Here is a 115,343-nt window from a genome sequence, read left to right as displayed (position 1 = left end):
TCACGATGTGCCCGACCCGGTTAGCTACCAAGAGGCGAAGAAATTCCTCGCTCTTATTGTTGCCATGAGCTGTTATGCGTTCAGGAGGAAAATGAGCGCTTAGCGCAACCTGAAATTCCCCTAGAGACGCAATGTCAAGGTTGAGGCCTTCTTCTTCCACCCACTTAGCAATCCGACGAGTCAAAAACGCCTTAGATGCATAGTGGACTTTCTCGGCCCCACCAAAGGCCGCGGCCATGTCCCGGCAGCGGTTGCGGAAATCGTCTTCGCCTACAACAAAAACCGGAGTCCCGTACTGCTCAGCTACGTCGGAGAGAGACACTCCTGCAACTGAGACTTCTCCATTAGCTTCTCGACGCGCGCCTTTAGGCCATACATGCGATGGCAGTGCGTTAAAGCTCTCCACGGCTACATACGCTCCGGCGCTGTAACACCGACCAATCCCAAGGCATTAGCAAGAACCTGGCGGGTGGCATTAGCCAAGGCAAGACGCGCGGTGTGAATAGGCTGCGCACTTTCGCCAGCCTTAGGCAGAATCTGGCATGAGTCGTAGAAGCGGTGGAAGGTCCCAGCCAATTCCTCTGCATAGCGCGCGACGCGGTGTGGCTCGCGCAGTTCAGCCGCAGCCTTGACCACTGCAGGGAATTCTCCCAGCGTGCGTATCAGATCGCCTTCGCGATCATGGGTTAGCAATGCAAGGTCAGGGTCAAGGGCGGTTATCCCCAGATCGCCAGCCTTCCTAGCGATCGAGCACAGACGCGCATGCCCGTATTGGACATAGTAAACGGGGTTGTCGCTGCTCTGTGATTCCCACAGAGCAAGGTCGATATCAAGGCTAGAGTCCACCGATGACCGAATCATGGAGTAGCGGGCACCATCAATGCCGATGGCCTCCACCAAATCGTCCAAGGTGATTACGGTGCCAGCACGCTTGGACATACGCACTGCTTGCCCATCGCGGACCAAGTTCACCATTTGACCGATAAGGACCTCTACGCTGCTGGGCTCATAGCCCAGCGCTGCGGCAGCAGCACGTAACCGAGAGATATACCCATGATGATCCGCGCCAAGCATGTAGATGCACAGGTCATGCCCGCGCTCGATTTTGTCGGCCACGTATGCAATGTCACCAGCGATATAGGCTGCGTCGCCGTCTGACTTAATCACAACGCGATCTTTGTCGTCGCCGTAATCAGAAGACTTCAGCCACCATGCTCCGTCTTGGAAATAGAGATTTCCGTTTTCCTTAAGACGTTCGATCGCTTTATCCACGGCACCCGACTCGAACAATGAGTTTTCATGGAAAAAGACATCAAAGTCCGTGCCAAATTCATGGAGTGATTCCTTGATATGACCAAACATCATTTCTACGCCAGCAGCACGGAACGTCTCCGCCATCTCTGCTGGTTCCTGAGAAAGAACATCGGGATGCGCTGCAACCACAGCTTTTGCTATGTCATGGATGTAGTCTCCGCCATAGCCGTCTTCTGGTGTAGGCTCCCCCTTTGCCGCAGCGACGAGCGAATTGGTGAATCGGTCGATCTGGCGCCCATGATCGTTGAAGTAATACTCCCGCGTGACGTCAGCACCTGAAGCCTCCAAGACACGGCCTAGGGAATCTCCAACGGCTGCCCAGCGGGTACCGCCTAGATGAATTGGGCCCGTCGGATTTGCGGAAACGAATTCTAGGTTTACGCGAGTCCCCGCATAGAGGTCTGAATGACCAAATGCCTCACCTGCGGCGAGAATCTTAGCAACGATCTCCCCCTGGGCCGCAGCAGCAAGGCGAATATTGATAAAGCCAGGGCCGGCAATACCGGCCACATCGACGGCTTCATCAAGAGCTAGGACGTCGGCAAGCAACTGCCCAAGCTCGCGCGGATTCATTCCCACCTTTTTAGCCACCTGAAGGGCGACATTTGTGGCATAGTCCCCATGTTCGGGGTTACGCGGGCGCTCCACAACCACCGTCTCAGGCAGAACCGAGGCATCGAGGCCACGTGATTCAAGGATGGTGGTAGCAGTGCGCTTAATGAGGTGTGAAAGATCCGCTGGTGTCATGGGTTAGCAGTTTAGCCCACAACCATCCATCCGAGAACTGGGGTGGACTGCAAGTAAATGATGATGCACAAGTACACCAGCAAACCAAGGGAATACTTCCATGCCTGAGCCATAATCTTGCGCTCGCCGTTTTCCATCTGAACAGCGCCAGCGGCAATGGTCAGGGTCTGCGGGCTCATCATCTTACCCAGCGTTGCACCAGCGGTATTGGCACCCACCAAGAGCGTCGGGCTCACGCCCACCTGGGAGGCCGTGGTGGCCTGCATCTGAGCGAACAGAGCGTTTGCAGAAGTAGCGGAACCAGTAACCCACGTTCCGATCCAACCCAACAACGGAGATAGCAGCGGGAATACCGGTCCGGTTGCTGCCAAGAAAGCGCCGATGGAAGCAGTCTGACCGGACATATTCATGGTGTATGCCAAGCCCATCACCGCTGCGATGGTCAGCGCAGAGTAACGCATCTTGTATGCGCCCTTGCCAAGCTGAGCCAGACCTGTAGCAAAGTTCATTGGGTACTTTCCACCACGCGAGAATGCGGTGTAAACGCCGACTGTGATCAGGCCACAGAAGAACATGATCGTGCCCGGGGTGGACAGCCAGTTGAAGTTGAAGATGGTGTTATTAACTGGCTCGCCTGCAGCATTAACGATGTGACCGTGCAGCGCTGGCCACTGGATCTTCATATCCGTGGACTTCAAAGCTGCAGGAATGTTGACGCCGATCTTCCAGAGGCTGGTGAAGGAGAAGACAAAGACGATGAGAAGGTACGGGAACAGTGCCAAAACGGTCCGCTCCGTTGTCAGGTGGAGCTCATCAGCGTTGATGGACGATGCCTGATCTTCGGGGGTAGTTGGCTTCCACACACGGAGGAACAGAACGCCACATGTGAGGGAAAGAAGGCAAGCAACGACGTCGGTGAGCACATAAGAGAAGTAATTGGACCCGAGGAACTGTCCACCACCGAAAGCCACGCCCAGCAAAAGTGCCATTGGCCATGTCTGGCGCACGCCTCGTGTGCCGTCCATGATCAGTGCCAAAATAAACGGCACAACCAGGGCAATCAAAGAAACCTGGCGGCCAGCCATCGCAGCCACCTGCTCACCTGGGATCTGAGTAAGAAGACCACCCGTGGTCACCGGAATAGCCATAGCACCGAAGGCGACGGGGGCACAGTTTGCCACGAACGTAACCAGAACGGCTTTGATCGGCTTAAGGCCAATAGCCAGAAGCATTGCCGCAACGATAGCAATGGGGGCACCGAATCCGGCGAGGGCCTCTAGGAGACCGCCGAAGGCGAAGCCAATCAACATTGCCTGAACGCGCATGTCGCCTCGGCCGATCTTGGCAAAGATCGTACGAAGATCGTCGAAACGTCCTGAAATAACCGTGAGGTCATAGACCCATACGGCCATCCAAATGATGTATACGATCGGGAAAATACCAAACGCTACGCCTTGTGAAAAGGCGAGTACCGCAAGGTTGGCTGGCATATGAAAAAAGATGATGCCAACCAGAAGGGCTACTACCACGCTCGCAAGCGCAGACCAGTGAGCCTTCCATTTGAGCACCATCAGGAACACAAAGAAGCCAATGAGCGGCAATATGGCGCAGAGCGCCGAGAGGCCAAGGCTTCCGCCTACAGCATCCGTTACAGGTGAAAACACTAGTTGCTTCTCCCATCTCGAGGGACTTGGGTCACTACTATTCTGCGATGAAATAGCTATCAACTCATAATTTAAGTTCTTTTTGCAGTAGGTCACACATTTGGTTGATTTTCAACCACCGCTTCTGTGTATTTATCACCACACTTTTTCTGCTGTATTTTTCACCACATTTTGTGACAAAACGCCCCTCAGTGCGCATATATGCACCACACCCCAATTCATCCCCCATTTCCCCGCATTTTAATAACACTAACGTTTCGTTAATAAGCGCTGGTAGTCCGGGGTTATTCAGATGTTATTTCAGCGATACACCCGCTAGTATTTATTATGTCCAGTGGCGCGTAACGCTTCCGATTATTTGGAACGCCACAACAAACTGCCACGTTTCCCTCGAAGCAAGGAGCAATTACCGTGAGAGTAGCGCTCTTTTCCACTTGTATCGGCGACGCCATGTTCCCCGACGCATCCAAAGCAACTGCACTCGTATTGTCCCGACTTGGCTATGAGGTCGTCTTTCCTAAGGATCAGACCTGCTGCGGCCAGATGCACGTCAACACCGGCTATCAAAAAGAAGCCATCCCACTGATCCGCAATTATGTGGATGCGTTCACCGATCCCTCCATTGACTACGTCGTCGCACCTTCAGGTTCATGCGTCGGCGCAGTCCGCGAGCAGCATGAGCACATCGCGGATAGGTACGGCGATAAAACTTTGGCAGCTGGCGCACGTGACGCAGCTAAGAAGTCCCTCGACCTTCCAGAATTCCTCATCGATGTTGCCGGCGTGGAAGACGTCGGAGCATTCTTCCCCCACAAGGTCACGTACCACCCTTCTTGCCACGGCCTACGCTTTATCAAGCTCGGCGACCGCCCCTACCGCCTACTTTCCAAGGTGGCAGGTATGGAGCTTGTGGAGCTTCCTAACAAGGAAGAATGCTGTGGATTCGGTGGCACCTTCTCCCTGAAGAATGCCGAGACTTCGGCTGCAATGGTCTCCGACAAGACCCGCAACATCGAGATCACTGGTGCTGAGTACATCACCGGTGGCGACTCTTCCTGCTTGATGAACATCGCCGGAAACCTGTCCCGCAAGCACGTGGGTATCCGTGCCATCCATATCGCAGAGATCCTAGCCTCCACCAAGGAGCACCCTTGGACTCCCGATTCCGCCGCCTACTCCCGAGAGGTAATGCTGTGAGCGTCTCACTTGGAACCCCCACGATGCCACCTCGCGCATCGGAAATTAGCCAACTTCGTGGCGACGAGAACTTTGTTCATGCCGCGCACCATGAGCTTTACAACGCAACCCAGCGTCGCAATCTAACCAAGGCAACCACCACAATTCGTGGTAAGCGCCTCAACGTCACCGCAGAAATGCCCGATTGGGAAGCTGTTCGTGAAGCAGGTTCCGGAATCAAGCGCGACGTGGGACAGCGTCTCGACGAGCTCCTGGTTCAGTTTGAAGAGGCTGTCACTGCACGCGGTGGACACGTCCACTGGGCGCGCGACGCTGAAGAGGCCGGAAACATCGTAACCAAGCTGGTCCAGGAGACCGGCGAGAATAACGTGGTCAAGATCAAGTCCATGGCAACCATGGAAATTGGCCTCAACTCTCGTCTCCGCGAGGCCGGCATCTCCGCACGCGAGACCGACCTTGCAGAGCTCATCGTTCAGCTGGGTAAGGACAAGCCATCTCACATCCTGGTTCCGGCTATTCACCGTAACCGTGCGGAGATTCGCGACATCTTCATCCGCGAGATGCCCAACACTGACGATTCGCTTTCTTCTGAGCCTGCTGAGCTCGCAGAGGCATCGCGCTCCTTCCTGCGCGAGCAGTTCATGAAGGCAAAGGTTGCTATTTCTGGCGCCAACTTTGGCATTGCAGAAACCGGAACCGTCACCATCATGGAGTCCGAGGGCAATGGCCGTATGTGCTTGACCCTCCCGGAGACCCTGATCTCGGTCATGGGCATCGAGAAGATCCTCCCCGCTTTCCAGGATCTTGAGGTCTTCTTGCAGCTTCTCCCCCGTTCCTCCACCGGCGAGCGCCAGGCACCTTATGTCTCCACGTGGTCCGGCGTCACCGAAGGCGACGGCCCGAAGAACTTCCACATCGTCCTTGTCGATAACGGACGAACCGCAGTTCTTGCTGACGAACTCGGCCGCGAAGCCCTCAAGTGCATCCGTTGTTCTGCATGTCTCAACGTTTGCCCGGTCTACGAACGTGCCGGTGGCCATGCCTATGGTTCGACCTACCCAGGCCCCATCGGAGCAATCCTGTCGCCTCAGATGACCGGCATGAAAGATAAGCACGATCCAAACGCCTATCTCCCTTACGCATCTTCCCTTTGCGGTCGATGCAACGAGGTCTGCCCCGTCAAGATTCCATTCACGGATATCCTGCTGGAGCTTCGCCACAAGAAGGTCGAAACCGATGCTCCAAAGATCGAGAAGGCCCTCATGGGCAGCATGCAGCTCGCATGGGGCAATGCAAAGGTCTGGAACATGATCACCCGCATGGTCTTTATGGGCCGCATCCTTGGTGGTTCCAAAGGCAAGATTACCCACCTGCCAAGCTTCTTGGCCGGTTGGACTGATGTTCGCGACACCGCTGTTCCACCAAAGAAGTCCTTCCGCCAGTGGTTCGATTCCGAGGAAGCACAACAGTTGCTTGCCGACGCCCGCAACGAAGGCATCCGCCCCAACGATCCTGCTGCTAACCAGAAGAAGGAGAACTAACCATGGATGCCAAAACTGAGATCCTCGAGCGCATCCGCAACGCCAACAAACTTGCTGGTGTTCCCGAGGGTGCCTATCCAGTAGTCCGTGAATACATCACTAAGACCGAGCTCCCCCGCGAAGAGCTCAAAGAGCTGCTTATTGATCGCCTCCTGGACTACAAGGCACAGGTTGTTCAGACCACTGACGCTGAGCTAGCTGACAGCATCGCAGAGGTCCTGAATTCCCGTGGAGCCAAAGAGATCCGTTACGCAGAGGGCCTCGATGCTGCACTGTTCGCAGACTTTGAGGGCAAAGCTGTAGCCGACGATCATGCAAGCGATCCCCGCCTGCTTAACGACGTCGACGCTGTGGTCACTGACTCCCACGTGAGCTCCGCTCAAACCGGTACCATTTGTCTGGTCTCCAACGAGGTTTGTGGTCGCCGCGCGCTGACTCTCGTGCCTGATTGCCACGTCTGCATCGTCCGCATGGACAACGTAGTCTATGGCGTTCCAGAGATGGTTGCACAGCTTGATCACACACGCCCCAACACGATGATCTCCGGCCCTTCCGCCACATCAGACATCGAGTTGAACCGTGTTGAAGGTGTGCACGGTCCTCGTACCCTCATTTGCGTGGTTGTGGATTAGTCTCCATAACCCCCACGTCACGCCCCCTTTGACTCCGTTCATAGGGGGCGTCTTCGTATTTTTGAGCATTATGGGTTAGAATTACATCCGTTGTATTCAGCGCGTCTCCGTAGCTCAGTGGATAGAGCATTGGTTTCCGGTACCAAAGGTCGCAGGTTCGAATCCTGTCGGGGACACTTTTAAAAACCTCCTCCTACCAGCAAAATTCTTGGTGGGAGGAGGTTTTAGTTTTGCCACTCAAGCCGTTTAACCGACTGCAGCCTATCCGCAACACCCGAACCTGCATTTCCATAGACAAAAGGCCCCTTTGCTTCACAGTATGAGGACTTTGTCTATGGAAATGCAGGATTGAGCGCCAATCTCATTGCAATAATCGAGGATCACGTACCAAACATTGCCCGTTTGTCCTTTTTGAGAACGCTAGAGAATTCCACCTGGCGTTTTACGTATAGATTCCCTCTAGCGTTCTCAAAAACGACAATCACCCCTCTACCGAAAGGAATTCTCTTGAAGATCAACAAAGTAGCCACGAAACTGGCAGTAGTAGCAATTGCAGTCGGACTCGCCTCGGGGGTGGGCGTAGCTAACGCTGCATCCTACGGTAAATCCAACATCGAATGGTGTGGTGTAAGCAGCAGTTCCCCAAGGAGATCAGCCTCTGCGAATACATGGACAGCATCCATACTCAATCAGAAGAAGCACTGCGCAAAGGCGACCTTAAATTATTTGAGGCATTACAAGCAGACATCAGGGACATCCTGCTCCTACTGCGCGATGGCGGCAAGAATCCCATCCCACTCCCGCATCAAGCGCAGTAATCTCCCGGAAAAGTTCACTCATCAAAAGCGGGAACCATCACCACATTTGTCCCCAACTCGGTGAGACGCTCAGCGATTTCCATGTCAAGATCGTTTGTCGTGATCACCGTGTCTACCTGTTCAAAAGTGGCGACCCGGTGCGATGAGGCTCGGGAAAATTTTTCCGGAGTAGCAAGAACAACGACCCGTCGCGACGCTTGAAAGACCGCACGTTTAAGCGTCGCTTCGTTAAGATTTGGAGACATAACCCCAACCGACGGATCACAGGCACAAACGCCTATAAAAGCAAGATCAAAGCGCATAGAGAGCACAGTTTCCACAGCTGCCGCACCCCAGATCGCTAAATCTTCATTATTCACGTCACCACCGGGTATCAAAACAGATGTTTCCGGCCCACGCGCTAGCGCAGCTCCCGCATAAAGGGATAGCGCTAGCGCGTGTATGTCTTTTCCAGCCAAGAGCTTCGCAGCTTCCAACGGAGTAGTTCCAGAATCCACAAGCACGCTAAATCCCGAATCAACCATTCCCACTGCTTCCTTTGCTATCGCTCGTTTAGCGATTGGCTGTTCATGCTTGCGAACTTCCAGAGGATAGTGCGCCCCACGACGATGTGCAGGCCGCGCTCCGCCGCGAATCCTATCTATCGCCCCTAACGCATCCAATTCAGACAAATCGCGCCTGATAGTCACCGCAGAGGCCCCCGTGATCTCACATAACTGCGCGATCGTTTTACCCCCAGAGTCCACTGCGCGAATAATAACCCTGTGCCGTTCATGTTGCTCCATCCCCTTATCCTAGACCCCAATTCCGATCATAAACAATCATCGACAACGATCGATATGATTCCTATCCTTTTACATAAGAATCAAAAGAGCCCACCTCAGGAACCTTTTCAGGAGACGAATCGCCATGATCAGCACCACAGGAATTTATGCCAGCACCGACCTCGCCCACGACATCCTGCGCAATCTTCCACCAAAATTAGCCGCAGTGACGGTGCCATGGGAAGAGAATGCCACGTCGCAAGCTGCAAAGCTAGAAACTGTCGAATGTGCCATTATCGACGTCAGCAAGGGGATCGAGCGCGAAGCCATCGCTGCCCCACACGCAAAACCGGTGCTTATCATCGGTGACACAGACAGCTTCCACGCCGACAACTTGCGCGGCCACGGAGTTAAAGTCATGGAATCTTCCCCACGTGCGCTTGCCGACGTCCTAGCCAAGTTCTCCGCCCATGTGGATACCGAATTAGGAAGGTTAGCTGCTTAATACACAAAAGTGGCCGTGATCGATATTAATCACGGCCACTTTTTGACAAGTCCTAGTACTTGGGCATGATAAACCAAGCAACAATATAAAGAAGAACCTGCGGGCCGGGTAGGAGAATGCTCGCAACAAAGAGAATCCGAAGAAGAGTGACGTTGATTCCATAGGTCCCTCCAATACCGCTCAGGACTCCACCCACCCAGTTCTGGGTAGTGCTCCGGACGAGGCGTCGTCCATAAAAATGTGTATCCATGGTGAAAGTCCTTCTCTATCGAATATCTGATTGCCTTACCACTTCATAATGGCGCAATCAGCAGGACCCTCATATCAGGGAAACCCCTGAAAAATTCCCGATTTATCCGCTCACATAGTCATCCGGGTCAAAATCCACAGCCGCGATCTTTTCAAAATAATCACGTAAGACCACTGCATGCTCTGGGGTCATCGCATCAAAGACCAATTTCCTGACGACTTCTACATGACCAGGCGCCGCAGAACGTAACCGCTCTTCACCTTCGCGAGTCAGCTGTACATAAACGCCCCGAGCATCGTCCGGACATCGTTTCTTAGCCACTAGACCACGCTTTTCCATCCTTGTGATCTGATGAGACGTGCGGCTTCGATCCCAGTTAAGAGAGATGCACAGGTCCCGAAGCCGGATAATATGGTCAGGACTTTCGGAAAGATTCACCAAAACTGCAAACTCCGGAGAAGTTAGCCCCGGCCCTGCCTGCAATGTGTCGTCGATCCCCCTACTAACTTTTCGATTCGCAGCAAGCATCAGACGCCACAGGGATTGTTCTTCATCATTGAGCCATCTCGGAGTTGTCATGAGTGTAAAGACTAGCCCTATTCCCAACCAAATGAAAATAGAGAAAGTGCGACAGGCACTAGCATTTAATCCCAACTACCTGCAATAATAAAATCCAAAAATTTCTTTAGACCTTTAGTTGACATGTCACCAAAAGGGTGTATAGTTGCAATTGTTGATACGACAACAAAAAATAAACTTATTTGATAGGAGAGCCACATGAGCCACCTTAACGGAACCTATGTCCTAGATCCCGCACACACAACTATCGGTTTTATTGCCCGTCACGCCATGGTCACAAAAGTTCGTGGTCGCTTTACTGATTTCAACTCCACGGTCACCGTTGACGAGTCAGCAGCTACTGTTAATGCAACAATCCAAACCGAGTCGATTACCACAGGCAATGACGATCGCGACAACCACGTACGGGGCATCGACTTCTTTAACACTGCAGAGTTTCCCGAGATGACTTTTACCTCTACCAGCGTTTCCATATCTGGCGACAAAGCCACGGTCACAGGCGATCTCACGATTAAGGGTGTGACCAAGCAAGTAGATCTTGATGTATCCATCGACGGAATCGCAGAAGATCCTTTTGGTAACACGCGACTGGGTTTTGAGGCCAGCACCAAGATCAACCGAACTGATTTCGGAGTAGACTTCAACGCTCCCCTTAAAACCGGTGGTGTTTTACTTTCTGAAGAAATAAAGATTGAGATCGAAGGCTCTGCAATCAAGCAAGCCTAGGCTCATACGTATTAAGGCGGCAGCTGTTTACCAGCTGCCGCCTTTGCTTTATGCCAACAGTTCCGCCATATTGTACTGGTGTTTTCCTACGACATAAGAGTATCGATCAGGCACACATGTTAAAACGAAGATCTGGGTACTTTTCCCTAGCTCGCTAAACAACATGGCCATAAGCCGTTGTCGTGTCGTATCTGTGGAACCTAGAGCATCGTCAACAAACACCGGCACTGATTCTTCGCTTACCAACCCAGCCACTGCAAACCGAGTCAGAATTGCCAGTTGTTCTTGTGCTCCCCCTGAAAGGTCTTTGACCGCAACAGTTTTATTTCCGGACGTACGGGCAACCACCGATAAGTTTTCATCAAGGTTAAAACTCACATCAGCACCGAACACCGGTGTGGCCAGTCGCGCTAGCTGCTCAACAAAAGGCTGCGCATATCGCCGCCGTGCTTCGTCTCGGTTACGAACCAACGTCTCAAAAAGCAGCTTCGCTGCCTCAGCTCGGCGTTTCACTGAAATTAACCGACGCTCGGCCACCTCGACCGCGGCAGTAGCCACATCTACTTTTTCTGCTACGCCTGTAGATAAAGAAATCATCTCCGCCAGAGCCCTAAGGTCGGCATCGCTGGTAAGGATGGTTCGCTCCAAGTCAGCTACTTTCGCTTGTGCCCCTTCAAAAAGTCCCTTGGCTAGCGATGAATCCACATCAGTAGATAGCGCTTCAAGCTTTACAAGCGCTTCTTCATGTCTCTTCTGCACATCAGCAAGATCTTTTTCAAGGTTCTCAAGCGGAGCTTGCTTTTCTTCCTGCTGCAGAACTTCACGATTCGCAGAAATTCTCTTCTCTGATTCTTCTACCACAGCACGCTTCACCGCCGCGTTTTTCCTCGCGTTGCCGTCGATCCACGGCGCCAATGAGATTTCTATGTGCGCGATGTTGTGCCCGAGTTCTTCAATTCGGGCTTGGGTTGACTCTATAAGTTCTTCGAACTGAGCTACAGTCTTGTCCGGCTTGTGCACTTCTTCTAGGTCATCTTCGAGTGCCGTGCTCTGCCGTTGAAGGGTTTCTGCCTCCGCTATTTTTCGTTGTTTCTCTAGCAGAAGCTGTTGTGTCTTGCTTTCTTCAATCCGGCCTTGCCTGTGCCAATTCCGAAGTTCTTCTACATCGGCTGCGTTACCAAGTGCCACCTTTAATGCTGCTTCTGACTCTTCAACTGCAGAATTGCCTACACGCGCCGCGGATCCTGGAGAAAAAGTTGCTTCCACGGAACCGACTTTGAGCACGGTTTCTGTACCAATAGCAAAACTTTGAGCTACATCATCGGTATCAATCGAGGCACCATCCAGCGTTACAGAGGCAGGCTCATCTGATCGAATCAGAATAGAAGCAGCGCTTGCGTCTCGTAACTCCACCGCAACTCGATACTCCGCATAAGCACGTTCAGCTTCCTCTAGTTGGGCATCTGTCACACGAGGAAAACTCGTGATTACATCGAGTTTTTTATCCAGAGCCGCTAGTTCTTCCTTAACCGCGGCCAGCTCTTTTTGACGCTGAAAAGCTTTTGCTAAGGTGCTCTCCTTCCGAAGAGAAGACAGCTGCTCTCGTTCCTCTTTTAGCCGCTGCTGTACCTCTTGTTTTTCCTTATTCAACTCAGAAATATGTTTTTCTTCTGACTCAGCCCTGGCTTGTTCCTCCGCCAAACTTTGCTTCGACGCAGCCAACTCAGCTTCCTCAGTTGCCTGGTGCTCAATCTTCGCTTTCCGCTGAAGAAGTAAGCGATCACTATATTCAACCTGCTCAAGTAGTCGATCGACTTCTGATTGCGCCAATGCAACCTGTTGTATGTGCTTTTGTACCGCTTCCCACTTTTCTTGGGCTTCTGCGCATTCTTTTTTGGCCTGGGGAAGCTGTTCCTCTGCTATAGCTTTCCGCTGAGTGGTAGCACTAATACGGCTGACTCTTCCTTCGAGCTCACTGCTCCTACGAGTCGCCTCGTCAAGATCGTGCTGTGCTTTATCCAGCTCATTGAGAGTTTTATCTAACTCACCGTTTTTCTTGATTTTCTGTCCCGAATAATAGCGCTTGAACTCCTTTTCAGCGGCAGAAATTAGTTCATTATCTTCGGCTTTGCTGATTGACTCTCCATCTCCTAGAGAAGCGCTTAATGAGGGGATTCCGGCAGCAGCAAATGTAACGTCGTATTTTCCCTGCTCCATGAACAAAGCCTCACGCAGATGCGTATCTAAGTGTTCATCGAGAATCGCAGAAAGTTTATTTTCAGCCTCTCTACCTGAGTAGTTCCCAGGAGTGGGAGCATGGATCACAAGTTCAGCGGCCCGAGAGTTATTCCATGTCTTAGAAATCGTAAAAGTGTATGGGCCAATGGTTGCAGTCAAAGAAGTTTTAGTAGGAACATCCTTATCCACAGGTTTAATGTCACGAACATTCTTTTTGCCCGTAGAGTATTGCTCTCCCAAAGTTATCGAGATCGCCTCCATAATGGTGGACTTACCCAACTCATTATCACCGGCGATCACAATAACGCCTTTTTCTGGGAGATCACGCAATTCCAGATGACCAATGGAACGCATATCCTGGATTTGTATGTCATGAATACGCATCGTGAGTTATTGCTCCTTGCTCAGCCGGAATAGGAGATTGACAGCATCGCGAGCAGGCTGGCTATCCGTTGCCGCGAGTTCTTCTAACGTAGTTTTGGCAAAACCATAAAGGCCTAGATCGGAGAGTTCTTCCTCGGATGGATCGACGTGAAAATCCATGAGCCTAGGCCTCTCATACAACGCTGCAAAAATAGGTTGAAGCCGTGATACCTCTTGCTCTACGTACTTCATTGTGGCCAGAGAAACGGTTCCTTGCAGTGCATACTTAACTACAGTCGTGGACTTATCTGGATATGCCTCAAGCATTGAGATAAAAGCTTCCGCTTCCTCTTGAGAGTTGATAGGAACAGTAAGCGCCTCAAAAACCCACGACCCACAGGGAATTTTTGTAACCTCAGCGGTACCTTTCCCTACCGTTACCACTAATACATTTCCGGAATCAGCTTCACCGCCACCAGTTGCCACTTCATAAAAATCAGTCGTTTCTGGTGCTCCCGAGTACCACATTCGACCGGTCTCCCCCACTGCTTGGGTTGAATGTGTGTCACCCAGCGCAATATAGTCCACGGATGCATCTGCGAGTTTTCTTTCCGCTAAATCTAGGTTGATGAGATCCGGAATAATCTCATGTGTTCTCGCTTCAGTTTGTCCGTGTCCCACTGCGATTCGGATGGCATCACTAGGGTCGAGCGCTTCCAAAGCAGCCCCCAAGACGTCATATGTAGCACGCTTGGTTTTTAGCGGTGCCCCCACAATCTCAACGCCTCTGCGCACCTCAATAGGGCTGGAGTCAGATAAAACATGGACGTTTTCCATATTTTCTGCCTGATAGAACAAGGAATCTGCGACAAGCGGGTCATGGTTTCCTGATAAAAGATATACGGGCACCGGAAGCTTCTTTAATGCTTCTAAGGCTCTACCTGATGTTTTCTTCTCTAAAGAATTGTGTTCAAAGACGTCACCTGACATCACGATGAACTCGCAGTTCGTGTCTTCCGCAATGGCACCTAGACGAGCGATGGCGTTGATACGGGCGTCGTCGAAACGCGCCTGAGCATCGGAATCAAGAAACCACCTGATCATTCCGATCTGAAGATCCGATGTGTGTAAAAAGGTGACGGTCATGAACTTTGTCTACCATGAGCATTCAACGCCAGAGGCAACGAGGTACCCCTACTCTCGGGTGAGGTGGTAGTACAGGTCTTCGATATCCGCAACGGCCTTGAGCTCGTCAATAGAGGTCAAAGACACGAGTCGCATGGCTTTACGCAACAAAGACTCATCCGAATCTTCTAAAGCTGGCGCTTTCTTAGGAGAAGGAAGATCTGGCAAGGTTTTGCCGTCCCAAAAATGGCTTTTAACATTGCGCTCGCTGATGGAACGCGCTTGCATCGTGAGCGACTGCTCTAGTTTGAGCAAGTCCAAACCACGCAGTTCAAAAGCTAAAAGCGGTTCTGCTTCAAGCCGGTCCGCCGCAGCATAGGCAACTGCCACAGCATGCTTGCAACACACCACATGATCGGGGCAATCACACCAAAACTGTGCGCTTGATCCGATCAAGGTCTCGGCCACATCCTCGCTGAGTTTTCCTGCTTTTGCTCGCTTGATTCCGTTAGGTAATTCAGCCAGCTCAGCAGTAACAGCAGCTAAGTCATCCGTATCGCGATACGGCAAAGAAATGGTCACACGAAACGGCTCGTTCTGGGATCCGACAACATTAGCAGAAATCGTCGAGCCATCAAGTTTCAAGTTAAGAACGTTGTTGTTTCTAGCGTAATCGCGCCCCCGTTTCAGACGCCCCTGATCTGTATGGTGATGCACAAGATCGCGCACTTTGCGTGCCACAGCGTTAAATTGCGTGGTTTCCCGCAAATCCGGTAGCTCCTCGGGAGAAGATACTCGCTTCTTTGCCCCGAAGTTTGCGTAGATGACGTTGTCTTTGGAAGGACGCTGAGGCATATTATGTGTCCCTTCCTCTATAGCTCATGAGCATGGCGAGTTCTTCAGGAGAAAGCTCTGTCAGCCAGCCTTCTCCCTCACCGACAACGGCGGAGGCCAGCTCAGTTTTTCCGTCGAGAATATCCTGAATCGATTCTTCCAACGTGCCTGCGGTAATCATTTTATAAACGGTGACGTCTTTGCGCTGCCCGATCCTAAAGGCACGGTCGGTTGCCTGATTTTCTACTGCAGGATTCCACCAACGGTCCATGTGGACAACTATGGACGCAGCCGTAAGGTTCAAACCGGTTCCTCCTGCTTTAAGAGACAAAATCATAGCGGGAGGCCCCTCCGGACTCTGGAAAGTCTCCACCATGCGGTCACGCCCAACCTTGCTTACACCACCGTGTAGGAAAGGGATCTGTGTGCCAAAGTAACCCGAAAGATAAGGGGCAAGAATCTCTCCAAAAACCCGATACTGCGTGAATATGAGGAGCTTCTGTTCCGATTCCACAGCGTCTGCAACCAGACGCATAAGTTCTTCCACTTTCCCTGACCGATGCTTACCTTTTACAGTGACGTCGGAACCATCGGCCAAAAAATGCGCCGGATGGTTACAGATCTGCTTAATTTTGGTCAAAGCAGACAGCACTAAACCGCGTTTAGAGATTCCTTCTGCCTGGTCAATCTGTTTCTGTATGTCTTCCACATAAGCCCGGTACAAGGCAGCTTGCTCGGGTTTCATGTCCACAGTCAGGATAATTTCGGTCTTCTCTGGCAAATCATCGACGATACTAGGATCTGTTTTCAATCTCCGCAGGACAAAGGGAGCGGTCAAGGCACGAAGCCGCTCCGTCATGGCCTCATCCTGTTCACGCTCAATGGCCCTGGCAAAGTGGTTTCGGAAAAAGGACGCAGAGCCTAGGACACCCGGATTACAAAAATCAAGAATTGATCGCATCTCAGAAAGACGATTCTCCACCGGGGTTCCGGTTAATGCGATTCTGTGTTTTGACGGCATCGCTCGTACAGCTTTGGAAACTTTAGTCGCCGAGTTTTTAATCTGCTGTGCCTCGTCTAGGGCTACGCGCTCCCACTGTATTTGGGAGAGAAGCTGATGATCCCGTGCGATCGTTCCGTAACTGGTCACCACGATGTCGCTTGCCTGCACTTTTTCTAGGAAAGCCGCGTCGCGCAAGCGGGACGAGCCGTGATGGACAAGAACCCGCAGACTAGGAACGAACTTGTGAGCTTCCCGAGCCCAGTTCCCTACTACCGATGTGGGAGCTACGACGAGTGTAGGACCACGCTGTACTTCTGACTGTTCTGATCGCTCCGCTGCCTCCAGGGACAGCAACTGTAGTGTTTTGCCCAACCCCATGTCGTCGGCAAGCACAGCGCCAAGGCCGTTATTAGACATCCACGCTAGCCAATCGACGCCCCTGCGTTGGTATTCGCGCAAGGTCGCATGCACGGTGTCTGGTAGCTCAATACGCTGAGGCGCTGGGATGTCTTGAGAAACAAGTCCGCCAACCAGAGCTGTATGCCACGTTGATCCCTGAAATTCGACGGGTTCTTTTTCCGCAGCTTTTATAGCGATTTCGCGTAGCTCAGCGAGAGTCACCTGCCCGAAATCGGCGAATTCGTTGTTAAAGCGTTCAGCAAGGGTTTCAGCATGAGCCTCCAATTGCTGCCACCCAGGTTGATCATTCGCTTTAGCTAGCTGAGCCACCATCATTGCGTGATCCAACTCTGCGCGTTTGCGTTTCCGAGACTGCGCAGCCAGCTCAGACGTGTACTCGCTGATTCGTTTCACTGCTGCGGTGTCTGCCATGACCCATTCACCGCGAAGACGAATAAGCCCGGATTTAGAACGCACCAGCTCATTCATTTCTTCATCGCTGAGCTCAACGCTTCCCACAGAAATGCGCCAGTTATAGTCAACGATTTTATCTAAGCCGATCTTGGCCTGCGTCGATGATTCTGCCGGATCTCCGATGTCGATATGAGCTTTTGTCTCCTGCTGGCTCCATGCCCTGGGCAACATAACGGCAAAGCCCCGAGACTTCAGCGTAGTAACAGCGGAACCGATGAACTCGACTAGCTCATCCGTAGAGAGGTAACAATCCCAGTCCCCTGCGTTGTCTGCCCGTTGCAGCGCATACCGTTGAAGGGAGTTTGTGTGTTCCCTCGCCGGATCTAGTAGAGGCGTAACCACAATCGCTTCCCGCAAAAGCGCCTGGAGCCTTTCCACCGTAGTCCGATCGAACTTACTGACCGCGATGGGTTGCGGAGAATCTACGCCAGACCGCACCTGGACACGCACTGGCCAGAGGATGTCTATGGGATCCATGACAGAGTCGTCTTCTTTAGGCGGCTCCTCAACGAGGAAAACGATCTGTAGATTTACAGAGGCAATAGAGTCTTTCCAGGAATTAAGCGCAGAAACCAACTGGGCAGTCCCTTTACGCAGCGCCGTGCTGTGGAGCAAAGCGCTGGAGAAATTGTGCCACTCTGTGGGTCGCGGCTCAGCAGCTAGTCCTTGCAGCAGCGAATGCGCAATCCAATGAGGAAGGTCATCCGCAATGTCCTCGGCAACGGCAGTCCCGCCGTTTGCCACTAGTACGCCGGGCGCCGCAGCCGTCATCTGTGCTATCCACCCGCGTTCCGAAAGCCCGGAAGAAAGCTGCCACATGGGCCACCACTGATGGTCGGCAAAACTCATCTTGATGGTGACGCGCCCAGCTCTGACAAACTGCGTCAGTCCTTCATACATACGGACCAACCACAAAAGGTCGGGCGCAATACTTGAGCGCTGATCCACAGTAGCCGTCATGGGGGTAACTGCAGCGATGGTGGCTAAAACGCTCACCGCTTGTTCGGGAGTAAACGCCACAGTAGGAAGAGGCAGAGTAACCTCTCGGCCCTTAGGAGTGAGCAAGGTAGTACGCACTCTATGGTTAAAGCGTTTTCCTGCAAGAATCCCCATAATTTGCGGGGGAAATGTCCCCTCCGGCACGGAGTCAGCCGTCACAATTTTGTGGCCCTCCACCTGTTCTATCCACAAATGCAGACCAGAGGCCTTGAGCCAAAGTCCATGGAGCAGGTGGGTAGTCATCTACTTAGTCTTACCAGCTTGTGAAGATATTCCGTAACGGTCAGGTAGTGTTTGAGAGAATAATTTTTGGAGGTTGTGGTGTCTGAACATACGTGGTTCATCGTTGCCATCATGATATATATGGGCGCGATGCTCGCGATTGGCTATTGGAGCTATAGAAAGACTGACCAGTACGACGACTTTGTGTTAGCCGGACGCGATCTGAACCCCTTTGTAGCTGCTCTATCAGCCGGCGCTTCAGATATGTCTGGATGGCTGCTCATGGGTTTGCCAGGAGCTTTGTTTGTTACAGGTATGTCTGAGCTATGGATCGCGGTGGGGCTACTCATCGGTTCTTGGGCTAACTGGAGATGGGTTGCACCACGGCTACGGGCGTATTCCGAGGTAGCTAACAATTCCATCACGTTGCCTTCGTTCTTTGAGAACCGTCTGATGGATCAATCCCGCGTCCTACGCATTGTCAGTTCCATCGTCATCATCGTATTTTTTACCTTCTACGTATCCTCGGGAATGGTATCGGGTGGCCGTTACTTCGAGTCCACCTTTGGAAGCGCCTATATCGACGGCATGATGATCGTTGCTTGCATCACGGTTGTTTATACTTTCGTCGGTGGTTTCCTTGCGGTCTCTTATACAGACGCGGTTCAAGGAACCATCATGTTTGTCTCGCTGGTCATCGTCCCGGTTATGGCGCTTATTTACCTAGACGACCCCTCCTCAATCTGGTCATGGGCATCCCATAATGATTACGGTCCGCATACAGACGGCATCGGCAACCCCCACTACTTTTCCATGATCTCTGGCGTGTCAGCGGCCGCCTTAATCGGCAACCTGGCCTGGGGCTTGGGATACTTCGGGCAGCCGCACATCATCGTCCGTTTTATGGCGCTGCGAGCCCCGTCCGATGCACGGCGCGCCCGCTGGATCGGCGTGGGCTGGATGGTGCTCTCCATCGCCGGAGCCACGTTCACGGCGATAATCGGCACAGCGTTCTTTGGTCAGAACAAGAACTTCTCCATCGTGGATCAGAAGTCCTACGAGACAATCTTCCTCGACATGGGTCGCGTGCTCTTCCACCCTCTCATCGGCGGTCTCATCCTCACAGCCGTCCTCGCTGCCATCATGTCCACAATTGCTTCGCAGCTTTTGGTTACGTCCACATCTTTGATCGAAGACCTCTTCAAGGCGTTCAAGAAAACCCTTCCTAGTGAGTCAGTGATGATCAATCTGTCTCGCACTGCAGTGGTTGGGGTTGCCATCGTTGCCGGAGTCCTCGCTATTAATCCTTCCGACTCCATCCTCGGCCTCGTAGGCTTTGCGTGGGCAGGCTTTGGCTCGGCCTTTGGCCCCCTCGTCTTGTGCATGCTTTATTGGCGACGCCTCAACGTTCCAGGCGCAATCGCCGGTATGGTGACAGGCGCTGTCGTGTGCTTCGCATGGGGAATGTCGTCGCTAGGAGATGTCCTCTACGAAATCGTCCCCGGCTTCTTTGGCGGAGGAATCGTCATGATTGTGGTATCCCTTGCAACACCTCCACCACAGGCCAAGGTGCTGTCCACGTTTGATAAGGCCAGAGACCTCACAACCCATACTGAAGAAAGCCCCACCCCGGCAGCTTCCCACGCCACATCTGCGTAGGAACCGAACGAGCGCCGCGTTCCGTCTAAAGGGAATGCGGCGCCTTCTTTTCTTTCTCCTAGTGACAGCCACATTATTGCTGATCGCTTTTACGATTCCTCATTCGCGGAAATTCGCGGACCTCCCCACCGTCAAGCAAAGAACGACGGTCCTAGGTTACAAGCGAGAGTATTTCGGAGCGTCATGGGGACCCGCGCCTCATTCACGATGCAATACGAAAGTCGCGGTTTTGGCTGCCACGCTTAACGACGTCCACCTCACGGCTTCCTGCTCATTAAGCTCGGGGTGGATTCTCGATCCTTATTCTGGAAGAAAAATCTCTGTCGACGGCACCGCAGAGCCTATCGAGCTCGATCACGTTTTCCCACTATCCGCAGCATGGGACATGGGAGCCCATGCGTGGAGTGCAGAGCAGCGCCTTGCGTTTGCCAATGATCCGCTGAATCTTGTGGTTGCTTCTAAAGAACAGAACCAGCAGAAATCAGACAAATTACCCTCAGAATGGCTTCCTGCTCAACGAGCTCATCGGTGCTGGTATGCACGTCGATTAGCGGAGGTTGCGCAGAAATACCAGTTGCCGCTTAGCCGGTCGGATGTCTCGGTCATGCGCAGACAATGTTAGTGTGGTATTTCTCACCCAATTTTTTGCGAAAGGCTTCCTGTGGGAACTCTGCTTATTATTCTCCACGTACTCACGGCTATTCTCTTCCTCGGCCCCGTTACTGTCGCGGTTTCTTCTTTCCAGTCTCGCGCTGTAGAAGCTCACAATGGAAACGCTACCGCTCAAGGCTCTGCGTTGACGCTCTATAAGATCACGCAAACCTACGGCATGCTCTCACTGTTGGTTCCGCTGATCGGTTTCGCCGTGATGTTCACCAATGATAGTTACTGGTCCGATGGCCGTTTCCATGCATCGATTGCTCTAGCAGTCGTCGCGTGGGCCGTCTTGATCTTCCTCATCATGCCCCGTCAAAAGAAACTCGCTGGCGCACTTGGTCTGCTTGAGGCCGACGAGCTTGAGGCCGGAAATTTTGAGGTCGCAGACTGGAATAAGGCTAAAAGCCAGCTCTCCATGTTCGGCGGAATCTTCTCCCTACTCTGGGTTATTATCGCCGTCTTGATGGTTCTTTAAGCGCAAAGCGCAAGAAAGTGGGTCTCACATGAGCTGATGTGAGACCCACTTTCTTATTTTTATCCTTCGATATTGAACATCCACAACGTGCCAAAGCGATCGCGCAGCTGTCCAAAGGATGCGCCCCACGGAGCAGTTTCTAGCGGCATATGAATCTCAGCGCCCTGTGAGAGAGCCTCCCATTGGCCCTCAATCTCCGCGCGAGCATCAGCACCTCCGGTAAGTGCGACGACGGTATCGTCGCCGGCGACGAGCTCACGCTCTGGGAGAACGTCTGCGCCGAAAAGCACTTTCCTGCCGGCGTCGCGAAGCTCACCGTGAATGATCCATTCGCTGGACCATTCGCTGCCTCCTGCCTGATCTGCAAAACCCGATTCCCCGTAGGTCATCAGTGTCAGGTCAAGGCCAAAAACATCTCGGTAAAACTCGAGAGCTTCTTTCGCTTGTCCGCGGAAATGTCGGTATGGTGTCACGTCAGCAATCATACGCCTTATGGCGTTGAGAGGGGCATGGTTAGTGGGAAGCCGTTAGCGCCCACCCATCCCCCTTCCTAGCAAAGGTCGCGTGAGGAGAAGGTTCGGCTTTTCGATTGCACAAATCGATGGCGTCGCGGTGATACTTTTTGGACTCGTATGCGCCCTTGCCGTCGAGCAACACGAGGTAATTGTCACCGGGTTCGGGGCCGTCTTTCGGGGTATCTAGAGAGGAAAAGACCGAGTCTTTTCTCCGCGGCCTCCCGAGTATCGCCAGGGCAAACAGCAGCAAGATACTGCCACTCGTCACCAAAGGTGTCATGCACATCGATGGTCACAGGCGATTCTTGGTTTTTCAGCGCTTGTTCCAGCAAATCATTTTTCACAAGCCACACCATAAAAACGCCAAGGGTGACCAAAGCAGCCACGACAAAAAGCACGGCTAGGAAGTTTCTGTTCATAGCGGAAGCTCCGATATGTAAGGCAATAGGAGGGTACGGAACCACATTCCGTACCCTCCTATTTGTACTAGACCTTAGGTGTCTATCCTAGCCGCGGTAGCGATCACGACGCTCACCGCGATCGCCACGACGATCATCACGGCGGTCGTCCCTGCGATCGCGACGGTCGTCCCTGCGATCTCCGCCGCGACGGTCGTCGCCACGGTAGTCATCGCGACGGCCTGGACGTCCGTTATCCTTCTCGATGTTAATCAACTGGCCCGAGATACGGGTGTCGCGCAGATTATCAAAGACGGATTGTGGAAGTCCCTTAGGAAGCTCCACCAACGTGTGATCCACAGCAATGGTGATACGACCGAAGTCCTTGTTGCTGAGTCCACCTTCGTTTGCCAGTGCGCCAACAATAGCGCCTGGACGAACGTGCTGACGCTTGCCCACCGCAAGGCGGTACACAGCCATATCACCGGAACGCTCGAAGCGAGAGCCACGGTCACCACGGTCACCGCGGTCACGACGCTCACCGCGATCCCGGCGGTCGCCACGACGATCATCACGCTCAAAGCGGTCACGACGCTCACGACGCTTCTCTGGTGGCGGTTCCTTCATCAAGAACTCGCTACCAGCACGGGCCTGGGTAGCCAAGGCAGCAGCAATGTCTTCAAGCGGAGTGTCATGCTCTTCTGCGTAGGCCTTGATCAGGTTCCGGAAAATCGCAACCTGGGAATCTTCCAGCGATTCCGTGATAGAGTCCGCAAACTTTGCCTTACGGGACTCGTTGACCTCATCAACCGTAGGAAGATCCATCTCGATGAGCTCTGCGTTAGTAGCACGCTCGATGGAGCGCAGCATACGGCGCTCACGTGGAGTAACAAAGAGAATCGCCTCACCGCTACGTCCGGCACGGCCGGTACGTCCAATGCGGTGGACATAAGACTCGGTGTCGTTAGGAATGTCGTAGTTGAACACGTGAGTAATGCGCTCAACGTCTAGACCACGAGCTGCCACGTCTGTAGCCACAAGAATATCTAGGCGACCATCTTTGAGCTGGTCCACAGTACGCTCACGCTGTGCCTGTGCGATGTCACCATTGATAGCAGCAGCCGAGAAACCACGAGCGCGCAACTTCTCTGCGACCTCTTCGGTTTCATGCTTCGTGCGCACGAACATGATCATCGCTTCAAACTCTGTAACCTCAAGGATACGAGTCAAAGCATCGAGCTTGTTACGGTGAGCAACATTCAGGAATCGCTGCGTGATGTTGGTGTTGGTCCGGGTCTCGGACTTCACCTGAATCTCACGAGGATCCTTCATGTACTGCTTGCTCAAACGGCGGATGCCATTAGGCATCGTTGCAGAGAACAGCGCAACCTGCTTGTCAGCTGGGGTGTCCTCAAGAATGCGCTCAATATCTTCCTGGAAGCCCATGCTGAGCATCTCATCTGCCTCGTCAAGGACGAGATAGTTCAGGTTGGAAATATCGAGTGAACCCTTTTCTAGGTGGTCGATAACACGACCCGGGGTACCCACGATGATCTGCGCGCCACGACGGAGGCCCGACAGCTGAATACCATATGCTTGTCCACCATAAATCGGTAGGACATGAATGTCACCGAGGTGGTCTGCAAAAGACTGGAAAGAGTCAGCAACCTGAAGTGCAAGCTCACGAGTAGGAGCAAGAACCAGCGCCTGTGGGTGGCGCTTCTTCACGTTGATACGGGAAAGGATCGGGAGGGCAAACGCAGCGGTCTTACCTGTACCCGTCTGTGCCAGACCCATCACATCATGGCCCTCCATGAGGACTGGGATGGTCTGCGCTTGAATAGGCGACGGCGTTTCAAAGCCAACCTTGGCGACTGCCTTAAGGATTGCGTCTGGGAGGCCCAAAGCCTCGAAGCTATCGTTACTGTCACTGTCCGCTTCTTGTGCGGAGCCGGTGTCCTCAGAAGTGTTCGCAACCCTGGAGTCGTCTACATCGGCAATAACATCATCAAGTGCGATGTTGCCTTCGTCTACCTGCGAATTGTCCTGAGATTCCGACAAAATCTTCTCATCCGGCTCGTTAGCGCCGCCGGTGGCGTCATCGGTAATGCTCATTGCTCAGTTAAACTTACGCTACGCAGCACGATTTTCCTAGTCACACACTCAAAGGTGATAACTATAGCCGATTCCGCCAGATGCGACCACTGTCACTTAAGTTCTTAATTAGATAAATACCTCCCACAATCTTTGTATTTTTTAAAAGTTTTCCTAGCTTAAGAAAGTCCTAGCTAGCCTCGGGTGCCACTTTTTCCCTGCCTTATAGCAGCCTCCTAGCACCTTCCCCTGACCGCGCGATAAGGAAAGTAGGAGAGGGAAAACCCTGCTGACAAGCAGCTTTTGCTATTCGTTCCGCAGCCTCAGTGACGCTATCCGAATCCACAAGGGTAATGACACTGCCGCCGAATCCCCCACCAGTCATACGTGATCCGTAACACCCAGCTGCCTGAAACGCAGATTCCAGCTCCGCAGTGACTACCTCATACTGGTCTCGGAGGGATTCATGAGACTCCTGCATCAAGCGACGGAAGGTGTCCATATCGTCTCTTTCAAGAGCAGCAGCCTGCTGTGCCCTCAGAGTTTCCTCCACGACATGATTGACACGCCGATATGCTTCCTCGCCATGTACACCGTTGTCCTCTGCCCACTGACGTGCCCGAGTAGGAGCTTCATCAATATCTCGCAGTGTCTCACCGTCACCGCCCAACGCGGCAGTTACGGCGTCGATAAGGCCGCGTCTCGACGCATACTGCCCATCGTTAAGCGTGTGCGGTGCGTTAGTATCTGCAATCAAAAGGGCTAGCCCCTTGGATGCCAAATCAAAGGGCACTAGTGTAGTTTTTCCTGAACGGAAATCAATCACGAGCGCCTTACCCTGTTGACCAAACAAACTAGAGCGCTGATCCAGGCCCCCAGTCGATGCCCCAACGACATCGTTCTCGGCCCTCACGCAGGCGTCGACAAGCTGCGACAACTCCTCATGGCTAGGAGGCCTGCCGTTAGCGAGTTCAAACGCACCTACTGCCGTGGAGCATTCCAAAGCTGCTGAGGAGGAAAGCCCTGAGCCCAAGGGGACGTCAGAAACGATAGCGATGTCATATCCCTGAGTTTTTTCGATAACACCAGACTCGGTGCCAGCCCATATGGCGCCCACAACGTAGCCGGCCCAGTTGTTAGGGCTGAGTGGGCCTACCGAGTCAACGTTGATATTTTTGGTTAATGCTTCTCCGTTTGGTGCCAAAGACACCAGGTTAAACATTCCGCTGGTATTCGGAGACATCGCAACAGCGGTAAGCTGTTCCAGCGCGAAGGGGATGGAAATACCTCCCGCGTAATCCACATGGTCGCCAATCACGTTGACGCGCCCTGGCGCTCCCCATACTCCCGCGGGATCATAGTGGTAATGCTCCCGAAACAGTTGCGTTGCATCCTGAGCGATATGTTCCGGGTTCCGAGTGCGGACCCAACGTAGCTCTGACATTTAATCCCAAACCTCTCTGAATCTTTCGGCGATCCGTTCTGGTGTGGTGTCGTTAATCCACACGCCTTGGCTCGACTCGCTACCAGCTAAAAATTTCATGCGGTGTGGGGACCGCATCAAAGAGAATATTTGTAGATGCAAGCGGACAAGGCTGCGTTGCTCAGGATCTACCGGCGCTTGATTCCAACCAGCAATATATGGGGTTTTTTCTACGCCATCGAAAAACCTGTCAATAGACATGTACAGCCGCTTGAGCAGCACAGCTAGATCGTCGCGTTCTGTACTCGTCAGCTCCGTAAAATCAGCTATGTGTCGGTTAGGCCACACCATAACCTCCACAGGCCATCGAGCTGCTGCGGGGACAAAGGCCGTGAAATACTCCGTTTCCGCGATAATCCGAGTCCGTACTGCTTTTTCAGCGGAAAGAATTTCTGAAAAAAGCTCTTTGCCGGGATTTTTTCTGGCAAAATCACGTGCTTGTTCTGTTATTGCTGCAATACGCGGGCTCAAAAATGGATATGAGTAAATTTGCCCATGGGGATGCTGCAGCGTCACTCCTATCTCTTCTCCCCTATTTTCAAAGGGGAAAACCTGCTTGACTGTAGGCAAGGCAGATAAAGCCGCTGTTCGATGTGCCCACACATCTATGACCGTTCGGATCCTATTAACCGGCAAATCTTTGAATGATGTGTCTGCGTTCTCGGTAAAACAAACAACCTCGCAACGCGCAAGCGCTGGCTTTCGCGGGAAAAGATCAATCCCGTCCACGGAATGCTCCCAGTCCTCCCCCACGTCGATATTCATATAGAAAGAAGGAAACCTATTCTCAAAGACAACGACATCGTATGTAGGGGAAGGAATTTCTGTGGGATTTTCTCCCGGCAACGAGGGTGCCAGCGGATTCTCATGAGCCGGAGGCATGAAAGTGCGATTCATCCGATGGGCTGCATATGCCACCCATTTTCCGGTCAAAGGATCTCGACGTATCTCAGACAATGGCTGTGCCACGGGGAGGTCACGGGGATCGTGCAGAACCCGTTCACCGACGCGTACCTCGTGGTCATCGTAGTAAATGATGTCGCGGCCGTCGGCAAGCTTGGACTCGATGATATTCATTAATGACCACAGGGAAGAACCGACTCATCTATTTTTGTTTCATCGATAACAATCGGACGCAGCTTCGCCCATAGGAAGAAAATAGCGCCGACCAGAAGCATGGCGAGACCCGACCATAGGTTGTCTTGGGAACTCTTTGCTACGCCAGTATCCGGGTTAACGCCCGGGTCAAGAGCAAAGCTACATATAACGAGGATAAGTCCATAAAGACCGATAAGAGCACCAATAACGTTACGGATATCAAAAGCTCCGGCGAGGTGTTGACTCGTTGCCTTCGGCGTACGCGGAGTCGAAGTATTCTGTGACATTGAATTCTCCTTAAGTTATTTTGTTCGCAGCACTACGCGAAGACGACGTTGAGGGCAACAACAAGGACTAAGCACACCATTCCCAAAGGAACGGTACGGCGATACCATGGTTGGTTTTGTTCCGAATCATCCTGGAAGTGGTCCTTTGGAGTGACCGATTTTACAAATCCCACGAGCTCAGCGTCCGGTTTAGGCTGGGTGAAGGATGTGACGATAACGGATACGAGTATGTCCATCACAAAGGCGATGCCTGCTGCAACAAAGGCTGTTCCTTGGCCTGGGAGATTGAAAAGCGTGGCGGTGGAATCAGTAAACGTAGCCAGATACCAATAGATGATGGCAGATGCCGTTCCCACCACTAATCCCGACCAACCAGCGTGAGGCGTCATGCGTTTCCAGAACATTCCCAAGATGAAGGTGGCAAACAATGGGGCATTAAAGAAGCCGAAGAGAGTTTGCAGGTAGTCCATGATGTTGCCAAAGTTCTGTGCAAGAATCGCAGTAAACACAGCAATCAATGTTGCTGCCACCGTGGCAAGCCGACCGAATTTGAGGTAGCAATCGTCTTCTTTATCTTTAATCACATAGGTCTGCCATATGTCATACGAGATGACAGTATTAAATGCAGAAATATTTGCTGCCATTCCCGCCATAAATGAGGCCAACAAACCTGCGATTGCAACGCCAAGGAGGCCGTTGGGCAAGAGATCGCGCATCAGGTACAAGATGGCGTCGTTAGGCTTTCCCGCAGGAGCATCTCCCATCAGTTCGGCGACTGTCACGGAAGCAACCATTCCGGGCAAGACCACCAAGAACGGAATAAACATCTTGGGGAAGGCTCCGATAATCGGAGTCTTACGAGACGCAGAAAGGGATTCTGATGCCATCGCGCGTTGCACTTCTACGAAGTTGGTTGTCCAATAGCCAAAGGAAAGAACAAAACCAAGACCAAATGTAATACCTAAAACTGAAATAATCGGATTCTGGAATCCCGAGATTTCTACACCAGGCCATGTATGGAAATGCGTTTCCGCAGTAATCAGCCTCTTAAGGCCCTGCCAGCCACCAACGCGATTCATCCCGATGATCGTGATCGGAAGAAGCATAGCCAATATAACAAAGAACTGAAGAACCTCGTTATAAATTGCCGCAGATAGGCCTCCCAGAGTGATATAGGACAGCACAATCACAGCTGCAAGCACAAGCGCCACCCATAGCGGCCAGCCCAATAATGCATTGACGACCTTAGCCAGTAAGAAGAGGTTTACGCCAGCGATCAGCAGCTGGGCAAGAGCAAACGACACGCATTGACAAGGTGCGCAGCATCGCCAAAACGACGCCTCATAAACTCAGGGACAGAACGAACTTTTGAGCCGTAGTAGAACGGCATCATCACAATGCCTAGGAACACCATCGCGGGAACAGCACCGATCCAGAAGTAGTGCATGGTCTGGAAACCGTACTGGACACCATTGGCAGACATACCAATAATCTCAACCGCTCCCAGGTTGGCAGAGACAAAGGCAAGGCCTGTCACCCATGCGGGAAGCCCCCGGCCAGAAAGGAAGAAGTCGATGGAAGAGGAAACTCGGGCCTTTGCGGCCCAACCAATGCCTAGGACGAAGACGAAGTACATCGCTACGAGGGAGTAGTCGACCCAACTTGCGTTTAGTCTCAATGCGGATTCCATAATGGGCATCCTTTGTTCGTAGTAAATGAGGGAAGAATTTTATAAAGCTGAGATTCGCACCGAGCACTCAAAAGGCTCATGCACATCGATGGAGGTAATACCTGTATTCAAAGCATTAGGCGGAACGGTCATTGGCTCAATGGCTATTGCGCGATCTCGTCCGGGATATGGCATGCCCCAGGCCAAATCGGGAGTAAACACTTGAAACCAGCGCACATTATCGCTGCACTCCATGGCCACACCACGTCCATCAACCACCATAGTTGCGCGAACCGGACCGCTGGATGCGTAATAGCAGTTATCCTATCCAGAAGGTGGCCGGCAATGGGCAACCCGGTGTCTAGAGGAAGTGATAGCGATGTACGTTCTCCGACAGGAAGATTGCGTTCTCCAAGCGGAAGTTCTTGGTCCACGCCTAGGGTGAGTACTGCACGATCTACTTCCTCTCCTAACGGAGAAAGATACGTTTGCCATCCCCACCCAAATGGACCAGTTCCGAGCGCTCTAAAATGCGCATGTAATCCATCGTCTTTTAACAGATACTTTGCTTCTATCTCCACGGCCCAAGGCCATCCTTGGTCTATTCCAAGCGAAATTTTTAGTACTGCGCTGTCGTGCGAATGTTTCGTTACAGCCCATAACCGATTATGAACAAGCCCATGTATGGCGTTATTGCGAGCTGGCTCAGTGATCTCTAATTGGTATCGCTGCTCCGAATAAACGAAAGCCCCGTCAGCTGTTCTGTTTGGCCACGGCGCCAAGACGACTCCGGAAGATAGCGGAGGGTTATCACTGTCAGGATAGGTCTCAGTAAGGGGCTTATCGTCAAAAGACAAAGACTTAATCCCACCACCAAAGGTGTTTATCTCTGCTTTATAACGACCCTGTGAGATAGCAAGGACCTCGCAGCGGCCAGAACTGTCTCCTGACATGAGGATCCCCCCCTTTCGCTAAGCGACTGTTCTATCTCCAGAGTTACCGCCGGTGCAATCACCCGTCAATCACTTTTTTAGTTTTCCCCCGAATAGGTTTTCCCGTGTGGACCGTATGTCTTTTCCTTCATTCGTTTAAGCCTTGAGCCTTTATCAAGCCTCTGTATTTGTGTTATCTAACACCCTTGAGCGTCCCAAAAGACGCTGTTATTGCTCGATTACTTACCGGCCGCCGCGATTCCCAATACAGAAGACAGCGCACAATAGCGCCTCCTCCCCCCACAAGGAAAATAAAAACGAACACCCCTATTCAAAATTAGAACAAGTGTGCTATTTTGTGAGTTATGATGTTCCCGCAGCTTAATAATGTTGTCCACATGAAACTCCCCCGCCTTCGTATGATTCCAGCACCGATCTCAGCGCCTCGCTACTCCGCAGAACAACGAGCAGGTCATATAAGACGCTCCCACCCCGAAACGCTAGCCGCCATCCACAGCACTATTCGACATCCGCGGTCTTTAGCCCGATCATTGCCTTCCTGGAGGCCACCTTCAATCAATGTCGTCAGTACCCTGGGAGAAAATGAGCTTAATGTGACAGTCACACGCCACCGCGTAGGACCACGAGCACGCAACCTTCTACAGAGCTACGGCGTACAAAAGTCCCCTGCATACTTGGTTCAAATACGCATTACCAACCCGCAAGGTTTTCTTGTCCCGACCGAGGTTGCCGAGGGGTGGATTCGAGCCATTATCCCACCCGAGTGCATTGCGTGTGCTCATGAACTCACCGACAAAACAGCTCCCACTTTCTTATGGATCGTTGACGGTGACTTTCAGCCGCTACCTTCTCCCGCCTCCATATTTCAAGACGAGTTGAAAGCAGCGTAGATAGTTATTCCCCTTTGCCACTATGTGCTCAGAAAGGAAACGCGATCCTGATTAGTCGTCGGCAGCATCGGAGTCGTCGAGATCAAATTCTTCATCGTCTTCTTCCGTAAAAATGTCATACACATCTACGCTGTCTGCTTCTTCGTCATCGAGTGGCACCAATTGTTCTTCCCAATCATCGGCTTGATCAGCAGCCAGGCTAAGAACGTCGAAAAGCTTGTCAAAGTCGGTGAACGTGCCCAACTCGAGTATTTCGCTAGCTTCTTCAGTTAGTTCAGCAGCAACGTCGAAAAAGAGACGCTCGTGGTCTTCCTCAGACAAAGCATCTTCGCCATTCGGGCTCCACAGTTCTTCGATGGCTTGATCCACGAGCTCATCAAAGCTTTCACCAAAAGCAACGAACGTCACCATGGCTGTCGGCTCACCGTCAACGACTTCAACGACCACCTGAAGCTCAGAATTTGCAGCAACTTCCGCATGAACCATATGGGGGTTTTGGGGATTTTGGAAGAAGTCAAGATCCTCAATACGCTCATCTGTTGCATCGAGCAGATCACGCAAAACAGTGACGATCTGGTCAGTAGCAACATGCTCAGCCACAGTCTTTACGGCATCTTTCACGGAAAAGACAACCGAGACAAGAGCCGCCTCAAAGTTCTCATCGTCCTCATCAACATCCGCTGCAGCAATATATACATTGGCTGCTGGCATTAGCGGATCAATCTCAACGAACTGAATCTCCAGATCAGAGGTAATCGGTACGAACATGACGTCGTCATGTACTCGAGACTCCAAACCCTCTTTGTCTAGGGCCGCAGCAATATCCTCGAAAAAGCTCATGTATTGGTCCACCTTTCTGAACTTGCTCCAAGCCTAGCTAAAGAATTCGGCTGCAGCGACTAGAGCAGCTTCTCGCTCCTTTTTGTCGTGGTGCGGACACGAGGTGCACATGCCGGCGATGGGCGAATGAAAGATCATGCAGCAGGAACTTCTGTGGGCTACCAGATAATCTGGCTCTTCCTCTCCTAGCGAGCAGATCTGGCTATCCACGATGTGCTCTATTCGCGCAGCGGGAACAGCAACTCCTGCTCCCTCACTGAGTCCCGTGACTAATTCTGTGGCTATCTTCACCGCACGACGTGTTTCCAGTTCATCGTTTCCCGCGGCCATGGCCGGCTGTACCAGGCCGTCCGCAATCACCGCCCACAACGGCGCCGGGCGTAGATCGGCTTGCTTGCACAGCGTATCGACGAGCGGACCTAACGCCTTTCCTAGCGCCGCACTCGCTGCACGGTAGCTTTCCGTACATGACTGCGGGCGCCACCCGTACCAATACCCCGGCGCGAACTCCGGATCATCACGGCGAAAAAGAATGCCACTATCTGGTTCCAAGTTCACTGCCATGCCTGTAGACACCATCATCATCACTGAAGGCGCCACTATGTCCCCCATCAACGTATAGAGCCATAGCTGCCCACAATGCTTGGGTGTTGTAAGCGTAAAAATGTCTTTCGCTGCAGTTAAGGCATCACACACAGTGGACGGCGAACATAATTCAGAAAACGTGATCTGGTGGTGCGTCGGGGTCACGGCAGGAATGAGTCTAGGGTGTTCGGCGCAGATTCGGTCGAGTGCCCCCTCCACCTTCCTACTCATCGATGGCGTCACAACGTTCCTTCTTCTAGCTCCAACGGGTCAAACCGCGTAGGACCGGTGTCTAAGCCCAACGCTTGCAAGAGATCAGGTCGGCCAGTCCCCCACTCGGTCATATCGTATCCGGACCATGCTTGCCGATAGTTCTGTTCCGGGTCATAGACCAACCGATTTTCTCGGTCAAAAACCATCGTCGCGCGCCCTGGTAAGTAATCTCCAGCAAGACGATATTGCGGCCAGGTGGCTCCGGGATCGCCTTGGTGCATAAAGTTTCCCCACATCGTTTGCATGTGTTCCCGCAGCGCGTCCATTTCTGCGCGCGGAGTAAATACAGTGAGCCCTGACATTCTTGAAGCACTGGTATCTCCAAAAATAGATGTGAGCTCGCTCGAGTGCATGGCCCCCAAACCGAGCCAGCGTAAAAGCGCCGGAGCGAAATCAAAACGATACATCCACGTAGCGGCCACCTGTTGATGTGTCTCTGCCACCCGCAGGCTGGGCGCCCAGAAGACGCCGTCGGCAAGCAAACGCGCAAAATCGCTTCGACGTGCCCCGTAATCGTATGCAGCAAGTACTGCGTCAGCACCCTGAGGATCGAAGACGCGTAGGAAGCGATCAGCTGCCCGCGCGCGTGCTGTTGACCGCAGATAAAAGCCTTTAGCAAAAGAGGTTTCGTCCACATTCGTTCCGACAATCAAAGGAACTTTATGTTGTTGTCCAGAAGCAAAAACGTCCAGGGGGTGCGCAAACAACGTGGTTCCGTCGACGGTGGGCGCGTAACAGGAATTGAGATAAAAAAGCTCGCGAGTTCGCCACATCATGGATTGCCCGGCGCGCACGATGTCGGCGACTGGGCGCTGTCGCAGGCTAGCGAGGGTCTTTTCCCCTCCTAGTCGCGAAGCTAGTTCGTTCGCCCATAGGACGGACTGGGCGCGTGAATGTATGGCGGCGATAGGAGGGGATTGTGCGATTACTCGGTGAAAGAGTCCTGCTGCCGACGGCACGCACATGAGGGTCAGCGCTGCTGCCCCGCCTGCTGATTCTCCCATCAAGGTGATGTTGTTGGGGTCGCCGCCAAAACGTTCGATGTTGTGGCGGATCCATTTCAGGGCCAGGAGTTGGTCGAGTATCGCAGGGTTGGCAACGCAGTCATCTCCTAGCGACCGCATATCGAGGTATCCCAAAGCTCCTAAGCGGAAATTGATGGATACGTAGACGACGTTCATGGATTGAACAAGAACGTGTCCTCTTAAAAGTTGCTCGTGAGAGGAACCTACGATGAACGATCCGCCGTGCAGGTATACGACTACGGGAAGCACCTGTGGTGTGTCGGGACGAACTATATCGAGGTTGAGGCAATCCTCGTCGCCCCGGATTTTATCCGAGGGTCCATATGTTGCTTGCGGGGCGACGTTGCCATAAGCCACGCATTCGCGTTCCCCTGTCCACGAGTCCATTGGCCGAGGTGCACGGAATCTTTCGGCTTTCCCGTAGGGCACGCCACGCCACGTAAGCACGCCTGTTCCTTCTTCCACACCGATGGTTGTTGTTCCCATAATCGTTCCGGAGGAAACATCGACTCGGAGACGCTGGGCGCTGGCTGCACTCATGTGTTCTACAGTAGGGGACATGGTTAATCACGTCGACCGCGATACAAAACTGTGTATTTCCCTCGCTGCCCGTCCGTCTCATCACGGTGTGCGATTCCACAACTGGCTCTATGAGCGATTGGGGCTGAACTTTGTGTACAAGGCGATAGCCCCTTTGGATATTACTGCTGCCGTGGCTGGTATCCGAGGTCTTGATATTCGTGGGGCTGGTGTTTCTATGCCTTATAAGCAAGATGTCATTCCGCTTATTGATTCCCTCCACCCGTCCGCTGAGCGCATCAATGCGGTTAATACCATTGTCAACGACAACGGAGTGCTTACCGGCTATAACACCGACTATGTGGCGGTCGCGTCCTTGCTGCGTTCGCATGACGTCTCTCCTACTTTGTCTGTGGCTGTCCGAGGCTCTGGCGGTATGGCTAATGCTGTTGTTGCCGCTCTTGCCGACCACGGATTGGTGGGCACTGTAGTCGCGCGTAACTCCGTCACCGGCGAGGCCCTCGCGCAGCAATACGGGTGGAGCTATGCAGAAAGCGTTCCGTACGATAGCGAGATGCTGGTGAATGTGACGCCGCTGGGGATGACAGGCGACGACCACGATGTGCAAGCTTTCACTGATGAGGAGATCAGTGCTGCCTCCCTTATTTTGATGTCGTTGCTTATCCCGTGGAGACCCCTCTGGTGCTCGCTGCACAGCGACTAGGAAAGCGGGTCATCAACGGCAGCGAAGTAGTCGCGCTTCAGGCTGCCGAACAGTTCGCTCTATACACAGGAATCCAGCCGAGTTTGGCAGATGTTGAAGAGGCCGAACGATACGCGCAATCGCCCGCGTGAGTCGGCTTGCACGCGTCATAATTTTTCGGCTTGCATGCAGCTCTTGCACGCAAGATCCCGCAAGCAGATAACGATTGCTGTTCCAATTGTGGCTATATCGTGATCTAGTTTTTGGAACATCTCGCCACACGAGCCGTTAAAAACAATGGATACTTAATCCATATTTCGCCCATATACCGTAAGGATTGGAATCAATGAGAATTGTGAACAAAGCCATTACCTCTGTCACCGACAAGGTGCTGTTTAGAGGTAAAGATAGCGACCAGCCGATCACTGATACTTATGGCTCCGATCCCCAAGCCTTGGCCAACGAAACTGGCCCAGCAGGACGCGTCCTTATCAAGGCCCTCGACAAAGCGGTGCATTTACAGTCCTCAGCTATTACGGGCTATGTGGATTGGTTGCGTTCTCGTAATCCTGAGGCCAGCCCTCAAGAGATTCAGCGTCTCATGGACAAGCACTTCATGAGGCTTGCGACTGGCACCGGCGCCGGGGCTGGAATCGCAGCCGCTGTTCCGGGTATTGGTTTTATCACCGGAGCGGTGGCAGTAAGCGCGGAATCGCTTGTCTTCCTCGACGCGGCCGCCTTCTACACTGTGGCGTCCGCGTACTTGCGCGGCGGCGATATCCTCGACCCTGAACGTCGAAAAGCTCTTATCCTCGTAGCGATCCTGGGTTCCGCGGGCTCTGCCCTTGCCGACGCCTCCATCAATGCCGGTAACTCCGTCGCCGCGATCTCACGCTTATCGGTTCGCAACCTGGGAGAAGTGAACAACCAGCTTCTGCGAATGGCCCTTAACCAGGTGTCCAAGCGGCTCAGGACAGCATGGATCGGAAAGATCATGCCCATGGGTGTGGGAGCGGTACTTGGTACCGTGGCCAATCGCAAACTTGCTTCCAAAGTGGTAAATAACACCAATGAGTCTCTGGGGCCACTCCCCGCGGCTTTTAGTTCCCCTGCTCCGAACAAAGATTCCGTTCCAGAACCCACAGAGATTGCAGCTGCGGCGTTGAAGGACTAACGCACAAAGGACCCACGCTACTATGACGCCCAACGTTGGCCGCACTCTCCTAGCCACGTTGTGGCGTCAACCCGTCGTTGTGATCGCGGCGATCCTTTCGACGGTGTTTACTACGCTTTTCGACGCCACCATCCCCCTCCTAGCCGGCTCCGCAGTCGATGCAGCTACGGGCTCCGCAAAGCACTCAGTATCCGCGGTCGTGTGGGCTCTGATCGCTGTGGCGTTATCTCGGTACGTGTTCCAGTTCGGCCGTCGTTATTTTGCGGGTGTTCTATCCAACTCTTTCCAGCACGGCCTCCGCATTGATGTTCTGCGATCGCTTCAGCTTCTCGACGGCCCCCGCCAAGACCAACTCATCACCGGACAAGTAGTTTCTCGATCCATTTCGGATCTCAACCTCGTGCAAGCCATGGTGGCCATGTTTCCGATTCTCCTTGGCCACTTCCTCAAGATCGCTATTACATTAATCATCCTGGCGTGGATTAACCCGTGGCTGATGCTTATCGCTGTGGTGTCCATTCCGCCACTGGTCTGGTTATCGCTTCGCTCCCGCTCCACGCTTTTTGCCGCGACATGGTCGGCGCAACAATCGGTGGCAAACTTGGCCACGCACATAGAAGAAACCATCACGGGTGTTCGCGTAGTCAAAGCCTTTGCACAAGAAGACCGCGAAGTCGCCACCTTAGATGCGCTGAGTAGGAGGGTTTATTCCGAGCAAATGCGCTCTGCCCGCTTAACTGCTCGCTTTAAACCTTTCGTCCAACAACTCCCCAACATTGCGCTAGTGCTGGGCATTGGTCTCGGCGGTTTCCTCGCGTTGCGCGGCCACATTACTATCGGGTCTTTTCTTGCGTTCAGCGCTTATCTGACTTCTATGACCGCAGTCGTGTCCATGCTTGCAGGGATGGTGATCCAGGTCCAGCTTGGACTGAGCTCTTTTGACAGAGTGATGGACGTTATTAATTTAAAGCCGGAAGCCCCAGAACCGGATCACCCCGTTGCCATCCCCGAGGGCCCCTTAGGGATAGAGTGCGACTCCGTCAGCTTTGACGGAATACTCAAAGACTTTTCCTTATCTGTGTCCGCTGGCGAAACAGTGTCTCTGGTTGGTCCGCCGGGGTCCGGCAAAACAATGCTTGTCCAGCTGCTCACGGGCTTTTATAGGCCCGCCGCCGGATCCCTGCGAGTAGGAGGGGTGGATTATTCCGACATCTCCCGCCCAGACCTCCGCGCCGCCATAGGCTGCGTTTTTGATGAACCTTTCCTCTATTCTGCGACTATCCGCGACAACATCGACATGGGGCGAGGGCTAAGCGATGCAGACATAATCCAGGCGATTCGGTGGGCCCAGGCGGAAGATTTTATTTCCGCGCTGCCCCAAGGCATTGATCAGATCGTCGGCGAGCGCGGCCTGACGCTATCAGGCGGTCAACGCCAACGCATCGCGATAGCCCGCGCCTTGGTCACGCGCCCGCGCGTGCTCATTCTCGACGACGCAACCTCTGCCATCGACGCTTCTACAGAGCGTGCGATCTTCCGTGCCATCCACTCAGAGCTGCCAGGCACCACCATCCTTACAGTGGCGCATCGCCATTCCACTCTGGTCTTTTCTGATCGCATCGCACTCGTGGAGGACGGCCGAGTGACGCGAGTAGGAGATGGGGAGGAAATGCGCGGGGATGCACAGTTCGCCCATTTGATGGACCTCTCCTCTCCTACGGACAAAAGCAACGAGGAGGGAGTCAGTGTTCCCTTTGATTCTGGTGCTGAGCCCGACTGGGATGCGCTGTGGCCCACACCAGTGGCGGAGACGGATGAGCGTTTGACGATGAGCTCCTCGGCCATTCGTGCCGCTGCTTCTTCGGCGGGGGCTAAACCGGGAGGCCGAGGAGGCCGCTCTGCTGCGGCAGCTATGCCGGCGACCCCGGAGCTGCTTGCGCGCGTTGATGCGTTGCCGCGGGCGTCGGAAAGCCCTGGCCCACCTCCTACGGACGAGCTGAGTCGGGTGTCCGCGCATCAGCTTTTCGGGTCGGTGCGGCTGCTTATTCTTCTTGTTGTTGGCCTTTATATTGTTGGGGTTGCCGCTGGTCTTGCTATTCCCACGCTGGTGCGCCGGGCTATCGACGATGGCGTGACCATGGGTAATGCGAGCGTGCTCTGGGAAGTCATCGCCATCGGCCTCACGGTCGTCGTTATTGCATGGTGTGCAGACATAGCCACCACGATTCTTACCGCGCGTACGGGAGAACGTCTTCTGTATCACCTCAGGGTCCGCTCCTACGCGCACCTGCAAAAACTGGGGATGGATTATTACGAGACCACGATGTCGGGAACCATCATGACGAGGATGACCACCGACATCGACGCGCTCAACTCCTTCCTACAGACTAGTTTGGCGCAGACCGTGGTCTCGCTGACCACGCTGATAGGGATCCTCGTGCTACTGGGGTTCACCAACGTCACACTCTTTCTTATCGCGTTAGTAGGAGTGCCGGTGGTTGCCGTCGCCACGTTCTTCTTCCGGCGCATCTCGTCACAGCTCTACACCAAAGCGCGCGAGGAAATCAGCAGTGTCAACGCCATGTTCCAGGAATCCATGAACGGCCTCAAAGCTTCCCAGATGGCAGGCATGGAGGAGTACACCATTGCGCGCTTCGCCCGTCGTGCAGCAGCGTATCGACGCACTCGCATCCAGTCGCAAACTGCCGTCGCCGTCTATTTTCCTGGTATCAATGCGGTCAGCGAGCTCTTACAGGCAGCCGTGCTTGCGGTAGGTACACAGCTTGTTATTAGTGGACAGATCAAGGCCGGAGTACTTGTTGCCTTCCTGCTCTACCTCGACAGGCTTTATACTCCCATCCAGCACTTGTCGCAGGTCTTTGATTCTTATCAGCAGGCCCAAGTTGGTTTTTGTCGCATCTCCTCTCTCCTAGCGACACAACCATCCGTGTCGCTAGGAGGGGATCAGCGCGTCGAGGCGGCAGGGCCGATTGAATTCTCCGATGTCTCTTTCTCCTACTCGCCAGATGCTGAAGTCATACGTAATTTTCATGCTCGATTTGAGTCAGGAAGCACGGTGGCTGTGGTCGGCCCGACTGGCGCGGGAAAATCCACGGCCATCAAATTAGTGGAACGGTTTTACGACCCCACCCGGGGATCTGTCTCTTCCTCGGGGACGGATCTGCGGGAACTTCCGCTTATCCGATGGCGGCAGCGCGTGGGTTTTGTCCCCCAAGAGGCGCATCTCTTTGCAGGAACAGTGGCCGATAACATCGCGTATGGACGTCCCGACGCATCGCAACAAGAAATCACCGACGCGGCGCGGCGGGTCGGAGCGCTCACCGCAATTGCTGCCATCACGGGAGGTTTCCACGCGCGCGTAGGAGAACGGGGGCGTGGATTATCCTCCGGGCAGCGTCAGCTCATTGCGCTTGCCCGCGCAGAGATGATCGAGCCTGATGTCTTGCTTCTCGACGAAGCAACCGCAACGTTAGATCCGGCAACGGAGGCGACGATCCTGAAAGCGTCGGAACGCCTTACCCGCAACCGAACGTCCATCATCATCGCGCATCGCCTTGCCACAGCGGCGAAGGCCGACCGGATACTAGTTGTTGACAAGGGCACAATTGTGGAGGAAGGAACCCACGACCAGCTCCGCACTTTTGGGGGTATTTACTCCAGAATGTGGGCGCATGGAGAAGGAGGATTACGCAGTTAGACGCCTTTATGCGGTGATGTTTCCAGCTGTTTCCTCCCAAGAACGAAAAACTTTCCTGTGGATTTCGTCGTTGAGGGGAGAAACTGGTTAGCCTATATAAAAGCTATTACAGTGTGAATAGACGTAAGTAATCTCACAAAGAAATGAGGCGAGCACCTGCAGTGAGCAGCGCTAGTACTTTCGGCCAGAATGATTGGCTGGTAGACGAGATGTTCCAGCAGTTCCAGAAGGATCCGCAGTCCGTAGATAAGGAATGGCGCGAACTTTTCGAAGAGCAGGGTGCACCCAAGAAATCGGGCACTCCCACAGAGAACACGTCCACTCAGCCCACCCCTTCGGCGAAGAAATCCGCTGAAGTCGCAGCTAAGAGCGAGAATAAACCAGCTCAGGCGGCTGCCAAAGACCCTAAGCCCGAGAAAAAAGTGAAGAAAACTCAACCTTCCCCGCTAGAGCGCACAGGCGAGATGCCCCAAGCCGGCGAACAAACGCTAAAAGGCATCTACAAGGCTATCGCCAAAAACATGGATGAGTCGCTCGAGGTTCCCACGGCAACCTCGGTTCGCGATATGCCTGTCAAGCTCATGTTTGAAAACCGGGCAATTATTAATGAGCATCTCAAGCGCACCAAGGGCGAAAAGGTCTCATTCACACACATCATCAGTTATGCAGTGGTCAAGGCGACCATGGCACATCCCGATATGAACAACTATTACTCAGTTGTTGACGGCAAGCCCACACTTCATACGCCTGAGCACATCAATATGGGTCTAGCCATCGATGTGCAGCAAAAAAATGGCATGCGTGCGCTCGTCGTAGCAGCCATCAAGGAGGCGGAGAAGCTCTCCTTCTCCGAGTTCGTCGCCAAATATGAGGACATCGTCGCACGCTCTCGCGTGGGCAAGCTCACCATGGATGATTACTCCGGTGTGACGATCTCCCTGACCAACCCCGGTGGAATTGGTACCCGCCACTCTGTGCCTCGCCTTACCCAAGGCCAGGGCGCGATCATCGGCGTTGGATCAATGGACTACCCAGCAGAGTTCGCGGGGGCTTCCCAGGATCGCCTCGCCGAGCTTGGTGTGGGCAAGCTGGTGACTATTACGTCCACTTACGATCACCGCATCATCCAGGGCGCTGAGTCCGGTGAATTCCTCCGCACATTGAGCCAGCTATTCATCGACGATGCATTCTGGGACAGCATTTTTGAGTCCGTAGGCATCCCCTACTCTCCTATGCGCTGGGCTCAGGATCTTCCTAACACCGGCGTGGACAAGAACACCCGCGTTATGCAGCTCATTGAGGCATACCGTTCCCGCGGTCACCTCATCGCAGACACGAACCCCCTGCGTTGGCACCAGCCGGGTATGCCAGTACCAGATCACCGCGATCTCGATATTGCTACCCACGGCCTCACATTGTGGGATCTTGACCGCACCTTCAACGTCGGCGGTTTCGGCGGCAAGGAAAGCATGACGCTGCGTGAGGTGCTCAGCAAGCTACACGCCGCATACACGCTCAAAGTTGGGTCCGAGTACACCCATATCCTCGACCGCGACGAGCGCCTCTGGCTCCAAGATCGCATCGAAGCCGGCATGCCTAAGTTCACGCAGCCGGAGCAGAAATACATCTTGCAGCAGCTCAACGCCGCACAGGCCTTTGAGGATTTCCTGCAAACCAAGTACGTCGGACAAAAGCGCTTCTCCCTCGAAGGTGCAGAAGCCCTTATCCCGCTCATGGACTCCTCTATCGATACCGCTGCAGGCCAGGGACTGGACGAAGTCGTTATCGGTATGCCTCACCGTGGCCGCCTCAACGTCCTCGTCAACGTAGTTGGAAAGCCGCTCGCTACTGTCTTCACCGAATTCGAAGGGCACATCGAGCCTAAGGCTGCCGGTGGTTCCGGTGACGTCAAATACCACCTTGGAGCAGAGGGTAACCACATCCAGATGTTTGGCGACAACGAGATCAAGGTCTCACTTGCCGCTAACCCTTCACACCTCGAAGCCGTCGATCCGGTTTTGGAAGGAATCGCCCGCGCCAAGCAAGACATCCTAGACAAGGGCAAGGATGGATACTCCGTCATGCCCATGATGCTCCACGGCGATGCAGCTTTTGCAGGTCTTGGCATTGTTCAGGAAACCTTGAACCTCGCACAACTGCGCGGTTACACCGTCGGCGGCACCGTTCACATCGTTGTGAACAACCAAATCGGTTTCACCACCACACCAGATTCTGCACGTTCTAGCCACTACGCCACTGACTTGGCTAAGGCTTATGGCTGCCCCGTCTTCCACGTTAACGGCGACGACCCCGAGGCAGTCGTATGGGTGGGCAAGCTGGCTACCGAATACCGTCGCGAGTTTGGCAAAGACGTCTTCATCGACATGATCTCCTACCGCCGGCGCGGACACAACGAAGCCGACGACCCATCGATGACGCAGCCAGAGATGTACAAGCTTATCGACGCTCGCAAGACCGTCCGTGAGCAGTACAAGGAAAACCTCCTGGGCCGCGGCGAACTCACCGCCGAGGACGCAGAAAAGGTCCAGCGCGACTTCCACGACCAGATGGAATCCATCTTCAACGATGTCAAAGAATCCGAGAAGAAGCCCTTTGAAGCACAGGCGGGTATTACCGCTTCTCAGCAGGTTCCTCACGGCTTGGAAACCAACATCTCGCGCGAAGACCTCGTGGAGATTGCGCAGGCCTACGCCACCGCGCCAGAGGGCTTCGAGTTCCACCCACGCGTGGCACCAGTAGCACAAAAGCGCCTGGACTCTGCGCACAACGGTGGAATCGACTGGGGTTGGGCCGAGCTTATCGCTTTCGGTTCCCTCGCTGCCGGCGGCAAATTTGTGAGGTTGACGGGTGAAGACTCCCGACGCGGCACCTTCACCCAGCGCCACGCAGTGGTCTCCGATCCTCGCAACGGCACAGAGTTCAACGGGCTCAATGAGCTCGCTGAGCGTAAGGGCAACGGCGGCAAGTTCCTCGTCTATAACTCCGCCCTCACCGAATTCGCAGGTATGGGCTTTGAGTACGGCTACTCCGTAGGAAACGGCGAAGCAGTAGTCGCCTGGGAAGCGCAATTCGGCGATTTTGCTAACGGCGCACAAACCATCATCGATGAGTATGTCTCCTCGGGTGAGGCGAAGTGGGGACAAACATCCTCATTGATCCTCCTACTCCCGCACGGTTACGAGGGCCAAGGCCCCGATCACTCTTCTGCACGAATCGAACGCTATCTGCAACTCAGCGCCGAAGGAACCATGACCGTAGCTCAGCCGACTACCCCGGCTAACTACTTCCACCTCCTGCGTCGCCACGCACTTGGCGGACTCAAGCGTCCGTTGATCGTGTTCAGCCCCAAGTCCATGCTGCGCATGAAGGCCGCTACCTCCGATGTCTCCGACTTCACCGAGGTAAAGAAATTCCAGTCAGTGATCAACGACCCACGGTTTACCGACGGCAACCTTGATCCATCCAAGGTCAAGAAGATCATGCTGGTGTCCGGCAAGCTCTACTACGACCTTGCCAAGCGCGTTGAAAAGGACAAGCGCGAAGACGTGGCAATAGTTCGCATCGAAATGCTGCACCCGATTCCGTTCAACCGTCTGCGCGACGCATTCAACTACTACCCGAATGTCGACGAGATCCGCTTCTGCCAGGACGAGCCCGCTAACCAGGGACCGTGGCCATTCCTCCACGAGCACCTTCCTGAGCTCATCCCGGATATGCCACCGATGAAGCGCGTTTCCCGTCGTGCTCAGGCATCAACGGCAACCGGATTGAACAAGATCCACGCAGTTGAGCAAAGCCAGCTTCTCGACGAAGCATTCGCCGACTAGCCGCAAAGCACAATAAGGTGTGAGGTACGGATTCGTACCTCACACCTTATTTTTGTGATATTGATCTAAAGCTTGGCGTCTTTGAGGAACTTCTCCACCGGTGCGGAGGCGCTCATGCCTTGTTCCGCTTCCTCCACGAGCTTTTCCAATTTCTCTGTGGACAGCGAGCCTGACACGAGATTCAAGATATTGCGGTTTTCCCTGGTAAACACTGGTTCGCGATACACCGGCACAAGATTCTCAGGTAGCTCCGGAGTCTCATCCTCGCAGCCAATGGTGTTACTAGGATCGGTGGCATTCACATTATTTCCTAGCGACGCCATCATTTCCGAGTACACAGTTTCTCGCCACTGATCGGTGGTGGAGGCCCCTTTGTTTTTGACGTAGTCGTCGGAAAGCTCCCGCGCTCGATGCGAATTAGCCAAGGTAAGAATCTTTCCGGTACAGCTGATATACAAATCAGCTTCCCCCTGGGAGATCAACCGCAGCGGATCCGTCTGAGATGTCGTCGCCGATACTCTAATCACAGCTTCTCGCCCGGCATGCTGAAGCGCCTGGCTATAAGCTTCTCCCAAAACGACTTGCTCCCAAGAGCCGGGGTCGACCGCAATCACTATCACTTTATGCTGGTCCGGTATGGGATCTGCGTTTGGTTCAAAGCGGGAGCATCCGGTTAATGCGACAACACCCACAAGTAGCGATCCAATTAATTCTGCTCGACGGCTCATATGTGTTCAGGAGGCCTTTCATCCACGTGACTAGGAAAGGGGGCTTTGGGAGAGTTTAGCTTGCTTTAGTAAATATCCCAGCCCTCTCCCCTCTCCTAGTCGCGGGAACCCTAGAGCACCCTTGAAGTTGTCGAATTCGTTTAAGCACGTAGACTGGTAAACCATGAGTCAAGTGACACGAGTGTACGCCGGCCGCCTCGCCGGAATGGTAGTGCGCGGACCAGACACAGATGTTATTGGTCGAGTCCGTGACGTGGTCGTTAACGTTCGCCCTAGCGGCCACATGTCACGGGTCCTGGGGCTTGTGGTGGAAATGATGAATAATCGAAGAATCTTTCTGCCCATGCTGCGCGTCGCGGCTATCGAACCACAGGAGATCAACCTCGTTTCTGGTTCGGTTTCATTGCGTGGTTATAAACCTCGGCATGGTGAAGTCGCTGTGGTCGGCGACATCATCGGCTCCAAAGTTCATGTTGATGACCCCGAACTTGATCAATTACATGGCCGTCCGGTCGAGGTCGCGGACGTAGAACTAGAGCGCACCCGAACTCGCGACTGGGCTATCTCTCGTGTCGCAGTGATCGGCGAGCGACCCAAATTTGGCCGTCGTCCCGATCTCTTTACCGTTCCGTGGTCCCACGTGCACGGCATTTCTGCTGCTGGCGTAGGCCTTTCCGATGCCGCGGCCGAGCTTATAGCGGGCTTTGAGGATATGCGGCCTGCGGACGTCGCCACGGTGCTTTATAAGCTTCCAGAGCGCCAGCGTGTCACTGTGGCCAGCGAGCTTGACGACGATCGCCTCGCCGACGTGCTCCAAGAAATGTCAGAGGATCGGCAGGCCGAACTCCTTGAGACCCTCGACATCGAGCGTGCTGCAGATGTTCTTGAGGAGATGGATCCTGACGACGCCGCCGACCTCCTAGGCGAACTCCCCGACGACAAAGCAGACGTTCTCCTAGAGCTCATGGATCCAGAAGAATCCGCTCCGGTTCGCCGACTCATGAGCTTCAGCCCCGACACCGTGGGCGCACTCATGACCCCCGAACCGCTCATTCTTGCGCCCCAAACGACGGTCGCTGAGGCTCTCGCCCTTGCGCGGAACCCCGATCTTCCAACGTCCTTGGCGTCCTTGGTGTTCGTCGTCCGCCCTCCTACTGCCACGCCCACCGGAAAATATCTCGGATGCGTGCACTTGCAAAAACTTTTGCGAGAACCCCCCAGCGCCCTGATCTCCGGCATCCTCGACCCCGATCTCCCGCCGCTCTACGCCAGCGATTCTCAGGAAACCGCCGCGCGGTACTTCGCCACCTACAATTTGGTGTGCGGTCCGGTGGTTGACGACGAAAACCACCTCCTAGGCGCGGTGGCCGTCGATGACCTTCTCGACCACCTCCTACCGGATGACTGGCGAGAAACCGGGATCCGCCCCGTAACACCCATCTCTAAAGAGGGCTAGCCCATGGCAGAATACAATCGCTCTGACCTTGACACGCCCTTTTTAAAGAAGCGCCGCAGATTCCTTAAGCTTGACGACGACACCGTCGGCGCCTACGCCGAAAAAGTGGCACGGTTCTTTGGAACCGGCACCTACCTCATGTGGCAAACCATCTTCGTTGCCGTCTGGGTGGTGCTCAACTGTGGAGTCTTTGTCTGGCAATGGGACCCCTATCCCTTCATCTTGCTCAACCTCGCGTTTTCTACGCAGGCTGCGTACGCGGCCCCTCTCATCCTCCTAGCGCAAAATCGGCAAGAGGATCGGGACCGTGTGTCCTTGAACGAGGATCGTCGTCGAGCTTTTGAGACAAAGGCCGACACCGAGTTCATCACGCGAGAGCTTGCCGGCTTGCGTCTGGCAGTTGGCGACATGGTCTCCCGCGATTATTTACGGCACGAGCTTGAAGATCTTCACAACATGCTCGAACGCCTTGAGGCAAAGCTTGACGACGAAGCAGCGTCGCGAATCGCCCTCATCCACGAGCTCAACGACACCGGCCACGAGGAAATATCCGATCCTACTCAAGGCGATCTCTACGACGACGAGAAGAACGACTACAAATAAAAACAATGACTACTCAACATAATCTTTCTGAATCCGCCGTGCGCGCAGCCCTCGCACGCGTCGAAGACCCCGAGATTGGCCGTCCCATCACTGAGATCGGAATGGTGAAATCCATTGTGATCAGCGGAAACGACGTGCACGTCGAGATTTATCTGACCATTGCCGCTTGCCCGATGAAGAGCACCCTCACAGAAAATACTCGCGCAGTTCTTGAAGAGCTTCCGGGAGTAGGAGAGGTGAGTGTGAGCACCGACGTCATGTCCGATGACCAACGTCGAGAACTCCGCCAAACACTGCGCGGCAGCACTGAAGAACCCGTCATCCCCTTCGCACAACCTGATTCGACTACCCGAGTCTTCGCGGTGGCGTCAGGCAAAGGCGGCGTAGGAAAGTCGTCTATGACGGTGAACCTCGCCACGGCTTTGGCGTCGAAAGGCTTAAAAGTAGGTGTTCTCGACGCAGACATCTACGGCCACTCGGTCCCCGGCATGTTGGGCTCCGAGGACCGGCCGCATGCTGTAGACGACATGATCATGCCGCCGCAGGCTCACGGGGTGAAGCTGATTTCGATTGCTCACTTCGTGGAAGGAAACGCCCCTGTTGTTTGGCGTGGCCCTATGCTGCATCGTGCGATACAGCAGTTCCTAGCAGATGTTTTCTGGGGCGACCTAGACATCCTCCTACTCGATCTCCCGCCAGGAACAGGTGATATCGCCATCTCGGTGGCCCAACTCGTTCCTAACGCCGAGCTTCTCGTTGTCACCACACCGCAGGCGGCTGCGGCGGAGGTGGCTGAGCGTGCTGGGTCGATAAGCATTCAAACGCATCAGCGCATCGCCGGGGTCATCGAAAACATGTCTGCCATGGTGCTTCCCGACGGCACCGTCATGGACGTGTTCGGGAGCGGCGGCGGCGAAGCGATGGCTGAGCGGCTGCGGACGCTCACTGGAGCAAACGTCCCTCTCCTAGGCAGCGTGCCCCTCGATCCCCGACTGCGCGAAGGCGGGGACGCCGGCGTGCCCCTTGCGCTAGGAGCTCCGGACTCCCCCGCTGGACAAGCGATTCATGCGATTGCAGACAAGCTCGTGGTCCGAAGAGAATCCCTTGCAGGTAAATCCCTTGGTTTGGGAGTCACTAGGAAGGGTTAAGTAATATCGTCCCAGCTAAAGCCCTGCTTTGGCTGGGGTTTTTGTATTTCTGGGGCCGGCGGAGTGTGAGGCTTTTCGACGCCCGCCTGCTGTTCACGATACGCCTGCCCTGCGGTGTCATCTTCCATGATTTTTTTCGGGTCAAAGGTATCCATGAATTCCTGGTCGCCGTCGAAAAGCGCTTTTGTCAACGCTGCTTTTGGCCCCATGCGTTGGATAGAAGCCAATTTGTTGATTGGCTCCCGAAGCTCCTCAAAGTCAGCGCCAAAATCTCCGTTGAGCTCGGCTTTGGCATTGTGGATCGCTTTCTTTGCCGCATACGCGGCGGCGCGGACGTCTTCGATGACTTTGGGAAGACGCTCGGGCCCGATGATGATGAGGCCCAGCACTAGGAGAGTGATGATCTCGGGCCAACCGATGGAAGAAAACACACTTATACCTTAGCGGGAGTTCGGCTCATCAAGGTGTTTCAGCGCCGCCATTCGAGCATTGCGCAGGTTTTGGCTTGTTTTCCTAATGTTCCGGGCCATGCCATCGATCTTGTCTAGGAGGGTTTGCGGGGCAACAACCATGTCCTCCGCGTTGGGGCCCTCGGGGCAGGAGTGCGCTATCCCCTGCAGCTTGGCTAGGAGATCGGAGGAGGCCTTCATTTCTGAGTGCGTGGACCCACGGAGTCGGTCAGCGGCACGACGCTGCCTGTCGACCTCATCGCGGCATTCTTTGCAATGCACCAGATGTATTTTTGCGCGATGTGCTGCGGCGCTGCTGAGTTCGTCGTCGACAAGCGCGGCTACGGCTTCCGGGTTAAGATGCTCAACCGAGGCAAAGTGCCGAATTTTTTCGGCTCTACTGTTGCGGTGTCCATGGGTCACTCTTTCCACCTCCGCCTCGTACTTTACCGTTGTTTTTAGTGAGACATCGGTAGGAGGAGTTGGGCCTCTTCATTAGTCGCCGCCGCAGCCTCTAAACTCGCACGCAGTTGGGAGCGCCCGCGGTGAATTCGTGAGCGAACCGTGCCCATTTTCACGCCTAAGGTATCTGCGATCTCGTCGTAGCTCATGCCCACAACATCACACAAAACCACTGCAACGCGGAAGTCTGGGCCAAGATCATCAAGGGCCTTTTGCAACGCCGGGTCTAAGTTGGAGATGTTATAAGCCTGCTCCGGAGTCATGTCGGTGCCGGGCACTCGCTCATAGTCCTCGGGCAGTGCCTCCATCCGAATCTTGGAGCGGTGCCGAACCATGTCTAGGAACAAGTTGGTGGTGATCCGGTGCAGCCATCCTTCAAAGGTGCCTGGTTGGTAGTTCTTCAGCGAGCGGAAGACGCGCATAAAGGTTTCTTGAGTCAGGTCTTCTGCGTCATGCTGGTTACCGGATAGCCGAAATGCTAGGCGATAAACGCTGTCCGCGTGCTCTGCTACGAGCTCTCCCCACGTGGGCATTGCCCCGGTGCCGGCATCAAATACAGCAGTTCCATTCAGCTCAGCCGTCTCGTGTGTCTGATCCAGGCGTGAAGTGAGTGAAAGGGAACCGCTGTTCGATGTCATGAAACGTATTGTGCCCGACTCTTCTGGGGAAAACCAGCGAGAAGTCTGGAAAAGCCCTGTCAAAGCCCAATCTTTCCCAAAACGTGATCAAACACGACTTTTGGTAACAATTCCCATACGCCACAGACGTCACAACCTGCGCGTTGTGCACTATTTCTCTCGTGTTTTACCTAAACTTAGCCACTGTGAATGCTTCTAACGATTACCTCCGCGACTACATTGAGTCGACCACCACCGTGGGCGATGTCCTCGCCGCTGCGTGTGAGGATGCGCAAGAGTTCGGACTTGCGCTCCCCGACACAATGACGGGCGCCCTCCTCACCACGCTAGCCGCTACCGCACGTGCACAGGGGGCTATCGCGGTCACCCCTGCCGCAGGCGTCGTTGGGCTTCATCTTCTTGCTGGGTTGAGCGACTCCGGGATTTTAACGTGCATCGACCCCGAGCCGGAGCATCAAAAACGAGCTAAGCAAACGTTCCGCGACGCCGGATACTCACCATCGCGTATCCGTTTCCTCCCCTCTCGTCCGCTCGACGTCATGGGACGACTGGCCGCAGATTCTTACAACATTGTGTATGGCGAGGTCTCTCCTGTGGACCTCAAGGCCTTCACCGACGCCGCCCTCCCCCTCCTAGCCACTGGCGGCGTACTAGTCCTCGCGGATTCGCTTCTCGACGGCACGCTTGCCGACGCGACTAGGAAGGATCGGGACACCGTCGCAGCAAGGGAAGCAGACGAGTACATTTCTTCCCTCGATAACGTGATCGTTGCGCGCCTCCCACTAGGAGCCGGAATCACTCTGGTCACCAAAAAGTAACTGGGTGCGCGACTTTGTATAGTCGCACACCCAGCCGTGTGTCCTTTTAGACCACTTGGTTTTTACCTACAACGACCACGCCACCGGGGCTGATTTGGAAGCGTTGCGAGTCCCGGTCACGGTCTACGCCGATAAGCGTGCCGTCACAGACCACAACGTTCTTGTCCAGGATGCAGTGGCGCACCACCGCGCCTTTTCCGATCCTTACGCCAGGCATGAGGACTGAGCCCTCGACTGTGGCGACTTCCTCAATAACAACGTCTGTGGAGAGCACCGAATTTCTCACTGTTGCTGCAGAAATGATCGATCCCTGTGCCACCATCGACGACTGTGCTATTCCTCCCTGCACGAACTTCGCTGGCGGGAGATCGCCAAGGTCGGTGGAGCGAATAGGCCACTGCTGGTTATAGAGATTAAAAATAGGATGCACGGAGATAAGGTCCATGTGGGCCTCGTAGAAAGCATCGATCGTGCCGACGTCGCGCCAATAGCCGCGGTCGCGTTCCGTTGACCCCGGGACTACGTTTTTGTTGAAGTCGTAGACGTTGGCTTCTCCCAAAGACACAAAGTACGGGATGATGTCCCCACCCATGTCATGATCGGAGTCGGCGTTGGATTCGTCCACTTTGAGGGCGTCGATAAGCGCTTTGGTGCTAAAGACATAGTTGCCCATGGAGGCATAGGTCATCTCTGGGTCGTCGGGGATCCCCGGCGGGTCCTGAGGCTTTTCTAGGAACTCCGTGATGTTGTTATTTTCGTCTGCTTGTATGCAGCCGAAAGCGCTTGCCTCGTTGCGCGGGATCCGAATGCCGGCCACTGTCGCAGACTTACCCGACGCAATGTGATCGGCCACCATCTGCTCAGGGTCCATCCGGTAGACGTGATCTGCACCAAAAACGATCACGTAATCCGGCATCTCGTCATACACCAAGTTCAGCGACTGCAAAATAGCGTCCGCCGAACCCTGGTACCAGCGCTTTCCTAGGCGCTGCTGGGCTGGGACGGACGCAATATACTGGCTGGTCGGACCGCTGAACTGCCATGACTGGGAAATATGGCGGTCAAGGGAGTGCGATTTGTACTGCGTGAGCACACAAATCTTCAAATACCCCGCGTTAACCAGATTAGACAGGACAAAGTCGATCAGTCGGTAGGTGCCGCCGAATGGGACTGCGGGCTTTGCCCGGTCCTCGGTAAGCGGATAGAGGCGTTTACCTTCTCCTCCGGCGAGCACGATTGCTAAGACGTTCTGTTGGCTCCTCACACTGCCCAATGTAACGGTAAATGATGAGTTCCGCAGGAAATCTTCAGCACTGGGATACACAACACTCAACAAAATGTCGGCGACATAGTTACTCTCAAGAGTATGAGAGTTGCGATGTTATCTAAGGAATACCCACCAGAGATCTACGGAGGCGCCGGCGTTCACGTCGCCGAGCTGACCCGCTTTATGCGGCAAATCGTTCCCGTCCAGGTGCACTGCATGGGGGCACTCCGAACGGAACCTGATGTTTACGTCCACGGCGTCGACGAGGCTCTAGCTGATTCCAACGCAGCTATTGCCACGCTATCCACTGGGCTTCGCATGGCCAGCGCACTACGCGACGTAGATGTTGTCCACTCTCATACGTGGTACGCGGGACTAGGAGGGCATCTCGCGGGTCTTTTGAACGGCATCCCGCATGTGGTCACCGCACACTCGCTCGAACCAGACCGCCCGTGGAAACGCGAACAGCTAGGAGGCGGCTACGACATCTCTTCCTGGTCTGAGCGCAACGCCATGGAAAATGCTGACGCCATCATCGCGGTTTCCGCGAAAATGAAAGAATCAGTGCTCGCGGCGTACCCGCGTATCGACGCCGACAAGATCAAAGTTGTACTTAACGGCATAGACACCGATCTGTGGCGCCCCCGCCCCACGTTCAGCCAGGCAGAAGACTCTGTGCTGATGGAGCTTGGGGTAGCTCCCCATCGTCCGATCGTGGCCTTTGTAGGAAGGATCACGCGGCAAAAAGGCGTCGAACATCTCATCAAAGCCGCGCGTCATTTTGACCCGGAGATCCAACTGGTCCTCTGCGCCGGAGCCCCCGATACTCCGGAGATTGCCGCAAGGATCCGTGGGCTCGTCGAGAAGCTACAAAGCGAACGCGACGGCATCATATGGGTCCAGGACATGCTGCCCAGAGAAAAGATCCAAGAAATCCTTAGCGCCGCGGACATCTTCGTGTGCCCCTCGATCTACGAGCCCTTAGGAATCGTCAACCTAGAAGCCATGGCCTGTGGCACAGCCGTCATCGCCTCAGACGTCGGGGGCATACCCGAGGTTGTTGTAGACGGACACACCGGAAACCTAGTCCACTACGACGAGACCGACACCGAAGGATTCGAACGCGACCTAGCGCACGCAGTCAACGAACTCATCGCGCGTCCCCACCTGGTCAAGGCATATGGAAGCATTGGGCGGACTCGAGCAGTCAATGATTTCTCGTGGGCGTCGATTGCGCAGCAGACCATTGATGTTTACCGCTCCCTCTCCTAGTCGCGCACCGCTGCAAGATCTAGGAAGCACGACTACTCTAGGCGAGCATGAGTGACCATAAGGCTCTGTTAACTGAGCGCCACACTATTTTTCAGAGTTCGTTGATGACCGCGCTTCTCGACGGCATCTACGACAGCGAAATCTCCATCAGCGAGCTTCTCGGCCACGGGAACTTTGGCATCGGCACCTTCGACGCACTCGATGGAGAAATGGTCATTCTAGACGGGGTCTGCTACCAGCTACGCGGAGATGGCTCGGCACGCGTAGCTACTCTTGACCAACGCAGCTCTTTCGCCATAGCAACCAACTTTGTGCCGCGAATCAGCGCGGATGCACCACACGGGATGAAACGGGAAGAGCTCAGCAGGTTTATCTCTTCCCTCCTTCCTAGCGAGAACTACATGTACGCCGTTCGCATCACGGGAACGTTCAGCCATGTGTCGGTAAGAACTGTCACCAAGCAAGAACGACCGTACCGACCCATGACAGAAGCAACCTGCGATGACGCCGAACTCGTATTCCACGACACAACCGGAACTATCGCGGGATTTAGGACTCCTGTTTATGAAAAAGGCATCGGTGTCCCTGTTTGCCATGTCCACTATATCGACGACGCCCGTACTGCCGGTGGTCACGTCCTCGACTTCACCATGACCCACGGAACCATAGAGGTATGCCCCGGGACTGACCTACAGCTCAGGCTCCCTCTCACCCAAGATTTCAGCACGGCGTCTTTGGCACCAGATGACTTAGACCAACAAATCCACGCCACGGAAGTAAAGAGCTAGGAGAATAATTCATGGCACACCGCCCCGAACTACACGTCACTCCGGAAACCGGCGTCCTTGATGCCCCAGCGGGGGCCCTTTTCGACGGCCAAACGTGGCATGTCTTCCACCAGTTCCGCCCCAAATTGGAGTCCGGTGCCCGATGGGCTCACACCGTGGCCGACGAAACTCCTTTTGACTGGGATATCTGCGACGACGTCCTAGCCCCCGACAACGACGAAATCCGAGTGCGTGCCGGGTCAGTGACGTCTACGGATAACACTGCCCACCTCTATTTCACCTCCGTCTCTCCTAGCGGCGACTCCGTTCATTTGGCAGAAATCGCAGAAATCGACAGCACAGCCGCTGACATCAGCGACGATCCTTCCATGATCGACCCGCATGTGCGCCGCGTAGGAAGGGTGGTCGACGACCGCGAAGGACTCAACAACTTCCGCTCCCCCTGCGTGGTCCCCAACTGGACCACCGAAGACGATCGCGAGGAGGGGCATAAAGGTTGGATCATGCTTGCCGTGACAGGCGACGTAGCCTCTCCTACTCTTGCGGTCCTTGATTCACGCGACGGCGTCGATTGGTCCTTGCGTGGCCCGCTAAAAATCGTTGGGGACTCGGGAGTTGAGGGCGAAAGACTCGTAGCTCCACGCATTATCCGGCTTCGCGACGAAGTCGACAACAACATTTACGACATCCTCATCGTTACCGTAGAAACCGGCGGCATCGACCGCTCAGGATACCTCGTCGGAACGCTCAGCGGCCGTATTTTTACCGTCGACGCCCCCTTCGAACGACTCGACTACGGGCACGACTTCACTAGGCCGCGCAACACCAACTACACCGCCGAGGCACTCAGCGACCTCGATGAGCACCGCTACGACACTGCTTATGTGTTCGGGCTCATGAACGGAATCGGGCGTCTCGACGACCCCAGCAAGCACTTAAGCTTCATCGAAGAAAAATGGGCCAACTGCTTGTCCTTCCCTAGGAAGATGACGTTGCAGGGTGGAAAGATTTACCACACGCCCGTAACCGGCCTTCCTAGCGCCGTTAAGAGCTCCGACTACGCCTCCATGTGGACGTCCATCATGGATGTTCCTGAAGGAGAAGAAATTACCATCGAGTTGCACGACTCCACGGGCCAAGTCGCAGCCACGATCACCCACCGCGGCGATTTGCTCGAATTAGATAGATCCATGAATCCGCAGCATCTCGGCGATGACATCGCTATCGCCCCGCTAACTGAGAGCGATACAGACTCGATGACGATCATCGTGGACGGCTCCACCGTCGAGGTCTTCGCCGACGGCGGGCAGGTGGCCATGGCCAGCCGCGTGTACTTCAACGGACACTGCGAGGAATTCGCGGTTGTTGCTAGCGAAGGCGCAAGTATCTCCCACACCGACGAGATCCGCCCGATGAAGAGCGTCCTTTTCACAGACGAAGACGAGGAAGGACCCGTGCGTTAGTCTCACGGCACAACAAAAGCCGGCTCCGGGAATTCTTCATTCCCGGAGCCGGCTTTTTCGTCCTTAAGAAAGGGAGTTAGACCTTTGTAAAACGAGTAATCATAGCCCTCGCCGTTACTTCCATCACTGGCGGCAGCGTTGCGATTCTCTCAGCCAGGACATCCGGGTGGATGTGTCGAGCCGAGGGGCTCATCCCGATTTGGGTGGCTATCGAGTCCTGGTCTAAGCGCATAGTGAATTGGACAGGCTCCGGCTCTCCTACTGGTGTAAGGTGCCCGGCAGCCTGATCGATCATCCTTTGCACTTTTCCTTGTTCCACATCGATGATGCCGAGTGGCTCGCGTAGCTCGCCGAGGTGTCCGGTATCAGCGGTGAGCACGATGACTTGGCCGCCTGGTTTAAGCACACGAGCAAATTCGGAAGCGTTCCTGGGCGCAAAGATGACGGTGATGGCATCGATAGAGGCGTCTTGGATAGGAAGGCGGGACCAAGCGTCGGCGACTACAGCTCCTACGCGCGGGTGGCATTTTGCCAAAAGTTTGGCGGCGGGAACGGATACGTCGATGCCGAGCCCGACGGAGTTGTCGACGTCGTCAAGCGTGTGCGCTAGATAGTATCCAGTATCCCGTTCCGGCGCCGATCTCGCAGATCGTGGGGTGGGCGTCGTCGGCAACGCCGGCTTCGTCGAGGACGGTATGAACCGCAGCGCTCACAGCTTCTACGAATGGTGCAAAGTGCCCACTGGATAGGAAGGTTTCGCGGGCGCGGATCATCGACGTGTCATCGCCGGAATAGCGCAGACCAGCGCCTCCGGCGAGGGTCACATAGCCCTGACGTGCAACATCAAAGCTGTGTCCGGATTCGGACATTAGCCGCGTGGAGTCGTCGACCAAGCTCAGTGGTGTTCCGTCAGTAGGATCGGCAAGAACATCAATGACATGTGAAAGCACGCTGCATGGGCTCCTTGATCAAATAATTTTTATTGAGATACTTCGGTCAGTAAAGCACCAAGCTCGGCGGCTTCTTCCTTGTTAAGCTCGATGACCAAACGGCCACCACCGTCGGTAGGAATCCGCATCACAATCTTGCGGCTCTCGAAAACAACTTCCATCGGCCCATTACCTGTACGAGGTTTCATGGCTGCCATGCAATCACCGATTCCTTACACTCTATTGCATTGAAAAACTTTGTCGATAAAAACTATCGACCATCACACTCAACCAGTCTACTCGCTTCCATTAGGAAGTGTTTGACTCCGCAGCTCCCGCACCTGCTGCTCAAGTTCCCCGATCACCGCATCCACCTGGTCCTGGCGATACCCACGCAGCACCGTATCAAATCGCACCGATTCCAGGTCACCACGACGCACAACCTCCACGTTCTGCTTCGTCAAGCCTATCGACGCACCCAGCGGCTCCGCGGCTTCCCCACGCCCAAACAACATCCCCAGAAGCCACGACAGCACAGCGACGAAGATCACTAATAAAACTATGAGCACAATCCACGACACCATAGCAGCACGAGTCCTTTCTACTTGCTCCCTAGGATAAGGACTTTAGCGCAGGCCTCTCTCCTACTCGCGGCTCCACCACACCAGCGCGGCTTAGGATGGTCCTCGCCACGACGTCAGCCATCGGGGCAAGCTCCTCCAGCGGCCGATTGCGATGGGCACGCCTGCCGACGTTCACCTCTGCTATCGCAGCCGAGCCGTGGAGGCGGGCGACGTCGATAAGCAATCCAACCTCCACCCCGTAGCCGTCAACGAAAGGCAGGCTGCGAGCGTTGTCAGCGCGAATCGCATATTCCCCTCCTAGCGGCTGAGTGATTCTTGTGAGTTCCGGGAACACGGCGCGCAGCAGTGGCTTTGCCGTCAGTTCAGTGACGCGCCCACCGCCACTAGGAGAGGAAGCAAAGGCCCGCTGGTACGCGGCCTTGACTAGGTGGATGTTCGGGTCACGTAGAGGTGCCGCCAGATCGGTCACAATCGTTGGCGCGATCTCCGTTAAATCAGCGTCTAGGAATACGATGATGTCGCCGGTGGCGGCGGCCACTCCTCGCCAGAGGGCCTCCCCTTTTCCTCGTCGCGGTGGCAGCGCCACGGGTTCTTTCCAGTTCAGGACGCGAGCGCCCGCCCGGCGCGCTTCGGCCGCAGTTGCGTCGGTGGAATCAGAATCGATGACGAGGATCTCCCACGGGTGTGCCGCAGCCGCCACGCGCACAACATTTCCTACCGTCGCTTCCTCGTTAAGCGCGGGGATCACCACAGAGATTTTCACGCCAAACCTCTGGTTGTTTTCAGTGGAGGGGTCGTTCCTTGAATCGCCGCCGTCATCCTAATCACGTCGATTGTTTCTTCTACTTGATGCGAACGGAACGCCGCCACGCCCCGCTCCGCAGACCATGCCGTTGCAGCCAGGGTGCCAGGCACCCGCTTATCGACGCTCCGAGCAAGCGTTTCCCCAATAAAATCCTTATTGGACAACGCAATGAGGACTGGCCAGCCGGTCGTCACGATGTCGTCGATTCGGCGCAGGAGTTCAAGCCCATGAAAAGTGTTTTTACCGAAATCATGAGTGGGGTAAATGAAGATCTTGTCCTCGGGCACTCCTAGGGACACCGCGTGTTCCGCTTGCCGCGTGGTTTCGTCGATGACTGCGGACACAACGTCGTCGTAATGCACGCGATACGGCCTTGTCCTAGGGACGACCCCGCCGGTGTGCGAGCAGACATAGCCGACCCGGCGGTCACCAGCGACCTCCACGAGTTCTGGATCGTGGCCTGCCCATGTGTCGTTGATGAGCGCTGCCCCGGCGTCGACCGCTAATTCGGCGATCTCCGCGCGCCACGTGTCCACCGAAATGGTCGTCTCGGGGAAGGCCTCGTGCACCGCAGCGATCACCGGAACCACACGGTCTATCTCTTCAGAGATTGACACGAATTCACCTGGCCCAGCTTTGACCCCACCGATGTCCACGATCCCGGCGCCGGCTGCAATTACCGCGCCCGCGCGCTCGACTGCGGCATCGAAAGCATGAGTTGCGCCGTGGTCGTAAAAGGAATCGGGCGTCCTATTCACGATCGCCATGACCGTGGCTAAGCCTTCAGTGCCTAGGAAGGCTCCTAGGCATCTTGAGTTTTATCCTTCACAGGCTCAAATAGCGTTGTGTGCGTGCCAACAATATGAGCGACAGCTTCTTCCACCGAGTCCGTGACTAGGAAGAGGTCTAAGTCTTTCTCCGCGATCATTCCCTCTGCGACGAGGCGATCTTTGAGCCATTCGACCATGCCGCCCCAGAATCCCTCTCCTAGTAACACGATGGGAAAGTTGGTCACTTTGCCGGTTTGGACCATGCACAGAACCTCGAATAGCTCGTCGAGTGTCCCTAGACCGCCGGGGAGGCAGACAAAAGCTTGCGAGTATTTGAGGAACATCGTCTTGCGCGCAAAGAAGTACCTGAAGTGGAGCCCTAAGTCGACGTATTTGTTGATGCCTTGCTCATGCGGGAGTTCGATGCCCAAGCCGACGGAAAGGCCGTCTGCTTCACAGGCCCCTTTATTAGCAGCCTCCATAAGTCCGGGGCCGCCGCCGGTGATGACGGCGTAGTTGGCGTCGACAAGTTCTTTTCCTAGGCGCACGCCCATGTCGTAGTAGGGGTGATCGGCGCCGATTCGTGCAGAGCCGAACACCGTCACGGCGGGAGGCAGCTGGGAAAGCGCATCGAAGCCAGTGACGAACTCGCTTTGGATGCGTAGGACGCGCCATGGGTCGTCGTGAAGCCAGCCATTGTCGGCGGGGAACTCTAGGAGACGTTGATCGTAGGTCCCGGCTTGCTCGTCTTTGGATTCACGGATCAAAACGGGACCGCGCAATAGGCGTCGTTTTTCTGCTGAGGGTAGCTTTTCTGCGTTCATTCTCTCTCCTAGGCGCGAAGGTAAGCCAACAAGGTGTTGGAGACATCTGTGATCATGTGGACCGGGCACTGCTCGTCCTTCTTATGGCAGTAGGAAGGGTCGCCAGGGCCAAAGTTAACTGCAGGGATTCTCATTTCGGAAAAACGCGACACGTCAGTCCAACCATATTTAGCACGGAATTTTCCACCCGTTGCGCGTAGGAGAGAGGCAGCGGCCGGACGATCCAACCCAGGGCGCGCCCCGGGCACCGCATCATCCACCTCATAACTGACGCCGCTAGGAAGGGAGAGAGTTTCCAGCATGTGCGCCATCGCCTCATCGAGGCTGCGATCCGGGGCAAAGCGGAAGTTCACAAACATCCAGGCTTCGTCGGGGATGGTGTTGGTGGCCACGCCGGATTCGCAGTGCACGATGTTGAGGCCTTCGTGGTAGAGGCAGGCGTCGACAAGCTTTTCCTGCGCTTCGTAGTCAGCGATTCGGGAAATAACAGGCGCTAGGAGATGCATGGCGTTCGTTCCTAGCCACGAACGTGCCGAATGCGCCCGCACGCCGCGCGCTGTGATCCGGAGGCGGATAGAGCCTTGGCAGCCGGCTTCGATGACGGCACCTGACGGCTCTCCTAGTAACGCGATGTCGCCGTGGAGCCATTCGGGGTGAGCTTGCTGCAGATGGCCTAATCCGTTGAATTCGCTGGAGACTTCCTCGCCTTCGTAGCAGACGATCGTCAGGTCCTGCGTTAAGTCTTCAGCGTTGGCGAGTGTGGCAAAAGCGTGCAGGTATACGGCCATGCCGGATTTCATGTCGACGGTTCCGCAGCCAAAAAGGACGTCGTCAATGAGGGTGGAGGGAACGTTATCCGCTGTGGGGACGGTGTCGATGTGCCCGGCGAGGATAACTCTGCTTCCTAGTCCCCGATGCGTGCGAGCGACCACGGTGTTCCCGTGGCGAAGCACCTCGACGTGAGGAATGGACTTCAAGACCTGTTCGATCAGGTCCGCAATGTGCTCCTCGTGGTGGGAAGGGCTTTCAATATCCACGAGCGCACGGGTGAGTTCAATGGGGTTAGCAGTCAAGTCCAACATGACTACACAGAATACAGCCCGCCTTGGCAAGGAGGCTCAATGAAGTTAGTGAAACGTTGACGTGGCTACTAATCTTTTCACCATGATTCACCACGGCGCCGATGCCACAGGGATAGCAAATATCGCAATGGACGGAACAGTCCTCGACACTTGGTACCCTGCTCCCAGGCTCACCAGCTCCCCCATGCATCCCACAGGCACCACCCGCCTAGGAGCGCACCACATATCGCCCAAGCTCCTCAATCTCGTGCGTATCGACGAAGACCGCCACGTCGAACAAGTCGCCGTCCACACCACCATCGCGGATCTTTCCTCCCCTCCTATCGACGCTCACGACGTCTACCTCCGGCTCCACCTGCTCTCCCACCGCATCGTGCGACCTCATGACATCAACATGGACAACGCCACCGATCTCCTAGCGATCGTCGCTTGGACTAACAAAGGCCCGTGTTTACCCGATGACTTTGAAAACGTCCGCACATCCTTGCGCTCACGTGGGCTCATTCATGTCTACGGGATCGATAAGCTTCCCCGCATGGTGGACTACGTCGTTCCTAGCGGCGTAGAAATCACCGAAGCCGAGCGCGTGCGACTAGGAGCGCATCTTGCCCCGGGAACCAAAGTCCTACGCGAAGGCTACGTCTCCTACAACACCGGAACCCTTGGACAAGGACGCGTCGAAGGCCGCCTCTACGCTGGGACTGTCGTGGGCAATGACCTCGACCTAGGAATCTCTGCTTCCTTAGTCCCCGACAAAAACACCAAACGCCTGCGAGTAGGAAACAACTGCAAACTTGGACTTGGCGCTGCTGTCATTGGAATCGACCTTGGCGACAACGTAACCATCTGCAACAACATCGTGCTTGACCCGGCAACACAAATCTACGACGCCTCATCGCAACAGCGCTGCACAGCCGAATCACTGCGTGGAAAATCCAACTTTTGTGTCCGCATGGAGTTCGGGCATCCGGAGCCTGTAGTCCACTCCTTCTCCTAGTCAGCGCACCTGCACGAGGGTAGGGACATAAAATTAACTAGTGATTGATTATATTCCGAGCGCATGTGGGGTTAAGGTCTTCTCATGACTGAAGCAACCTCCGAGACCGGGCTCGGAAGCGGACTTAAGACCCGGCACCTCACGATGATGGGACTAGGATCGGCAATCGGCGCCGGCCTCTTCCTAGGGACGGGAGTAGGAATTGCGGCTGCCGGCCCTGCTGTTCTTATCGCCTATATCATCTCCGGTATCTTCGTCGTCTTTGTGATGCAGATGCTAGGAGAGCTGGCGGCGGCTCGCCCTGCCTCCGGTTCCTTTTCCGTCTACGCAGAACAGGCCTTCGGCCACTGGGCAGGTTTCAGCCTAGGTTGGCTGTATTGGTTCATGCTCACCATGGTCCTCGGCGCAGAAATGACCGGCGCGGCAGCGATCATGGGTCAATGGTTTGGAATCGACCCATGGATACCAGCACTGGTGTGCGTTGTATTTTTTGCAGTGATTAACTTTGCCAAAGTCGGCGGCTTCGGCGAGTTCGAGTTTTGGTTCGCGTTTATCAAAGTTGCGGTCATCATTGTCTTCCTCATTGTTGGCGTTTTGCTCATCTTCGGTCTTCTACCGGGACACGACTACGTAGGAACGCAACACTTCCTCGGCGACGGATTCATGCCCAACGGAATCACAGGAGTTGCCACTGGTCTCCTAGCCGTCGCCTTCGCATTTGGTGGCACTGAAATCGTCACGATCGCCGCAGCGGAATCAGAAGACCCCAAGACCGCCATTGCCACGGCAGTGCGCTCAGTAATTTGGCGAATTTCGACGTTCTATCTGGGCTCAGTGCTCGTCATCAGCTTCCTACTCCCGTACAACCAAATCGGCGGGGCAAAGACTGCGGCGCAGTCTCCTTTCACCATCATCCTAGGAATGGCCAATATCCCAGGTGTGGTTGGTTTCATGGAAGCCATCATCGTTGTTGCTTTGCTCTCCGCTTTCAACGCGCAGATCTACGCAACCTCTCGTTTTGTACATTCCATGGCGCAACGAGGAAACGCCCCTAGGATGTTTGCGTCAACGAACCGTGAAGGCGTTCCGATCGCAGCGGTACTCCTGAGTATGTTTTTTGCGTTCGCTTCCGTTGGGTTTCAGTATTGGAACCCCGCGGGCCTCCTCAGCTTCCTACTCAACGCAGTAGGAGGGTGTCTCATCGTCATCTGGGTCATGATTTCACTGTCCTACATCAAGCTGCACCCTGAGCTCGTGGAAAAGGGGGAGATCACCACGGTCCGCATGTGGTGCTATCCATGGCTCGGCTGGTTTACCGTTGTCGGTTTTATTGGGCTCACCGCGCTTATGCTTTCCGACGATTCATCTCGCAGCCAAATCACCTCCGTAGCCGTTGTCTTTACGGCCCTGATTATCTTGTCATTCCTCACTAGGAAGAAGAGTAAGTAGACTCCCACACATGACTTCTGCACTAGCTATTGGACTTGCAACCATCACCGAAGATGGAACCGTTCTAGACGCGTGGTTCCCGGCTCCGCGTCTCGACACCCCCACCGATACCGAAACCGTCACACTCCAGGGCGACGATATTCCTGCTGAGTTCCGCAGTCTCGTTGGTGAGGATGCGGATCGAGGTGTGCGTCGTGAAGCAATCCGCACCGGAATCTCGGACCTCTCCTCCCCTCCTAGCGACGCCTACGACGCATATCTGCGCCTGCATTTGCTTTCGCACCGATTGGTCAAGCCTCACGGCCAAAACCTCGATGGGATTTTTGGCCTCCTGACCAATGTTGTGTGGACTAACTACGGCCCCTGCCAGATCAGTGACTTCGAGATGACCCGCGCAAAGCTCCAGGCACGCGGCCCAGTTACTGTCCATCTTGTGGATAAGTTCCCCCGCATGGTCGACTACGTCCTTCCTAGCGGCGTTCGCATCGGCGATGCCGACCGGGTCCGCCTCGGCGCACACCTTGCCGAAGGCACCACAGTCATGCATGAAGGATTCGTTAACTTCAATGCCGGAACCCTGGGGGCGTCGATGGTGGAAGGCCGAATCTCTGCCGGCGTCGTAGTAGGAGACGGCTCGGATGTCGGTGGCGGCGCGTCCATCATGGGAACGCTCTCCGGCGGAGGGAAGCACGTTATTTCGCTCGGCGAACGCTGCCTCCTAGGCGCTAACTCTGGCTGCGGCATTCCGCTCGGCAACGACTGCGTCATCGAAGCAGGCCTTTACGTCACCGCAGGCTCCAAAGTCATCATCCGTGGTGCCGTCGCTGAGGCATTGAAGCTTAACGACGGCGACAGCACCAAAGCCCTCCTACTCGCAGGAGCCAACAACGTTTTGTTCCGCCGCAACTCCATCAGCGGTGCGATTGAAGCGACTGCGTGGAAAACTGAAGCGGTTGAGCTCAACACCGACTTGCACTCGAACTAGCCCTCACTCATACACCTAACGAATATCCAGAAGGGGAAAAGAACGGCGGCGTCGCTGTTCTTCTCCCCTCTTGCCTCGGAAAGACCCCCTGTCATGACAAGCGAAAACACCACGCGACTAGGAAGTGGACTGAAAGTCCGACATCTCACAATGATGGGATTGGGATCAACAATCGGCGCCGGCCTCTTCCTAGGGACAGGCGTTGGCATTAAAGCCGCGGGCCCCGCTGTCATTGTTGCTTATATCATCGCAGGATTTATCGCAGTCATGATTATGCGCATGCTCGGCGAGATGGGATCCGTAGTACCAGCTTCCGGTTCTTTTTCTGAATATGCAGACGCCGGGATTGGACACTGGGCAGGTTTTATCCAGGGATGGGTTTATTGGCTCGCCACCGTCGCTGTCCTAGGCGCTGAAATAACCGGGGCCGCGGGATTTGTTGCATCGTGGCTAGGAGTGTCGCCTTGGGTTCCTGCACTTTTCTTTGTTGTAGTTTTTGGCACCATCAATCTCCTACGCGTGCGAGCTTTCGGCGAATTCGAGTTCTGGTTCGCGTTCATCAAAGTTGCGGTCTTGGTTCTTTTTTTGGTCGTCGGCTTCCTCCTAGTCACGGGTCTCCTGCCCGGCCATGACTTCGTGGGACTCAATCAGATCGAAAACGAAGGGTTTATGCCCAATGGACTCAGTGGTATCGCTGCGGCTCTCCTAGCGGTTGCTTTCGGCTTTGGTGGCATCGAGGTCGTAGCCATTGCTTCCGCTGAATCTGAGGACCCGCAACGATCTTTGGTCAACGCCGTACGAACCACGATTACTCGCATCAGTATTTTCTATCTTGGATCCGTCGCCGTGATCGTCCTCCTCCTACCGTATTCATCGCTAGGAAAGGCGCAGAGTGCCGCTGAGAGTCCATTTTCCCAAGTTTTAGCGATCGCCGGCATACCCGGTGTCGTAGGTACAATGGAAGTTGTCATTGTTTTGGCTTTGTTGTCCGCATTTAACGCTCAGATTTATGCCAGCTCTAGGATGATGATGTCGTTGGCGGAGCGTCGACAAGCGCCTCGAGTGTTTGCTCGGGTGAACAAACGAGGCGTGCCGACGACCGCGATCTTCCTATCGGTGATTCTCAGTGTTGTCATGGTGGTGCTTAACTACCTCGATACCGGTTGGTTGCTCTCTTTCCTACTCAATGCCGCGGGCGCGTCGTTGCTCACGGTCTGGACGTTTGTTGCGGTTTCCCAGCTGAAGCTGCGTCGTAGGCTTGAGGCTTTGGTTCCGTCCCTAGGAGTGAGGATGTGGGCCTACCCGTGGCTGACGAGCTTCACTCTCATCGTCCTCGCCGGCCTCGCAGCACTTATGCTCAGTGACGCACATGCGCGAATTGAGTTGTTGTCTGCGCTAACGATGGTCGCAATCCTTTTCCTAGTGAGCTTGGTTGTTGTTAGACGACCTTTTGAAAAAGCGCAACTACCTGGCGAGAATTCCACAGGTATCGGGACGAATTAAGCCATATTCCACAGGTTTGTGGCGCTCAGTCCCTAGGAGAAAGAGGGAGGCCCCTTCCATGTCTTAGCCTCATCGCTATGAACATCGAAGGGGCTTTCTCCGTCTATTCCACCAGCGGCATTCAGATTGCCAGGTTTAGGTTTCTATTTGAGTTGAGCGCGACGACCTCCAGGGAGGATATCGCAGCGCAGTTTGGTTTCCATCCTCAGTGGCTAGGGTCGGTGCTGAAGTTGGGCCGCGATCTGTTTGGAGCGAAGAGGGAGTCGCGGCAGCGTCAGGAAGCTATTGCTATAGCTGAGGCCAATCACTTGGGCATAGAGATTCTGCGAGTTACTAATGCTACGTTGAGCAAGCTGTCCAGGGAGGCGTCGATAAGCAGGGAGGCCCTCCGCAAGCGGTTGTATCAGTGGGCTCGGGGCAAGACCGTGCTCGAAGCGAAAGCGGAGGCAGCGGCGCAAGTCGTCGCGCTCAATAGTGAATGCGGGAAGCCACAGCAAACGCCGGCTGCTCGCATATCGCGCAACACCGATGCGGATGGGATGCGCCATGTGCACGCTTCGCTTCACGACGACGATGCCAGCGCCATCAGCGAAAAGCTCAACTCACTGGCACGGCACTTACGACGCCACAACCCCACACTCACTTATTCGCACGCCTTGGCGCTGGCGCTGAAGCAGAGCATATTGCGTCATGATGCTGCGGACATTCCGCGTCGTGAAGGCCTCATCCTCCTACCCGCTGATGGTCTCACGCATATTGGCGACGGCATGCTAGCCCTAGCCACCACGGACGGCGCGCTCATCCCCGCCAAAGACCTTGCAGAACACCTCCTAGCGGATCTCGGCTACGCGATCATCTACGCCCTTAATCAGGACGGTGTCCCTGAGCCTGTCGACCTTTTCCGCACCAAACGATACGCCAACAAAAAGCAGCGCCTCATCCTCACCGCCGATCAACTCACCTGCGCCGACCCCCACTGCCACAGGCTCGCCAACAACTGCGAAATTCACCACCTCCAAGCATGGCAATTCGGCGGCGAAACAAACCTCAAAAACCTCGTCGCTTGCTGCTCAACGCACAACAAGCTTAACGACGACAACCCCCTCCTACCCAGCAACGGCCACTACATCCGCATGCCACATACCGGCCGCGCCGGTTTACAACCCCCATCCCCCACTGCACAACCACGTGCCAGCATCCTCCCCCTTGCCAGAAAATCTGGCCGATACTGGGCCTGCCAGCATTTCGGGGTAGCCGTCTAGCCCTCCCCGCGCCTGGCCTTATACCGGCTCGGCCACCTGAACGACCACCGTCTTTGGCTTCCTAAACGTCCACACCTTATTGATAATAAAGTTCACCGGCATTGCCACCACAATCGAAATAGCGCTGGCCCAATAGAACTTTGTGCGCAATCCCGAAGAATCATCGAAAATCACCGGCGACAACGTAATCGGCGACGTCGGGTTCATCAGCAACGTTGCCACCACCTGGCTCACGAAAAACGCTCCTACTCCCGTGAGTAGGAAGGGGAAGAAACCTCGCCACCACGACGTCATATGGGCGGCTTTAAACGTCCACATCCTATTCAACTGATAATTCCACGTATTGGCGACAACAAAAGCAATCGTCATAAAAACGTGGTACCAACGAACATGGAAAGAAGAGCCTAAAAGATTGTAAAAGGCGTCATGCTCAGACACCTCTCCTACCCACCAAGCAATTTTCTTGGCTAGGACTGTAACCGCTAGGTTCACTACGGTGCCGGATCCACCAACGATTCCGAATTGGATGAACTGTCGCAGGCTCCTAGTCATCCGTATTTTAGAATTCTCGGACACCGAGTCTCTCCTCCTAGTGGGCAATTAACCTTGTTGATTGTAGCGGTAATCGAAACTTCTCAAAACTCCCGACACAGGATTCATAAACTCTAATCTTGTCACGTAACGCTCTAGCAGCGGCAGATAACGACAACTTCCACTCTCCTAGTGACAGATAAGAAACCTTTCCGCACGATATCGAAACCCCAATTTGAGGCATATCCATAAAATTTAACGCTCTTATTTATAGGACCTACCGTGTGTAGAAACAGTCGGTAGAATTTTCCGCATAAGTCCGATCTGCTAAATCAAGTCCGCAGTGAAAGTAACTCCGTTGATCTTTAGTTTTGCAAGCGTGCTGCAAAAGCTGTCACTCGCTCATCAGTGGATGTAAGAGCAATGCGAACATGTTTTTCCGCGCTAGGACCATAGAAATCTCCGGGTGCAACGAGGATGCCTCGGTCAGCAAACCATTCCACTGTGGAACGGCAGTTTTCTCCTCGTGTCGCCCACAAATAAAGACCAGCCTCTGAGTCTTCGACGGTAAAGCCCGCGTCGACAAGCGCGCGTAGGAGAGTTGCGCGGCGACGTGCGTAGCGTAGCTTCTGGAAAGTCTCCTGGTCGTCATCGTTGAGCGCGGCAGTCATTGCAGCTTGGATTGGTCCAGGAATCATAAGGCCTGCATGCTTGCGCACTTCGGTGAGCTCGGCGATCAGCTCCGCATCGCCGGCTAAGAAACCTGCTCGGTAGGAGGCGAGGTTGGAAGTCTTTGAGAGCGAATGGATCGCTAGGAGACTTGTTTGGTCCTCATCGTTGACGCGCGGATCTAGGATAGACACCGCTTCGCCTTCCCAGGTCAGCCCCAAATAGCACTCATCGGAAGCAATGATGACATTGTTTTCGCGCGCCCACGCCACGATCTCGCGCAGTGTCTCGATGCTGAGAACTTTGCCTGTGGGGTTCGATGGGGAGTTGAGATAAACGAGGTCGATGTCTTCGGGACTAGGAAGGGTGTGGGGGGCGTCGCTGCGCTTGGGGGTGGCACCTGCGATAAGAGCGGAGACCTCATAAGTTGGGTATGCCACCTCAGGGATTACTACGGTGGAGTTGATCCCTAGGAGAGAAGGTAGGAGCGCAATAGCTTCTTTTGTCCCGACAACCGGCAGCACCCCTCCTACGCAGGGGATGTTGTAGCGCCTGGCCAGGGATGCGATTATGGCGTCGCGAAGTTCGGGCGTCCCGATGGTCTGAGGGTAGCCAGGAGCTGCAGCGGCTTCCGCTAGTGCGAGGCAAATGCCTGGGGATACTTCGTCGACAGGCGACCCCACGGAGAGGTTAATTATTCCGTCTGGGTGCGACTGTGCCTTGGCTTTTGCTTCTGCGAGGGAGTTCCAGGGGAAATCGGGAAGCTTTGTTCCTAGCGGGCTGCGGCTCATGGTCCGTCCTTTGAAGATGTTTTTACGCCTGTGGAGGGAGGTCGGCTACGAGTTTGGCGTCGAAGTCCTGCGGGCCGAGTTTGGCCGCGCCGCCCGGGGAGCCGAGGTCGTCGAAAAATGCGGCGTTGGCATCGTTGTAATCCAGCCACTCGTCTGGAACGTCGTCTTCATAAAAAATTGCTTCGACCGGGCACGCAGGTTCGCAGGCTCCGCAGTCGACGCACTCATCGGGGTGGATGTACAGGGAACGCTTTCCCTCGTAGATGCAATCGACTGGGCATTCCTCAACGCATGCTCGATCCATGACATCAACGCAGGGCTGTGCGATTGTGTACGTCATTGCTTATAGATCTCCACTTCACGTATTCGGATGATTCGATTCATTATGTCACTTTCCGCGCAGCAGAGGCCAACCGCCTCCTACAAAACCTGCGATCATGAGTAGGAGGGGGCGGAGGCTTGCCCCAAGCAACTGGTCGCCCGTCACGCCTCCCGCTACCATGAGCCCAAAGAATCCCAACGCCCACGCATACATTGGGATAAGCGCAATGGCTGAATTTTTAGTCCACAACATCGCTGTTTTTGTCAGAACCATGTTGAATAAGAACGCGATTGCGACGGTATAAGGCACAGGCACTGGTCCGACCCAGGTGTTGAGATAGACGATTTCTAGGAGGACGGAGATAACCCCTCCTAGGGAGAGCCAGAAGAGCCCCCATGCGGCTTCTCCCCTACTGAATTCTTGGTATACGTAGGAACGGTTGTCATCGCTTGTTATGTGTTCAGCCACTCTTTTATCTCACTAGTTCTGCGACAATGTCGACGCCGCTAGGAAGGGGGCCTTGGCCCATCTGGTAGCACTCCGTGCGTAGGAGAGGTTGGGCGATCAAGTTGCTCAACGCAAAAACAGCCGGCGCCGCATTCGGATCGCTAATGCCAGCGATGGCGGCGTGGGGATTGGTCGCAGTTGTGGATCCGTCTGCAATCCAGAGTTGGGTTGCATGGGCTTTCATCGCTTCCTTTTTCCTAGCGAAGGCCTCGTCGCTCAGTAGGAGACGGATGTCGACGTTCTCGACGCACGCTATTTCATTTTGGCGCGGGCGTCGCCAAGCTTCGGGAACGGCGCTGATGGCATCGAGCCCTGTGTCAAGGTCTATCTTATCAGTGACGGCCCAGATGATGCGGGCGACGGGCACGCGTCGAACGGCTTCGTGAGTAATTGTGTGCGCTTGGATGTGGTCTGGGTGCCCGTATCCTCCGTCGGGGCCGTAGGTGATCACGAGGTCGGGATTAATCTGCGCCAGAATCTCGGCGAGTTGCTCCACCGCTTCCTCACCGGAGGAGATGAATGCGCGAGGATGTTCATTTGCTTTATCGCCGATCATTCCCGAGTCGCGCCAATATCCCGCCCCGCCAAGGTGCTCCCCTCTCGCACCTAGGAGAGAGAGGGAGCGCGACAGCTCCCCAATCCGGAATCCCCCCAGCTGATCGGCCGCGTCCGCGACGAGCCCTTGATAAGGTTCGCCGATGACCTCCCCCTGCTCTCCTAGCGTGCACGTCACCACGGTGACGTCAGCGCCACGGAGTGAGAGTTCTGCGATGAGTCCGCCGGTCCAGATGGCTTCATCGTCGGGGTGGGCATGGACGGCTATTACTTTTTTGCCGATAAGGTCGCGCATTAGTCCTCTTTGGGTGTCCACGTGGCCAGGGCTGCAAGGTCTTCTGGCCATTGATCTAGCTGTTGGTCCGGTCCTACGATACCGCTACCGCGCACTTGTAGGCGCAGGTCTTTGGTGATCTCGGTAGTAAAATGTTGACTTGTTTCGATGTTGGCGGCGATGCCATTGAAGTCCTCTGACGTGCGGGTTCCAGCGAGCACTTCGCTAATTTCGGCATCGGTCTGTTTGTTGCACCAGTTAGTGAAATTGGTGGCCGGCTTGGGTCGTGAGCATTGGTAGCGATCAAGATTGTTCGCAGAATTCCACGTTACGATGGCATCCACGCTGCCGTCGATAAGCTTCGTGCCTAGGAGAGAGGTGGTGTCCGTGGTCACGAGCTTCGCCCCCACCCCATGGCGAGCAAGAAGGTCGACAAGCGCACGGGCGGCGTTTTCTGCGTGTGGGTCTGCGGGATCTACGCCGATCCTCACATCCCTTCCTAGCGACGTAAGCAGCTCCGCATGGGGCTCATAGCTTTCCGACGCCACCACCAAATCACTAGAACGCCCCATAGCCAGCTTGGCAATCAATCGGCGGTCCACCAGCGACTGCAACTCGGCCCGTTGGGCCTCGCTCAGGTTAAGGTTAGCGATCAGTTGGAGCGTCAGCGGGCTTTCCTGCGTGCGTACCTGGGTGTTTGGCATGAGCTCGAACGCCTCGCGGGCGACCTCCGTAGGAGTGATGTCAAGGTAATGGATTTGCCCCGTCCGCAGCATCTCCGCACCCTGGGTTACGTCGCGAACCTCGGAGAAGGTGATTGTCTCATTCTTCGCAGGGTTTTTGCCCCAGAATCGATCGTTGCGATTAAGCGTAAGAATTCCCCGCTGCTTATCGACGCTCACCAGTGAGTACTTCCACCCCGAAGCCGGAATACTGTGGGCCATGACCGAAGTGAAGCTGGCGTCGCTATCGCGCAATAGGTGGCTGGGTAGGAGGGAGGAAAAGAGGGTGTGCCAATCGGCTACCTTCGCAGCAAAATCCACGTCCACTGTGCGGCCACCATTAGAGGAACGAATGCCGGCTATTGCTCGATACTTCGACGCATCCAGGACACCCGGGTTTGTCGACTTCGCATCCCAGAGATACTGGAAGTCAGACACCGTGATGGGGGTTCCATCGCTCCACTGAGCTTCCGATCGAATGGTATACCGCACTGTCTGAACGGCACCCGTGCCAGCGGCTGGCTCTATCTCCTGCGCGGAGGTAAGAAGATCGGCATTGATCTCCCCTCCCACGAAGGCGCTAGGAAGGACGAGGGAGGCCAGCGCACGAACAAACACAGAGTCATCCGATAACACGTGCGGATTCAATCCCCCGGTAATCGGGTCTATGCCTATCGACACCGACTTTTTGGTTTTCTTTTCCGACTTCGGCGCAGCCGAAGTGCTACTGGCCGCACTACTAGCGGGCGTAGCTTCCGGTTCCTTTTCCACAGGTGCGGGACCGGGGTTTGCCGAACATGACACAAGCACCGCGGCCGAGACTGTTGCTAGGAAAACGCGGTGCTTGTTCATCATGCGAGCTATCTTACTTGTTGCGTGCTTTCTCACGTGCACGGGCACGGCCACGCTCGGTGGCATTGAGAACAACCTTGCGTACGCGTAGGACGTCTGGGGTTACCTCCACGCACTCGTCCTGCCCACAGAACTCCATAGCCTCGTCCAAGGACAGCACATGTGCCTTGGCCAGGGTGACGGTTGCGTCGGCAGTAGCTGAACGCATGTTGGTCAGCTTCTTTTCCTTGGTGATGTTCACATCCATGTCTTCATCACGGTTGTTGGCACCAACGACCATACCCTCATAAGCTTCCATGCCCGGCTCGACAAAGAAGTTGCCACGGTCGGAAAGCTGGGTGAGAGCATAAGCGGTGATCTGACCGGAACGGTCTGCCACGAGGGATCCGGATGCGCGGCCCTTGATTTCGCCCGCCCACACGTCGGTGCCTTCTGAGTAGGAGTTGGCGATACCGGTACCACGGGTCTCGGTGAGGAAGATGGTACGGAAGCTGATCAGGCCTCGCGCGGGAACCTTGTATTCCATGCGTACCCAGTCATCAGAGATGTTGTCCATGGACAGCATCTGACCTTTACGAGCAGCCATCAGCTGGGTGACGTTGCCCTGGTACTCCGATGGAATATCGATAACCATGTGCTCATAAGGCTCGTATAGCTTGCCGTCGATGGTCTGCGTAACCACCTGAGGCTTGCCGACGGTCAGCTCAAAGCCTTCACGACGCATCGTTTCCACGAGAATCGACAGCGACATTTCACCACGGCCCTGAACTTCCCACGCGTCTGGACGCTCAGTAGGAAGGACGCGGAGAGACACGTTACCGATCAGTTCCTGATCCAAGCGTGCTTTCACCACACGTGCAGTCAGCTTGTCGCCGCCGCCACGGCCGGCCATTGGCGACGTGTTCACGCCAATGGTCATGGAGATTGCAGGCTCATCAACGGTGATGCGAGGAAGAGCGACAGGGTTTTCCGGGTCAGCGAGGGTATCGCCGATCATCACAGAATCAATGCCGGAGATAGCGGCAATGTCTCCCGCCACAACCTCGTCTGCGGGCACGCGGGTCACACCAACGGTGCGCAGCAGCTCGGCGATTTTAGCACTCTTGACGTGCTGGTTACCGTCCTCATCGTAGTGGATCCAGGCAACCTGCTGTCCCTTCTTCAATGTTCCGGAGTGCACGCGGATCAAGCCGATGCGGCCTAGGAAGGAGGAAGAGTCCAAGTTGGTCACGTGTGCCTGCAAAGCTCCGTCGACGTTGACGGTGGGCTCTGGCATAACGTCGTAGATGACGTCGAAAAGCGCTTGCAGGTCTTCAGCCTCAGGTACGTTGCCGTTGCCGGGATTTTCCACAGATGCCTTGCCTTCGCGGCCAGAAGCGTAGAGAACCGGCAGGTCGAGCAGCTGCTCGGCGGCTTCTGCAGCCTCCGGATCATCCAAGGCTGAGGCCAGCTCTAGGAGGAGGTCCTGGGACTCCTCGACGACCTCGTCGATACGCGCGTCGGGACGGTCAGTCTTGTTGACCAAGATGATCACTGGCATTTTGGCTGCGAGGGCCTTGCCCAGAACGAATCGGGTCTGTGGCAGCGGGCCTTCGGAGGCGTCGACAAGCAAAACGACGCCGTCCACCATGCTCAAGGCGCGCTCAACCTCGCCGCCGAAGTCAGCGTGGCCAGGCGTATCGATCACGTTAATGACAAGATCGTTACCATCTTTGCCGGCACCTTTACGACGAATGGCCGTGTTCTTGGCCAAAATGGTGATGCCCCTTTCCTTTTCTAGGTCTCCAGAGTCCATCACGCGGTCGACGAGCTCTGCGTGTTCATCGAAGGCGCCTGACTGACACAGCATGGCGTCTACAAGGGTGGTCTTTCCGTGGTCAACGTGCGCAACGATGGCTACATTGCGAAACTCTGGACGGGTCAAAAGTGTCTCCTGAAAAATTGGATGCGCCTGGTGAAATCGTGCCGCACAATCGTGCGAAGAGTGCGGGCGCATAGTACAGCGCTGTTACATTACTCCACTTACCCATAACTGTGCACGTTAGAAACGTGAATACAGCAACATGTAACAAAAAGATCACGATGAGCGACGTGTATCAAGAGAGGAATTTTCTAGTTCCCCCACATTGAGAATATTAGTTAGTAACCCTTGACACCTTTAAAGCAGTGACTACTGTTATTCGAGTAAACTCTTGTGATTATTGTGACTTGCTATTGTGCTTATCGACGCCCTTCACCCGCTCAACGCATCTCTCTATAAGGCAATAACAAATCCAATAGCTAGGAAGGCTGTACGTGCGCCGAATTACCCACGCCATCACCGCAACGCTTCTCGCGGCTACTGGCACCCTCACCTCCGTTGGTGGTGCGACTGCTATGCCTGCGCAACCGCTGCCGGCAGCGCCCCTTTTGTCGTCCTCCTCGACGATCAACCTTTCCTCCTGGCTTCCCCTGGACCAATTCGGACGCCCCAACGCCGAGACACTAAGCAAAGCGAAAGACTTTGCCAACACCCTGCCTGAGCCGATCCGCGACCAGCTACTCGCAGCCGTGGCCTTCATCGAGGGAACCGGACAGGGTGACATCAAGGTCCCCGACAACGGCCCCCAGTTCAACCAGTTCCTCTGGCCAAGCATCGCAGGGCGCTGCATCAGCGGCCAGCTCACTGCTACCGGATCAGCAATCGCGGTCCCCGGACCCGCAGAGATTCCAGCACCGGGAGCGAAAGAAGGCGAAACTGCCTTTGTGTTTACCGCGCTAGGAACTGGGAAGCTCGGTCCCAACGAGCATCAAGCAATGAACGTCCACTGGTTTAACCTTTCCACGCTGCAAGGCGGAAGCACTCGCCTTGCCGGCCACGGGATCAACCCGGATGGGCCTAGCACCGTATCTGGAACCGCTGATACGGGGAAGGGGCGCGTCATTGCACTCATCGAGGGGACTATTGCCACCGAAGCAAGCCCCTGCACCTTCCTACCCACGGCTGTACTCTTCGAGGTGAAATAATGGTTGAACTGCATCCAGTGAAAAAGGAAACCTTCGACCCATTGTCGATGACCAATATCGACCCCAAAGGTTTTCAGCGACGCGTAGATGACTTTCACTCCACTGATTTCGGTCTATACATGGCACGGGGCGCCGACCATCCCAAATTTGGATACCTAGAGTCCTGGCTCCTCCCCAACTTGGGATTGCGCGCCAACATCTTCCATTTCCGCGAAGGCGTTGACGAACGTCAAGATTTCTACTTTGATGTCGCCGACATTTCCCGCGAAGACAACATGTGGGTCACCCGCGACTTGTATGTCGACCTCATCTCCGTGACAGGCGAACCCGTCAAAGTTGTAGACATCGACGAACTCGCAGCAGCAACCTCTGCCGGCATCATCACCGCTGAAGAAGCCGAGCGCGCGATTGACGCGACCCTTCTCGCCGTCGAAGGAATAACCCGCTACAACGACGACCCCATGAGCTGGCTTGCATCCCTAGGCTACGACTTAGAATGGGCCGACGCCGTCGAGCTGGAACCTGCACCATGATCACCATCTACCACAACTCCCAATGTTCTAAGTCGCGCGCTGCACTGGAGTTCGTGCAGGATCGGGGGCACGACGATGTGCAGGTCATTAATTATCTCTCTTCCCCTCCTAGCGAGGACACTCTCCGCAACCTCCTACACAAAGCAGGGCTGAGCCCCCACGAGGCGATACGAACAAACGAACAGCTCTACCAAGACCTGGGCCTCTCGCCAGAAACTTCCGACGACGATCTCATTGCTACGATGGTAAAACACCCCCGGCTTATTCAACGGCCGATCGTATCAACGGATAAAGGCGTACGCCTTGCACGTCCCACGGAAGTAATAGAGGAGATTCTCTAAATGCGGCTTTTTCGCCGATTATCCGCTGTCACCACCGCCGTCGCTCTCTCGCTAGGAATAGTTGCTCCTAGCCACGCAGTCGTCGGAGGCACCGCAACCAACCTAGTCTCGCCTACGTGGGACTAGGAGAGCAGCAATGCACAGGAGCTCTCATCTCTCCCGAATGGGTACTGAGCGCTCGCCACTGCCTTGGCGCAGGCCCATCAACTATCGGCGTCGGCGGCCAGGTCTTCCGAGCTGTCAAACAAATTCCCCATCCCGCCGCAGATATTGCGTTGATCAAACTCGATCGACCCTCCGGCACAGCCCCGATGACGCTTTCCAGCAACAACCTGTCTTTTGGTGAAAAAACTATCGCCGCAGGCCGGGGCGGGATCGGCCACGGCCACGCGCAGTGGGCAGAAGCTACAACACAGCGCCGTGTCACCAACGTTCCTGGCCCCGACCGTCAGGCCGTCTTAATTGAGCAATGGATCAGCCAAGGAATTCTCCGCCAAGGCGATTCCGGCGGCCCACTGATGGAGGGCAACGCTGTGGTCGGAGTTCTCAGCATGACCAGCCATACCGGAACGGTCGGCTGGTACACGCCTGTCGCAGAGCACGCCGAGTGGATTTCAGCCGTAAGCGGGGCGCCTATACCACACGCTTCGGATGCTCCTAGCCCGCTTATCGACGCCACTGCCTTCCCCACCGTCATCCCGCTGCCGAGTTTCCCGCTCCCCTTCGGCAGCCACTAACAATCCCATGCGGATTGGATTCTTCACTCACGCTTAATACACATATAACGAGGCCCTCACCTGTTTCTTAGTGAGGGCCTCGCTCCCTTCTATCGCCTAGGGACTAAGGAGTCATAGTCGCGACCCCGCTTTACCCCGTAGAGGTATCCTGTCAGCCAGCCGACAAAGACAACCCCCACTGCATGAACACCAACCACTATCCAAGGAATATCAAACACCCTGAACGGAATGTAGTCACCGTGTAGACGAATGGATTCGGCAAACTCTAGCGCAAGCAGCCACGCTATAGCTCCCACTGCGCCTACCAGTGCGACGAAGAGCCCTTGCATCGCGCTGAATCGTCGAATCAGTCTCTTCTCCCCTCCTAGGGAGAACATCGTGATGACTTCACGACGAGTCTCAAAGCTCGCCAACGCCACTAGGAGGAGGATGAGGCCAAAGCACAGCACCCACGATAGGAACATCGCAATTGTCACTCCAAAGCGATCTTGCGATGCCGACTGCTTGGACACCGTGACGCTAGCAAAGCCTTCGCCGGAATAATCTGGGTTGAGAGTCTCCCACCAGCTAAGCTTTGATCCTCCTACCAAGTGCGACGCCTGGAATACTGCTGCTGAGCCCAAGGACCGCGCAGTCTCCGGGGAGATCACTATGGCGTTGGTGTGAGCGCCTAGCACGGCCATCGCCAGAAGTTCGTGGCGGCTATCTTCCTCATCAGTCATTTTCTTTGTGATATCCACGCTGATTTTTCCCGATTTCACGAGGCTAGGATTAAAGGCCACTGCCCCGCCATGAGCGATCGTCTCTTCCAACCGGTTGAGGTCTTTTTTGTTAAGGCTCTTCAACTCGTTGTCGGCCAGCATGCCTATTACTGATGGCGTCACCACATGAACAGCGATTCCATTATCCCAATTGTTGAAGGTGCTAAAGGAATCCAACACTGAAGGCCTTGACCCCGCCCCGCTCACGTACTTAGTAGGAGGGTTGACGTTGATTTCGACGGGGCCTCCCCTCTGCGAGGAGTAATAAGGAGAGTATTCGTCGACACGCAATGGTGCGGAATGCTTTGTTTGCTTTTCCTTAATAATTGCCGCATAAGGGCTGGCGTCCGAAGCCACCGCTTTGTTCGCTGTGATCCGGATAGCGTTGACATGCGATTGCGGCGTTAGATTGACGGGGCCACCGGTGATGCTGAGGAATACAACGGCACATATCATCATTGTTCCAGTGATCGCGCCAACCGCAGGACCTGTCCGGGGCATGTTCCGGAGTGCATCGCGCAGCCCCAGCCTCATGCTCAGCGGCGTGCGGCGACCGAACCTCGCTAGGAAGAGGATTGTGGCCGGCGCCGATGCAATCGCACCGATAACAACTATCACAGACCACGCCCCCACCGGCTTCTCAGGATCCGAAAGCATAATGCTTATCAACCCCAAAGCACCAAGTGCTGGTCCTACGAGGTAGAGCGGTCGTAAGCGAACAATGCGTGTCGACGCCCCCTCCGCCAGCGCTTGAACAGGCTCCATTGAGGCACTGCGTATCGCGGGCATCAGAGCTGCACAAAGACCTGCAATGACTGCGACCGCAACAGACAGAAGCGAAATATCCCAAGCGAAACCGAAGACATGAGCCTCCGTAAAGATCCATGGGAGGACTGCGCCGAGGACTAGACCAGCCACCGTTCCTACTAAGGAACCCAGGAATCCTACGATTGCACCCTGCCACAACATAATCTGCCTCAGTTGCTGTGGATCTGCACCGATTGCGGCCAGCAATCCAGTCGAACGGATTGACCGCCGCGCAGCAACTGCGAAAACCGTGCCAACGATACTCGCGATCAAAATAACCGCAAGCGCCCCCATCGACACAAACATAAAGAATTTCTCTGTAGAAGCCGTAACATTTACGTAGGAGAAGAGGAAGGACGCGTACCTCGATGGGACCTCATACTGATCCACACTACGAACCGAGACTCCATTGTCCTCTTGGCCAGTGTCCTCGTCTAACACTTGCGACGAAACCCACGCAAGGGAAACCTCTTGAGGAAGCCGTGCGCTTACCAATTCTGCGTCACTGCCGAACTGTGCGACATTAATGTCTTCTTTGTTGACAATGCCAACCACGTTGGAGGACCTGTCATCGGTTCCCTCAGCGATGGTGAGGGTTAAAGGTTGTGCACCTGCCCAAGGGACAAACCTCACCTTCTCTCCTACTCCCTTGCCTAGGAGGGAGAGAGCGCTGTCGCTCAGCGCTATCTCACCGCGCGCTGGCACGTGCGGTTCGCCTTTCTCCTGCGGAGCAGTCCTCAGTGCAAGACGGATATCCGCACCATAGGAGCTAGCGACCGACGTGTCGAGCTGCCACACCGGGCTAAATGTATCGGCTATGCCGGAGGCAAGGTTCTTAAAACGCTCAACATCTGGTTTATCCAGCACCTCACGGTCTCGCACACACCAGGTTGCGTCTTTTTCCTCTTCTCCTGAGCAGACGGTGTTATTGATGTTCACATAGGTGCTAGGAAGGCGATCTTTCTCGTAGGAATAGGCCGAGAATCCCAATAGCGCATTGGTAAAAGCACAAATCACTACGATGGGCAGTGCGAAAAGAGAAATCGCTACACCTGATCGAATTTTGTGTGTAGTTAGCTCGCGCCCTGCCAGGCGCCTAGAAAGCGAAGTCACTATTGAGCCCCCTGCAATTTTCCGTCACGTAAATACACCGTGCGATCTGCATATGCGGCAAACCTTGGCTCATGCGTTACTAGGAGGCCGGCTGCGCCTTGGTCGATGCGCGACCGCAGCACAGCCATGATCGCCTCGCCGGTGGTGGTGTCGAGGGCGCCGGTGGGTTCGTCGGCAAGCAATAATCGACGATTGCCGATAAGAGCACGCGCGATGGCAACGCGCTGCCGCTCACCGCCAGAAAGCTCCGCGGGGAAGGAATCGCCCACGTTAGGAAGGCCGATGGATTCCAACGCTGCGAGGGCTTGTTCCTCACACTCCTTCCTAGTCATGGCGCCGAGCTCAAGTGGAAGAGCCACGTTTTCGGAGGCAGTGAGAGTAGGAATGAGGTTGAAGTCTTGGAAGACGAAGCCGACGGATTCGCGTCGCACGCGGGCGCGTTCTTTGGCGCTGAATCCGCTGGTGTCGCAGCCGTCGATAAGCACGCGCCCACGAGTAGGAGTGTCCAGGGTTCCCGCAATATTTAAGGAGCGTTGTTTTTCCAGCCCCTGATGGTCCCATAACTGCGACGAGTTCGCCGGGCTCTACGGTAAGCGACACAGAATCGAGAGTCACCGTTGTGTGAGAACCATCATCATGAATTTTGCCGATATTATCCAAGATCAATGCTGCTGGTTGGGTCATCATTATTGTTTTCCTTCTGCGGGGATCTCTAGAGTTTCTATGTAATCAAGCCATCTCGACTCTGCTTCAAGATTGAATATTCGTCTCTCCAGTAGGAGGCGGGCCGCGGTGCGTTGCGGTGCGAGTGCCATTTTTTGCTTCACGACGTCGCGAAGTTCCAGCATCACCGCTTCCCGCTGCCGCTGCACCATCTCTCCTACTCCCGAAGCATTGGTGGCTTGAGCCATCGCAATTTTGATGACGAGCTCATCGCGCTGATTTTTAGAAAGCAGCGTGGGAGTACTCCACCATGTCTCCAGTTCGTCCCGCCCGTGAGAGGTAATGCCATACACCTGCGCGGTATGTCCTGTGCTGCCCTCTACTTCTCCTAGGGACTCGACAAAGTCGTCGCGCTCTAGTCTTTGGATTGTCTGAAATACCTGACCGATGTTGAGGGGCCAGGTGTGTTGCGTGAGTTCATGAAATTGCGTCCGCAACTCTCCTACTGGCCGTGGCTTAGCCGCTAGGAGGCTGAGTAGCGAGTGCCGAATGGTCATACGGTTGCCTTCTTTGCAAAGTTTCTTGTTACCAAAGAGATGGTTACTCGGTAACCATGAGTAAAAGTTACCGATTAACCATCGAGATTGCAAGCTTTAAATGAAAAAGAGAGGAGATTCGCAAGGAATCCCCTCTCCTAGTGACAGCAGAGCCAACGGCGGTAACTACATCCCGGTGCCGAGCTCCACACCCAGACCAGGAACAGAATCAATGAGGTTACGCGTATATTCTTCCTTCGCCGCTAGGAAGAGGTCGTCGGTCGTCCCCTGCTCCACCACGCGTCCTTTTTGCATCACCACAACTTCATCCGCGGTTTGGCGCACCACGGCTAGGTCATGGGTGATAAACAGATAGCTCAAATTGAGTTCGGACTGCAGGTTGGCCAGCAGCTGCAGGATCTGGTTCTGAACCAGAACGTCCAGGGCGGAGACCGCCTCATCCAAAACGATGATCTCAGGGTTTAGTGCCAGCGCACGAGCTACGGCGATGCGTTGGCGCTGCCCGCCGGAGAGTTCGTTGGGATAGCGTCGCATGGCCGAACGCGGCATAGCCACCATGTCTAGGAGGTCGGCCACGCGTTTCTCTCGCTCTTTGCGATTTCCTACCTGATGCACCACAAGCGGTTCTTCGATGCATCGGAAAATTGAATACGTTGGATCCAATGAGCCGTAGGGATTTTGGAACACTACTTGCAGCTTGCGCCGCATCGCAAAGAGTTCCTTCTTTCCTAGCGTGGATAGGTCCGTGCCCTTGTAGTAGACCTTGCCTGAGGTTGGGTCGATAAGGTTGAGGACCATATTGGCCACGGTTGATTTACCGGACCCCGACTCTCCTACTAACGCGAGGGTCGTTCCTTGTTTGAGGGAGAAGCTGACGTCGTCGACAGCGCGCAGCTCAGCTTTTTCCCACGCTGACCGCGAACATCGAAAATCTTGGTGAGATTTTCTACCCGGATGATCTCTTTGCTGTCCGTCTTTTCAGAAGCGAGGATCTCGGAGCTTTCCACTCCATGTTCTTGCGCCGATTGAATGCGGGCAGAAGCCAAGGAAGGCGCCGCTTTAACCAACCACTTGGTGTATGGATGCTGCGGGTCGCGGAGAATCTGGAGGCTGGGGCCAGACTCAACGACGCGACCGCGGTGCATCACCACGAGGTGTTCGGCACGCTCAGCCGCCAATCCGAGGTCATGAGTAATAAAGAGAACTGCGGTTCCCAAATCCTGAGTGAGTCCACCCAGGTGATCCAGGATGCGCTTTTGTACCGTCACATCCAGGGCGGAGGTGGGCTCGTCGGCAATGAGCAGCTTGGGACGCGCAGCCAAACCGATACCGATAAAGGCTCGCTGGCGCATGCCTCCGGAAAATTCGTGCGGATATTGCTTCGCGCGGCGGTGGGCGTCGGGAAGCCCTGCTTCCTCCAAAAGCTCTGCGACGCGCAGTATCCATGTCAGAACCCGGGACCACATTGTTTGCTTTGAGCGACTCTTTTACCTGCGTGCCAATGCGCCACACAGGATTGAGGCTGCTCATAGGGTCTTGAGGGACAAGGCCGATCTACGAGCCTCGGTAGGATTGCATCTGCTTGTCGGAAAGTTTTGTGATGTCTTTTCCGTCAAACAAGATCTGGCCGCCCGTTACTTTTCCAGTTCCAGGGAGCAGGCCGATGATCGCCATTGCGGTGGTGGATTTACCCGAGCCAGATTCGCCCACGATGGCCACCGACTGGACGGGATAGATGGTCAAGTTGACGCCACGGACGGCGTCGACAGTGCCAGTTGAGGAGGTAAAGGAGATTTGTAGATCCTTCACCTCTAGAAGCGGCGCATTATTATTTTCACTCATGGCTCTTATCGCTTCCTAGCCTTCGGATCAAGGGCGTCACGGACTACGTCGCCCATCATGATAAAACTCAAGACTGTCGCACCGAGCGCTACCGCCGGATAAAACAGCACCGTGGGCTGAGTACGCAACGACACTTGGGCCTTAGCAATGTCTCCGCCCCACGAGACGATATTCGGTGGAAGGCCAATGCCTAGGAAGGACAGAGTGGCCTCTGCCACGATAAACGTTCTAGCGCCACCGTCGCGTACACGATAATCGGGGCCGCAGCATTAGGCAGAATATGGCTGCTGAGGATCTTCCACTTAGATGCCCCTACCGCACGAGCGGCAGTAACGAATTCCTCGTTTTTGACCGACAGCACGGCGCCTCGGGTGATGCGGGCAATGTTGGTCCAGCCAAACATAGCGAGTACCACCACAACCGTTATGACTGTGCGCTCCTGCTTAAACATCTGCATGACCACAATCGCCGCGAGGACGAGGGGGACGGCAAAGAAATGTCAGTAAGTCGAGACAGCAAGGTGTCCAGGATGCCACCAAAGAAACCAGCTGCAGCTCCGATAACGGTTCCTATGATCACTACCGCAAGAGTGGTAAACACACCTACCGCGACAGATGCCCGCGCGCCGTAAATCATGCGTGCATAGATGTCGCAACCTTGGCGATCAAAGCCAAAGGGGTGTCCTTCTGTCGGGTCTGCCAAGGATTTGGATAGCTCGCAAAAACCGGGATCCGTAGACGTGAACAGCTGCGGAATTACGGCGAGAAGCACTGCGGTAAGAATCAACGCGGCGGAGAACCAGAACAGTGGGCGGCGGCGCAGATACTTCCATGCTTCGCCCCACGTGGAGGTGGGGGCAGACTCGTCGGCGACTGCGTCGACAGCACCCAAGCCTGTCTCGTCTGTATCTGCGATGAAGTGCTCCTGCCCAGGATGAGGCTGGAAAATATTGTGATTATGCATAGCGGATCCTCGGGTCGAGCAAGGCGTAGATCAAGTCCACGACGAGGTTAGCGATGATATAGACGATCACGAGGACCGTGGTAAAGGACACGACTGTGGTGGGCTCGCCTTTGAGGATTGCCTGATACATCGTGCCCGTGCCGCCAACACCATTGATGCCAAAGATTCCCTCGGTCACAATAGCTCCGCCCATAAGTGCGCCAAGATCAGCGCCTAGGAAGGTGGCTACGGGGATCAGCGAGTTACGCAAGACGTGCCGCATGGTCACGTTTCTGCCACTTAGGCCTTTCGCCCGCGCGGTGCGCACATAATCTGCCCGCAGGTTTTCTGAGACTGACTGTCTAGTAAGGCGAACCACATAAGCAAAGGAGAGCGCCCCTAGGACGATCGCTGGCATGAGGAGCGACGTGATCGATGTGTTCGATCCGACGGTTACCGGCAGAATCCCCCCACTTCACGCCAACAAAGAACTGGAAAACAAAACCAATCACAAACGATGGAACTGCAATGACGATGAGGGACATGACGAGCACGGTGGAGTCGAAGATTCCGCCGCGACGCATTCCTGCGATCACGCCAAAGCAGATGCCAAAGACAGCTTCAAAGATAAGCGCCATGACGGCAAGTTTTATGGTCACGGGGAAGGCATGTGCCATGGCTTCCGCAACAGGGCGACCGGAGAAGGTGGTACCAAAGTCAAGGGAGAAAATGCCCTTGTATACAGCAGATATTGGATGATAAATGGCTTATCTAGATTGTATTCCGCCTCGATTCGTGCCCGGGCAGCTTCCGTCAGACCACGGTCTCCGCCGAGGGCTGCGACGGGGTCGCCAGGCATGAGGAATACGAGTGCGTAGAGCAGGAGTGTCGCACCAAAGAACACTGGGATCATTTGGAGCAAGCGGCGCCCAACATAGCGCAACATATGCAATTTCCTTAAAGCTTATTAACGATGGCTGAGCCCCGCGCAGAGTCCACGCGGGGCCAAGCAACAAACGTCTCTATGACGGTGGGTTTTAGCCCTTGGTGATTTGTTCGTACACAGGAACGGACTTCCAGCTGAATACCACGTTGTCTACGTTTTGCGAGTAGCCACCGGTCACATTCGAGTACCACAGAGGAATAGCAGGAAGTTCCTTGAAGAGGATCTCTTCTGCTTCCTGGTAAAGCTTGATTCCTTCTTCCACGGAGGAAGCTGCGGCAGCGTCGTTAAGCTTCTTGTCAAACTCAGGGTTGGAGTAGTCGCCATCGTTGGAGCTAGCGTTGGTGGCGTAAAGCGGGCTGAGGAAGTTGCCGAGAAGCGGGTAGTCGCCTTGCCAGCCGGTGCGGTATGCGCCCTTGATAGTGCGGTGAGTGACCTCGTCACGCAAAGACTTGAAGTCTGGGTATGGCTTGCCTGATGCGGAAATTCCCAGGTTGTTCTTGATCTGGTTAGCTACCGCATCGACCCACGACTGATGTCCGCCATCAGAGTTGTAGGCGATGGTGAACTCGCCGGTAAATGGCGAGATAGCGTCGGCCTTGGCCCACAGCTCCTTTGCCTTGGCAGCGTCGAACTTGGCTACGTCGCTTCCGGACAGCCCTTCCTTGTAGCCATCGACGACTGGGGAGGAGAAGTCCTTAGCTGGGGTACGGATTTCCTGGAAGATAGCCTTGGTTACTTCTTCGCGGTTAATCGCCAGGGAGATAGCTTGGCGACGCAACACGCCTTCCTCACCCGAGAAGTGCTCAAGCTTCTGCGGGATAGTAAAGGACTGGAAAACCGCAGCCGGTTGGTTAACAGCGCGCTCGCCGAGTTCACTCTTAAAGGTGCCAAACGCGGAGTCCGGAACGACATCGAGAACGTCGAGGTTACCGGCCAGGAGATCGGAATACGCAGCATCCTGAGAAGAATAGAACGTGAACTTCACGCCGTCGTTCTTAGCCTTGCGATCCCCGGTGTACTCCTCATTGGGCACAAGGGTGATGGACTCGTTGTGGTTCCACTCTGCAACCTTGTAAGGACCGGAGCTGATGGGCTTTTCACCAAAGGCCGCGATGTCATCAAACGCCACATCTGGAAGCGCAAAGTACGCGCTATATCCCAGGCGAGCGGGAAATCCGACACGGGCTGGGAAAGCTCAATGCTGAAGGTCTTATCATCGATGACCTTCAGCCCCTCAAGCTCCTTTACGCCGGAGCCGAATCCTTTCACAAGCTCAAAGAAAGAGGCATTGCGCTGATCATTAGCCACAGCGTAATTCCACGTCTTGACGTAATTCTCTGCCTTGATGGGAGTTCCGTCCGAGAACTTCAGTCCGTCTTTCAAGGTGACTTTGTATGTTCGATCACCTTCAAGGGTGATCGACTCGGCCTGCTCATTATGTGCCTTGCCATCCGAGTCATAGCGAACCAACCCCGAGTAAATAACATCCACGATGCGCCCGCCACCAGTTTCATTGGTGTTGGCAGGAATCAACGGGTTCTGCGGCTCCGAGCCGTTAGCCAGAACATAGTTTTTACCGGACTTGCTACCAGAGGAGTCCGAGGAGCAAGCAGCTAGGCTCACAGCAAGGGCCGCGGACATACCAACGGCGAGAGTCTTCTTAAGCGTCATTTACGACCTCCCAGGGGATGACGAACATCTTTCGCAATAGTCTCCAACCGGAAACGGGTCATTGCTTGCACGAACTCCTAGTCCGTGACACATATCACACATAAGGGTTACGGACGTGCCCAGGTCACTAAAACTGTCCGCTTATAGTTTCTGCAAAAATTTCTCACCCTCTACCTGCACGTCAGACGAATGGTGAGTTTCCCCATATGATTTTAAAGTTATTATCTTGTTACCAAATGGGGGTAGAATTTTTACCCCCTCAGGGCAGGAAAAACCACATCTCGGGACAGTGGGGCTAACCTCTCAGAACCGCTGTCGAGTCCGAACCACGCGATTTCTGCAATTTCTTCGTACACGGTGTGCGGTTTTTCCTCCTCGCTATAGAGAAACACGTCACAGTCAACGGTCGCCCCCGGCTCGTTGGCAGCTGGTGCCTGATAGCGTCCGATTGCTTCTAGTTCATCAGCACGCATCCGGATATGTAGTTCTTCAGCGATCTCCCGAATCGCCGCCGCCACAGGTTCCTCCCCCTTCTCCAATTTTCCGCCAGGCAGCATAAAAAGTCGGTTTTTCTTTTACGTACACTCGCTACTTTTCCCTCGTTAAAAAACACAACTGCCGCGATTCTGATAATCATGCCTCTCCTAGCCATAACCGCACATCCGCATCCGGGATCTTTGCAAAATGAGCCTGCTCCTGCTCCGCCCATATGTCCCACCACGGTCCATACTCAGGGTCGCGCGCCAAGGCCCGCGTTTTCCGCCACGATTCCGGGCCGTCAAGGACAACGCTAAAAACATAGCCTTTGCTTTTCGACGCCGCCACCGTCTCCCTCGTGATCGCCCCAACCCCCTCGATCACCAGGTTCTTAGCCTGCACAGGCACCCACTCGCCCCGCCGGTGATGCTGCCAATCCCACCGCCAATACCCAGCGGCCTCGCCCAACACCTCCTCGGCCACAATCCGCGACCCCTCAGCAAGGCCATGCCAGCCTGGGTAAATATCATCAAGGTGCACCAGCTCAAACCCCAAAATCCCCGCCAGCTTCCTAGCGAGTGTGGTTTTTCCGGAACCAGAGGGGCCGTCGATAAGCACAATCATGCGCCCAAGAACCTAAAACTGCCCGTGTACACCGAAACCGCAATCGCCACTGTCGACATCGCACCGCATGCCGCGACTAGGAGGGCGTCACGACGCCCAAAAGTTGAGGTTCTCGCCCATGTCCTATCCGGATACCGGCCAAAACCCCGAGCCTCCATCGCCGTCGCCAGCTTCGCGCCGCGTCGCAACGCTAAAACAAGCAGGCCAAACGTCACAGAAAAAGCGGTCTTCATGCGGCCTTTGTCATCCAACCCCCTCGCCCGGCGCACCCGGCGCAGCGACTGCCAATCCCGACGAAACAGCGAGATAAGCCTGGTGCTGGCCACTGCCCCAATGACAAATCGAGACGGTAGCTTGAGCACCTGAGCAAGCCCATCTCCTAGTTCCGTGGGATCGATGGCTGTCAGCAACACAATGACCGGCAGCCCTACAGCTAACACACGCACCATGATCGCCGCGGCAAGACTCAAAGAATTATCCGTCACATGTGCAAAAAGAAAAGACGCATACTCGTGGCCTTCGGGCCTGCCGTATAGGGCCATCGAGAGCCCAGCTATTGGCGTAGCAATGAAAATAGAAAGACCGCGCCGCGCCAGCACTCGCCAGCTCACCCCAACGCAGGGCGCACACACCACTGTAAACATCACCGCAATAGCTGCGGACACAATATCCACGCTGATCAAAAGAGGCGTGGTAAACAAGGCAAGGCCGAGGACGCGAGAGACCGGGTTGACGTCCTTGATGAGGTTCATAGCTGAATCTCCTTGTCTCCTAGCGCCGCGCGGTACAGCGGGTCGTGGGTAATGGATACCACCGTGGTTCCGTCCGCCGTGAGTTGGCGCAAGAGCAGAACGAGTTCGGTAAAAGTGCGGCGATCCTGGCCAAAAGTCGGTTCGTCTAAAAACACCACGTGAGGTGTGTTCACCAGAATGGTAGCCACAGAAAGCCGTCGTTTTTGTCCCCCAGACAACGTAAAAGGATTCGCTTCCGCCAAGTGATCCAGGCGGAGCGTCGCTAGGAGAGAGTCAGCGCGACGACGCGCCTCGTCTTGGGACGTTTTCGACCCTCGGGCACCGACAAGAAGTTCCTCGCGCACCGTTTTAGCCACAAACTGGTGCTCAGGATCTTGGAAGACATATCCCATACGGGTAGCAAGCGCTGTCGAGGACCATGTATAAGGGTGGGGGCCGAGCTTTCCGGCGATTGCCGGGTCTACCCGTACTTCCCCTCCTAGGGACGGAAGTAGTCCTGCGAGGGTGAGCAAGGTCGTTGTTTTTCCAGCGCCGTTGGCCCCGGTGAGCACAGTCGAATAGCCCCTAGGTATGGCAAGGTCCAGCGAGTGGCGTAGCGGAGAATCCCAGCCCACGGCTAAATCATGCGTGGTCAGTGCGTGTTCTTCCGATGAGCTCACCGGTTGTGCCGCGGGTAGGAGGGGGTCGTTGCCCGGCACCCACACGCCTCCTTGCGCGAGTTCTTCCCCGTGCTGAGAAATCACAGTATCCGCAGGGCCATCGGCGATGATGCTTCCGTCATCGCCTAGCACGACGATGCGATCAACAAATGCGAGCCACGTATCCACGCGGTGCTCAATAATTATTACAGTGGCGTTCGTGGCATCCGCGTCGGTTTCCACTGCTGCCACCACGTCGCGCACCCCCTGTGGGTCCAGGTTGGCGGTGGGTTCGTCGAGAAGCAATAAATCGGCGCCCATAGCAAGCACTCCGGCAAGTGCGAGCCGCTGTTTTTGGCCTCCCGACAGCAACGCGGTGGGGTGGTCCAGAGGCAGCTGCAATCCAACGTGGTCCAAGGCAACAGGCACGCGACGCCATATCTCGCCCCTAGGAAGGCGGAGGTTTTCGCAGCCAAACGCCACATCATCTCCTACTCGCGAGGAAATAACCTGCGAATCCGGGTCCTGCAGCACCATCCCAGGCGTCGCATTGACTTCTAGTAGGCCTTCGCTTTCCCCCTCATCGGCACCTAGCACTCCTGCCAGAGCAGAAAGTAACGTGGATTTTCCCGCGCCCGACGCCCCGAGTAGGAGGATGCGTTCCCCACGCTCCACCTCAAAATTGATGCCCTGCAAAGCATGCTTGATACGACTTGAGTGGCGGTACCCAAAATCCCGGGCATAAATCTGAGGAGGCATTCCTATCTTCCTAATCAACAAGGCGGTGCTGGGAACAGTGCTTTTAGTCCAACCGCATATGGCCCAGCCCAGCCAACGCGGCAACCGCCCTCATCGTTGGGACGCGCGGAGAGATGATGACGCGAAAAGGCCATCATTGTCGTTTTTGAGAACGGTAGAGCGTACGTCACGCATAAAAGCGCAGGACAGCTTTTCTTGTGTTCTCAAAAACGACATTCCCTTTCCTAGTCGCGTAACCAGCTATGTGCCACGCGCGGAAAACTCATGGCACGAGCTGAGTGCGAGCCGAGCGAGAGCGTTACACCCGCGCGCGAGCTTCCCGACCTGCGGCGAAGCGATCTAAAGCACCAGTTGAGGCAAGCGCTTTGACCAAGAGGTAGCTCACGAGTCCCGCTAAAATCGCACCGGAGACTGCCATCGCCCCTAAATACGTCAGATTAAACGCAAGTGTCTTGGCGTAATTTGCGCTAAGGAAGAGCTCGAGGATGAATGCGCCGACTCCAGCGCCCACGCCCGCAAGCATCGCGACGACCACGCCAAAACGCTTATACAAAAAGACAGCCAGAATCAGTTCTGCCCCCAAGCCCTGCGCTAGACCCGAATACAGCGTTTCAATCCCCCATTGATTTCCGATTCCTGCGGAGACTGCAGCCGCCAGAACTTCCACGAATACCGCAGCGCCAGGCTTACGAATAACAAGCCCACCGATCACGCCACCCATCAGCCAGATGCCGGTGGCAATACCTCCTAGTCCAGGAGTAAGTGCGTTGGCCGCCTGATACCACGCGTATCCAACGGAGTTCCAAGCCCAGAAGATCAATCCGCAGGCAATGCCCAGGACTGAAGCAATAACAATATCCACAACGCGCCAGGACGCGCGCGCGGAAGCAGATGAAGATACAGATGTACTCATGTTTTTCTCCCTATCGCCGGCATTATCCGGATCAGGTTCCTACGGTTTGGGCTTTACGACGCAACATATAGCGGCCCATCTCAGCTCAAGGCGTATCGCCCCTTAAGCACCCGTTTCCTCTGTGCGCTTATGCGCGCGGGACAGTTTACCTCTATCGGTGGGAAAGAACATCAAGGATCAGGCGATGCATTCGTGCTTCCCTACCCCCGCGCTCCGCCATCCGCACCACAGCTCCCACTTGAGCATCCAACTCGCTAGGAAGGCCCTCAAGAATATCTCTTTGCATGGAGCTGGTCACGTGAGCCGCCTGAGGATCTGCGAACGCAAGCGTGGTCTCCACAACATCCGAGGGAAGATCAATTCCTAATGCATGTCCGGCCTCTTCAACCTCCCGCATTAAGTTTCTTAAATCCGCACGGTATGTTGTGCGAACGTCGCCCAAAGGCTTCTCCACAAGGGCACCTAGCGCACCAAAACACGTGACAAACATAGCTTTGCCCAAATGTCCTCCATCACCGCGGGGTGAACAATCGGTTCGATGCCCGCCTTAGCTAAAGCCTGCTGCAATTCATTGACAGTGTCCTGTGTTGCCGGGTCTACCGAGCCAAAGGTAAAGCTCAGGACGCCTCCAGTGAATTCGACTTCCGCAGGCCCCCTCCTAGTAAGGAAACTGCGCACCACGCCTGGGATCACTGAAGCCGGGCCAAAGGCGTCGATAGCTATCTGTGGCATTTCCACAGAATTTTGTGTGGTCACCAGCACGGCACCGCGAGGCAGTGCTTCTGGCAGCTCGGGAGCAGAAAGCGTCTTCGTGGCTAGGAGAAGGATGTCTGCCGACTCTATTTCTGAAAGAGAAGACACCGCCTGTACGGGAACGTCTCGAAGTCCCTCGGGAGTATGAATGCGCAGTCCCCTGCTTCTTAGTGCTCGCAAGCTCTCATTTCGAGCCACAAAAGTAACGTCTGTTCCAGTTTCATGAAGCAAAGCGCCGAAGTATCCGCCAACCACCCCGGCGCCGATAATAACGATGTGCATGATCTAGACCTTATGCCACTTCACAGCACCACAAGACGGTTATCCCCCTTTGTTTTTCTGTTGGGTAGATGGCGGGGTTCCCCGCTACGATGGAATTTCTATATTTCCCTCTCTTGTTAGGATTCTCTCATGGCTGGTGGCCTCGCTGCCCTTCTCGACGACGTAGCCCTTATCGCCCGAGCCGCTGCCGCCAACGTTGATGATGTTGCAGCAGCAGCCGCAAAAACGAGTGCCAAAGCCGCAGGCGTGGTGGTCGATGACACCGCGGTGACCCCGCAATATGTCAAAGGAGTAGCGCCCGCTCGGGAACTTCCTATCATCTGGCGTATTGCCAAAGGGTCCATCGTTAACAAGCTGTTCATCATCTTGCCCATAGCGTTGTTGCTCAACGCCATAGCTCCGAGTCTGCTCACTCCTATCCTTATGCTCGGAGGTGCCTACCTGTGCTTTGAGGTCGCAGAAAAAGTCTGGGAAATGATCTCCGGCAAGCAGCACGCGAGTGAGGAAGAAGCAGGCAATAAAGACGAGAACACTCTCGTCCGAGGCGCGATTACCACTGACCTCATCCTTTCTGCAGAGATCATGGTTATCTCGCTGAATGAAGTAGCCGACAAGAGCATCTGGATGGAAGCCGCAGTTCTTATCACTGTCGGAATTTTTATCACTGCAATTGTCTACGGAGCGGTTGCCCTCCTAGTCAAGATGGATGACTTTGGGCTAAAACTTGGCACGCGCGACTCGGCTGGTGCCAAGCGACTCGGCAGAGGACTCGTCACGGCGATGCCCAAGGTGCTCAATGCGATTTCGATTATCGGAATGCTGGCCATGTTGTGGGTGGGCGGGCATATCGTGGTCGCCGGCCTTGCAGAACTTGGGTGGTGGCACCTTCCGCATAATGTGATCCATGATGTTGTTCACCACGTGGAGCACTTAGGTAAGTTTGTCCGCTGGATTGCAGAAACAACATGCTCGTTGATCTTCGGCCTTCTACTAGGCGGCATCATCGTAGCTCTCGTTGAGCCAATTCACCGTGCGTTGCATAAGAAGAAGCATTAAACGCTTCTAGACGCGCGCCCCGATCACACTCCACCCCGATGAGTATTCTTATCGGGGTCAATTTTTGTGATGCATCAACATAATCCGCTGCGTATGCTGATTCTTCGTATTTTCACCCCAGATTCATTAGCCCCTCTTGCCGATCTGGCTCCTCCCACTCAGCGTCTTAACCCTAGGAGCAACTTCCTCATGTCCCAAGAATTCATCCGAGTCATCGGTGCACATGAAAATAACCTTCGCGGCGTTACCGTAGACATCCCCAAACGCAAGCTCACCGTTTTTACAGGTGTCTCGGGATCTGGAAAGTCGTCGTTAGTGTTTGGCACGATCGCCGCGGAGTCGCAACGACTCATTAACGAGACCTACTCCACCTTCGTCCAAGGCTTTATGCCCACATTGGCACGGCCGGACGTAGACGGCCTAGAGGGCATCACCACGGCCATCGTGGTGGATTAAGACCCCATGGGCACCAACTCACGCTCCACAGTAGGGACGGCAACAGACGCCACCGCGATGCTTCGCATTCTGTTCTCCCGAATCGCACAACCGTCCGTAGGAGGGCCTGGGGCGTACTCGTTCAATGTTCCTAGCGTCCAGGCCTCCGGCGCGATCTCCGAAGGAGAGGGGAAGAAAGAACACGTCAACTTCAAGCGCACCGGCGGACAATGCCCCACGTGCGAGGGCATGGGCCGGGTGAGCGACATTGATATGTCTGAGTTGGTGGATACGTCGTTATCGCTTAACGACGGCGCCCTCCTCGTCCCCGGCTACAAAGTGGGCTCCTGGGTGTGGAAGACTTTCGCGGAAACAGGGCTGTATCCGGCAGACAAGCCCATCGATGCATTCACCGAAAAACAAAAACACTCGCTGCTCTATCAGGAGGCGACAAAGGCCAAGTTCAGCGGCTTCAACTACACCTACGAGGGCCTTGTCCCCAGGGTGAAAAAGTCTATTTTGAGCAAAGATCGCGAGTCGATGCAAAAAGCTATAGGCGAGTTTGTCGACCGCGCCGTGACCTTCATCGCGTGTCCCGAATGCGGCGGCACACGACTGGCTCGCCATGCTTTGGAATCCAAGATCAATGGAAAAACATTGCTGAGCTATGCCAGATGGAGATCCACGATCTTGCGAAGTGGATGCACGGTGTCACTGATAAATCAGTTGCCCCATTGTTGGAAGCGATTCAGCACAACTTGGAAAGTTTCGTCGAGATCGGCCTGGGCTATCTCACCTTAGATCGTCCCGCAAACAGCCTTTCTGGCGGCGAGGCACAACGAACAAAGATGGTGCGCCATCTGGGGTCCGCGCTCACCGATGTCACGTATATCTTTGATGAGCCCACCGCCGGCCTGCACCCGCACGACATCGAGCGGATGAATCGCCTGCTCCTGGAACTTCGCGACAAAGGCAACACCGTACTTGTTGTGGAGCACAAGCCTGAAACCATCGCGATCGCCGACCACATTATTGATCTAGGCCCGGGCGCAGGTAGCGAGGGCGGCATACTGCAATATGAGGGTTCCTTGGCAGGACTTACAACATCGGGAACGATCACTGGCAAGCATCTCGACGACCGCACCACCACCAAAGCCAGCGTCCGCGCTTCTCGCGGAGTCATCGAGGTCCGCGATTCCACTCTGAACAACCTCGACCATGTTGATGCAGATATTCCGTTGGGAGTGCTTACCGTGGTTACTGGTGTGTCTGGGTCGGGAAAGTATTCCTTAATCGCATCGCTGCCCAAAAACGATAACATCGTCATGGTCGATCAGTCTCCTATCCGCGGGTCTCGCCGCTCAAACCCCGCCACGTACACGGGCACCCTGGAGCCCATTAGGAAGGCTTTTGCAAAAGCCAACGGTGTGAAACCCGCGCTGTTCTCTCCTAATTCCGAAGGCGCGTGCGCCAATTGCAAGGGTGCGGGCGTGGTGTACCTCGACCTGGGGATTATGTCTGGTGTTGACCTTCCTTGCGAGGTCTGCGAGGGGCGGCGTTTCGACGACTCCGTCCTCGATTACCACTTTGGCGGCAAGGATATTGCCACTGTTTTGACCATGCCCGCCAAGGAGGCATTGGAATTCTTCTCCTCAGCGGAAGCCAAAGTCCCAGCCGCAGCAAAGATTCTCAAGCGAATTGTCGACGTCGGACTCGGCTACATCACTCTTGGCCAGCCGCTGACCACTTTGTCAGGCGGCGAGCGCCAACGCCTCAAGCTCGCATCGCATTTGGCCGAGAAAGCCACCACTTTCATCTTGGACGAACCGACTACAGGGTTGCATCTGGCGGACGTCGATAAGCTCCTTGCCCTATTGGATAGCCTCGTCGACGCGAACAAAACCGTGATCTGTGTGGAGCATCATCTCGGAGTAATCGCCCACGCCGACCATGTGATAGACATGGGCCCCGAGGCAGGCTCTGCTGGCGGGCGCGTTGCTTTTTCCGGGATGCCACAGGAGATGATCGACAAGGCCGATACTGTGACTGCGCAGTATTTGAAGTCTTATGTGAGCTAACCTCTCCTACTCACCGCACCCATCGCGCGAGTAGGAGAGGTGACAGACAGACACCAACATTAGGCAATGCTATCATTACTAATTATGTCGTCTGTTCCCCATATCGACTCATCCCCCACCAGCAGCCACCGTGAGATGAGTCCGCTTTCCGCCTGGCTTGTGCCGTTATATGCGGTATTAAGCTACTTCGCCGCGGGCATTGCTCTTGTGATTATGGCTGCTGCGCTTGCTCGGTATATTCACCAGGAGCAACCCCCCTCCCTCTCCTACGCGGCAGCCGGAGCGGCCATCCTCGCCGCGGGAGTGTTTACTGCCCTGGATATTCGCACCGGAGCACGCACTGCACGCGACCACGAACGCCACATACGGCATCGTCTTTTAGCGACGCTGTACTCTGCGCCAACCATGTCGAATCGGGATCGAAAAGAATTTCACCCCGGAAAACTCGTCGCACTCTTGACTGACAATGTTGAACGGGCTGCGGAATTTCGCCATGCATATCTGGGTTCGGCGCTGGCAGCCATGGCGTTTCCCATCGCTGTCGTCATCTACATTGCCGTTGCTTACGACTGGCTTTTGGGGCTTAGTATGCTCGGCCAATTCATCCTTGTCCCCCTCCTCCTACGCGACTTCATGCGATTGTTCAGGGGCCGTTCTGCTGATTCACGGCGCAAGCGGACCGGACTTTCAGAAAAATATCTCGACGCCATCAGAAATCTCACCACAATCAGCCTCATCGATGCAGGCAGTCGGGTGGAACGCCAACTACGCGCAGAAGGAGAACGCAACCGTGGCGCCACCATGAAGTTGCTGGCAGGCAATCAGGTGGTGATCATCGTTATGGATCTTGCGGTTTCGCTTGTTCTTATCTGCACCACCGTTGCGATTATCGCTGCGCGGGTTTCCAGCGGATCCCTCTCTCCTAGTCACGGTTTAGCCTCCGTCTTCCTATTAGTTCTCCTACTCGCACCGCTAGCCAAGGTCGCCGGCTTTTTCTACGTCGGCATGGGAGGCATTGCCGCGCAGCGAGCCATCAAGAAGTACCTTCACACGCACGAACGCACAGAGACCGCAGATAACGGCGACGCCAATTCGATAGAACATGGCGCGTGTTCCGAGGCTATCGTCGTCGATTCGCTGAACTTTTCCTACGGAGAGACTCCGGTGCTCACCAACGTCAGTTTCACAGTTCCCAGTGGCGCGAAAATAGCTATCGTCGGGCGTTCCGGATCAGGCAAATCCACGCTGCTCCATCTCCTTCGCGGTCTCCTCCCCACGACTCCCGGCGCGATTGCTATCCGAGGCCTAGACGTAGCAACAACGCCTCTCAACACCATCCGCACTGCCACCGCAACCGTAGCGCAGCACACCTGGCTCTTTAGCGGTTCGATCGCCGATAATCTGCGCATCGCACGCATCGATGCCTCAGAAGCCGACATGTGGGAAGCGCTTTCGCGCGCCAACCTAGCCGATGAGGTACGCAGTATGCCCCACGGCTTAGACACCGACGTCGGCGAGCGCGGGGCCTTCCTCTCCGGAGGACAAGCGCAACGATTATCCCTTGCCCGTGCCTTACTATCCGGCCGCGACATTGTGCTTTTCGACGAACCCACCAGCCACATCGACCTCGAATCCGAGGCGCTCATCGTCTCTTCGATCCAACAGCTTCCGGAGAACATCACAGCCATCATGGTCACTCACCGCCCCGCCCTCCTAGCCGCAGCCGATACCGTCTACACAATGGAAGCAGGTGAGCTGCGATGACCACGACGACTACGATGCCACCGTCACTAGGAGAGGTGGTGCGTTGGGTACTGTCGATCACTCGACCCGTTCACGCCCCGCTCTATTGCTCTATCGTCATGCGCATCATCCAGCTCAGCTTAGGAATTATGATCTTTGAGCTGGCTGCGCAGAACGTAGTAGGAATCGTTATGGGCGCTGGCCAGATAACCCCTATCCTCGTCACGTTGGTGGTGCTGGCTGGCATCAAGGCGCTCACCCACTATGTAGAGCAGTTTTCTGGTCATTATGTCGCGTTTAAGGCCCTTGAGTTGCTTCGTAGTGCCGCTTTTTCCCGGCTTTGGCCCAAGGCTCCCGGGGTGTTGCGCTCCATTAAATCTGGCGACCTCGTCACCTCGCTTACCAGGGACATCGACCGGATTGAGGTGCTTTATGCCCACACTATCGCCCCAGCGATTGCGGGAGTCACCGTCCCCCTAGGATTCGGTGTTGCGTGGGGCTTGCTCTACGGCTGGCAGCTGTCTGCGGTTCCTCTTGTTTTTGGCTTGTTTTCTGCGCTTGTGGTTCCGCTGATTGGGGCGAAGCAGTCCTTCGATTCCACGCAAAAAGTGTTGAGCAGGCGCCATGAGCTGTCGCAACACGTCACGGATTCGGTGTTTGGTGCGGAGGAAATCGTCTCCTACGGACGGCAGCAGGAACGGCTTGAGCAGAATTGGGGAATTGCGGGGGACGTCGCAAAGCTAGCTATGCCAGCCGCGCACTATCGTGCGCTTCGGTGCGGAATCAACCTCGGACTCACCTACGCGTGTGTGCTCGGCGTGCTCATCATCGGAATCGCAAGCAACGCGAACCCCGCCGACATAGCTTTTATTATGGGCGGCTGCCTGCTGCTTTTCGACGCCCCACGCGGCCTAGAAGACGCCGCCGGTGCGCTCGATCACTCGCTTGCTGCCGCACGCAGACTCCATCACATCTGCCATCTCCCAGCAGTAGTAAGAGACGGCACCCTTAGCGTTGATCGCACACAGCCCATCACGATCACCTGGGACAACGTTAGCTATGCATATCCCGATGCCCCGGGAAAACCGGTGCTGCAGGGGTTTACGCAGACCATCACAAACGGTGAGCATGCGGTCTTTGTTGCACCATCAGGAAGTGGAAAATCCACGGCAGTCCATCTCCTACTCAGGTTTGATAACCCTAGCAGCGGCAACATCCTGCTCAACGGAATTTCCGTATCTCAGTATCAGCTGACAGAACTGCGCAAAGCCATTGCGCTTGTGCCGCAGCGCAGCGAGCTACTGACTGCAAGCATCAAATCCAACCTCCTACTCGCGCGCCCCGACGCCACAGAAGAAGCCATGTGGCATGTGCTTAGTGTGGTGCACTTAGATCAAGAGATTCGTCGCCTACCGCAAGGCCTAGATTCGCTCACCGGCACCGAGGTTGCGGGGCTATCGGGCGGGCAAATGCAGCGCTTATGCTTAGCTCGAGCCCTGCTTACTCAACCTTCGGTGCTGGTTCTCGACGAATTCACCGCCAACGTCAACGCGGAGCTGGACCAGGCAATAAGAAGCTCGCTCGCGGAGCATTATCCGGAGCTTACGATCATCGAAATCTCGCATCGCGCACATGAGCACGGTGATGACCAGCGGATTATCCCTTTACTCTCCTAGAGAGGGATACACAGAACGGCAAAAGGAGGGACCAGATTGTTCTGATCCCTCCACAGCGCCTCGGCTTAAGCCTTTTTGACCACCGAGGATTTCAGGTAAATCCGCCCGAGGCTGGGCACAGAGGCGTCAATGTCGTGGCCATTGACAGGCTGATCGAGCAGTCGGATGCTCTTGACTTTAGTCCCGACCTTGATGGTTCCGCCGCCGCTGCCAGCGATTTTCAGGCCTTTGACCACGGTTACGGAATCGCCGTCAGCAAGCAGATTGCCCACTGCATCACGGATGCCTTCGCCTCCTGTGGACAGCGATTCGTCATCGTTATCCGCGGCGAGGGTCCATTCATAAGCGCACATCGGGTACACGAGAAGCGCACCCTGTTCATAGGTGTACGGCTCCGAGCATTCAGGCCACGGAGGAAGTTGATCTAGCATTGAACTTAAATTACACGACATTCCGCTGGAATTTAACTTCTACGAGGGCCGCTGTGACATCGCCTTACAACCGATGCCCTAAGACCCATATGGCGCGGATCCCACACAAAGACCATTGCTGACAACCATTGCCATTAGTGGTAGCCTCACCGAGTGTATTCAAACTCGTTCTCCCCCTCCGCACGCGACCTGCATACCCTGCTCAAAGGCCACACAGACGGCGGTATTCAGCGGCTCGCCGACCGTCTCATCTCACCGAATCCCACACCCCACCTGGTGCACCTATCCACCGGGACCAGCGCGTACACCTGGTGTGTTCTGGACACCTTCATCTTGGCCGGGCTCTTCGCCTGCGACGCCCAGATTGAAAGCCGACCCCCTTCAGCAGCAACACCTCTGAGCATCTCGCTTATCGACGGCACACTCACCGCCAACCCAGACTTCGTCGTTTCTTTCCCTCTTACCTGCGACGAAAACGGTACCCACTTCACGGAGGTGTTCTGCCCCTACGCAAACCTCTTTCCGACGATAGAGCATTAGCATTATCACCATTAGGCTCCCCGACAGCCACGCCCCACCGTCCCCATCAGCGTCGGTCGTGCACACTCCATTGCAGCCGATTTCGCCATGGATATACGGGCGCACAAAAATAGCTGCGAAAGAGCTGACGCACTTCCTCTAGCAATCGTCTCGCACTAGTGCAGGCACAAGGATAGCGCCGTGAGGAACGCCCCCGGCATCGAATCTCCCGAAGGAAAACGATGCCGGGGGCGAGAATCCAGAAGCCGTTGTGACACGGAGCAGCCCGACTAGATGTTGAACTTAAACTCTACGAGGCACATGTCGCCCAACTTCTTACCCCTGATCAGGACGGAGTTTCACGTATTTCGCTAATCTTCTCGTTATGCCTCCCCGCAAGAAATCTGTCCCAATCCTCGGCGGCCGGGCCCGACTCTACCGGCCGTCGACGCCCGGGGGCCGGTGGCAGGTGGTCTGGCGCGACCCCGTCACCGGCAAGCCGAAGAACCGGACCGGCGCTACCAAGGACATCGTCGTCCAGAAAGCCGCTGAGGCCCTCGGCGACTGGGTTGACGACCCCACCGATGTCGCACCGCCCACTGTCGGAGAGGCCGTCGAGGCGTGGATCGCCGACAATGAGCATCGATGGGTGTCACGGACGACGACCGCGTACCGGTACCGCGCCCGCGCCCTCCATGACCTCTGGGACCTCCCCGTCACCGCTGTACGGCCTGACGACCTCCGGGGGCTCGCCGACGGCCTCAGCCGTGGCCAGGCCAAGCGGGTCCGGACCATCGTCCGGTCCGCGTTTGACGCGGCGAGGCGCTGGACCGGCCGTCCAGGCGACCGCTACGCCGACGCCATCCGCCTCCCCGGCACCGCCTCAGAGGACGCGCCACGGGAGGTCGAGCGCACCCAAATCCCGACGTCCGAGTGGGTCTCCGGCGTCATCGATACCTGCCACTCGACATGCCAGCTGCACCCCGCGCTCGCATGCCCCGGCGAAGCCGTCGACGCCCTCACCGGGGAGCACACCGGCAGGGTTCTTACGGACGACCCCGGATCAATGTGGTTCGTCCGCGAAAAGCTCCAGCTTGGGGCGCCGCTCCCCCTCATCAGCAGCATGCGACGCGGCATCCCGGACCACTACAAGGACCCGATCGGCCGCCGCGCAGCGGAGACGGCAGAGCTCGCGTCCCGATTCCGCCAAATCGCCCTACTGACTGCCCTCGGCGCTGCGGGCGGCCTGCGCATCGGGGAGGCCCTGGCGCTGCGCACGCGGCACCTATTCGGCCTACACCTGGACCAAAACACCGCACGCAACCTGGAGGAGACCATGCACGGGGTGCTCCTGCGAGAGGTCAATGACGGATACACGCCCACACCTCTCGAAGGCCTCAATCCCCTGCTCATGCGCGGATACCGCGGCGCTGTCGATGTCGTCGAGCAGGTCTCCCCGGACGGCGGGCGCATGGCCGTCACTGCCCCGAAGATGGGTAAAGCACGACGGATTTATCTTTCCCCCCTCCTCTACCCAGCCTGGGATCGAGACGCTCAACGCCCGCTGCGGGATCTCCTCGCAGATCCGCATAATGGCATCCTCCGCTCGGCTGAATTCGATGTCTTCGACGCAACCGCTCGCGAAGGGATCCTCTGGGACATGACCGAGGTCGACGCACTTCTCCTCTGGCGGGCGGGATTCACTCCAATCGCCTACCTACTGCACGACCGCCTGCGCGAAATGTGGATCGAATGCGACCGCGACGTGCGGGTTTTCTGGGACGCACTGCTGTTCCCGACGCGCAACCCGCCCCGTAATCGCGGCCCCGGAGTTGCTTTCCCAGCCCGCTGGCCATTCGCGACCCAGATCCCCCACGGCACATACCAGTCCCCTACCAACCTCACAGGAAGGTACGTTTCGCCGCTCTACGACTACGTTTCGGACGTCCTCCACGTGTGGCCCGGGTACAAAGGCACCACCCGCCGCGGCTGGTCCCACCATCACCTGAGGCATTACGCGGTTTCCCAGTGGCTCTCCCGCGGCGTACCAGTACCACTCGTGACCCAGCAGGCCGGCCATGCCCACGAAGCTTTTACCCTCAGTCGATACGGCTGGGCCGTTACCGACGCTCTGCCGGAGAAGGGCTTCGAGCCTTGACGTGCCGCGTCTGTCAGCCCAGCTGATGCAGTGCCGGAATAGGATTGAAAAAGAAGTTAAGAAACTCGAATCACGAGCGGAGAAAGACGATGATGACCTGCGCAGCTGATGGCTGTGAAAGAACCGGGGCATTTAGGACACGCACTCGGCCGACTTGGTGTGACGAGCACCTGCGCGCTCTGTATAAGGAAGGCGGGCTTACTCTTCTCGACAGGTTTACCAAACCCGCAGAATACCTCCTCACGCGCTGCAATCACTGTGGGTTTGAGGGCCACTACCGGTTCGAGTACGTTCTCGAGCGCCGCAAGCACTCGGAACAGGTCTGTCGTGCCTGCTACTGGACCAAGTGGGCGAAGGGTGCCCGTAAGCACTCAGGGAATCGTCCAGTCGATCTCCACCACATTCAGCAAATGGCAGAGGCCAATGGATTCACGTACCTTGGTCCACTGACGGAACCCAGCCTCGACGAAGATCCACATGGAACACGCTGCAACCGGTGCGGACGCGTCGAGGCCCAACGGCCAGGGGACCTCGGTTGGGGCTGCACCTGCAGCCGGAACACAAAAACGGCATCCGCCGGGACTAAGAAGACAGCCGGAGCGAACCTCCTAAAGAACTCCGACAGTCGGTACGCAGACTGGTGGGACCACGACCGCAACCCGCCAGAGTTGTGGGAAACCGCGAAGCTCAAAAGTCGAAAAGAAGCCTGGTGGCGCTGCCCCGCAGATCACTCCTTCCAACGGCGAATCTCGGACGTAACTGGCAGCCATTCCTCTCCATGTCCCACGTGCCGAGAGGCCGCGGCGGAAACGCGAAAGCGGCGTGCTGATGAAGCTGCGGAAGACCCTTTGTCCACGCGTCTGACACCAGAGATCGCCAGCCAATGGCACCCAACCAAGAATGAAAAGTTTAAATTGTCGACCATCTCGCCCAATTCACGTCGAGTTGTGTGGTGGTGCGGCCATGAGTTTCAGGCAACGCCCCGGGAGCGAGATAAGTACGAGCGACTACGGTGCCCCGAGTGCAGGACAATTCTCGACTCGCTGGCTTTCCACTACCCCGAAATCGCGGATGAGTGGTCCTCCGAAAACTCGCTTTCACCATGGCATGTTCGACCTAATACCAGCCAGCTGGTAGAGCCTCCCCTGTGGGTTTGCCGACAAAACCCAGCGCACACGTGGTCGGCGATGCCGGCAGTTCGCGTCAACGGCTCCCAGTGTCCCAAATGCCGGACAGCAGGCAAGTCGATGATTGAGCGGCTGTACGTCGAGGCCGCTCGTGCGTACTGGGGCGAAGCCCAGTCGGGGCCGCGGATCCACTCACCTGCGTTCACCAACCACTCCTCGTGGTCGGTAGACATCCGTGTTTCGCTGGCCGACGGGAGATCCCTGGTGATCGAATACGACGGCGCATACTGGCACAAGGACAAAGGACCCGTCGACCGCATCAAGAGCATTGACCTGCTCCGAGATGGTCACATTGTGGTCAGGCTCCGAGAAGCACCTCTACACTCTCTTGAAATTGATGACCCCGACTACCACGAACTAACCGTGTACTCAGGTGCCAAAGACCCATCCCGCGATGTCCAAATGATCGCCCAGCTGACGCAAGGGTGACCTCCCCGGTGTGAACGAATGGCTCATTTCCGGCGCGTAGTGAGAGTGCTACGCCTTCTACATCGGCCTCAGACGCCCTCAGCCAGCGGGATACGGCTGGACCGGGGGCCACGCGACAAGTTGGTCGCGTGGCTGGCCGCGGCTCGTGGCGTGCGTCTGAGAGCGCCGGGGGCGGGGTACGGTCGGGGCATGCCCGATACCCCGACCACGTCCACCGGCCGCACGCTGCTCGACGCCCTCGTCGAGGTCAACGGCGCCGAGGAGCCGACGGCCGGGCAGCTGGACCGCATGGCCGCCGCTTACCACGCGCATCCGGGCGCCCCGCGCCAGTCCGAGTACCCGGCCCGCCGCCCGCGGGGTGGGGGTAGCTTTCCTCGCTGACGCGAGCAGGCACGGTAGGCAGCATGACCACATCTGCCCCGGTTGACCCCAGCGCCATTGACATCGAGCCCCGCCTCGGCGCCCTCCTCGTGGATCCGGTGAGCCGGGAGGAGGTCCACGTCGTTGGCCTTCCCGAATGGACGCAGTACACGGTGTCCGTGCTCGGTGCCCTGGAGTGGGAGAATCCCCTTCAGGCGTGGGTCGAGGACCACGGCGAGCGGCAGATCGTGACAGTCCGTGTCTCGGAAGCGCGGCCGGAGGGCCCCGGCGCTTCTGGGCCTGCTGCTGTGAGGCCTGCTGTGCCCGGCGGGCGCGAGCTCGCTGGACCGCCTCTACGCTGCTCTCCTGAGCCACCCGAGCTCGGCCCTCTGCTGCTCCCGCTTAGCTGCCTCCACCGCCTGGAGCTGCGACGCCATCGTGGCCACCGCTTCCGGGGTGGCCACCTGTCCCCGCGCCTCCAGGTGGTGGGCAGCCGCCGCCCGCTGGGCCGGGGTCGGGTGGGTTCGCGCGACCTGCAGTGCCGATGCCTCGGCACCCGTTGTGAGCATCGCGTCTCGGATCTCCTCCGGAGCGCGGTCGGGAGCATCCGTCACCCAGTGGAGGTCCGTCCCCGACTTCGCCCGGGTCATCGCGGGGTACAGCCACTCCCGATCCGCCCCGGCGTCCGCGAGCACCCATGCCTGCTCGACCGTGCGCCCCTGGGCCCCGTGGCCGGTAGTGGCGCACCCAAGTGCCGCGTATCCCCTCGTCAGATGTTCGGCCCGGATGGTCTCTGTCTTCATGGCGCCACCGACGCCAGTGGGGAGGCTGACACGGATTGACCCGTCCGGATTTACGGCTCGCACGACACCGACCTGGCCGTTTCGGATTGCAGACTTTGCCACGTTCTTCGTGATGCGGATGCTTTCCCCCTGGCGGATGGTCTGGGTGAGGCCGCGCTTCTGGTCCACGAGGGACGCCGCTGGCAGCTGCTCGTCGATGAGCCCGCGCCGGATCTGCTCGCGCTGGATGGCCTCCGCCAGCTGCCCGACGCCGCGGTTCGTGCGGGCCAGTGCGAGGCGATCGACGTCCGGCTGGGCCTCCTGGTGGTCGACGTACCTCCGCGCAATCTCCTCGATGACCTCCTCTTCTGCGGGGTTCTTGGCGTCCGGTCGCTCGCGGGCAGCTTCCTCGAGCTGCCCCACCGTCTGGATGTGGACGCGGCCCCTCTCCTGCCAGTACTCGAGCATCGCCTCTGCTGCCTCGGCACCCTCGGGGACGCGGCCCTCCACAAGCGATTCAGCGTCGTGCCATGCGACCTGGAGCTGCCGCTCGACTGCGTCCCGTGCGCGGTAGGTCTCGGAGATTTCGACGCGGCCTGCCGCGTCGGCGATAAGGCCGAATCCGGTGGATCGGCCGATGCCCTGCAGCTGCCGCGAGTCGCCTGCCATGACGGTGGTCCAGCCTCGCTGTCCAGCCAGTCGGAGGACCTTCTCCAGCTGGTCGTTCGAGGACATCGCTGCCTCATCGAGGACGAGGAGCACCCGGTTCCGGGCCTCTTCCATCGTCTTTGGGGCGCGCTCCTGCAAATCCGCGCCCCGGGCCCTCAGCGATTCGTACGCCTGCTGGCGCTCACTGGAGTCGTGAGGAGGTGATGCCTTGAAAGCAGCCCATTCCCGCTGGAGCTCCTCCTTCTCTGCCTGCAGCCGGTGTGGGAGCTCAGCAGCCTGCTCCTCCCACGCATCCAGGCCGGCCTGGGCCGCCGCTCGCTCCTCGGGGGTGGAAGCCTGACGCACAGCCGTCCGCCAGGCCTCGCCCTGCAGTGCCATCTCGGGGCTGATCCCGTCATCCCACCGCCCCTTCTCCGCCCACATCTCCAGTCGAGCCAACGAGGCGGTACGGACCACACCTGCCTCAGCGAGCGCGGCCGCCGTCTGGGCCTTCGTCGAGACTCCGATCGTCTCGTATCCGAGCTGCTGGTACTGCGCTACGAGGGGGCTCAGGGTGTGGGTCTTGCCCGCGCCAGCCGGCGCTTCGGCTACCACGAGGCGGGTGCCCCGGGTCGCAGCCGCGAGAAGCGCGGCCTGATCGTCGGTGAGCGTGTAGCGCTCGGCCCACTGGGCCGTGACACGCGGATCGAAGCACTCGCCGCCGTCGTGGGCGAGTGCCGTCGCCATCGCCTCAATGCGAGACTCCTGGGCTACGGCCGTGCGGGTGGTGAACTCGACCCCCTGGCCACGGGTCCAGGCGCCCGGCTGGAGCAGCGTGTGCTCGGTGAGCTGGAGGAGCTCCTCGGACTGCATGAGGGCTTGCTGCACCGTGAGGAGATTCTCCATCGGCCACGCGGCGGGCCACACCTCGTGGAGGCTGGCCACGAGATCCTTCTGACGGATGACCGATGCGTCCGAGGTCGCACGGGCCAGCGCTGCGGCGACCACGCTCTCGACGGTAGCGGCCTGCCGCTGCCCCTGGGTCACGCGGCGGACGTCGCCCAGGAGGCGCGCCACGTCCGGCCGATCTGCCGCTGTAGCCCACACCCGCAGCTGCTCCTGCTCCGACAGCTCGCCCTTCGTCGAGCGGCTCTCCAGGGACGCCTTCTGGCGCGTGGACGTCGCCACCCGCCCCGATGCCCACTCACGGAGGACCTGCTCGTAGCGATCCCAATCGTCCGCCATCTGGGCCTGCTCTGCATCGAGAGGAACCCCCGCGTCTCGGCGCTCCGCGGCCTCCTCGTACCCCAGCCGGTCGCTCTCTACTCGTGTCACCAGGAGCCTGTCCGCGCGCTGCAGCTCCGCGAGCTTCTCGGCCACCTCGGCGGACCGCTTCGAGTACTGCTCCAATACCCCCTCATCGAAGCCGACGACCTCGCGGACCCCCGCTTCGTTGAGTGCGATGGTGATTCCCATCTCCTCTTGGACGAGGGTGGCCAGCGTGGCCTCGTAGCGCGAGCGGATCACCCGGGATGCGTGGTAAACGCTCCGGCCATCGAGAGTCGTACGCCGGCCATCGTCGCCCACGGCAGCTGCCGACATGAGTACGTGGCTGATGAGGGGGTCGCCGGCCCGCGACGACAACTCGGTCTTGCGCATGGTCTGGAGGGGCGTGGCCCCGAGGGCGATCTCCCGCGCGTGTCCGCGGCTCACCGCGAAGATGTCCGCCGTCTCGGCCCACTCCATCGCCGCGTCGGCCGCCTGCTCGTGGAGCCCAATGATCCGCTCCCGGAGTTTCTCGTCCCCAAACCCCGCCAAGACCGACAGGCCCTTGGGCGCCGAGAACGTCAGATCGTATGTCGTGACCTGAGTGTCGGAGTGATCCTTGGCGGCCCACGCCGCGCGAGCCATCTTCGCGGCGCGTCCCTCCAGCGGAGCGCCTGTCTCGGGGTGGAGTCCCTCCCGGACAGCCGCCAGAGCAGGGCCCTCCATCACCGCATCGTCGGCCATTCCCAGCTCTCGGGCGATGGCCTGCAGGCGCTTGGGGTGGGCATCCAGCAGCCGTCGGCTGCCATCCGCAGTGAACCCCTGGAGGTGCGCGAGGAGCTGCTCGTCGGTGACCCGGGCCCCCTTGGGGCCGCCACCCTTGATCCAGACAAGGCGGGGCTTTTCCTCGGCGCTCTTGTAGTAGGCTCCAGCGCCTTGGGTCGCAGCGAGGCCTGACTTCATGAGCTGCTCGCGCTTAGCGAGGGCCATCGCGTCCTCGTCTGAGAGGCCTCGGCCCTCCGCGATTTCAGCCGCGCGGTCGGCGACCTGGCGCTCGATGGCCTGCTCGGGGGTCAGCTCGCCGGCACTGACCTTGGCGCTGTAGTAGTCGCTGAGCGCGGCCGCCTGGCCGGCCTTGATGGTGCTGATCGAAAGCAAGTGTAGGTCTCCTCGGGTCGGTGGATGCGTGGTCACCGTGCCGGTTTTTGTCCACGCACTACCCACCCGTCGGGGCGGCCGCGGCGACCCCAAGACGAGGCGACGCCGGGCGGGCACCCAAGGTGCAAACGCCTAAATGTTGTGTTGTGTGGTTATGGGTAGTTAGAGGTGGTGAAGGAGAGTGAGGAGTAGAGGAGGAGAAAAGGATGGAAGTAGAAGTAAGAGGAAGAGGGGTGTGAAGGGAGAAAAGAGGAAGGGTGAGTAGTGCTCGTGTAGGTGCTTGAGGTGCTGAGAGGTTTGTGCTCGTGTCGGAGTTGAGCACGTGACTGTGACTCGCCGCGGATGAAGCTCGACTACAGGGGCATGACCTCGCGCGCGTCCATCAGGCTGGCAACCCCGCGCCCGGCACGGTGGGTGTGCCGGGCCGTCGCGCCGACGGTCATCGGTGACCGAGAACCACCACCCCACTGAGATGGAGCCGTGATGATGCCCAGCACCCCCGCCCCGCGATGGAGCGCCCGCGTCGACCGCAGCGACTGGGAGTCGCTTACCGCGTCAGCCACCGCCCGCGGAGTCCGCGTCGAGGACCTGATCGCTGACATGCTCGTCGAGCTCTCCCCCGCCGACCTCACCACCCCTGTACCGCAGGGGCTGGTGTCCGTGCGCGCGGCGCTACCTGAACATGTGCGCGTGGAGATTCGAGAGAGGGCCTACCTCGCGCGCGTGCGCGTCGCCGACGTCATCCACGCCCCCGCTGTGCGAGTGCGGTCGGCGGGGTGCGTGCCCGTGTGACCTGCCCGCCCCTGATGCCCGCGAGTAGCGGACGCCCAACCCCCACCGGAGAGCCCCGGTGGGGTTTTTCTTGTGCCTCCGAACCCCGCCCCCACGGTGGGGGCGTGTGGACAAAAAGTCGGCACGGTGACCACGAACCCATCCCATCAGAGGAGCGATCCATGCACCCCTACCGCATCGACGTGAGGGCCTCCGCCGCCGACTGGCGGCGAATCGCCACCGCCGCGATCCACGCGCGCGAGCCAATCGGGCAGCACGCAGCAGGGCTGCTCACCGCAGCCGCCGATACCGGCGTAACCGGGACCCCTGGCGCCGGCCCACTTCCTGACGTCGCCAAGCGGCTGCTGGTCTTCCCCGACCGTGCGGCCTTCGACTCCGTCCAGACCTGGCGCCAGCACGCCGGCCTGACCTGGTCGCAGGCCATCCGCGCCGCAGCCCACCTCACCCCTACCCCGTAACCCCCTCTGACTTAGGAGCCATCTACACCATGCCCATCACTGCCTATATCCCCGAGCGAGTACGGCGCCACTGGGCGGGCCTGCTGCTCGCGCTGGTGTCCCTCATCGCGCTGCTGCTCGACCACACCGCAGTGTCTACTGTCACCGCGGTCGCCGCTGTCTGGATCGTCAAGCGTCGGGGGCGGCGCAGGACGCCGCCGACGCCGAGGCCCGCCAGCTACGCCGCGACAGCTCCACAGCAGAGGAGCAGGACCTCGGCACGCGTGTCGCCGCCACGGACGAGGCCTACTACGCAGGCCGAGGGCTACCCCTGGGCCGGCACATCCCCCCGGCGGGGTCCATCGGCCAGCGGGTCATCGCCGACGGCGATACCTCCGTCATGGTGGTCGGGCCGCCGGGGTCCGGCAAGACCACCCGGGTGCTCGCCCCCGCAATCCTCACCGCCCCCGGACCCGTGCTCTCTACGTCGGTCAAGTCCGACCTCGCGCAGATGACCACAGCTCCCAGGGCGCTCATCGGGCGGGTGAGCGTCATCGACCCCGCCGGAGTCTCCACTGCCGTCGCCCAGACCACGACTGCGCGGAAGCACGGGGAGGCCAAGGCCGCCCGCGCGCGTGCCGTATCAGACTGCCGCGCTGCCTGGACCCCGCTGCAGGCAGCGCGCACGGCCGAGGCCGCCGAGGTTACAGCTCACCTGCTCGTGACAGCATCTGCTGAGGTCGTGCAGGAGGGTGGTGGTGGCGCTCGGTTCTGGGACAGCAGCGCTGAATCCCTGCTCACCGTGCTGCTCTGGCTCGCCACGCGCGTGCCCGGGAGCACGATGCAGACCGTGGGCGAGCTGCTCGCAGCAGTCCAGAGGGTCGCTGACACGAGCCCTGAGCCAGAGCTGGACGGCGTCTTCGGCGCTCCAGACGACCCCTCCCACCAGCCTGGAGCTCCCAGAAACCCCCGACGGCCTCGTAGACCTCGTACGCACGCAGGCAGGTGGCGGGTGGCGGACCGTGGCAGCAGTGCTGCAGGGGCTGGCTGGGCGATACGCCCAGGATGACGCGCGCGCCCAGTGGGACGTCGCCACGATGAGGGGCGTCTTCGACACGATCGCGGGGGTGGCCCAGGCCGCGGGCGAGACCGCAGCCGGCATCGTCGGCAATCTCCACACGGTCCTGAAGCCGCTGCTGGCATCTCCAGCCATCGCAGAAGTGGCGTGGGACGACCCCGCCGCGCTGAACCTCGGTGCGTGGGCGCGGTCGCAGGCAGACACCCTGCACTTGATCGCACCGATCCGCGCGTCCGTCTACCGCGGGTACTTCTCCGCCCTCGTGACCGCAGCGGTCACTGAGATCCTCGACCACGCCGGCCGGTGCCCCGGGCAAGCGCTGCCCGAGAGCGCCCTCGTCGTCCTCGATGAGCTCGCGTCGGTGGCGAGCCTGCCGGGCCTGACCGAGTGGCTGTCCACCGCACGGTCGTACCGGGTCCGCCTCGCGCTTGGCATCCAGTCCCCCGCCCAGCTGCGGCGCCGGTACACCCGCGACGGGTGGTACGAGATCGTCAGCTCCTGCGCGGGTGGTGTAATCGTGCTGCCCGGCCTCGCAGACGTCGAGGGCCTTCGGGACTTCCAGACCCTGGCTGGACAGCGAAATCTCCGGGAGGTCACGACCTCTACTGCCGAGACGGAAGGGACCTCGACCTCGACCGGCGAGCAGCGCTCCAAGTCGACGTCGAAGTCGACGACGGTCACGAAGACCGAGTCCATCCAGCGCCAGGACCTGGCATCCCCGGCGGCCCTCCGAGAACAGCCGGCCGATCAGGCCTTTGTGCTGATGGGAGCGGTCGCCCCGCTGCAGATCCAGACCGCAGGAGTTTGGGAGGACGATGTGCTGGCCCCGCTCGCCCACGCAGCAGGGCCGGAGCTGGAGGCGGCAGTAGCCCGCCTCCAGCGGTTGCGGGAAAGCGCTCCGCCGGCACGGTGAGGAGTGTCGGTGGCTCCGACATCACCCCGGCCAGTACGGCCGGGGGTTTCTTTACGCCCATGGACCCTTGGGACGCCGCTAAGCGCCCCGACGGTGGGACACAGCGGAGCAATCCAGCCCGTGACCTGCAAGACCCCCATTCCCTGTCTTAGGAGCCACCCCATGCCCTCAGCCCTCCACCGCGTGACCGTGTACGGCGCCCCCGCCGCCTTTGACGTCCTGACCGGCGACGCGTCGCGTCCCCACCGCGAGCAGCACCTCGCCGATGCGCTGCTGGCCGCAGCCCGCGCCGACGCATCCCCTGCTCGCGTCGTCCAGCGCCGATGTGCCCCCGCCGACCCGGCGGCCTGGGCCCGGGAGATCGGCGCCTGGCGGCAGCGCCACCGGCTGACCTGGCCGGATGCCGTCGCCGCCGCCGCACAGCACGCTCTCGCGGGGGTAGCGCCGTGATGCGCGCGCTCCTCCGCTGGCCCCGGGCCACGACCCTCATCGTCGACCTCCCCGTGATGGTGCTGCTCCTGGCCGCTGCCGCGGGAGGCCCCGGTGCCTGAGGAGGAGGTGCAGGTCGATGGCTGATCTCCTCTCCCGCGCCGGCGTCATCGCCGACCTCGCGCTCGATCGGGCCGAGCGGGCGGGCATCCTCAGCGCCCTGCTCACCGTCGCGGCCATCGCCACCGCGCTCTTCTGGGTAGCCGGGGACGCCGCACCCTGGTGGCTGCTCATCCTGGCCTCGGTCTGGCCGGGCCGGACCGTGGCGCGCGCGGCCGGTCAGGTGGCGGAGTGGCGTCAGGCCAGGGAGGCCGCCCCTCCGGCGGAGCGGCGGTCCCTGGAGGCGATCACGCTCGCTCCGCTGCCCGATCCCCCGCCGTCTCCACCCTCATTCGCCCCGCGTAGGCCGTGATCAGAGCCCCCAGCCATGTGGCTGGGGGCTCCTCCTTTGGACGCTCGGATGCGCGCCCACGGTAGGGGGCGTGTGGACAGAAGGTCGGCACAGTAACCGAGAAGCCCCCATCCCCTACCCATTAGGAGCCACCATGCTGAAGCCCCTCAAGCGGCTCGGCGCATCCCACCCCATCGCCATCATCATGGCCGTCGTCTGGGCCAACGCAGCCCTGGCCCTCGCTGGGTGGCTGCAGGCCTACGACTACTCGACCCCGTGGTGGGTCATCGTCCTCGCGGCGATGACCCCGAGCTACTGGCTGTCGAGGGCGGTCCGCTACGGCTTCTACCGCCGGCCGGCCCCGATGGCGGCGAAGAAGCCCTGACCCTGACCTTGGGACGCCGATTCGCGCCCCGACGGTAGGACACAACGGAGCACCCCAGCCCCGTGACCTGCACGAATCCCATCCCCTGTCTTAGGAGCCACCCACCATGTCCACCAAGGATACCTACGCCCCCTTCCCCGCCGCCGCACTCGAATCGGAGGTGATCTCTCCGGTCTCGCTCGAACCCCGATTCCGCGTCGTCCTCCAGTCCGAAAGCTGCCGCCGCGCGGCCTGCGCGGAAGCGTCGGCCGCATGGAACCGCCGCCACCTCGCCAACCTCGCGGCAGGGATGGCCGAGGGCAACGTCTGCGACTTCCCCGGCGCGGACCGCTACGACCCCGAAGTATTTGAAGCCCATGAGGAGGACTTCTTCTGGGCGTACGTCGGCTTCCACTACGAGCGCGAGGATGCCCGCCTCGAAGCGCTGGTCGCCGCGCAGCCCGCCGGCACCTTCGAGTGCGGCCACGGCCAGGACGAAGACGACGAGTTCGAGGATGACGACCATCACGAGCTGACGTTCGAAGAGGATTACATCTGCACGTACTGGCCGCGCTGGGACGAGGAGTGGCTGAAGCACCTCGACGACCTCGAAGCCGAAGTCACGCGGTAACCCGACGCCAGGGCCCCCGACCGGTAACGGTCGGGGGCCCTGTTCTGCTAAAGATCCGCTAAAGCACCCCCATCATCGCAGGTCACGGTTAGCGGGAGAAAACTCTCTGACCTGCACGATCAGACGTTGAACTTGAACTCCACCACGTCGCCGTCGAGCATGACGTAGTCTTTGCCTTCTTGGCGCACCTTGCCCTGAGCCTTGGCCTCAGCCATGGAACCAGCAGCATCGAGGTCTGCGAAAGAAACGATCTCCGCTTTAATAAAGCCGCGTTCAAAGTCAGTGTGGATCACGCCGGCTGCCTGAGGAGCAGTGTCACCTTGGTGAATGGTCCAGGCGCGGGATTCCTTGGGACCTGCGGTGAGGTAGGTCTGCAGTCCGAGGGTGGCAAACCCGGCTTTGGCCAAGGAATGCAGTCCGGGCTCGGTCTGTCCTACGGATTCGAGAAGTTCCATGGCCTCGTCCTCTTCGAGCTCAAGCAACTCGGTTTCGGTCTTTGCGTCTAGGAAGACGCAGTCCGCTGGGGCCACGAGGGCGGCGAGTTCTTGTTTGCGGGCGTCGTCGGTAAGCACTGCCTCGTCGGAGTTGAAGACGTAGAGGAAAGGCTTTGCCGTCATCAGGTGAAGCTCGCGCACCTTGGCCAGGTCCAGCTCGCCGTTCTTTGCGGCGCTGAACAGCGTGCGATCATCTTCCAACACGGCCTGTGCCTTCTTGGTCTCTTCGACGACCTCGGCCAAGTCTTTGTTCTTGCGTGCATCCTTTTCCAGACGAGGCAGAGCCTTTTCGATGGTCTGCAGGTCTGCAAGGATCAGCTCGGTGTTGATCACGGCGATGTCCGACATGGGATCGACCTTGCCGTCGACGTGGATCACGTTGTCATCGGCGAATGCTCGCACCACCTGGCAGATCGCGTCGGCTTCGCGAATGTTGGCTAGGAAGGCGTTGCCCATTCCCTCACCCTCAGATGCGCCTTTCACAATGCCGGCGATGTCCACAAAGGAGACAGTCGCGGGCAGGATGCGCTCGGAGCCGAAAATCTCGGCCAGGCGGGTCAGGCGGACGTCGGGAAGCTCGACGAGGCCGACGTTCGGCTCGATGGTGGCAAACGGGTAGTTTGCGGCGAGGACGTCGTTACGGGTCAGGGCGTTAAAAAGGGTGGACTTGCCAACGTTAGGCAGGCCGACGATTCCAAGTGTTAGGCTCACAGGCTCACATCCTAACAACCTCGCTCCTAAGCCCAAATGCACACGCCCCGGAAACCCCTATGCCTTATACACGGGAGTTCCTGATCAATAGCGCTATGAGTTCATTCAGGCGGGGTGGCTGCGACAGTCGCTACCGATGCATACCGTGCGTATAAGGCACAATGTTGTTGTGACTTCGAATACTTCGCCCCACGACCACTCGGCCACAAATCCCCTGCGAGAAGAGCTCGGGGCACTATTCGACGCTGAGGATAACCGGATGAACCAGCACGCCGCCGGCTCCGCGTCCTCACAGCCCACGGCGACTCCGGGGAACACCGAGCCTGTAAAGCCGCGCACGGAACCGTCGACACGCTCCTTGCCTGACGAGGAAGCAACAGCCATCTTCGAGGAACTCGAACCAAGCTCCGAGCGCGCGCATATTGACCGCTCTGAAATCATTGCCGACGGAGTCAAAGTCCTAGCCCAATGGTGCATCCGCATCCTGATCATCGCGGCCACGGGCTTTGCCGGGTGGTACGTGATCAAACAATTCTGGCGTGGCCTTCTCCCCGTCGTTTTGGCGTTGATTGTCTGCACAGTGTTGTGGGGTCCCACGGCATGGATGCGCAAGCGAGGAGTCCCCAGCGGTCTTGCTGCACTCGTGAGCATCCTTGCCAGTTTTAGTTTTTTCGGCGGTCTCATCTGGGCTATCTCCCCCGATATAGCCCGCCAATCGCAGACTTTGTACTTCCAAGCATTTGAGGGGATTCAAAAGGTACAGCTGTGGCTTCAGGGCCCACCGTTTAATCTCGACTCAGATGAGCTCAGCAATCGCATTAATACTGCGGTGCAATGGTTCCAACGCCAAAGCGGGACCATCGCAGGCGAAATCTTCTCCGGCATCGGCATAGCCACCTCCGCTTTAGTCACCATCGGTGTGGTCCTGGTGCTTACGTTCTTCTTCCTCAAAGACGGGGAAGGCTTTTTACCTTGGCTGCGCAGCATCGTGGGCAAGCGCGCAGGCTGGCACCTCACGGAGTTGCTTACTCGATCCTGGATCACGCTCGGGGGCTTCGTCCGCGCGCAGGCTCTGGTTTCGCTTGTCGACGCCATCTTCATCGGAGCAGGCCTCATCCTGCTCGGCGTTCCTATGGCTTTAGCCCTTGCCGTGCTCACCTTTATCGCTGGCTTCATCCCCATCATCGGAGCGTTTGTGGCCGGCGCCCTCGCCGTTTTAGTGGCGCTCGTGTCCCTGGGGCTTACCAAGGCCATCATCACATTGCTCATCGTTCTTGCGGTGCAACAGCTAGAGGGCAACGTGCTTTCCCCACTGCTTCAATCCCGAGCGATGAATCTGCACCCGGTGGTCGTCCTGGTGTCGGTAACTGTGGGCGGCGGACTGTTTGGAATCATGGGCGCCTTCCTAGCCGTGCCCGCCGCCGCAATGATCGCCGTCCTCTTCCGGTATCTCCAAGACATGACGGCGCTGCGGGCTGGGGAAAAATCAGCCGATGAGATCACTTTTGTCACCACAGCCGGTTCCATCACCGGAAAATTTGGCGAACGTCGCGGAAAAGAACTCTTAGAAAAACGACGCCGTGAGCAACAAGATCAAAAAACCGACGACCCTCATCATGTCTCCCCAGAGGAGACCGATACCAGGACAGGGGCTATTTCTCCGTTGGATAAGTTAAACGATCTTGTTCATTTCTTTGACAAACATAAGTAAAAATGCCTCTCGACGCTCCCGCGACACAACCTTATTAAATTCCTAAGATCGCGCTCGTTGCGTAAGATAACAAACGTGTCACAAACGTCCGAAACTCGCCATCAAGCCCAGACGCAGCAAGCGTCGGGGAAGTTTTTCGGCATCTCTGTGTGGTCATCGATGTCGATCCTCGCGGCAGCGTTGATCACGGGACTATTGATCACGCTATCTACGGGTGTCATTGGCTGGCCTTTCCTAACGCTTTTTGCCATCTTTGCTATCGTCTTTACGCTGCTTACAGAACCACGAGGTCTCTTCCTCATGGTCGCGAGCATTCCGTTGCTCTATGCCATCGCGGTCCTAGCTACCGGATGGTTCCTTGTACAAGCCAATACAGCAGATGGTGTTCCTATCCGCAGATCTCAGGTCATCACAGCGGCTTACCCGTTGACGCAGCATTTTCCGTTGCTTATCTCGGTCACTGTGGGAGCGGCGCTCATCGCTGTTGCGCGCATCGTGATCTTCCGCCGTGGGGAAAAGCGCATCACCAACGTTAAGACGAGCAACAGGATACGCCAGACCGAAGCCAACAACCGCAGCGCAGCAAGAAAAGCACGCGCTCAGGCCCAACGCAACCGCAGCGAGGCTACGGGGTCGCAAGTCACTGTCGACGAGCTCATGCGTCGTAACCGCGAACAATCCCACAAGCCACGTGCACCGCGCCCATCACTGCACGACCCGGAACAGCGCGTGCCTCGCACGTATGCGCCGCGTCCCCGATCAGCGCCTGCACAAGGCCCGATTCCCCACGCAGACCCCCGCCACCCAGGTTCCGAGCGCATGCCACAGAGAACTCAGGCACCGCAGCCCCAGCCCCGGAGGGTGGCCCCCGAGCGCCCCATGCCGGAACGCAAGCTCATCGATCCTGAGCTATCGCGTCGCAAGACCCGGCGTTTTGACGACGATCTTTATAGCTGACAATAAAAATCTCTCCTCCTAGTCGCAAACAAACCTGCGACTAGGAGGAGAGATTTTTATACCCTTTAGTCTTTGATGCGAGGCGGGCGCAGCTCGCGGGGTAGCGCGAACGTGATCTTTTCTGCCGCGGTAGTAATTTCACTGACATCGGTGAAACCGAATGATTCGAGGTACTCCAAGACTCCCTGGACCAGAATTTCCGGCACGGATGCCCCGGAGGTCAATCCCACGGTGGTCACACCATTGAGCCACTCGGGATCAATCTGATGAGCATAGTCCACCAAGTGTGATGCCTTGGCCCCTGCCTGTAGCGCTACCTCGACCAATCGCTTTGAATTGGACGAGTTCTGCGAGCCAACCACGATCACTAGGTCAGATTCCTCAGCAATAGCCTTGACCGCTACCTGGCGATTCTGGGTGGCGTAGCAGATGTCGTCGCTAGGAGGGTTCTGGAGGTGGCTAAACCGCTCGTGCAGCTTATTCACAATCGTCATGGTCTCATCAACAGACAACGTGGTTTGCGATAGCCAGATCAGTTTCTCATTATCCAAAAAATCTGGAAGGGCAGCC

Annotated in this window: 93 protein-coding genes, 1 tRNA gene and 13 pseudogenes (2 of these 107 running past the window's edge); 48 read left to right on the top strand and 59 right to left on the bottom strand. The window is 56.5% G+C overall.

Going from position 1 to position 115,343, the window contains the following annotated elements; genetic code table 11:
* The 3 genes in view from lysA to CBE74_RS17360 are tightly spaced (at most 11 nt apart) and all read right to left on the bottom strand, a layout consistent with a single transcriptional unit that may run on beyond the window.
* Positions 1–406 carry the 5' end (the start) of a diaminopimelate decarboxylase gene (lysA, locus tag CBE74_RS17370; protein ID WP_087453790.1) on the bottom strand. Its footprint begins 926 nt before the window's first position, so the window shows 406 of its 1,332 coding nt (coding positions 1–406); the start codon lies at positions 404–406; its stop codon lies beyond the left edge, outside the window.
* Between the two features lie 2 nt (positions 407–408).
* Complete coding sequence (gene argS / locus CBE74_RS17365) at positions 409–2,061, bottom strand: arginine--tRNA ligase (RefSeq protein WP_087453789.1); 1,653 nt, start codon at positions 2,059–2,061, stop codon at positions 409–411.
* A gap of 11 nt (positions 2,062–2,072) precedes the next feature.
* Entirely contained in the window at positions 2,073–3,725 is a 1,653-nt protein-coding gene (locus CBE74_RS17360) for an L-lactate permease (RefSeq protein WP_259484486.1), read from the bottom strand.
* Between the two features lie 411 nt (positions 3,726–4,136).
* On the opposite strand from CBE74_RS17360, the gene CBE74_RS17355 reads away from it, so the two are divergent.
* From CBE74_RS17355 to CBE74_RS17335, 5 genes are all read left to right on the top strand, one after another.
* Positions 4,137–4,922, top strand: coding sequence for a (Fe-S)-binding protein (locus CBE74_RS17355; protein ID WP_013911259.1), 786 nt, complete (start codon positions 4,137–4,139; stop codon positions 4,920–4,922).
* Positions 4,919–6,463, top strand: coding sequence for a LutB/LldF family L-lactate oxidation iron-sulfur protein (locus CBE74_RS17350; RefSeq protein ID WP_087453787.1), 1,545 nt, complete (start codon positions 4,919–4,921; stop codon positions 6,461–6,463). Before CBE74_RS17355 ends, CBE74_RS17350 begins: the two co-directional genes overlap by 4 nt.
* 2 nt (positions 6,464–6,465) lie before the next feature.
* Positions 6,466–7,095, top strand: a complete 630-nt coding sequence (locus CBE74_RS17345; RefSeq protein WP_014525613.1) for a LutC/YkgG family protein — start codon at positions 6,466–6,468, stop codon at positions 7,093–7,095.
* Between the two features lie 103 nt (positions 7,096–7,198).
* Positions 7,199–7,271: transfer RNA gene (locus CBE74_RS17340), tRNA-Arg, on the top strand.
* A gap of 441 nt (positions 7,272–7,712) precedes the next feature.
* Entirely contained in the window at positions 7,713–7,913 is a 201-nt protein-coding gene (locus tag CBE74_RS17335; RefSeq protein WP_225870120.1) for a hypothetical protein, read from the top strand.
* Between the two features lie 14 nt (positions 7,914–7,927).
* Here the strand turns inward: CBE74_RS17335 and CBE74_RS17330 are convergent, their stop codons facing one another.
* Positions 7,928–8,698, bottom strand: coding sequence for a DeoR/GlpR family DNA-binding transcription regulator (locus tag CBE74_RS17330; RefSeq protein ID WP_166741013.1), 771 nt, complete (start codon positions 8,696–8,698; stop codon positions 7,928–7,930).
* Between the two features lie 124 nt (positions 8,699–8,822).
* On the opposite strand from CBE74_RS17330, the gene CBE74_RS17325 reads away from it, so the two are divergent.
* On the top strand, positions 8,823–9,182 hold the full coding sequence (locus CBE74_RS17325) for a hypothetical protein (RefSeq protein WP_087453786.1): 360 nt from the start codon (positions 8,823–8,825) through the stop codon (positions 9,180–9,182).
* Positions 9,183–9,234: 52 nt separating this feature from the next.
* Here CBE74_RS17325 and CBE74_RS17320 read toward each other — a convergent pair whose 3' ends face one another.
* Positions 9,235–9,432: a PspC domain-containing protein gene (locus CBE74_RS17320; RefSeq protein WP_087453785.1), complete on the bottom strand. Its 198-nt coding sequence runs from the start codon at positions 9,430–9,432 to the stop codon at positions 9,235–9,237.
* A 102-nt stretch (positions 9,433–9,534) separates the two neighbouring features.
* Complete coding sequence (locus tag CBE74_RS17315) at positions 9,535–10,011, bottom strand: MarR family winged helix-turn-helix transcriptional regulator (RefSeq protein WP_087453784.1); 477 nt, start codon at positions 10,009–10,011, stop codon at positions 9,535–9,537.
* A 198-nt stretch (positions 10,012–10,209) separates the two neighbouring features.
* Between CBE74_RS17315 and CBE74_RS17310 the strand changes: the two genes are divergently transcribed.
* Complete coding sequence (locus CBE74_RS17310) at positions 10,210–10,737, top strand: YceI family protein (RefSeq protein ID WP_087453783.1); 528 nt, start codon at positions 10,210–10,212, stop codon at positions 10,735–10,737.
* 48 nt (positions 10,738–10,785) lie between these two features.
* Here the strand turns inward: CBE74_RS17310 and CBE74_RS17305 are convergent, their stop codons facing one another.
* The 4 genes from CBE74_RS17305 to CBE74_RS17290 are packed head-to-tail and all read right to left on the bottom strand — an operon-like array spanning position 10,786 to position 18,415.
* Positions 10,786–13,359 (bottom strand): AAA family ATPase, encoded by a 2,574-nt coding sequence (locus tag CBE74_RS17305; protein ID WP_087453782.1) that lies wholly within the window; start codon positions 13,357–13,359, stop codon positions 10,786–10,788.
* Between the two features lie 6 nt (positions 13,360–13,365).
* Positions 13,366–14,484, bottom strand: coding sequence for a metallophosphoesterase family protein (locus tag CBE74_RS17300; protein ID WP_087453781.1), 1,119 nt, complete (start codon positions 14,482–14,484; stop codon positions 13,366–13,368).
* Between the two features lie 48 nt (positions 14,485–14,532).
* Positions 14,533–15,318: a hypothetical protein gene (locus CBE74_RS17295; RefSeq protein WP_087453780.1), complete on the bottom strand. Its 786-nt coding sequence runs from the start codon at positions 15,316–15,318 to the stop codon at positions 14,533–14,535.
* Position 15,319: 1 nt separating this feature from the next.
* Positions 15,320–18,415 (bottom strand): DEAD/DEAH box helicase, encoded by a 3,096-nt coding sequence (locus CBE74_RS17290; protein ID WP_087453779.1) that lies wholly within the window; start codon positions 18,413–18,415, stop codon positions 15,320–15,322.
* A 78-nt stretch (positions 18,416–18,493) separates the two neighbouring features.
* Here CBE74_RS17290 and putP point away from each other — a divergent pair, with 78 nt between their 5' ends.
* The 3 genes from putP to CBE74_RS17275 are packed head-to-tail and all read left to right on the top strand — an operon-like array spanning position 18,494 to position 21,185.
* Positions 18,494–20,053, top strand: coding sequence for a sodium/proline symporter PutP (gene putP, locus CBE74_RS17285; RefSeq protein WP_087453778.1), 1,560 nt, complete (start codon positions 18,494–18,496; stop codon positions 20,051–20,053).
* A 34-nt stretch (positions 20,054–20,087) separates the two neighbouring features.
* Positions 20,088–20,675: an HNH endonuclease family protein gene (locus CBE74_RS17280; RefSeq protein WP_087453777.1), complete on the top strand. Its 588-nt coding sequence runs from the start codon at positions 20,088–20,090 to the stop codon at positions 20,673–20,675.
* A 39-nt stretch (positions 20,676–20,714) separates the two neighbouring features.
* The gene (locus CBE74_RS17275) at positions 20,715–21,185 is read left to right on the top strand and encodes a DUF2269 domain-containing protein (RefSeq protein ID WP_087453776.1); all 471 of its coding nucleotides are present in this window, start codon (positions 20,715–20,717) and stop codon (positions 21,183–21,185) included.
* Positions 21,186–21,244: 59 nt separating this feature from the next.
* On the opposite strand, the gene CBE74_RS17270 is transcribed toward CBE74_RS17275, so the two are convergent.
* The 8 genes and pseudogenes from CBE74_RS17270 to CBE74_RS17235 form a co-directional block, all read right to left on the bottom strand.
* On the bottom strand, positions 21,245–21,670 hold the full coding sequence (locus CBE74_RS17270) for a VOC family protein (protein WP_087453775.1): 426 nt from the start codon (positions 21,668–21,670) through the stop codon (positions 21,245–21,247).
* Between the two features lie 182 nt (positions 21,671–21,852).
* Positions 21,853–22,119, bottom strand: a complete 267-nt coding sequence (locus CBE74_RS17265) for a hypothetical protein (RefSeq protein ID WP_225870119.1) — start codon at positions 22,117–22,119, stop codon at positions 21,853–21,855.
* A gap of 87 nt (positions 22,120–22,206) precedes the next feature.
* Complete coding sequence (locus CBE74_RS17260; RefSeq protein ID WP_087453774.1) at positions 22,207–24,213, bottom strand: DEAD/DEAH box helicase; 2,007 nt, start codon at positions 24,211–24,213, stop codon at positions 22,207–22,209.
* 202 nt (positions 24,214–24,415) lie between these two features.
* The gene (gene galK / locus CBE74_RS17255) at positions 24,416–25,636 is read right to left on the bottom strand and encodes a galactokinase (RefSeq protein ID WP_087453773.1); all 1,221 of its coding nucleotides are present in this window, start codon (positions 25,634–25,636) and stop codon (positions 24,416–24,418) included.
* A complete protein-coding gene (gene galT, locus CBE74_RS17250; protein WP_087453772.1) occupies positions 25,637–26,752 on the bottom strand; it encodes a galactose-1-phosphate uridylyltransferase in 1,116 nt (371 codons plus the stop codon). It lies immediately after the preceding gene.
* Entirely contained in the window at positions 26,752–27,060 is a 309-nt protein-coding gene (locus tag CBE74_RS17245; protein WP_087453771.1) for an LPXTG cell wall anchor domain-containing protein, read from the bottom strand. The genes galT and CBE74_RS17245 overlap by 1 nt, the downstream gene beginning before the upstream one ends.
* 32 nt (positions 27,061–27,092) lie before the next feature.
* Positions 27,093–28,750 (bottom strand): annotated as a pseudogene (locus CBE74_RS17240) (sodium:solute symporter family protein).
* Positions 28,751–28,789: 39 nt separating this feature from the next.
* Positions 28,790–29,682, bottom strand: a pseudogene (locus CBE74_RS17235) (aldose epimerase family protein).
* A 344-nt stretch (positions 29,683–30,026) separates the two neighbouring features.
* On the opposite strand from CBE74_RS17235, the gene CBE74_RS17230 reads away from it, so the two are divergent.
* Positions 30,027–30,572: a hypothetical protein gene (locus CBE74_RS17230; RefSeq protein ID WP_087453770.1), complete on the top strand. Its 546-nt coding sequence runs from the start codon at positions 30,027–30,029 to the stop codon at positions 30,570–30,572.
* Positions 30,573–30,623: 51 nt separating this feature from the next.
* On the opposite strand, the gene CBE74_RS17225 is transcribed toward CBE74_RS17230, so the two are convergent.
* The 3 genes from CBE74_RS17225 to CBE74_RS17215 are packed head-to-tail and all read right to left on the bottom strand — an operon-like array spanning position 30,624 to position 33,856.
* Complete coding sequence (locus CBE74_RS17225) at positions 30,624–31,412, bottom strand: hypothetical protein (RefSeq protein WP_013911234.1); 789 nt, start codon at positions 31,410–31,412, stop codon at positions 30,624–30,626.
* 33 nt (positions 31,413–31,445) lie between these two features.
* A complete protein-coding gene (locus tag CBE74_RS17220; RefSeq protein ID WP_087453769.1) occupies positions 31,446–32,240 on the bottom strand; it encodes a (2Fe-2S)-binding protein in 795 nt (264 codons plus the stop codon).
* Positions 32,237–33,856: a carboxylesterase/lipase family protein gene (locus CBE74_RS17215; RefSeq protein ID WP_087453768.1), complete on the bottom strand. Its 1,620-nt coding sequence runs from the start codon at positions 33,854–33,856 to the stop codon at positions 32,237–32,239. Before CBE74_RS17215 ends, CBE74_RS17220 begins: the two co-directional genes overlap by 4 nt.
* Here CBE74_RS17215 and CBE74_RS17210 point away from each other — a divergent pair.
* From CBE74_RS17210 to CBE74_RS17195, 4 genes and pseudogenes are all read left to right on the top strand, one after another.
* A pseudogene (locus CBE74_RS17210) lies at positions 33,855–34,669 on the top strand (shikimate 5-dehydrogenase). The gene CBE74_RS17215 and the pseudogene CBE74_RS17210 sit on opposite strands and share 2 nt — an antisense overlap.
* Before the next feature lie 194 nt (positions 34,670–34,863).
* Positions 34,864–35,691 (top strand): hypothetical protein, encoded by an 828-nt coding sequence (locus tag CBE74_RS17205; RefSeq protein WP_087453767.1) that lies wholly within the window; start codon positions 34,864–34,866, stop codon positions 35,689–35,691.
* 22 nt (positions 35,692–35,713) lie between these two features.
* Positions 35,714–39,409, top strand: a complete 3,696-nt coding sequence (locus CBE74_RS17200; protein WP_087453766.1) for an ABC transporter ATP-binding protein — start codon at positions 35,714–35,716, stop codon at positions 39,407–39,409.
* A 161-nt stretch (positions 39,410–39,570) separates the two neighbouring features.
* On the top strand, positions 39,571–43,257 hold the full coding sequence (locus CBE74_RS17195; RefSeq protein WP_087453765.1) for a multifunctional oxoglutarate decarboxylase/oxoglutarate dehydrogenase thiamine pyrophosphate-binding subunit/dihydrolipoyllysine-residue succinyltransferase subunit: 3,687 nt from the start codon (positions 39,571–39,573) through the stop codon (positions 43,255–43,257).
* A gap of 65 nt (positions 43,258–43,322) precedes the next feature.
* Here CBE74_RS17195 and CBE74_RS17190 read toward each other — a convergent pair whose 3' ends face one another.
* Positions 43,323–43,985, bottom strand: coding sequence for a hypothetical protein (locus CBE74_RS17190; RefSeq protein ID WP_087453764.1), 663 nt, complete (start codon positions 43,983–43,985; stop codon positions 43,323–43,325).
* 163 nt (positions 43,986–44,148) lie between these two features.
* Here CBE74_RS17190 and CBE74_RS17185 point away from each other — a divergent pair, with 163 nt between their 5' ends.
* From CBE74_RS17185 to CBE74_RS17175, 3 genes are read left to right on the top strand one after another with little or no spacing between them, the layout of a single operon-like run.
* Complete coding sequence (locus tag CBE74_RS17185) at positions 44,149–45,441, top strand: magnesium transporter MgtE N-terminal domain-containing protein (RefSeq protein ID WP_087453763.1); 1,293 nt, start codon at positions 44,149–44,151, stop codon at positions 45,439–45,441.
* A gap of 3 nt (positions 45,442–45,444) precedes the next feature.
* Entirely contained in the window at positions 45,445–46,044 is a 600-nt protein-coding gene (locus CBE74_RS17180; protein ID WP_087453762.1) for a DUF1003 domain-containing protein, read from the top strand.
* Between the two features lie 5 nt (positions 46,045–46,049).
* Positions 46,050–47,192: an Mrp/NBP35 family ATP-binding protein gene (locus tag CBE74_RS17175; protein WP_087453761.1), complete on the top strand. Its 1,143-nt coding sequence runs from the start codon at positions 46,050–46,052 to the stop codon at positions 47,190–47,192.
* Here CBE74_RS17175 and tatB read toward each other — a convergent pair.
* The 3 genes from tatB to sigE are packed head-to-tail and all read right to left on the bottom strand — an operon-like array spanning position 47,189 to position 48,741.
* Positions 47,189–47,623: a Sec-independent protein translocase subunit TatB gene (gene tatB, locus CBE74_RS17170; RefSeq protein ID WP_134316007.1), complete on the bottom strand. Its 435-nt coding sequence runs from the start codon at positions 47,621–47,623 to the stop codon at positions 47,189–47,191. The two genes, CBE74_RS17175 and tatB, sit on opposite strands and share 4 nt — an antisense overlap.
* 9 nt (positions 47,624–47,632) lie before the next feature.
* Positions 47,633–48,064 (bottom strand): anti-sigma factor family protein, encoded by a 432-nt coding sequence (locus CBE74_RS17165; RefSeq protein ID WP_087453760.1) that lies wholly within the window; start codon positions 48,062–48,064, stop codon positions 47,633–47,635.
* A gap of 35 nt (positions 48,065–48,099) precedes the next feature.
* Complete coding sequence (gene sigE, locus CBE74_RS17160) at positions 48,100–48,741, bottom strand: RNA polymerase sigma factor SigE (RefSeq protein WP_087453759.1); 642 nt, start codon at positions 48,739–48,741, stop codon at positions 48,100–48,102.
* A gap of 185 nt (positions 48,742–48,926) precedes the next feature.
* Here sigE and CBE74_RS17155 point away from each other — a divergent pair, with 185 nt between their 5' ends.
* Complete coding sequence (locus tag CBE74_RS17155; protein ID WP_087453758.1) at positions 48,927–49,559, top strand: O-methyltransferase; 633 nt, start codon at positions 48,927–48,929, stop codon at positions 49,557–49,559.
* A gap of 46 nt (positions 49,560–49,605) precedes the next feature.
* Here the strand turns inward: CBE74_RS17155 and glgC are convergent, their stop codons facing one another.
* Complete coding sequence (gene glgC / locus CBE74_RS17150; RefSeq protein WP_087453757.1) at positions 49,606–50,832, bottom strand: glucose-1-phosphate adenylyltransferase; 1,227 nt, start codon at positions 50,830–50,832, stop codon at positions 49,606–49,608.
* Positions 50,833–50,925: 93 nt separating this feature from the next.
* On the opposite strand from glgC, the gene glgA reads away from it, so the two are divergent.
* From glgA to CBE74_RS17135, 3 genes are read left to right on the top strand one after another with little or no spacing between them, the layout of a single operon-like run.
* Positions 50,926–52,098, top strand: a complete 1,173-nt coding sequence (gene glgA, locus CBE74_RS17145) for a glycogen synthase (RefSeq protein WP_171483241.1) — start codon at positions 50,926–50,928, stop codon at positions 52,096–52,098.
* A 47-nt stretch (positions 52,099–52,145) separates the two neighbouring features.
* Positions 52,146–52,886, top strand: a complete 741-nt coding sequence (gene budA / locus CBE74_RS17140) for an acetolactate decarboxylase (protein ID WP_087453755.1) — start codon at positions 52,146–52,148, stop codon at positions 52,884–52,886.
* An 11-nt stretch (positions 52,887–52,897) separates the two neighbouring features.
* Positions 52,898–54,349 carry a glycoside hydrolase family 32 protein gene (locus CBE74_RS17135; RefSeq protein WP_087453754.1) on the top strand — a complete coding sequence of 484 codons (1,452 nt, stop codon included), beginning with the start codon at positions 52,898–52,900 and terminating at the stop codon, positions 54,347–54,349.
* 76 nt (positions 54,350–54,425) lie between these two features.
* Here the strand turns inward: CBE74_RS17135 and CBE74_RS17130 are convergent.
* The 7 genes and pseudogenes from CBE74_RS17130 to dapE all read right to left on the bottom strand — a co-directional run bounded on the left by CBE74_RS17130 (position 54,426) and on the right by dapE (position 59,343).
* Positions 54,426–55,299, bottom strand: a pseudogene (locus CBE74_RS17130) (methyltransferase domain-containing protein).
* A 29-nt stretch (positions 55,300–55,328) separates the two neighbouring features.
* Positions 55,329–55,496, bottom strand: coding sequence for a DUF3117 domain-containing protein (locus CBE74_RS17125; RefSeq protein WP_087453753.1), 168 nt, complete (start codon positions 55,494–55,496; stop codon positions 55,329–55,331).
* 78 nt (positions 55,497–55,574) lie between these two features.
* Entirely contained in the window at positions 55,575–55,862 is a 288-nt protein-coding gene (locus CBE74_RS17120; RefSeq protein ID WP_087453752.1) for a DivIVA domain-containing protein, read from the bottom strand.
* A 28-nt stretch (positions 55,863–55,890) separates the two neighbouring features.
* Positions 55,891–56,625 carry a glucosyl-3-phosphoglycerate synthase gene (locus CBE74_RS17115; protein ID WP_087453751.1) on the bottom strand — a complete coding sequence of 245 codons (735 nt, stop codon included), beginning with the start codon at positions 56,623–56,625 and terminating at the stop codon, positions 55,891–55,893.
* Entirely contained in the window at positions 56,622–57,434 is an 813-nt protein-coding gene (gene folP, locus CBE74_RS17110) for a dihydropteroate synthase (RefSeq protein ID WP_087453750.1), read from the bottom strand. The genes CBE74_RS17115 and folP overlap by 4 nt, the downstream gene beginning before the upstream one ends.
* Before the next feature lie 35 nt (positions 57,435–57,469).
* Positions 57,470–58,261, bottom strand: coding sequence for an LOG family protein (locus CBE74_RS17105; RefSeq protein WP_087453749.1), 792 nt, complete (start codon positions 58,259–58,261; stop codon positions 57,470–57,472).
* Between the two features lie 8 nt (positions 58,262–58,269).
* The gene (dapE, locus tag CBE74_RS17100) at positions 58,270–59,343 is read right to left on the bottom strand and encodes a succinyl-diaminopimelate desuccinylase (protein ID WP_087453748.1); all 1,074 of its coding nucleotides are present in this window, start codon (positions 59,341–59,343) and stop codon (positions 58,270–58,272) included.
* A gap of 82 nt (positions 59,344–59,425) precedes the next feature.
* Between dapE and CBE74_RS17095 the strand changes: the two genes are divergently transcribed.
* From CBE74_RS17095 to CBE74_RS17075, 5 genes are all read left to right on the top strand, one after another.
* Positions 59,426–60,340 (top strand): DapH/DapD/GlmU-related protein, encoded by a 915-nt coding sequence (locus tag CBE74_RS17095; protein ID WP_087454861.1) that lies wholly within the window; start codon positions 59,426–59,428, stop codon positions 60,338–60,340.
* Between the two features lie 84 nt (positions 60,341–60,424).
* On the top strand, positions 60,425–61,789 hold the full coding sequence (locus CBE74_RS17090) for an amino acid permease (RefSeq protein WP_087453747.1): 1,365 nt from the start codon (positions 60,425–60,427) through the stop codon (positions 61,787–61,789).
* Between the two features lie 10 nt (positions 61,790–61,799).
* Positions 61,800–62,774 carry a 2,3,4,5-tetrahydropyridine-2,6-dicarboxylate N-succinyltransferase gene (gene dapD / locus CBE74_RS17085; RefSeq protein ID WP_087453746.1) on the top strand — a complete coding sequence of 325 codons (975 nt, stop codon included), beginning with the start codon at positions 61,800–61,802 and terminating at the stop codon, positions 62,772–62,774.
* A 93-nt stretch (positions 62,775–62,867) separates the two neighbouring features.
* Positions 62,868–64,277: an amino acid permease gene (locus CBE74_RS17080; RefSeq protein ID WP_087453745.1), complete on the top strand. Its 1,410-nt coding sequence runs from the start codon at positions 62,868–62,870 to the stop codon at positions 64,275–64,277.
* A gap of 77 nt (positions 64,278–64,354) precedes the next feature.
* A complete protein-coding gene (locus tag CBE74_RS17075) occupies positions 64,355–65,539 on the top strand; it encodes an HNH endonuclease signature motif containing protein (protein WP_171483243.1) in 1,185 nt (394 codons plus the stop codon).
* Positions 65,540–65,557: 18 nt separating this feature from the next.
* Here CBE74_RS17075 and CBE74_RS17070 read toward each other — a convergent pair whose 3' ends face one another.
* From CBE74_RS17070 to typA, 7 genes are all read right to left on the bottom strand, one after another.
* Positions 65,558–66,115, bottom strand: a complete 558-nt coding sequence (locus CBE74_RS17070) for a GtrA family protein (RefSeq protein WP_087453744.1) — start codon at positions 66,113–66,115, stop codon at positions 65,558–65,560.
* 320 nt (positions 66,116–66,435) lie between these two features.
* Positions 66,436–67,530: a succinyldiaminopimelate transaminase gene (gene dapC, locus CBE74_RS17065; protein ID WP_087453743.1), complete on the bottom strand. Its 1,095-nt coding sequence runs from the start codon at positions 67,528–67,530 to the stop codon at positions 66,436–66,438.
* Positions 67,531–67,552: 22 nt separating this feature from the next.
* Positions 67,553–67,870, bottom strand: a complete 318-nt coding sequence (gene fdxA, locus CBE74_RS17060) for a ferredoxin (RefSeq protein ID WP_013241627.1) — start codon at positions 67,868–67,870, stop codon at positions 67,553–67,555.
* A gap of 48 nt (positions 67,871–67,918) precedes the next feature.
* Complete coding sequence (locus tag CBE74_RS17055; RefSeq protein WP_087453742.1) at positions 67,919–68,320, bottom strand: hypothetical protein; 402 nt, start codon at positions 68,318–68,320, stop codon at positions 67,919–67,921.
* Between the two features lie 4 nt (positions 68,321–68,324).
* Positions 68,325–69,209 carry an N-acetyl-1-D-myo-inositol-2-amino-2-deoxy-alpha-D-glucopyranoside deacetylase gene (gene mshB / locus CBE74_RS17050; RefSeq protein WP_087453741.1) on the bottom strand — a complete coding sequence of 295 codons (885 nt, stop codon included), beginning with the start codon at positions 69,207–69,209 and terminating at the stop codon, positions 68,325–68,327.
* The gene (locus CBE74_RS17045) at positions 69,209–70,765 is read right to left on the bottom strand and encodes an ABC transporter family substrate-binding protein (protein ID WP_171483244.1); all 1,557 of its coding nucleotides are present in this window, start codon (positions 70,763–70,765) and stop codon (positions 69,209–69,211) included. The genes mshB and CBE74_RS17045 overlap by 1 nt, the downstream gene beginning before the upstream one ends.
* A gap of 10 nt (positions 70,766–70,775) precedes the next feature.
* On the bottom strand, positions 70,776–72,686 hold the full coding sequence (gene typA / locus CBE74_RS17040; RefSeq protein ID WP_087453740.1) for a translational GTPase TypA: 1,911 nt from the start codon (positions 72,684–72,686) through the stop codon (positions 70,776–70,778).
* 371 nt (positions 72,687–73,057) lie between these two features.
* Here typA and CBE74_RS17035 point away from each other — a divergent pair, with 371 nt between their 5' ends.
* The 4 genes and pseudogenes from CBE74_RS17035 (at position 73,058) to CBE74_RS17020 (ending at position 75,379) form a co-directional block, all read left to right on the top strand.
* Entirely contained in the window at positions 73,058–73,768 is a 711-nt protein-coding gene (locus tag CBE74_RS17035) for an Rv1157c family protein (RefSeq protein ID WP_087453739.1), read from the top strand.
* Positions 73,768–74,301, top strand: a complete 534-nt coding sequence (locus CBE74_RS17030; protein ID WP_087453738.1) for a ribonuclease FAU-1 family protein — start codon at positions 73,768–73,770, stop codon at positions 74,299–74,301. The genes CBE74_RS17035 and CBE74_RS17030 overlap by 1 nt, the downstream gene beginning before the upstream one ends.
* Positions 74,298–74,642, top strand: a complete 345-nt coding sequence (arsC, locus tag CBE74_RS17025) for an arsenate reductase (glutaredoxin) (RefSeq protein WP_087453737.1) — start codon at positions 74,298–74,300, stop codon at positions 74,640–74,642. Before CBE74_RS17030 ends, arsC begins: the two co-directional genes overlap by 4 nt.
* A pseudogene (locus CBE74_RS17020) lies at positions 74,643–75,379 on the top strand (S1 family peptidase).
* Positions 75,380–75,468: 89 nt separating this feature from the next.
* On the opposite strand, the gene CBE74_RS17015 reads toward CBE74_RS17020, so the two are convergent.
* From CBE74_RS17015 to CBE74_RS16955, 13 genes and pseudogenes are all read right to left on the bottom strand, one after another.
* Positions 75,469–78,060: an FtsX-like permease family protein gene (locus CBE74_RS17015; protein WP_171483245.1), complete on the bottom strand. Its 2,592-nt coding sequence runs from the start codon at positions 78,058–78,060 to the stop codon at positions 75,469–75,471.
* Positions 78,060–78,747: pseudogene (locus CBE74_RS17010) on the bottom strand (ABC transporter ATP-binding protein). Before CBE74_RS17010 ends, CBE74_RS17015 begins: the two are co-directional and overlap by 1 nt.
* Positions 78,747–79,280: a PadR family transcriptional regulator gene (locus tag CBE74_RS17005; RefSeq protein ID WP_087453736.1), complete on the bottom strand. Its 534-nt coding sequence runs from the start codon at positions 79,278–79,280 to the stop codon at positions 78,747–78,749. Before CBE74_RS17005 ends, CBE74_RS17010 begins: the two are co-directional and overlap by 1 nt.
* A 165-nt stretch (positions 79,281–79,445) precedes the next feature.
* Positions 79,446–81,122: pseudogene (locus tag CBE74_RS17000) on the bottom strand (dipeptide ABC transporter ATP-binding protein).
* A 5-nt stretch (positions 81,123–81,127) separates the two neighbouring features.
* Positions 81,128–82,085, bottom strand: a pseudogene (locus tag CBE74_RS16995) (ABC transporter permease).
* Positions 82,078–83,010, bottom strand: a pseudogene (locus tag CBE74_RS16990) (ABC transporter permease). Before CBE74_RS16990 ends, CBE74_RS16995 begins: the two co-directional pseudogenes overlap by 8 nt.
* 91 nt (positions 83,011–83,101) lie before the next feature.
* Positions 83,102–84,681 (bottom strand): annotated as a pseudogene (locus tag CBE74_RS16985) (peptide ABC transporter substrate-binding protein).
* A 251-nt stretch (positions 84,682–84,932) separates the two neighbouring features.
* Positions 84,933–85,318: pseudogene (locus tag CBE74_RS16980) on the bottom strand (NUDIX hydrolase).
* Positions 85,315–85,782: a nucleoside/nucleotide kinase family protein gene (locus CBE74_RS16975; protein ID WP_087453735.1), complete on the bottom strand. Its 468-nt coding sequence runs from the start codon at positions 85,780–85,782 to the stop codon at positions 85,315–85,317. Before CBE74_RS16975 ends, CBE74_RS16980 begins: the two are co-directional and overlap by 4 nt.
* Complete coding sequence (locus CBE74_RS16970; protein ID WP_087453734.1) at positions 85,779–86,534, bottom strand: energy-coupling factor transporter transmembrane component T family protein; 756 nt, start codon at positions 86,532–86,534, stop codon at positions 85,779–85,781. The genes CBE74_RS16975 and CBE74_RS16970 overlap by 4 nt, the downstream gene beginning before the upstream one ends.
* Positions 86,531–87,931: an ABC transporter ATP-binding protein gene (locus CBE74_RS16965; protein ID WP_087453733.1), complete on the bottom strand. Its 1,401-nt coding sequence runs from the start codon at positions 87,929–87,931 to the stop codon at positions 86,531–86,533. Before CBE74_RS16965 ends, CBE74_RS16970 begins: the two co-directional genes overlap by 4 nt.
* 298 nt (positions 87,932–88,229) lie before the next feature.
* The gene (locus CBE74_RS16960) at positions 88,230–88,844 is read right to left on the bottom strand and encodes an ECF transporter S component (RefSeq protein ID WP_087453732.1); all 615 of its coding nucleotides are present in this window, start codon (positions 88,842–88,844) and stop codon (positions 88,230–88,232) included.
* A 151-nt stretch (positions 88,845–88,995) separates the two neighbouring features.
* Positions 88,996–89,879, bottom strand: a pseudogene (locus tag CBE74_RS16955) (2-dehydropantoate 2-reductase).
* A 129-nt stretch (positions 89,880–90,008) separates the two neighbouring features.
* Here CBE74_RS16955 and CBE74_RS16950 point away from each other — a divergent pair.
* The 4 genes and pseudogenes from CBE74_RS16950 (at position 90,009) to CBE74_RS16935 (ending at position 96,867) form a co-directional block, all read left to right on the top strand.
* A complete protein-coding gene (locus tag CBE74_RS16950) occupies positions 90,009–90,935 on the top strand; it encodes a DUF808 domain-containing protein (protein WP_087453731.1) in 927 nt (308 codons plus the stop codon).
* A 189-nt stretch (positions 90,936–91,124) separates the two neighbouring features.
* A pseudogene (locus CBE74_RS16945) lies at positions 91,125–93,448 on the top strand (ATP-binding cassette domain-containing protein).
* 84 nt (positions 93,449–93,532) lie between these two features.
* Entirely contained in the window at positions 93,533–95,212 is a 1,680-nt protein-coding gene (locus CBE74_RS16940) for an ATP-binding cassette domain-containing protein (protein WP_087453730.1), read from the top strand.
* 14 nt (positions 95,213–95,226) lie between these two features.
* Entirely contained in the window at positions 95,227–96,867 is a 1,641-nt protein-coding gene (locus tag CBE74_RS16935) for an amino acid ABC transporter ATP-binding/permease protein (protein WP_087454859.1), read from the top strand.
* 65 nt (positions 96,868–96,932) lie between these two features.
* Here CBE74_RS16935 and CBE74_RS16930 read toward each other — a convergent pair whose 3' ends face one another.
* Positions 96,933–97,319, bottom strand: a complete 387-nt coding sequence (locus CBE74_RS16930; protein ID WP_087453729.1) for a zinc ribbon domain-containing protein YjdM — start codon at positions 97,317–97,319, stop codon at positions 96,933–96,935.
* A gap of 132 nt (positions 97,320–97,451) precedes the next feature.
* Between CBE74_RS16930 and merB the strand changes: the two genes are divergently transcribed.
* Positions 97,452–97,838 carry an organomercurial lyase gene (gene merB, locus CBE74_RS16925; RefSeq protein ID WP_225870117.1) on the top strand — a complete coding sequence of 129 codons (387 nt, stop codon included), beginning with the start codon at positions 97,452–97,454 and terminating at the stop codon, positions 97,836–97,838.
* Positions 97,839–98,700: 862 nt separating this feature from the next.
* Here the strand turns inward: merB and CBE74_RS16920 are convergent.
* A complete protein-coding gene (locus CBE74_RS16920; RefSeq protein WP_166741012.1) occupies positions 98,701–98,850 on the bottom strand; it encodes a hypothetical protein in 150 nt (49 codons plus the stop codon).
* Positions 98,851–99,153: 303 nt separating this feature from the next.
* On the opposite strand from CBE74_RS16920, the gene CBE74_RS16915 reads away from it, so the two are divergent.
* Positions 99,154–99,975 carry a site-specific integrase gene (locus CBE74_RS16915; protein ID WP_087453727.1) on the top strand — a complete coding sequence of 274 codons (822 nt, stop codon included), beginning with the start codon at positions 99,154–99,156 and terminating at the stop codon, positions 99,973–99,975.
* Between the two features lie 89 nt (positions 99,976–100,064).
* A complete protein-coding gene (locus CBE74_RS16910; protein WP_273991962.1) occupies positions 100,065–101,591 on the top strand; it encodes a zinc-ribbon domain-containing protein in 1,527 nt (508 codons plus the stop codon).
* A 78-nt stretch (positions 101,592–101,669) separates the two neighbouring features.
* Here the strand turns inward: CBE74_RS16910 and CBE74_RS16905 are convergent, their stop codons facing one another.
* Both CBE74_RS16905 and mobF read right to left on the bottom strand, forming a co-directional pair.
* Positions 101,670–102,326: a hypothetical protein gene (locus CBE74_RS16905; RefSeq protein WP_134316022.1), complete on the bottom strand. Its 657-nt coding sequence runs from the start codon at positions 102,324–102,326 to the stop codon at positions 101,670–101,672.
* A complete protein-coding gene (gene mobF, locus CBE74_RS16900; RefSeq protein ID WP_171483246.1) occupies positions 102,305–105,805 on the bottom strand; it encodes a MobF family relaxase in 3,501 nt (1,166 codons plus the stop codon). The genes CBE74_RS16905 and mobF overlap by 22 nt, the downstream gene beginning before the upstream one ends.
* A gap of 483 nt (positions 105,806–106,288) precedes the next feature.
* On the opposite strand from mobF, the gene CBE74_RS16895 reads away from it, so the two are divergent.
* The 8 genes from CBE74_RS16895 (at position 106,289) to CBE74_RS16860 (ending at position 110,900) form a co-directional block, all read left to right on the top strand.
* Complete coding sequence (locus CBE74_RS16895; protein WP_087453721.1) at positions 106,289–106,597, top strand: hypothetical protein; 309 nt, start codon at positions 106,289–106,291, stop codon at positions 106,595–106,597.
* Positions 106,594–107,055, top strand: a complete 462-nt coding sequence (locus CBE74_RS16890; protein ID WP_134873833.1) for a hypothetical protein — start codon at positions 106,594–106,596, stop codon at positions 107,053–107,055. Before CBE74_RS16895 ends, CBE74_RS16890 begins: the two co-directional genes overlap by 4 nt.
* Before the next feature lie 160 nt (positions 107,056–107,215).
* Positions 107,216–108,103 (top strand): type IV secretory system conjugative DNA transfer family protein, encoded by an 888-nt coding sequence (locus tag CBE74_RS16885; protein WP_310795230.1) that lies wholly within the window; start codon positions 107,216–107,218, stop codon positions 108,101–108,103.
* The gene (locus tag CBE74_RS16880; RefSeq protein WP_134316025.1) at positions 108,057–109,025 is read left to right on the top strand and encodes a type IV secretory system conjugative DNA transfer family protein; all 969 of its coding nucleotides are present in this window, start codon (positions 108,057–108,059) and stop codon (positions 109,023–109,025) included. Before CBE74_RS16885 ends, CBE74_RS16880 begins: the two co-directional genes overlap by 47 nt.
* A gap of 162 nt (positions 109,026–109,187) precedes the next feature.
* Entirely contained in the window at positions 109,188–109,475 is a 288-nt protein-coding gene (locus CBE74_RS16875; protein WP_171483247.1) for a hypothetical protein, read from the top strand.
* Between the two features lie 118 nt (positions 109,476–109,593).
* Entirely contained in the window at positions 109,594–109,926 is a 333-nt protein-coding gene (locus CBE74_RS16870; protein ID WP_087453717.1) for a hypothetical protein, read from the top strand.
* Between the two features lie 133 nt (positions 109,927–110,059).
* On the top strand, positions 110,060–110,290 hold the full coding sequence (locus CBE74_RS16865) for a hypothetical protein (protein ID WP_087453716.1): 231 nt from the start codon (positions 110,060–110,062) through the stop codon (positions 110,288–110,290).
* Between the two features lie 106 nt (positions 110,291–110,396).
* Positions 110,397–110,900, top strand: a complete 504-nt coding sequence (locus CBE74_RS16860) for a hypothetical protein (protein WP_087453715.1) — start codon at positions 110,397–110,399, stop codon at positions 110,898–110,900.
* 119 nt (positions 110,901–111,019) lie between these two features.
* Here the strand turns inward: CBE74_RS16860 and ychF are convergent, their stop codons facing one another.
* Positions 111,020–112,105 (bottom strand): redox-regulated ATPase YchF, encoded by a 1,086-nt coding sequence (ychF, locus tag CBE74_RS16855; protein WP_087453714.1) that lies wholly within the window; start codon positions 112,103–112,105, stop codon positions 111,020–111,022.
* A gap of 136 nt (positions 112,106–112,241) precedes the next feature.
* On the opposite strand from ychF, the gene CBE74_RS16850 reads away from it, so the two are divergent.
* Positions 112,242–113,816: an AI-2E family transporter gene (locus CBE74_RS16850; RefSeq protein WP_087453713.1), complete on the top strand. Its 1,575-nt coding sequence runs from the start codon at positions 112,242–112,244 to the stop codon at positions 113,814–113,816.
* 75 nt (positions 113,817–113,891) lie between these two features.
* Positions 113,892–114,773 carry a DUF6542 domain-containing protein gene (locus CBE74_RS16845; protein ID WP_310795225.1) on the top strand — a complete coding sequence of 294 codons (882 nt, stop codon included), beginning with the start codon at positions 113,892–113,894 and terminating at the stop codon, positions 114,771–114,773.
* 65 nt (positions 114,774–114,838) lie between these two features.
* Here the strand turns inward: CBE74_RS16845 and CBE74_RS16840 are convergent, their stop codons facing one another.
* Positions 114,839–115,343, bottom strand: the final stretch of a protein-coding gene (locus tag CBE74_RS16840) for a 4-hydroxy-3-methylbut-2-enyl diphosphate reductase (RefSeq protein ID WP_087453712.1). It continues 521 nt past the right edge of the window; only the last 505 of its 1,026 coding nucleotides appear in the window; its start codon lies off the right edge, out of view; its stop codon occupies positions 114,839–114,841.

The organism is Corynebacterium silvaticum (assembly GCF_002162115.2).
Lineage (GTDB): Bacteria > Actinomycetota > Actinomycetes > Mycobacteriales > Mycobacteriaceae > Corynebacterium > Corynebacterium silvaticum.
Note: the sequence above shows the minus strand (reverse complement) of the source record. Positions and strands in the feature narration are given on the sequence as shown.

Excerpts from the sequence above, each read along its gene's own strand:
- mshB (WP_087453741.1), bottom strand. The coding sequence starts at position 69,209 with ATGCGCGACCTTATCGGCAAAAAAGTAATAGCCGTCCATGCCCACCCC.
- CBE74_RS17105 (WP_087453749.1), bottom strand. The coding sequence starts at position 58,261 with ATGAACGCAGAAAAGCTACCCTCAGCAGAAAAACGACGCCTATTGCGC.
- CBE74_RS17280 (WP_087453777.1), top strand. The coding sequence starts at position 20,088 with ATGCGGCGCCTTCTTTTCTTTCTCCTAGTGACAGCCACATTATTGCTG.
- CBE74_RS16935 (WP_087454859.1), top strand. The coding sequence starts at position 95,227 with ATGCCACCGTCACTAGGAGAGGTGGTGCGTTGGGTACTGTCGATCACT.
- CBE74_RS17345 (WP_014525613.1), top strand. The coding sequence starts at position 6,466 with ATGGATGCCAAAACTGAGATCCTCGAGCGCATCCGCAACGCCAACAAA.
- CBE74_RS17180 (WP_087453762.1), top strand. The coding sequence starts at position 45,445 with ATGGCAGAATACAATCGCTCTGACCTTGACACGCCCTTTTTAAAGAAG.
- CBE74_RS17260 (WP_087453774.1), bottom strand. The coding sequence starts at position 24,213 with ATGAGCATTACCGATGACGCCACCGGCGGCGCTAACGAGCCGGATGAG.
- CBE74_RS17295 (WP_087453780.1), bottom strand. The coding sequence starts at position 15,318 with ATGCCTCAGCGTCCTTCCAAAGACAACGTCATCTACGCAAACTTCGGG.
- CBE74_RS17135 (WP_087453754.1), top strand. The coding sequence starts at position 52,898 with ATGGCACACCGCCCCGAACTACACGTCACTCCGGAAACCGGCGTCCTT.
- CBE74_RS17080 (WP_087453745.1), top strand. The coding sequence starts at position 62,868 with ATGACAAGCGAAAACACCACGCGACTAGGAAGTGGACTGAAAGTCCGA.
- budA (WP_087453755.1), top strand. The coding sequence starts at position 52,146 with ATGAGTGACCATAAGGCTCTGTTAACTGAGCGCCACACTATTTTTCAG.
- CBE74_RS16870 (WP_087453717.1), top strand. The coding sequence starts at position 109,594 with ATGGCTGATCTCCTCTCCCGCGCCGGCGTCATCGCCGACCTCGCGCTC.
- CBE74_RS16910 (WP_273991962.1), top strand. The coding sequence starts at position 100,065 with ATGATGACCTGCGCAGCTGATGGCTGTGAAAGAACCGGGGCATTTAGG.
- CBE74_RS16895 (WP_087453721.1), top strand. The coding sequence starts at position 106,289 with ATGATGCCCAGCACCCCCGCCCCGCGATGGAGCGCCCGCGTCGACCGC.
- CBE74_RS17090 (WP_087453747.1), top strand. The coding sequence starts at position 60,425 with ATGACTGAAGCAACCTCCGAGACCGGGCTCGGAAGCGGACTTAAGACC.
- CBE74_RS17095 (WP_087454861.1), top strand. The coding sequence starts at position 59,426 with ATGATTCACCACGGCGCCGATGCCACAGGGATAGCAAATATCGCAATG.
- argS (WP_087453789.1), bottom strand. The coding sequence starts at position 2,061 with ATGACACCAGCGGATCTTTCACACCTCATTAAGCGCACTGCTACCACC.
- CBE74_RS16930 (WP_087453729.1), bottom strand. The coding sequence starts at position 97,319 with ATGTCGTGTAATTTAAGTTCAATGCTAGATCAACTTCCTCCGTGGCCT.
- CBE74_RS17270 (WP_087453775.1), bottom strand. The coding sequence starts at position 21,670 with ATGATTGCTGACGTGACACCATACCGACATTTCCGCGGACAAGCGAAA.
- CBE74_RS16860 (WP_087453715.1), top strand. The coding sequence starts at position 110,397 with ATGTCCACCAAGGATACCTACGCCCCCTTCCCCGCCGCCGCACTCGAA.
- CBE74_RS17245 (WP_087453771.1), bottom strand. The coding sequence starts at position 27,060 with ATGTCACAGAATACTTCGACTCCGCGTACGCCGAAGGCAACGAGTCAA.
- CBE74_RS16975 (WP_087453735.1), bottom strand. The coding sequence starts at position 85,782 with ATGATTGTGCTTATCGACGGCCCCTCTGGTTCCGGAAAAACCACACTC.
- arsC (WP_087453737.1), top strand. The coding sequence starts at position 74,298 with ATGATCACCATCTACCACAACTCCCAATGTTCTAAGTCGCGCGCTGCA.
- CBE74_RS17185 (WP_087453763.1), top strand. The coding sequence starts at position 44,149 with ATGAGTCAAGTGACACGAGTGTACGCCGGCCGCCTCGCCGGAATGGTA.
- CBE74_RS17175 (WP_087453761.1), top strand. The coding sequence starts at position 46,050 with ATGACTACTCAACATAATCTTTCTGAATCCGCCGTGCGCGCAGCCCTC.
- CBE74_RS17190 (WP_087453764.1), bottom strand. The coding sequence starts at position 43,985 with ATGAGCCGTCGAGCAGAATTAATTGGATCGCTACTTGTGGGTGTTGTC.
- CBE74_RS17205 (WP_087453767.1), top strand. The coding sequence starts at position 34,864 with ATGAGAATTGTGAACAAAGCCATTACCTCTGTCACCGACAAGGTGCTG.
- galK (WP_087453773.1), bottom strand. The coding sequence starts at position 25,636 with ATGTCAGAGCTACGTTGGGTCCGCACTCGGAACCCGGAACATATCGCT.
- CBE74_RS17330 (WP_166741013.1), bottom strand. The coding sequence starts at position 8,698 with ATGGAGCAACATGAACGGCACAGGGTTATTATTCGCGCAGTGGACTCT.
- CBE74_RS17305 (WP_087453782.1), bottom strand. The coding sequence starts at position 13,359 with ATGCGTATTCATGACATACAAATCCAGGATATGCGTTCCATTGGTCAT.
- CBE74_RS17045 (WP_171483244.1), bottom strand. The coding sequence starts at position 70,765 with ATGATGAACAAGCACCGCGTTTTCCTAGCAACAGTCTCGGCCGCGGTG.
- CBE74_RS17120 (WP_087453752.1), bottom strand. The coding sequence starts at position 55,862 with ATGGTGTCGTGGATTGTGCTCATAGTTTTATTAGTGATCTTCGTCGCT.
- CBE74_RS16875 (WP_171483247.1), top strand. The coding sequence starts at position 109,188 with ATGCCCTCAGCCCTCCACCGCGTGACCGTGTACGGCGCCCCCGCCGCC.
- CBE74_RS16850 (WP_087453713.1), top strand. The coding sequence starts at position 112,242 with ATGCATACCGTGCGTATAAGGCACAATGTTGTTGTGACTTCGAATACT.
- CBE74_RS17290 (WP_087453779.1), bottom strand. The coding sequence starts at position 18,415 with ATGACTACCCACCTGCTCCATGGACTTTGGCTCAAGGCCTCTGGTCTG.
- galT (WP_087453772.1), bottom strand. The coding sequence starts at position 26,752 with ATGAATATCATCGAGTCCAAGCTTGCCGACGGCCGCGACATCATTTAC.
- CBE74_RS16865 (WP_087453716.1), top strand. The coding sequence starts at position 110,060 with ATGCTGAAGCCCCTCAAGCGGCTCGGCGCATCCCACCCCATCGCCATC.
- dapE (WP_087453748.1), bottom strand. The coding sequence starts at position 59,343 with ATGTTGGACTTGACTGCTAACCCCATTGAACTCACCCGTGCGCTCGTG.
- CBE74_RS16950 (WP_087453731.1), top strand. The coding sequence starts at position 90,009 with ATGGCTGGTGGCCTCGCTGCCCTTCTCGACGACGTAGCCCTTATCGCC.
- CBE74_RS17310 (WP_087453783.1), top strand. The coding sequence starts at position 10,210 with ATGAGCCACCTTAACGGAACCTATGTCCTAGATCCCGCACACACAACT.
- CBE74_RS17320 (WP_087453785.1), bottom strand. The coding sequence starts at position 9,432 with ATGGATACACATTTTTATGGACGACGCCTCGTCCGGAGCACTACCCAG.
- dapC (WP_087453743.1), bottom strand. The coding sequence starts at position 67,530 with ATGAGCCGCAGCCCGCTAGGAACAAAGCTTCCCGATTTCCCCTGGAAC.
- CBE74_RS16965 (WP_087453733.1), bottom strand. The coding sequence starts at position 87,931 with ATGCCTCCTCAGATTTATGCCCGGGATTTTGGGTACCGCCACTCAAGT.
- CBE74_RS17315 (WP_087453784.1), bottom strand. The coding sequence starts at position 10,011 with ATGACAACTCCGAGATGGCTCAATGATGAAGAACAATCCCTGTGGCGT.
- CBE74_RS17230 (WP_087453770.1), top strand. The coding sequence starts at position 30,027 with ATGATGTTCCCGCAGCTTAATAATGTTGTCCACATGAAACTCCCCCGC.
- folP (WP_087453750.1), bottom strand. The coding sequence starts at position 57,434 with ATGGCGATCGTGAATAGGACGCCCGATTCCTTTTACGACCACGGCGCA.
- CBE74_RS17200 (WP_087453766.1), top strand. The coding sequence starts at position 35,714 with ATGACGCCCAACGTTGGCCGCACTCTCCTAGCCACGTTGTGGCGTCAA.
- CBE74_RS17225 (WP_013911234.1), bottom strand. The coding sequence starts at position 31,412 with ATGAGCTTTTTCGAGGATATTGCTGCGGCCCTAGACAAAGAGGGTTTG.
- CBE74_RS16915 (WP_087453727.1), top strand. The coding sequence starts at position 99,154 with ATGCACGGGGTGCTCCTGCGAGAGGTCAATGACGGATACACGCCCACA.
- CBE74_RS16970 (WP_087453734.1), bottom strand. The coding sequence starts at position 86,534 with ATGAACCTCATCAAGGACGTCAACCCGGTCTCTCGCGTCCTCGGCCTT.
- CBE74_RS17075 (WP_171483243.1), top strand. The coding sequence starts at position 64,355 with ATGAACATCGAAGGGGCTTTCTCCGTCTATTCCACCAGCGGCATTCAG.
- CBE74_RS17300 (WP_087453781.1), bottom strand. The coding sequence starts at position 14,484 with ATGACCGTCACCTTTTTACACACATCGGATCTTCAGATCGGAATGATC.
- CBE74_RS17005 (WP_087453736.1), bottom strand. The coding sequence starts at position 79,280 with ATGACCATTCGGCACTCGCTACTCAGCCTCCTAGCGGCTAAGCCACGG.
- CBE74_RS17335 (WP_225870120.1), top strand. The coding sequence starts at position 7,713 with ATGGTGTGGTGTAAGCAGCAGTTCCCCAAGGAGATCAGCCTCTGCGAA.
- CBE74_RS16960 (WP_087453732.1), bottom strand. The coding sequence starts at position 88,844 with ATGAGTACATCTGTATCTTCATCTGCTTCCGCGCGCGCGTCCTGGCGC.
- CBE74_RS17325 (WP_087453786.1), top strand. The coding sequence starts at position 8,823 with ATGATCAGCACCACAGGAATTTATGCCAGCACCGACCTCGCCCACGAC.
- CBE74_RS17265 (WP_225870119.1), bottom strand. The coding sequence starts at position 22,119 with ATGAACAGAAACTTCCTAGCCGTGCTTTTTGTCGTGGCTGCTTTGGTC.
- CBE74_RS16940 (WP_087453730.1), top strand. The coding sequence starts at position 93,533 with ATGTCGTCTGTTCCCCATATCGACTCATCCCCCACCAGCAGCCACCGT.
- sigE (WP_087453759.1), bottom strand. The coding sequence starts at position 48,741 with ATGACATCGAACAGCGGTTCCCTTTCACTCACTTCACGCCTGGATCAG.
- CBE74_RS17215 (WP_087453768.1), bottom strand. The coding sequence starts at position 33,856 with ATGTCCCCTACTGTAGAACACATGAGTGCAGCCAGCGCCCAGCGTCTC.
- fdxA (WP_013241627.1), bottom strand. The coding sequence starts at position 67,870 with ATGACGTACACAATCGCACAGCCCTGCGTTGATGTCATGGATCGAGCA.
- glgA (WP_171483241.1), top strand. The coding sequence starts at position 50,926 with ATGAGAGTTGCGATGTTATCTAAGGAATACCCACCAGAGATCTACGGA.
- CBE74_RS17125 (WP_087453753.1), bottom strand. The coding sequence starts at position 55,496 with ATGGCAGCCATGAAACCTCGTACAGGTAATGGGCCGATGGAAGTTGTT.
- dapD (WP_087453746.1), top strand. The coding sequence starts at position 61,800 with ATGACTTCTGCACTAGCTATTGGACTTGCAACCATCACCGAAGATGGA.
- CBE74_RS17030 (WP_087453738.1), top strand. The coding sequence starts at position 73,768 with ATGGTTGAACTGCATCCAGTGAAAAAGGAAACCTTCGACCCATTGTCG.